118 protein-coding genes, 6 pseudogenes and 1 riboswitch (2 of these 125 cut by a window edge) are annotated in these 115,343 nt (G+C 31.2%); of the genes and pseudogenes, 111 read left to right on the top strand and 13 right to left on the bottom strand.

The window, feature by feature from the left end:
- Together BB045_RS07985 and BB045_RS07980 are read right to left on the bottom strand one after the other, a co-directional pair.
- A pseudogene (locus BB045_RS07985) lies at nucleotides 1-1,157 on the bottom strand (ISL3 family transposase) (it extends 159 nt beyond the left edge of the window).
- Between the two features lie 173 nt (nucleotides 1,158-1,330).
- Complete coding sequence (locus BB045_RS07980) at nucleotides 1,331-2,599, bottom strand: replication-associated recombination protein A (protein WP_037550736.1); 1,269 nt, start codon at nucleotides 2,597-2,599, stop codon at nucleotides 1,331-1,333.
- Between the two features lie 85 nt (nucleotides 2,600-2,684).
- Between BB045_RS07980 and cymR the strand changes: the two genes are divergently transcribed.
- Nucleotides 2,685-3,107, top strand: coding sequence for a cysteine metabolism transcriptional regulator CymR (gene cymR / locus BB045_RS07975; protein ID WP_033080142.1), 423 nt, complete (start codon nucleotides 2,685-2,687; stop codon nucleotides 3,105-3,107).
- Nucleotides 3,108-3,247: 140 nt separating this feature from the next.
- Nucleotides 3,248-3,397 carry an SAS049 family protein gene (locus tag BB045_RS12185; protein ID WP_176744751.1) on the top strand — a complete coding sequence of 50 codons (150 nt, stop codon included), beginning with the start codon at nucleotides 3,248-3,250 and terminating at the stop codon, nucleotides 3,395-3,397.
- Between the two features lie 220 nt (nucleotides 3,398-3,617).
- Here the strand turns inward: BB045_RS12185 and BB045_RS07970 are convergent, their stop codons facing one another.
- Complete coding sequence (locus tag BB045_RS07970) at nucleotides 3,618-4,631, bottom strand: LLM class flavin-dependent oxidoreductase (protein ID WP_080497797.1); 1,014 nt, start codon at nucleotides 4,629-4,631, stop codon at nucleotides 3,618-3,620.
- Nucleotides 4,632-4,912: 281 nt separating this feature from the next.
- Here BB045_RS07970 and BB045_RS07965 point away from each other — a divergent pair, with 281 nt between their 5' ends.
- The 33 genes and pseudogenes from BB045_RS07965 (at nucleotide 4,913) to holA (ending at nucleotide 35,476) form a co-directional block, all read left to right on the top strand.
- Nucleotides 4,913-6,052, top strand: a complete 1,140-nt coding sequence (locus tag BB045_RS07965; protein ID WP_075140655.1) for a cysteine desulfurase family protein — start codon at nucleotides 4,913-4,915, stop codon at nucleotides 6,050-6,052.
- Nucleotides 6,053-6,054: 2 nt separating this feature from the next.
- A complete protein-coding gene (mnmA, locus tag BB045_RS07960) occupies nucleotides 6,055-7,167 on the top strand; it encodes a tRNA 2-thiouridine(34) synthase MnmA (RefSeq protein ID WP_070581554.1) in 1,113 nt (370 codons plus the stop codon).
- 201 nt (nucleotides 7,168-7,368) lie between these two features.
- Complete coding sequence (locus tag BB045_RS07955; protein ID WP_176744752.1) at nucleotides 7,369-8,040, top strand: tetratricopeptide repeat protein; 672 nt, start codon at nucleotides 7,369-7,371, stop codon at nucleotides 8,038-8,040.
- 1 nt (nucleotide 8,041) lies between these two features.
- Complete coding sequence (gene recD2, locus BB045_RS07950) at nucleotides 8,042-10,483, top strand: SF1B family DNA helicase RecD2 (RefSeq protein WP_070581556.1); 2,442 nt, start codon at nucleotides 8,042-8,044, stop codon at nucleotides 10,481-10,483.
- Between the two features lie 299 nt (nucleotides 10,484-10,782).
- Nucleotides 10,783-13,413, top strand: coding sequence for an alanine--tRNA ligase (gene alaS, locus BB045_RS07945; RefSeq protein ID WP_070581557.1), 2,631 nt, complete (start codon nucleotides 10,783-10,785; stop codon nucleotides 13,411-13,413).
- 66 nt (nucleotides 13,414-13,479) lie between these two features.
- Nucleotides 13,480-13,740 (top strand): IreB family regulatory phosphoprotein, encoded by a 261-nt coding sequence (locus tag BB045_RS07940; RefSeq protein WP_070581558.1) that lies wholly within the window; start codon nucleotides 13,480-13,482, stop codon nucleotides 13,738-13,740.
- A gap of 3 nt (nucleotides 13,741-13,743) precedes the next feature.
- Nucleotides 13,744-14,172: a Holliday junction resolvase RuvX gene (ruvX, locus tag BB045_RS07935; protein WP_070581559.1), complete on the top strand. Its 429-nt coding sequence runs from the start codon at nucleotides 13,744-13,746 to the stop codon at nucleotides 14,170-14,172.
- A gap of 14 nt (nucleotides 14,173-14,186) precedes the next feature.
- Nucleotides 14,187-14,501, top strand: coding sequence for a DUF1292 domain-containing protein (locus BB045_RS07930; RefSeq protein ID WP_070839582.1), 315 nt, complete (start codon nucleotides 14,187-14,189; stop codon nucleotides 14,499-14,501).
- A gap of 399 nt (nucleotides 14,502-14,900) precedes the next feature.
- Nucleotides 14,901-15,536, top strand: a complete 636-nt coding sequence (locus BB045_RS07925) for an O-methyltransferase (protein ID WP_070581561.1) — start codon at nucleotides 14,901-14,903, stop codon at nucleotides 15,534-15,536.
- Between the two features lie 2 nt (nucleotides 15,537-15,538).
- The gene (locus BB045_RS07920; RefSeq protein WP_070581562.1) at nucleotides 15,539-16,462 is read left to right on the top strand and encodes a peptidase U32 family protein; all 924 of its coding nucleotides are present in this window, start codon (nucleotides 15,539-15,541) and stop codon (nucleotides 16,460-16,462) included.
- 15 nt (nucleotides 16,463-16,477) lie between these two features.
- Complete coding sequence (locus tag BB045_RS07915; RefSeq protein ID WP_075140654.1) at nucleotides 16,478-17,746, top strand: peptidase U32 family protein; 1,269 nt, start codon at nucleotides 16,478-16,480, stop codon at nucleotides 17,744-17,746.
- The gene (gene udk / locus BB045_RS07910; protein ID WP_037536685.1) at nucleotides 17,746-18,369 is read left to right on the top strand and encodes a uridine kinase; all 624 of its coding nucleotides are present in this window, start codon (nucleotides 17,746-17,748) and stop codon (nucleotides 18,367-18,369) included. The genes BB045_RS07915 and udk overlap by 1 nt, the downstream gene beginning before the upstream one ends.
- 75 nt (nucleotides 18,370-18,444) lie before the next feature.
- Nucleotides 18,445-18,921: a transcription elongation factor GreA gene (gene greA / locus BB045_RS07905; protein WP_037536682.1), complete on the top strand. Its 477-nt coding sequence runs from the start codon at nucleotides 18,445-18,447 to the stop codon at nucleotides 18,919-18,921.
- Between the two features lie 533 nt (nucleotides 18,922-19,454).
- Entirely contained in the window at nucleotides 19,455-20,183 is a 729-nt protein-coding gene (gene pxpB, locus BB045_RS07900; RefSeq protein WP_070581564.1) for a 5-oxoprolinase subunit PxpB, read from the top strand.
- Nucleotides 20,173-21,177 (top strand): 5-oxoprolinase subunit C family protein, encoded by a 1,005-nt coding sequence (locus BB045_RS07895; RefSeq protein WP_075140653.1) that lies wholly within the window; start codon nucleotides 20,173-20,175, stop codon nucleotides 21,175-21,177. Before pxpB ends, BB045_RS07895 begins: the two co-directional genes overlap by 11 nt.
- A gap of 3 nt (nucleotides 21,178-21,180) precedes the next feature.
- A pseudogene (locus BB045_RS12555) lies at nucleotides 21,181-21,292 on the top strand (acetyl-CoA carboxylase biotin carboxyl carrier protein subunit); the annotation flags it as partial.
- 107 nt (nucleotides 21,293-21,399) lie between these two features.
- Nucleotides 21,400-21,630: pseudogene (locus BB045_RS12550) on the top strand (acetyl-CoA carboxylase biotin carboxyl carrier protein); the annotation flags it as partial.
- A 13-nt stretch (nucleotides 21,631-21,643) separates the two neighbouring features.
- A complete protein-coding gene (locus BB045_RS07885) occupies nucleotides 21,644-23,005 on the top strand; it encodes an acetyl-CoA carboxylase biotin carboxylase subunit (protein WP_070581567.1) in 1,362 nt (453 codons plus the stop codon).
- Nucleotides 23,005-23,757, top strand: coding sequence for a 5-oxoprolinase subunit PxpA (gene pxpA / locus BB045_RS07880; RefSeq protein ID WP_075140652.1), 753 nt, complete (start codon nucleotides 23,005-23,007; stop codon nucleotides 23,755-23,757). Before BB045_RS07885 ends, pxpA begins: the two co-directional genes overlap by 1 nt.
- A 12-nt stretch (nucleotides 23,758-23,769) precedes the next feature.
- Nucleotides 23,770-25,026, top strand: a complete 1,257-nt coding sequence (locus BB045_RS07875; protein WP_070581569.1) for an NRAMP family divalent metal transporter — start codon at nucleotides 23,770-23,772, stop codon at nucleotides 25,024-25,026.
- Between the two features lie 246 nt (nucleotides 25,027-25,272).
- A complete protein-coding gene (locus BB045_RS07870) occupies nucleotides 25,273-25,959 on the top strand; it encodes a 5'-methylthioadenosine/adenosylhomocysteine nucleosidase (protein ID WP_070581570.1) in 687 nt (228 codons plus the stop codon).
- 23 nt (nucleotides 25,960-25,982) lie between these two features.
- Nucleotides 25,983-26,510 (top strand): YqeG family HAD IIIA-type phosphatase, encoded by a 528-nt coding sequence (locus BB045_RS07865; protein WP_075140651.1) that lies wholly within the window; start codon nucleotides 25,983-25,985, stop codon nucleotides 26,508-26,510.
- The gene (gene yqeH, locus BB045_RS07860; protein ID WP_075140650.1) at nucleotides 26,511-27,611 is read left to right on the top strand and encodes a ribosome biogenesis GTPase YqeH; all 1,101 of its coding nucleotides are present in this window, start codon (nucleotides 26,511-26,513) and stop codon (nucleotides 27,609-27,611) included.
- Nucleotides 27,612-27,623: 12 nt separating this feature from the next.
- Nucleotides 27,624-28,430 (top strand): shikimate dehydrogenase, encoded by an 807-nt coding sequence (gene aroE, locus BB045_RS07855; protein ID WP_070581573.1) that lies wholly within the window; start codon nucleotides 27,624-27,626, stop codon nucleotides 28,428-28,430.
- A 1-nt stretch (nucleotide 28,431) separates the two neighbouring features.
- Nucleotides 28,432-28,722, top strand: coding sequence for a ribosome assembly RNA-binding protein YhbY (gene yhbY / locus BB045_RS07850; protein ID WP_037536659.1), 291 nt, complete (start codon nucleotides 28,432-28,434; stop codon nucleotides 28,720-28,722).
- A gap of 3 nt (nucleotides 28,723-28,725) precedes the next feature.
- Nucleotides 28,726-29,301: a nicotinate (nicotinamide) nucleotide adenylyltransferase gene (gene nadD, locus BB045_RS07845; RefSeq protein WP_070581574.1), complete on the top strand. Its 576-nt coding sequence runs from the start codon at nucleotides 28,726-28,728 to the stop codon at nucleotides 29,299-29,301.
- On the top strand, nucleotides 29,291-29,875 hold the full coding sequence (yqeK, locus tag BB045_RS07840) for a bis(5'-nucleosyl)-tetraphosphatase (symmetrical) YqeK (protein ID WP_075140649.1): 585 nt from the start codon (nucleotides 29,291-29,293) through the stop codon (nucleotides 29,873-29,875). The genes nadD and yqeK overlap by 11 nt, the downstream gene beginning before the upstream one ends.
- Nucleotides 29,876-30,229, top strand: coding sequence for a ribosome silencing factor (gene rsfS, locus BB045_RS07835; protein ID WP_070581576.1), 354 nt, complete (start codon nucleotides 29,876-29,878; stop codon nucleotides 30,227-30,229).
- Complete coding sequence (locus BB045_RS07830; RefSeq protein WP_070581577.1) at nucleotides 30,230-30,955, top strand: class I SAM-dependent DNA methyltransferase; 726 nt, start codon at nucleotides 30,230-30,232, stop codon at nucleotides 30,953-30,955.
- 52 nt (nucleotides 30,956-31,007) lie between these two features.
- Complete coding sequence (locus BB045_RS07825; protein WP_070581578.1) at nucleotides 31,008-31,712, top strand: helix-hairpin-helix domain-containing protein; 705 nt, start codon at nucleotides 31,008-31,010, stop codon at nucleotides 31,710-31,712.
- 70 nt (nucleotides 31,713-31,782) lie between these two features.
- Nucleotides 31,783-32,241: a ComE operon protein 2 gene (locus BB045_RS07820; RefSeq protein ID WP_075140648.1), complete on the top strand. Its 459-nt coding sequence runs from the start codon at nucleotides 31,783-31,785 to the stop codon at nucleotides 32,239-32,241.
- Nucleotides 32,242-32,245: 4 nt separating this feature from the next.
- Nucleotides 32,246-34,426, top strand: coding sequence for a DNA internalization-related competence protein ComEC/Rec2 (locus BB045_RS07815; protein WP_075140647.1), 2,181 nt, complete (start codon nucleotides 32,246-32,248; stop codon nucleotides 34,424-34,426).
- A gap of 75 nt (nucleotides 34,427-34,501) precedes the next feature.
- On the top strand, nucleotides 34,502-35,476 hold the full coding sequence (gene holA, locus BB045_RS07810) for a DNA polymerase III subunit delta (protein ID WP_070581581.1): 975 nt from the start codon (nucleotides 34,502-34,504) through the stop codon (nucleotides 35,474-35,476).
- Between the two features lie 118 nt (nucleotides 35,477-35,594).
- Here holA and rpsT read toward each other — a convergent pair whose 3' ends face one another.
- Nucleotides 35,595-35,846 carry a 30S ribosomal protein S20 gene (rpsT, locus tag BB045_RS07805; protein WP_011275628.1) on the bottom strand — a complete coding sequence of 84 codons (252 nt, stop codon included), beginning with the start codon at nucleotides 35,844-35,846 and terminating at the stop codon, nucleotides 35,595-35,597.
- 336 nt (nucleotides 35,847-36,182) lie between these two features.
- On the opposite strand from rpsT, the gene lepA reads away from it, so the two are divergent.
- The 19 genes from lepA to recO all read left to right on the top strand — a co-directional run bounded on the left by lepA (nucleotide 36,183) and on the right by recO (nucleotide 54,262).
- Nucleotides 36,183-38,006, top strand: a complete 1,824-nt coding sequence (gene lepA / locus BB045_RS07800; protein WP_070861472.1) for a translation elongation factor 4 — start codon at nucleotides 36,183-36,185, stop codon at nucleotides 38,004-38,006.
- A gap of 135 nt (nucleotides 38,007-38,141) precedes the next feature.
- Nucleotides 38,142-39,263, top strand: coding sequence for a radical SAM family heme chaperone HemW (gene hemW, locus BB045_RS07795; protein WP_075140646.1), 1,122 nt, complete (start codon nucleotides 38,142-38,144; stop codon nucleotides 39,261-39,263).
- Nucleotides 39,264-39,364: 101 nt separating this feature from the next.
- On the top strand, nucleotides 39,365-40,342 hold the full coding sequence (hrcA, locus tag BB045_RS07790; RefSeq protein WP_070581584.1) for a heat-inducible transcriptional repressor HrcA: 978 nt from the start codon (nucleotides 39,365-39,367) through the stop codon (nucleotides 40,340-40,342).
- Nucleotides 40,343-40,373: 31 nt separating this feature from the next.
- Entirely contained in the window at nucleotides 40,374-41,000 is a 627-nt protein-coding gene (grpE, locus tag BB045_RS07785; RefSeq protein ID WP_037536635.1) for a nucleotide exchange factor GrpE, read from the top strand.
- 50 nt (nucleotides 41,001-41,050) lie between these two features.
- On the top strand, nucleotides 41,051-42,877 hold the full coding sequence (gene dnaK, locus BB045_RS07780) for a molecular chaperone DnaK (protein WP_075140645.1): 1,827 nt from the start codon (nucleotides 41,051-41,053) through the stop codon (nucleotides 42,875-42,877).
- Nucleotides 42,878-43,028: 151 nt separating this feature from the next.
- Nucleotides 43,029-44,162 carry a molecular chaperone DnaJ gene (dnaJ, locus tag BB045_RS07775; RefSeq protein ID WP_070581587.1) on the top strand — a complete coding sequence of 378 codons (1,134 nt, stop codon included), beginning with the start codon at nucleotides 43,029-43,031 and terminating at the stop codon, nucleotides 44,160-44,162.
- Nucleotides 44,163-44,166: 4 nt separating this feature from the next.
- Nucleotides 44,167-45,105: a 50S ribosomal protein L11 methyltransferase gene (gene prmA, locus BB045_RS07770; protein WP_070581588.1), complete on the top strand. Its 939-nt coding sequence runs from the start codon at nucleotides 44,167-44,169 to the stop codon at nucleotides 45,103-45,105.
- Between the two features lies 1 nt (nucleotide 45,106).
- Nucleotides 45,107-45,859, top strand: a complete 753-nt coding sequence (locus BB045_RS07765) for a 16S rRNA (uracil(1498)-N(3))-methyltransferase (protein WP_070441051.1) — start codon at nucleotides 45,107-45,109, stop codon at nucleotides 45,857-45,859.
- 5 nt (nucleotides 45,860-45,864) lie between these two features.
- Entirely contained in the window at nucleotides 45,865-47,211 is a 1,347-nt protein-coding gene (mtaB, locus tag BB045_RS07760; protein ID WP_070441048.1) for a tRNA (N(6)-L-threonylcarbamoyladenosine(37)-C(2))-methylthiotransferase MtaB, read from the top strand.
- Between the two features lie 129 nt (nucleotides 47,212-47,340).
- A complete protein-coding gene (gene rpsU / locus BB045_RS07755; protein WP_000048060.1) occupies nucleotides 47,341-47,517 on the top strand; it encodes a 30S ribosomal protein S21 in 177 nt (58 codons plus the stop codon).
- Between the two features lie 196 nt (nucleotides 47,518-47,713).
- Complete coding sequence (locus BB045_RS07750) at nucleotides 47,714-48,385, top strand: NfeD family protein (RefSeq protein ID WP_370591693.1); 672 nt, start codon at nucleotides 47,714-47,716, stop codon at nucleotides 48,383-48,385.
- 12 nt (nucleotides 48,386-48,397) lie between these two features.
- Nucleotides 48,398-49,384, top strand: coding sequence for a flotillin-like protein FloA (floA, locus tag BB045_RS07745; RefSeq protein ID WP_011275639.1), 987 nt, complete (start codon nucleotides 48,398-48,400; stop codon nucleotides 49,382-49,384).
- Between the two features lie 18 nt (nucleotides 49,385-49,402).
- Nucleotides 49,403-50,092, top strand: a complete 690-nt coding sequence (locus BB045_RS07740) for a hypothetical protein (protein ID WP_070581589.1) — start codon at nucleotides 49,403-49,405, stop codon at nucleotides 50,090-50,092.
- Between the two features lie 312 nt (nucleotides 50,093-50,404).
- Entirely contained in the window at nucleotides 50,405-51,352 is a 948-nt protein-coding gene (locus BB045_RS07735) for a PhoH family protein (RefSeq protein ID WP_070581590.1), read from the top strand.
- Complete coding sequence (gene ybeY, locus BB045_RS07730) at nucleotides 51,353-51,814, top strand: rRNA maturation RNase YbeY (RefSeq protein ID WP_070441039.1); 462 nt, start codon at nucleotides 51,353-51,355, stop codon at nucleotides 51,812-51,814.
- A 4-nt stretch (nucleotides 51,815-51,818) separates the two neighbouring features.
- On the top strand, nucleotides 51,819-52,154 hold the full coding sequence (locus tag BB045_RS07725) for a diacylglycerol kinase family protein (protein ID WP_037536612.1): 336 nt from the start codon (nucleotides 51,819-51,821) through the stop codon (nucleotides 52,152-52,154).
- 19 nt (nucleotides 52,155-52,173) lie between these two features.
- On the top strand, nucleotides 52,174-52,578 hold the full coding sequence (gene cdd, locus BB045_RS07720) for a cytidine deaminase (RefSeq protein WP_011275644.1): 405 nt from the start codon (nucleotides 52,174-52,176) through the stop codon (nucleotides 52,576-52,578).
- Nucleotides 52,579-53,478 (top strand): GTPase Era, encoded by a 900-nt coding sequence (era, locus tag BB045_RS07715; RefSeq protein WP_070581591.1) that lies wholly within the window; start codon nucleotides 52,579-52,581, stop codon nucleotides 53,476-53,478.
- Between the two features lie 31 nt (nucleotides 53,479-53,509).
- On the top strand, nucleotides 53,510-54,262 hold the full coding sequence (gene recO, locus BB045_RS07710; RefSeq protein WP_070441033.1) for a DNA repair protein RecO: 753 nt from the start codon (nucleotides 53,510-53,512) through the stop codon (nucleotides 54,260-54,262).
- 77 nt (nucleotides 54,263-54,339) lie between these two features.
- Here recO and BB045_RS07705 read toward each other — a convergent pair whose 3' ends face one another.
- Nucleotides 54,340-55,731, bottom strand: a complete 1,392-nt coding sequence (locus BB045_RS07705) for a glycine--tRNA ligase (RefSeq protein ID WP_070581592.1) — start codon at nucleotides 55,729-55,731, stop codon at nucleotides 54,340-54,342.
- 339 nt (nucleotides 55,732-56,070) lie between these two features.
- On the opposite strand from BB045_RS07705, the gene ccpN reads away from it, so the two are divergent.
- The 30 genes and pseudogenes from ccpN (at nucleotide 56,071) to gcvPB (ending at nucleotide 83,642) form a co-directional block, all read left to right on the top strand.
- Complete coding sequence (gene ccpN / locus BB045_RS07700) at nucleotides 56,071-56,694, top strand: transcriptional regulator CcpN (RefSeq protein ID WP_075140644.1); 624 nt, start codon at nucleotides 56,071-56,073, stop codon at nucleotides 56,692-56,694.
- 11 nt (nucleotides 56,695-56,705) lie between these two features.
- Nucleotides 56,706-57,521, top strand: a complete 816-nt coding sequence (locus tag BB045_RS07695) for a pyruvate, water dikinase regulatory protein (protein ID WP_075140643.1) — start codon at nucleotides 56,706-56,708, stop codon at nucleotides 57,519-57,521.
- A 59-nt stretch (nucleotides 57,522-57,580) separates the two neighbouring features.
- Complete coding sequence (gene dnaG / locus BB045_RS07690) at nucleotides 57,581-59,386, top strand: DNA primase (protein WP_070861494.1); 1,806 nt, start codon at nucleotides 57,581-57,583, stop codon at nucleotides 59,384-59,386.
- Between the two features lie 301 nt (nucleotides 59,387-59,687).
- On the top strand, nucleotides 59,688-60,794 hold the full coding sequence (gene rpoD / locus BB045_RS07685; RefSeq protein WP_011275651.1) for an RNA polymerase sigma factor RpoD: 1,107 nt from the start codon (nucleotides 59,688-59,690) through the stop codon (nucleotides 60,792-60,794).
- 241 nt (nucleotides 60,795-61,035) lie between these two features.
- Entirely contained in the window at nucleotides 61,036-61,725 is a 690-nt protein-coding gene (locus tag BB045_RS07680; protein ID WP_070441021.1) for a tRNA (adenine(22)-N(1))-methyltransferase, read from the top strand.
- A complete protein-coding gene (locus BB045_RS07675) occupies nucleotides 61,715-62,815 on the top strand; it encodes a Nif3-like dinuclear metal center hexameric protein (protein WP_070861498.1) in 1,101 nt (366 codons plus the stop codon). The genes BB045_RS07680 and BB045_RS07675 overlap by 11 nt, the downstream gene beginning before the upstream one ends.
- Nucleotides 62,816-62,861: 46 nt before the next feature.
- Nucleotides 62,862-64,208, top strand: a complete 1,347-nt coding sequence (locus BB045_RS07670) for a DEAD/DEAH box helicase (protein ID WP_075140642.1) — start codon at nucleotides 62,862-62,864, stop codon at nucleotides 64,206-64,208.
- A 9-nt stretch (nucleotides 64,209-64,217) separates the two neighbouring features.
- Nucleotides 64,218-65,108: a deoxyribonuclease IV gene (locus tag BB045_RS07665; RefSeq protein ID WP_075140641.1), complete on the top strand. Its 891-nt coding sequence runs from the start codon at nucleotides 64,218-64,220 to the stop codon at nucleotides 65,106-65,108.
- 247 nt (nucleotides 65,109-65,355) lie between these two features.
- Nucleotides 65,356-66,132 carry a metal ABC transporter ATP-binding protein gene (locus BB045_RS07660; RefSeq protein WP_037536591.1) on the top strand — a complete coding sequence of 259 codons (777 nt, stop codon included), beginning with the start codon at nucleotides 65,356-65,358 and terminating at the stop codon, nucleotides 66,130-66,132.
- A 62-nt stretch (nucleotides 66,133-66,194) separates the two neighbouring features.
- A pseudogene (locus BB045_RS07655) lies at nucleotides 66,195-67,057 on the top strand (metal ABC transporter permease).
- Nucleotides 67,044-67,466, top strand: a complete 423-nt coding sequence (locus tag BB045_RS07650; RefSeq protein WP_011275658.1) for a Fur family transcriptional regulator — start codon at nucleotides 67,044-67,046, stop codon at nucleotides 67,464-67,466. Before BB045_RS07655 ends, BB045_RS07650 begins: the two are co-directional and overlap by 14 nt.
- Before the next feature lie 456 nt (nucleotides 67,467-67,922).
- Nucleotides 67,923-68,522, top strand: coding sequence for a superoxide dismutase (locus BB045_RS07645; RefSeq protein ID WP_037558187.1), 600 nt, complete (start codon nucleotides 67,923-67,925; stop codon nucleotides 68,520-68,522).
- Nucleotides 68,523-68,649: 127 nt separating this feature from the next.
- Nucleotides 68,650-70,695, top strand: coding sequence for a peptidoglycan D,D-transpeptidase FtsI family protein (locus BB045_RS07640; protein ID WP_075140640.1), 2,046 nt, complete (start codon nucleotides 68,650-68,652; stop codon nucleotides 70,693-70,695).
- Nucleotides 70,696-70,812: 117 nt separating this feature from the next.
- Entirely contained in the window at nucleotides 70,813-70,962 is a 150-nt protein-coding gene (gene rpmG / locus BB045_RS07635) for a 50S ribosomal protein L33 (protein ID WP_011275661.1), read from the top strand.
- A 237-nt stretch (nucleotides 70,963-71,199) separates the two neighbouring features.
- Nucleotides 71,200-71,736 (top strand): 5-formyltetrahydrofolate cyclo-ligase, encoded by a 537-nt coding sequence (locus BB045_RS07630; protein ID WP_070581602.1) that lies wholly within the window; start codon nucleotides 71,200-71,202, stop codon nucleotides 71,734-71,736.
- Nucleotides 71,737-71,751: 15 nt separating this feature from the next.
- Entirely contained in the window at nucleotides 71,752-73,209 is a 1,458-nt protein-coding gene (locus BB045_RS07625) for a rhomboid family protein (protein WP_075140639.1), read from the top strand.
- Entirely contained in the window at nucleotides 73,193-73,396 is a 204-nt protein-coding gene (locus BB045_RS07620) for a YqgQ family protein (RefSeq protein WP_070861509.1), read from the top strand. Before BB045_RS07625 ends, BB045_RS07620 begins: the two co-directional genes overlap by 17 nt.
- The gene (locus tag BB045_RS07615; protein ID WP_011275665.1) at nucleotides 73,393-74,379 is read left to right on the top strand and encodes an ROK family glucokinase; all 987 of its coding nucleotides are present in this window, start codon (nucleotides 73,393-73,395) and stop codon (nucleotides 74,377-74,379) included. The genes BB045_RS07620 and BB045_RS07615 overlap by 4 nt, the downstream gene beginning before the upstream one ends.
- Entirely contained in the window at nucleotides 74,379-74,702 is a 324-nt protein-coding gene (locus tag BB045_RS07610) for an MTH1187 family thiamine-binding protein (RefSeq protein WP_011275666.1), read from the top strand. Before BB045_RS07615 ends, BB045_RS07610 begins: the two co-directional genes overlap by 1 nt.
- Nucleotide 74,703: 1 nt before the next feature.
- Complete coding sequence (locus tag BB045_RS07605) at nucleotides 74,704-75,330, top strand: MBL fold metallo-hydrolase (protein WP_075140638.1); 627 nt, start codon at nucleotides 74,704-74,706, stop codon at nucleotides 75,328-75,330.
- 51 nt (nucleotides 75,331-75,381) lie between these two features.
- Nucleotides 75,382-76,356: a competence type IV pilus ATPase ComGA gene (gene comGA, locus BB045_RS07600; RefSeq protein WP_070581607.1), complete on the top strand. Its 975-nt coding sequence runs from the start codon at nucleotides 75,382-75,384 to the stop codon at nucleotides 76,354-76,356.
- Nucleotides 76,328-77,393: pseudogene (gene comGB / locus BB045_RS07595) on the top strand (competence type IV pilus assembly protein ComGB). Before comGA ends, comGB begins: the two are co-directional and overlap by 29 nt.
- Nucleotides 77,394-77,406: 13 nt before the next feature.
- Entirely contained in the window at nucleotides 77,407-77,727 is a 321-nt protein-coding gene (gene comGC / locus BB045_RS07590; protein ID WP_011275670.1) for a competence type IV pilus major pilin ComGC, read from the top strand.
- On the top strand, nucleotides 77,708-78,160 hold the full coding sequence (comGD, locus tag BB045_RS07585; RefSeq protein ID WP_245164761.1) for a competence type IV pilus minor pilin ComGD: 453 nt from the start codon (nucleotides 77,708-77,710) through the stop codon (nucleotides 78,158-78,160). Before comGC ends, comGD begins: the two co-directional genes overlap by 20 nt.
- A complete protein-coding gene (locus BB045_RS07580; protein ID WP_011275672.1) occupies nucleotides 78,141-78,440 on the top strand; it encodes a hypothetical protein in 300 nt (99 codons plus the stop codon). Before comGD ends, BB045_RS07580 begins: the two co-directional genes overlap by 20 nt.
- Before the next feature lie 157 nt (nucleotides 78,441-78,597).
- Nucleotides 78,598-78,849 carry a hypothetical protein gene (locus tag BB045_RS12435; protein ID WP_240556425.1) on the top strand — a complete coding sequence of 84 codons (252 nt, stop codon included), beginning with the start codon at nucleotides 78,598-78,600 and terminating at the stop codon, nucleotides 78,847-78,849.
- Nucleotides 78,850-79,008: 159 nt separating this feature from the next.
- Nucleotides 79,009-79,527, top strand: coding sequence for a shikimate kinase (locus tag BB045_RS07570; protein WP_075140637.1), 519 nt, complete (start codon nucleotides 79,009-79,011; stop codon nucleotides 79,525-79,527).
- Nucleotides 79,524-79,640: riboswitch (glycine riboswitch) on the top strand. It overlaps the preceding gene by 4 nt.
- A gap of 76 nt (nucleotides 79,641-79,716) precedes the next feature.
- Nucleotides 79,717-80,808 carry a glycine cleavage system aminomethyltransferase GcvT gene (gene gcvT / locus BB045_RS07565; RefSeq protein ID WP_070442828.1) on the top strand — a complete coding sequence of 364 codons (1,092 nt, stop codon included), beginning with the start codon at nucleotides 79,717-79,719 and terminating at the stop codon, nucleotides 80,806-80,808.
- A 16-nt stretch (nucleotides 80,809-80,824) separates the two neighbouring features.
- On the top strand, nucleotides 80,825-82,177 hold the full coding sequence (gene gcvPA / locus BB045_RS07560; protein WP_016931107.1) for an aminomethyl-transferring glycine dehydrogenase subunit GcvPA: 1,353 nt from the start codon (nucleotides 80,825-80,827) through the stop codon (nucleotides 82,175-82,177).
- On the top strand, nucleotides 82,164-83,642 hold the full coding sequence (gene gcvPB, locus BB045_RS07555; protein ID WP_070581614.1) for an aminomethyl-transferring glycine dehydrogenase subunit GcvPB: 1,479 nt from the start codon (nucleotides 82,164-82,166) through the stop codon (nucleotides 83,640-83,642). Before gcvPA ends, gcvPB begins: the two co-directional genes overlap by 14 nt.
- Before the next feature lie 178 nt (nucleotides 83,643-83,820).
- Here the strand turns inward: gcvPB and BB045_RS07550 are convergent, their stop codons facing one another.
- The gene (locus BB045_RS07550) at nucleotides 83,821-84,207 is read right to left on the bottom strand and encodes a rhodanese-like domain-containing protein (RefSeq protein WP_011275678.1); all 387 of its coding nucleotides are present in this window, start codon (nucleotides 84,205-84,207) and stop codon (nucleotides 83,821-83,823) included.
- 151 nt (nucleotides 84,208-84,358) lie between these two features.
- Here BB045_RS07550 and BB045_RS07545 point away from each other — a divergent pair, with 151 nt between their 5' ends.
- Nucleotides 84,359-85,189 carry a lipoate--protein ligase family protein gene (locus BB045_RS07545; RefSeq protein ID WP_070581615.1) on the top strand — a complete coding sequence of 277 codons (831 nt, stop codon included), beginning with the start codon at nucleotides 84,359-84,361 and terminating at the stop codon, nucleotides 85,187-85,189.
- A gap of 43 nt (nucleotides 85,190-85,232) precedes the next feature.
- Here BB045_RS07545 and BB045_RS07540 read toward each other — a convergent pair whose 3' ends face one another.
- Together BB045_RS07540 and BB045_RS07535 are read right to left on the bottom strand one after the other, a co-directional pair.
- Nucleotides 85,233-85,448 (bottom strand): SA1362 family protein, encoded by a 216-nt coding sequence (locus tag BB045_RS07540; RefSeq protein WP_011275680.1) that lies wholly within the window; start codon nucleotides 85,446-85,448, stop codon nucleotides 85,233-85,235.
- A gap of 14 nt (nucleotides 85,449-85,462) precedes the next feature.
- Entirely contained in the window at nucleotides 85,463-86,044 is a 582-nt protein-coding gene (locus BB045_RS07535) for a putative periplasmic lipoprotein (protein WP_070442843.1), read from the bottom strand.
- 103 nt (nucleotides 86,045-86,147) lie between these two features.
- On the opposite strand from BB045_RS07535, the gene BB045_RS07530 reads away from it, so the two are divergent.
- The 18 genes and pseudogenes from BB045_RS07530 to BB045_RS11870 all read left to right on the top strand — a co-directional run.
- Complete coding sequence (locus tag BB045_RS07530) at nucleotides 86,148-87,206, top strand: M24 family metallopeptidase (protein ID WP_070581618.1); 1,059 nt, start codon at nucleotides 86,148-86,150, stop codon at nucleotides 87,204-87,206.
- 27 nt (nucleotides 87,207-87,233) lie between these two features.
- Nucleotides 87,234-87,791: an elongation factor P gene (efp, locus tag BB045_RS07525; RefSeq protein ID WP_011275683.1), complete on the top strand. Its 558-nt coding sequence runs from the start codon at nucleotides 87,234-87,236 to the stop codon at nucleotides 87,789-87,791.
- A 217-nt stretch (nucleotides 87,792-88,008) separates the two neighbouring features.
- Nucleotides 88,009-88,494 carry an acetyl-CoA carboxylase biotin carboxyl carrier protein gene (accB, locus tag BB045_RS07520; RefSeq protein WP_070442849.1) on the top strand — a complete coding sequence of 162 codons (486 nt, stop codon included), beginning with the start codon at nucleotides 88,009-88,011 and terminating at the stop codon, nucleotides 88,492-88,494.
- On the top strand, nucleotides 88,494-89,849 hold the full coding sequence (accC, locus tag BB045_RS07515) for an acetyl-CoA carboxylase biotin carboxylase subunit (RefSeq protein WP_037536540.1): 1,356 nt from the start codon (nucleotides 88,494-88,496) through the stop codon (nucleotides 89,847-89,849). Before accB ends, accC begins: the two co-directional genes overlap by 1 nt.
- 13 nt (nucleotides 89,850-89,862) lie before the next feature.
- Entirely contained in the window at nucleotides 89,863-90,222 is a 360-nt protein-coding gene (locus BB045_RS07510) for an Asp23/Gls24 family envelope stress response protein (RefSeq protein WP_011275686.1), read from the top strand.
- A 31-nt stretch (nucleotides 90,223-90,253) separates the two neighbouring features.
- On the top strand, nucleotides 90,254-90,640 hold the full coding sequence (nusB, locus tag BB045_RS07505) for a transcription antitermination factor NusB (RefSeq protein ID WP_011275687.1): 387 nt from the start codon (nucleotides 90,254-90,256) through the stop codon (nucleotides 90,638-90,640).
- An 18-nt stretch (nucleotides 90,641-90,658) separates the two neighbouring features.
- On the top strand, nucleotides 90,659-91,996 hold the full coding sequence (xseA, locus tag BB045_RS07500; RefSeq protein WP_070581620.1) for an exodeoxyribonuclease VII large subunit: 1,338 nt from the start codon (nucleotides 90,659-90,661) through the stop codon (nucleotides 91,994-91,996).
- Nucleotides 91,989-92,219, top strand: a complete 231-nt coding sequence (locus BB045_RS07495; protein ID WP_011275689.1) for an exodeoxyribonuclease VII small subunit — start codon at nucleotides 91,989-91,991, stop codon at nucleotides 92,217-92,219. Before xseA ends, BB045_RS07495 begins: the two co-directional genes overlap by 8 nt.
- A complete protein-coding gene (locus BB045_RS07490) occupies nucleotides 92,197-93,078 on the top strand; it encodes a polyprenyl synthetase family protein (RefSeq protein WP_075140636.1) in 882 nt (293 codons plus the stop codon). The genes BB045_RS07495 and BB045_RS07490 overlap by 23 nt, the downstream gene beginning before the upstream one ends.
- A gap of 296 nt (nucleotides 93,079-93,374) precedes the next feature.
- A complete protein-coding gene (gene ahrC / locus BB045_RS07485; RefSeq protein WP_037550574.1) occupies nucleotides 93,375-93,827 on the top strand; it encodes a transcriptional regulator AhrC/ArgR in 453 nt (150 codons plus the stop codon).
- 15 nt (nucleotides 93,828-93,842) lie between these two features.
- Nucleotides 93,843-95,528 carry a DNA repair protein RecN gene (gene recN, locus BB045_RS07480; RefSeq protein ID WP_070861539.1) on the top strand — a complete coding sequence of 562 codons (1,686 nt, stop codon included), beginning with the start codon at nucleotides 93,843-93,845 and terminating at the stop codon, nucleotides 95,526-95,528.
- Nucleotides 95,529-95,704: 176 nt separating this feature from the next.
- Nucleotides 95,705-97,129, top strand: a complete 1,425-nt coding sequence (gene lpdA / locus BB045_RS07475) for a dihydrolipoyl dehydrogenase (RefSeq protein WP_075140635.1) — start codon at nucleotides 95,705-95,707, stop codon at nucleotides 97,127-97,129.
- Nucleotides 97,130-97,146: 17 nt separating this feature from the next.
- Nucleotides 97,147-98,148, top strand: coding sequence for a thiamine pyrophosphate-dependent dehydrogenase E1 component subunit alpha (locus BB045_RS07470; RefSeq protein ID WP_070442870.1), 1,002 nt, complete (start codon nucleotides 97,147-97,149; stop codon nucleotides 98,146-98,148).
- Complete coding sequence (locus tag BB045_RS07465; RefSeq protein WP_075140634.1) at nucleotides 98,141-99,124, top strand: alpha-ketoacid dehydrogenase subunit beta; 984 nt, start codon at nucleotides 98,141-98,143, stop codon at nucleotides 99,122-99,124. The genes BB045_RS07470 and BB045_RS07465 overlap by 8 nt, the downstream gene beginning before the upstream one ends.
- 12 nt (nucleotides 99,125-99,136) lie before the next feature.
- Nucleotides 99,137-100,465, top strand: a complete 1,329-nt coding sequence (locus BB045_RS07460; protein ID WP_075140633.1) for a dihydrolipoamide acetyltransferase family protein — start codon at nucleotides 99,137-99,139, stop codon at nucleotides 100,463-100,465.
- Between the two features lie 102 nt (nucleotides 100,466-100,567).
- A complete protein-coding gene (gene brxB, locus BB045_RS07455; RefSeq protein ID WP_011275697.1) occupies nucleotides 100,568-101,005 on the top strand; it encodes a bacilliredoxin BrxB in 438 nt (145 codons plus the stop codon).
- 12 nt (nucleotides 101,006-101,017) lie between these two features.
- A complete protein-coding gene (locus BB045_RS07450; RefSeq protein WP_037550558.1) occupies nucleotides 101,018-101,995 on the top strand; it encodes an aromatic acid exporter family protein in 978 nt (325 codons plus the stop codon).
- Between the two features lie 402 nt (nucleotides 101,996-102,397).
- A pseudogene (locus BB045_RS11870) lies at nucleotides 102,398-102,926 on the top strand (transposase); the annotation flags it as partial.
- Here the strand turns inward: BB045_RS11870 and prli42 are convergent.
- Nucleotides 102,915-103,010, bottom strand: a complete 96-nt coding sequence (gene prli42, locus BB045_RS12180; RefSeq protein ID WP_176744141.1) for a stressosome-associated protein Prli42 — start codon at nucleotides 103,008-103,010, stop codon at nucleotides 102,915-102,917. The pseudogene BB045_RS11870 and the gene prli42 overlap by 12 nt on opposite strands.
- A 157-nt stretch (nucleotides 103,011-103,167) precedes the next feature.
- On the opposite strand from prli42, the gene BB045_RS07435 reads away from it, so the two are divergent.
- The 5 genes from BB045_RS07435 to BB045_RS12010 all read left to right on the top strand — a co-directional run bounded on the left by BB045_RS07435 (nucleotide 103,168) and on the right by BB045_RS12010 (nucleotide 108,873).
- Entirely contained in the window at nucleotides 103,168-104,295 is a 1,128-nt protein-coding gene (locus tag BB045_RS07435; protein ID WP_070839623.1) for a M20/M25/M40 family metallo-hydrolase, read from the top strand.
- 73 nt (nucleotides 104,296-104,368) lie between these two features.
- Nucleotides 104,369-105,775 (top strand): NADP-dependent phosphogluconate dehydrogenase, encoded by a 1,407-nt coding sequence (gene gndA, locus BB045_RS07430; protein ID WP_070442887.1) that lies wholly within the window; start codon nucleotides 104,369-104,371, stop codon nucleotides 105,773-105,775.
- A gap of 175 nt (nucleotides 105,776-105,950) precedes the next feature.
- Nucleotides 105,951-106,946 carry a LacI family DNA-binding transcriptional regulator gene (locus BB045_RS07425; RefSeq protein ID WP_070581637.1) on the top strand — a complete coding sequence of 332 codons (996 nt, stop codon included), beginning with the start codon at nucleotides 105,951-105,953 and terminating at the stop codon, nucleotides 106,944-106,946.
- A 12-nt stretch (nucleotides 106,947-106,958) separates the two neighbouring features.
- Nucleotides 106,959-108,605 carry a glycoside hydrolase family 13 protein gene (locus BB045_RS07420; RefSeq protein WP_059776565.1) on the top strand — a complete coding sequence of 549 codons (1,647 nt, stop codon included), beginning with the start codon at nucleotides 106,959-106,961 and terminating at the stop codon, nucleotides 108,603-108,605.
- A gap of 172 nt (nucleotides 108,606-108,777) precedes the next feature.
- A complete protein-coding gene (locus BB045_RS12010) occupies nucleotides 108,778-108,873 on the top strand; it encodes a type I toxin-antitoxin system Fst family toxin (RefSeq protein WP_107609979.1) in 96 nt (31 codons plus the stop codon).
- Between the two features lie 161 nt (nucleotides 108,874-109,034).
- On the opposite strand, the gene BB045_RS07415 is transcribed toward BB045_RS12010, so the two are convergent.
- Both BB045_RS07415 and zwf read right to left on the bottom strand, forming a co-directional pair.
- Nucleotides 109,035-109,898 carry an AraC family transcriptional regulator gene (locus tag BB045_RS07415; RefSeq protein WP_033079852.1) on the bottom strand — a complete coding sequence of 288 codons (864 nt, stop codon included), beginning with the start codon at nucleotides 109,896-109,898 and terminating at the stop codon, nucleotides 109,035-109,037.
- 283 nt (nucleotides 109,899-110,181) lie between these two features.
- A complete protein-coding gene (gene zwf / locus BB045_RS07410) occupies nucleotides 110,182-111,666 on the bottom strand; it encodes a glucose-6-phosphate dehydrogenase (protein WP_033079851.1) in 1,485 nt (494 codons plus the stop codon).
- 235 nt (nucleotides 111,667-111,901) lie between these two features.
- Between zwf and rnz the strand changes: the two genes are divergently transcribed.
- Nucleotides 111,902-112,822 carry a ribonuclease Z gene (rnz, locus tag BB045_RS07405; protein WP_046309245.1) on the top strand — a complete coding sequence of 307 codons (921 nt, stop codon included), beginning with the start codon at nucleotides 111,902-111,904 and terminating at the stop codon, nucleotides 112,820-112,822.
- Nucleotides 112,823-112,935: 113 nt separating this feature from the next.
- Here rnz and proC read toward each other — a convergent pair whose 3' ends face one another.
- Complete coding sequence (gene proC / locus BB045_RS07400; protein ID WP_033079849.1) at nucleotides 112,936-113,751, bottom strand: pyrroline-5-carboxylate reductase; 816 nt, start codon at nucleotides 113,749-113,751, stop codon at nucleotides 112,936-112,938.
- Between the two features lie 201 nt (nucleotides 113,752-113,952).
- On the opposite strand from proC, the gene BB045_RS07395 reads away from it, so the two are divergent.
- Together BB045_RS07395 and BB045_RS07390 are read left to right on the top strand one after the other, a co-directional pair.
- Nucleotides 113,953-114,708: an SDR family NAD(P)-dependent oxidoreductase gene (locus BB045_RS07395; protein ID WP_033079848.1), complete on the top strand. Its 756-nt coding sequence runs from the start codon at nucleotides 113,953-113,955 to the stop codon at nucleotides 114,706-114,708.
- A 14-nt stretch (nucleotides 114,709-114,722) separates the two neighbouring features.
- Nucleotides 114,723-114,965: a hypothetical protein gene (locus BB045_RS07390; RefSeq protein ID WP_075140632.1), complete on the top strand. Its 243-nt coding sequence runs from the start codon at nucleotides 114,723-114,725 to the stop codon at nucleotides 114,963-114,965.
- 102 nt (nucleotides 114,966-115,067) lie between these two features.
- Here the strand turns inward: BB045_RS07390 and BB045_RS07385 are convergent, their stop codons facing one another.
- Nucleotides 115,068-115,343: the 3' portion of an aldo/keto reductase gene (locus BB045_RS07385; protein WP_033079847.1), read on the bottom strand. 633 nt of this gene lie beyond the right edge of the window; the window shows 276 of its 909 coding nt (coding positions 634-909); its start codon lies beyond the right edge, outside the window — the gene reads right to left on this strand; the stop codon is at nucleotides 115,068-115,070.

The raw sequence follows: 115,343 nt of genomic DNA, 5'->3' as shown, positions 1-115,343 counted from the left end.
GGTCAGGTTAGAATATGTCATAGTATTTTCAATGAAAGCTGCTAAGCGTCTTAAAGTTCTAATGACTGGGTGTAATTTAGGACACACATCTGAAAGATGAATAGAAAAGAGTTTATGATTAAATTTCTCTATTTGATTTTCTTTTAATAATCTTCTTAGCTCATGAACGTAGTGATATGTATTAAATAATTCTACATCTACACCTAATAAGTAATTTATAATGCCTTTTTCGGTTTTCCACTCTTTAAATAAATGGACTTTATGATAATTAAATGCTTCTAGCGTTTCAAAAGGTTTAAGAAATAGTTTCCAATAACTTTTATATTTATTATAAAGCGGTCTATTAGAGGTTCTATAACTATTCATTACATGAACTCTAGACATATTTAACGCTCGATTTAAAGATTGAAAAATATGAAAACGATCAATAATAATCTTCGCGTTAGGAAATAATTGTTTGATTAGTGACATATATGGTTCATACATATCAATCGTTACTGTTTTGACTTTTGTCTGAGTTTTAAAGAATAGCGATAAAAATGATCTTTAAGCGATTTTAACTTACGATCCGCTAACACATCTACGATGTGGTGCGATACAGCATCTGCATAAATAAAGCTCATTTATCCGATAACATTTTTAACACTTTTAAATTCGTCCATCATTAAGTGTTAAGGTAGAGTATCAAAAGAAGACTGACCTACGTCGCTTTCCGCTTGATTAATCACTCTAGACACAGTCATTGATGATACTAAGCATGACTTAGCGATAGATTTTTGAGAGCGGTATTCTTGTGCTTTATCTAAAACTGCAAGTTTTGTTTTATTAGAAATAAAACAATGAGCGTCGACAATATTAGATTTAGCAGTAAAATGACTGTCACATGATTTACAATAAAATCTTTGTTTTTGAAGTTCTAAATAAGCGGGCATTTCCATAATTTTAAGTAAAGTAATCGTTGAGGTTTTCTTACCATTTTTTACTATAGAGAAATTTTCATTTTTAGTTGAACAATTTTCACAATGTGTAGGTTGATAAGTGAGCTCGGCATAGTAAAACAAGCTCATTCGTCCTTTGTGTTTTTTCTCAATCACTTCATCTGAAAAATTTAGATTTTTATCTTTAATTCTTAATGTATTTAATATAGACTTACACATAGGCGCATTCCCCTTCTTTTTTATTTTGTTTGGTAGGTAATAATTATAGAGGTAATTGCGCCATTTTTGTATTCAAACATAAAAATTGGACTGATGATTTTTAGTCATCAGTCCAATTTATTATAGAGCCATTTAAAAGTCATTTATAATGGCTAATTGATTCATAATCTTTTTTAGTTTTTGTTTCTTAAATTATCATAAATAGTTTTAAATTGTTGTTCACTTTTTGATGTTGTTTTAGGCTCATAATAAATTTTATTTTTGAGTTTATCTGGCAAGTATTGTTGAATGACGTATCCATTTTCATAGTTATGAGGGTACTTATAACCTATGGCACGACCTAAATCTTTAGCTCCAGCATAATGTCCATCTCGTAAATGGTCAGGAATTTGGCCAATATTACCTTTACGTATATCACTAAGTGCACTGTCAATAGCAGTGATCGCTGAGTTGGATTTAGGTGATAAGGAAAGTTCAATTACAGCTTGACTAAGAGGAATTCTCGCTTCAGGAAACCCCAGTCGCTCTGCCGATTGAATGGCTGCAAGCGTACGTTGTCCCGCATTAGGTGAAGCTAACCCTACATCTTCATAACTAATGACTAATAAGCGTCTTACAATAGTCGGTAAATCGCCAGCTTCAATTAATCTTGCTAAATAGTGTAATGCAGCGTTTACATCACTACCTCTTATTGATTTTTGAAAAGCACTCATAACATCGTAGTGCATGTCTCCATCTTTATCGCTTACGAAAGCACCTTTTTGCAAACAATCTTTAGCATCTTGAAGCGTAATATGTCTAATTTCATTTTCAACTGAAGCACTTAAAACAGCCAATTCAAGAGCATTTAAAGCACTTCTAACATCTCCTTGACTTTGCGTAGCAAAGTATTCTAATGCATCTTCATCTACTTTGGGATGATAATTAGCTAAGCCACGTTGAGAATCATTTAATGCTCTATTAATTGCGAGTCGCACATCATCATGATCTAATGAATACAGTTCGAATATTTGAGCTCTAGAGCGAATAGCTGGATTGATTGCATGATATGGATTTGAGGTTGTTGCACCAATTAGGACGATTTTGCCATTTTCTAAATGTGGTAATAAGAAATCTTGTTTAGCTTTATCTAACCGGTGAATTTCATCTAATAAAAGAATGACTTGACCAGACATTTTGGCTTCTTCGACTACCATTTGCATATCTTTTTTTGAATTTGTAACTGCATTTAATTGTCTAAATTTATAATCAGTGCTACCAGAAATTGCTTTTGCAATGCTTGTTTTACCAATCCCTGGTGGCCCATAAAATATCATTGATGATAATCTTTTGGTTTCAACCATTCGTCTTATAATGCCTCTAGGTCCTACTAAATGTTGCTGCGAAATGATTTCGTCAATGTTAGTAGGTCTCATTCTTGAAGCTAAAGGTTCTGTAGTCACTATTTTCACACCTTTCTAATACTATCTTAACTGAAAAAATGCTAAAATGGTATTATATATTATTCGAATTAAGTGAGGTAATGTTATGAAAATATCAACGAAAGGGAGATACGGTTTAACTTTAATGATTTCCCTTGCTAAAAGAGAAGGGCAAGGATGCGTATCTTTAAAGTCAATTGCTGAAGAAAACAGTTTGAGTGATTTATATCTCGAACAATTAGTTGGCCCTTTAAGAAATGCTGGTTTAATTCGAAGTGTTCGTGGTGCCAAAGGTGGTTATCAACTTAGAGTACCAGCTGACGAAATTAAAGCAGGCGATATTATTCGTTTACTAGAAGGTCCTATTACGATAGTCGAAAGTATTGAATCAGAACCACCTGCACAAAAACAGTTATGGTTAAGAATGAGAGATGCTGTTAGAGAAGTATTAGATAATACTACTTTAAAATATCTAGCAGACTATGTCGAAACTGATGATAAACTTGATGGTTACATGTTTTATATTTAATTTAAAAAATATGTTTAAATACAATTGTGTGTGGTAAATAATAATTACAACAGTAAGGTACATTCTTTATTTTGTATCTCAGAATTAACATAATACTTGATCGATATAAATATTCTTAAATTTGAAAGGAGAATTTCATTATGGGATTCATGGATAAAGCGAAAGACGCAGCAGAAAAATTTAAAAATAGCGATAACGAACAAGTTGATAAAGTTAAAGACAAAATCAATGAATATACTGACAAAAACAACGATGACAAAAACAACGATGACAAAAAAGATGATAAATAATTAGTTTTCAAGCGATAACATTAAATGTTATCGCTTTTTTATATCAAAAGAAGTATTTACAATTTAAGTAATTCAAAACATTTTTATTAAAGTTAATGTTGTTTTAGCATTAAAACCTATATGTTTATTAGCAAATAAAAGGAGTGAGATTAAATAATATCCCACTCCAAATTATGCATTAATTCTCTCGCTATCCATCAATATTAAATTTTAATATTGATTATTGATTCAATTTTTCAATAATTTTCTGTAAACGAGTGAATGATTCAAATTGCTTTTCTTGATCATAAATATAGCTGATTCCCATGAGTTCTTCAATTTCACCATATTCTTCTATAAATGCTTCCAACTTCTCTTTAACTGTTTCCTCTGAACCTATTAGCGAATCATTAAATCTTTGTTTAGCCATTTCAAATTCTCTAGGTGTTAGAAGAGCTTGTAAGTCATTTGTAGGTGGTTGTAATGGTTGCATTCTACCACGAGCAATACCAATAAATACTTGAGCTAATGTGCTTGCCAAGTATTCAGCTTCTTCATCACTTTCAGCTACTATAGCATTCAAGCATACAATCATATAAGGCTTGTCTAATACGTCAGAAGGTTCAAATAGTTCTTTATATATTTGAATTGCCTCTTTCATTTGCTGAGGTGCAAAATGTCCAGCAAAGACATAAGGTAATCCCTTACGTGCAGCTAAATGAGCTGAATCAGTAGATGATCCAAGAATATATAAAGGTACATTTTTACCTACAGCAGGATAAGCTCTTACATAAGCTTGTTTATTTCCAGGTCCAAAATAAGTTTGTAATTGTTCAACTTCTTCAGGAAACTCATAGACACCATTATGCTGGTCACGTCTCAATGCGCTAGCTGTCATCATATCAGTCCCTGGGGCTCTACCTAAACCTAGATTAACTCTGTTTGGGAAAAGTGTTTCCATTGTTCCAAATTGCTCCGCAACTATTAGAGGAGCATGGTTTGGTAACATAATCCCTCCAGATCCAACTTTAATACGTTTCGTATGTTCAAGTGTATGTTGAATCAATAGAGAAGTTGCTGAACTTACTAAATTTGGTGCGTTATGGTGTTCAGCAATCCAGTATCTTTCATAATTAAGTGAATCTAACTTTTGAGCTAAACTAATCATATCCTCAATTGCTTCTTTATCACTCTGACCTTCTCTTATTGGAACTAAATTTAATGCAGATACCTTTAGATTACCCACAGTTTTCATCTCCTCATATAAAATTAATATGGTTTAGTTTAACAAGATATGTAGTTTAATTTATATTGAAATGCTCATAATCGATAATGTTAGTGAAAAAATATTGATACTTTAATTAATAGTACATTTAAAATTATTTATAAGTTAATGTGGGGTTAATTTTTAAAGTGGTTGAATGTTAAAATATTAAACAATGGAAAAATTTATGTTTATAAACAACTATATAGAAAAAAATCTATTCAGGTGCTATTATAGGAACATTGATAATATTGTGAGGAGTGTACTTAAAAATGGAAGTATATGCAGATTATGCTGCAACTACACCTGTCAAACCAGAAGTAATTGAAGAGATGATGACAATTTATAAATCACATTTTGGTAATCCATCGTCTATTCATTCTATAGGAAGAGATGCACGTCGTTATCTAGATGAATCAAGAAGAACAGTTGCTAAATTATTGAATGCTAAGCCTAGCGAAGTTATTTTTACAAGTGGCGCAACTGAATCAAATAATACAGCCATTAAAGGATTAGTTTACGCAAATGAACATCTTGGAAATCACATTATTACAACTAAAATTGAGCATCATTCTGTCTTACACGTGTTTGAACAATTAGAAAAAGAAGGATATGATGTCACTTATTTAGATGTAGATGATACAGGTGCAATAGATTTAGATCAACTTAAAGAAGCATTAACGAATGACACTATTTTAGTTTCAATAATGTTTGTTAATAATGAAATTGGAACTGTTGAACCTATGTATGATATAGAAGATATTGTTAGCGAGTCAAACGCATTATTGCATGTAGATGCAGTTCAAGCAATCGGACATTTAGATATTAATTTTAAAGAATTTAAAATGGATACTTTAAGTTTGACAGCACATAAATTCGGCGGTCCAAAAGGTGTAGGTGTCTTATTAGTTAGAGATAAAACCCCAATAGAGTACTCTCAACTAGGAGGAGAACAAGAAACTAAACGACGTGCAGGAACAGAAAATTTAGCACAAATTGTTGGTTTAACAAAAGCACTAGAATTAGCACATAAGAATAGAGATAATAATAATTTACATTTAATGCAATTAAAAGAATTATTCTTAGTTAGCCTACAAGAACGTGCGATTCCTTTTGAGGTAAATGGTTCTATGGTTGATACAACAGGACATATTCTAAATTTATATTTCCCATTCATAGACGTGGAAACTATGCTAACACTTTTAGATCTAGCTAACATTTATGTATCTTCAGGTTCAGCATGTACAGCTGGTTCAACAACACCTTCTCATGTTTTAGCAGCAATGTATGAAGATGAAGAACGTGCTAAACATTCAGTAAGATTTAGCTTTAATGAATTAACAACTGATCAAGAAATAAAATATATCGTAGCTGAAATTCACAAAATATATCATAAATTTAAGGAGGAATAAATGTGTCTAATAAAGATATACGTGTAGTTGTAGGTATGTCTGGCGGTGTTGACAGTTCAGTCACAGCTCATGTGCTTAAAGAGCAAGGGTATGATGTTATTGGAATATTCATGAAAAACTGGGATGACACTGATGAGAATGGTGTTTGTACTGCAACAGAAGACTATAATGACGTTATCGCAGTATGTAATCAAATTGGTATTCCATATTATGCCGTTAATTTCGAACAAGAATATTGGGATAAAGTCTTTACTTATTTCTTAGATGAATATAAAAAAGGTCGTACACCTAATCCAGATGTAATGTGTAACAAAGAAATTAAGTTTAAAGCTTTTCTAGAGCATGCACTTAAATTGGGCGCAGATTACGTAGCAACAGGACATTACGCAAGAATACGTCGTCATGATGATGGCCATGTAGAAATGTTACGAGGTGTAGATAATAATAAAGATCAAACTTATTTCTTAAATCAACTATCTCAACAACAATTGTCTAAAGTTATGTTTCCAATTGGAGATATTGATAAAAAAGAAGTTCGTAAAATAGCAGAAAAGCAAGATTTAGCAACAGCTAAAAAGAAAGACTCTACAGGCATCTGTTTTATTGGAGAGCGTAATTTCAAAACATTCTTATCACAATATTTACCAGCTCAAGCTGGAGAAATGCGTACGTTGAATGGCGAAAAAATGGGAATGCATAGTGGATTAATGTATTACACTATTGGTCAAAGACATGGACTTGGTATCGGTGGAGACGGTGATCCATGGTTCGTTGTAGGTAAAAATTTAGAAGACAATATTTTATACGTTGAACAGGGTTTCCATCATGATGCGCTCTATAGTGATTATTTAATAGCTTCCGATTTTTCTTTCGTAAATCCAGTTGATTTGGACAACGGATTTGAATGTACTGCTAAATTTAGATATCGTCAAAAAGATACTAAGGTGTTTGTTCAACGTGAAAGTCAAAATGCTTTACGCGTTACATTTGATGAACCAGTACGTGCTATCACACCGGGACAAGCCGTTGTATTTTATGATGAGGAAGTTTGTCTAGGTGGAGCAACTATCGATGATGTATTTAAAACAACAGGTCAGTTAAGTTATGTTGTTTAATTAAACAAACAAAAGATGGAGTTGTTAAGAGCCTGGGACATAATTCAATGCCTCAGGCTACAAATATATATTGGCAGTATTTGACTGGAAATATATTTTCGAAAAATATTGTTTATGTCTTGCTCCCAAATACTACTACATCTTTATTTTATAAAATACAGCGTTTCTCGTAAGATAATTTTAGGATTGGGTGGAATCATGATAACGAAACAAGATACGATTTATGAGTGGATTCAAAATGGTCAACTTGAAGATGCTTTAAAAGCTTTATTTCAAAACATAGAAGAAGAACCAAATACCATTGAAAATTATATCAATGCAGGAATAGTATTAGCTGATATTAATGAAATTGAAAAGGCTGAGCGTTTCTTTCAACGAGCAATTACGATAGATGATAAAAATGGTGCAGTGTATTACAATTTAGCCAATCTATATTACGATCAAGATAAATACCGTGATGCTATTAAACTATATCAATTGGCATCTAAATACAATATGGATAAAATAGATACTAATTACATGATTGGTATGTCATTTAACCAATTAGATGCACCAAAAGAATCTTTACCTTACTTTATGACTGCAGCAGAATTAGATAATAATCAAGATGCAGAAGTTCAATTTCAATATGGTCTGGCTCTATGTCATTTAGAAATGTTTAACCAGGCTATAAATCAATTGAAAATTGTTTTATCTATAGATTCAAAGCATGTCGATGCTTTATATAATCTTGGTTTAGCCACTTACATGGATACTGAAGATCTTGATTTAGCTATGTCTTATTTTGACAAGGCAATATCTATAGATCCAAATCACTTGTTAAGTCAACATGCTAAGAAAACGTTTGAAGCTATAAAGAATGAGGAGGAGTAATATGTCTGACCCTACACTATTTGATTATTCAATGATTAAAGGTACTGTAGATGCTATTTTATTTCAAAATAATAATAATTTCTATACAGTCATTAAAGTGGATACAATTGAGACTAATGAATCATTTGGTAATTTACCAACAGTTGTAGGGTTCTTTCCAAATATTGTGGAAGGAGATGTATACACTTTTAAAGGACAAGTGGTAGAGCACCCACGTTATGGCAAGCAATTGAAAGCCGACACTTTTGAAAAAGAGGTCCCTCAAACTAAGGATGCTATAATTACATATTTATCAAGTGACTTATTCAAAGGTATAGGTAAAAAAACTGCTCAAAATATTGTAAATACACTTGGTGAAAATGCGATAAATGATATTATGGCAGACGCATCAGTTTTAGAGAAGGTTTCAAATTTACCGAAAAAGAAACAAAAGCAGATTGCTGATCAAATTAACGCCAATCAAGAGTCCGAAAAAATTATGATTCGATTACATGATTTAGGCTTCGGACCTAAATTATCAATGGCGATATATCAATTTTACCAAGCCGAGACTTTAAACGTGCTCGAAAATAACCCTTATCAACTCGTTTATGATATTAAAGGAATTGGTTTTAATAAAGCTGATACTTTAGCTAGAAATAATGGCATTAGTTTTAATGATCCAGAACGATTGAAAGCAGGATTATTATATACGTTAGAAGAAGAATGTATAAAACAAGGTCACACCTATTTATCACTAGATTATGCAATTGAAGTGACATTAGAGATGCTAATGGATACTCATTCCAGTGATAGTATCGATTCAAAACAACTTGAAAATATTCTCGAATTATTACATGAGGAACAAAAAATTATTGTAAATAATGAGCGAGTCGCCATTCCTAGTCTCTATTATTCCGAACTCAAAAGTGTTCAAAATTTATATCGAATTAAAACATACAAACATAAGCTAAAAGAAATAGAACAATCTGATTTGCAGATACATATAGGGGATATAGAGACTAGTAATAATGTGCTTTATGCACCATCTCAAAAAGAGGCCTTACAAACTGCAATTAATTCTAAAATTATGCTTTTAACCGGTGGCCCTGGTACAGGTAAAACAACAGTAATCAAAGGAATCGTTGAGCTTTATGCAGAGGTACATGGTCTTTCTCTTAATTATTCAGACTATCAAGAAGATGACTATCCTATTGTCCTGGCAGCTCCGACAGGTAGAGCATCTAAAAGATTGCAAGAATCTACAGGGTTAGAAGCAATGACAATTCATCGACTAATTGGATGGAATCAAGAAACACAACCAGAAGACATTCTAGATAATGAAATTAAAGCAAAGCTCATAATTATTGACGAAATGTCTATGGTAGATACATGGTTGTTTCACCAATTTTTAAGTGCAGTTCCTCTAGATGCACAAATTATTTTAGTCGGTGATGAAGATCAATTACCCTCAGTTGGACCAGGTCAAATCTTTAAGGATCTTATTGATTCGAAGGCAATACCACGAGTTAATCTAACTGAAGTTTATCGTCAACAAGATGGTTCAAGTATCATCGATTTAGCGCATCGTATGAAACATGGTGAGCCAATAGATATTACAAAGCGTTATCATGATAGGAGTTTTATAAGTTGTAATGTCGATCAAATTCCTACAGTAGTTGAAAAAGTAGTTTCAAGTGCAGTTAATAAAGGTTATGATATGAGTGATATTCAAGTCTTGGCGCCTATGTATAAAGGTAACGCAGGTATTAAAAGATTAAATCAAGTATTACAAGATATTTTAAACCCCAAGGCACAAGATACACGAGAAATTGAATTTGGTGACATAAAGTTTCGTAAAGGTGACAAGGTTCTTCAGTTAGTTAATCGTCCTAATGATAATATCTTCAATGGTGACATAGGAATAATCGTTGGTATATTTTGGGCTAAAGAAAATGCTTTAAATAAAGATGTTATGGTTGTTGATTTCGAAGGTAACGAGATTACTTTCACTCGTCAAGATTTATTAGAATTAACGCATGCTTATTGCACATCCATTCATAAATCACAAGGGTCTGAATTTCCAATTGTAATTATGCCTATCGTTAAGCAGTATTTTAGAATGTTACAGCGACCAATACTTTATACAGGACTTACACGTGCTAAACAATCATTAGTATTACTTGGAGATTCAACCGCATTTGAAATTGGATTAAATACGCAAGGACAAATACGACATACACAATTGCAAGAGCTAATCTTGTCATATTTTGATATAGACCAAAAAGAAAGTGATGTAACAATTTCAAATACTTCTGTGAATAAAGATGAAGAGGCAATGGATACAATTTACGACGTTGATACAAAAGATGATCAAATCATTTTAAGTGAATCTACTATATATCAAATCAATCCAATGATTAATATGGGTGATGTTTCTCCTTATGATTTTGCTGAGCGTTGACATTTAGTTTGAAAATACTTAAAATAATCTTAAGTTCGCATGAAGATGAGTAGGCAATTATAACTTATATAGAGATGTACTGGTTGGTGAAAAGTGCAATGTATATTGTTGAACGCTACTTCATGTCATTTTTATATTTTAATTGAGTGATAAATGTTTTCTATCAAGCGATAATTTTTGTAGCTTAAAGATAGATTGTTTATAACTAGGGTGGTACCGCGAAAACGTTCGTCCCTTTTTTGAGGATGAACGTTTTTTGTGTTTTTTAGATAAAATATGTTGATATAGGAGTGTCGGAAATGAAAAATTTAAAGGCTAGTGAAATTCGTCAAAAATATATTGATTTCTTCGTCGAAAAAGGTCATATGGTTGAACCTTCAGCCCCTTTAGTGCCAATTGATGACGATACATTATTATGGATAAATTCAGGTGTAGCAACTTTAAAGAAATATTTCGATGGTAGAGAAACACCAAGAAAGCCTAGAATAGTCAATTCTCAAAAAGCAATTAGAACAAATGATATTGAAAATGTAGGATTTACTGCACGACATCATACATTTTTCGAAATGCTTGGTAACTTTTCAATTGGTGATTATTTCAAAAAAGAAGCAATCCACTTTGCGTGGGAATTTTTAACTAGTGAAAAATGGATGAGCATGGAACCTGAAAAATTATATGTAACTATTCATCCTGAAGATACTGAAGCTTATCGTATTTGGAATGATGAAATTGGATTAGAAGAAAGTCGAATTATTAGAATAGAAGGTAATTTCTGGGATATCGGTGAGGGTCCATCTGGTCCTAACACTGAAATTTTCTATGATCGTGGAGATGAATATGGCCAAGATGATCCATCAGAAGAGATGTATCCAGGTGGGGAAAATGAAAGATATTTAGAAGTTTGGAACTTAGTATTTAGTGAATTTAACCATAATAAAGACAACACTTATACACCATTACCAAATAAAAATATTGATACGGGTATGGGTCTTGAACGAATGGCCTCTGTTTCTCAAAACGTAAGAACAAATTATGAAACAGACTTATTTATGCCAATCATTAATGAAGTAGAAAATGTAGCTGGCAAAAAATATTTAGTAAACAACGAGCATGATATTGCCTTTAAGGTAATAGCGGACCATATTCGTACAATTGCATTTGCAATTGCTGATGGCGCTTTACCTGCGAATGAGGGAAGGGGTTACGTTTTACGTCGACTTCTACGTAGAGCAGTCAGATTTAGTCAAACTCTCGACATTAATGAACCATTTATGTATAAGTTAGTTGACATCGTTGCAGAGATAATGGAGCCATATTATCCAAATGTTAAAGAGAAAGCTGATTTTATTAAGCGTGTTATTAAATCAGAAGAAGAGCGTTTCCATGAGACACTTCAAGAAGGTTTAGCAATTTTGAATAATTTATTAGCTAAAGCTAAATCATCTAATAATGAAATTAACGGTTCAGATGCGTTCAAATTATACGACACTTATGGATTCCCAATTGAATTGACAGAAGAATTAGCTAGTCAAGAAAACATCTCTGTGGATATGGCAACGTTTGAAAAAGAAATGGATCAACAACGTACACGAGCTAGAGAAGCTCGACAAAGTTCACAATCAATGCAAATCCAAAGTGAAGTTCTTAAAAATATTACTACTGAAAGCAAATTTGTCGGATATGAAACTACAGATTATCAGACTACGTTAACTGATTTAATTTATAATGGAGAGAAAGTTGAATCTGCTGAACCAGGAGAAACTGTATATTTCATTTTAAAAGAAACTCCATTTTATGCAGTTAGTGGTGGGCAAGTAGCTGATAGAGGAACAGTAGGTAATGAGAACTTTGAGATTGAAGTAACTGAAGTAACTAAAGCACCTAATGGTCAAAACTTACATCAAGGTGTCATCCAATTTGGTCAAGTTACAGTTAATAGTGATGTAGATGCAAGTGTTAATAGGGATGAAAGAAAAGACATCCAAAAAAATCATAGTGCCACTCATTTACTTCACGCTGCATTAAAAGAAGTATTAGGTGAACATGTAAATCAAGCAGGTTCGTTAGTTGAAAGTGAGCGTTTGCGTTTCGATTTCTCACATTTTGGTCCGATGACTCAAGACGAAATTGATAAAGTTGAAAGACGTGTAAATGAGGAAATTTGGAGAGGTATTTCAGTTAATATACAAGAGATGCCTATTAATGAAGCAAAACAAATTGGTGCTATGGCGTTATTCGGTGAAAAATATGGAGATATTGTGCGCGTTGTTAATATGTCACCGTTCTCAATTGAGCTATGTGGTGGTATACATGTTGATAATACTGCAGAAATTGGGCTTTTCAAGATTATAAGTGAATCAGGTACAGGTGCAGGCGTTAGACGTATTGAAGCATTTACTGGTAAGTCAGCGTTCTTACATCTAGAGGATATTCAAAATAAATTTAATTCTATTAAAGATCAAATTAAAGTCAAATCTGATGATCAAGTATTTGATAAAATTGTCCAGCTACAAGAGGAAGAAAAGAACCTTCATAAACAATTAGAACAACGAAATAAGGAAATCACTTCACTTAAAATGGGCAATATAGAGGATCAAATTGAAGAAATTAATGGCTTTAAAGTACTAGCTACAGAAGTTGAAGTTTCTAATGCTAAAGAAATAAGACAAACTATGGATGATTTCAAATCTAAACAACAAGATGCTATTATAATCTTAGCCAGTGATTTAGGTGAAAAGGTATCACTAATAGCAACTGTACCAAAAGAACAAACAGATAAAATTAAAGCTGGAGATATCATTAAGAATATGGCACCATTAGTTGGTGGTAAAGGTGGCGGTCGTCCAGATATGGCTCAAGGTGGCGGTACGCAACCAGAAAATATCTCAGAAGCATTACGCTTTATTAAAGATTACATTAAAAAACTATAACTTTGTAATCAACTAGTGTAAAATTGGTGTATGTAAGATAATTCGTTTTAGAGGAGTGTCGCATCTATGGATAATATTGATAAAACAATGAAGTTTGACTATGAAGAAATTCCGAAAGATAATGTTGAAACAGTGTTAAACAACGTACACCGAACTTTAGAAGAGCGTGGTTACAATGCTGTAAATCAAATTGTAGGATATTTACTCTCAGGTGATCCTGCATATATACCTCGTCAAAATGATGCTCGAAATCAAATTCGCCACATTGATCGTGACGTTATCATGGAAGAACTCGTTTCAAATTATTTAAAAGAGAACAAGAACTAGTATATGTTAACGCACAAAATTTTGGGTTTGGATGTAGGTAGTAAAACAGTTGGCGTAGCTATAAGCGATTTAATGGGTTGGACTGCCCAAGGATTGGACACTCTAAGAATTAACGAGGAACTAGAAGATTTTGGCATAGATCAATTAGTGACCATTATTAAAGAACATAACGTTGGTTCTGTAGTAATTGGTTTACCTAAGAATATGAATAATTCTATTGGCTTTCGTGGAGAAGCTTCGTTAAGATACAAGGAGTTACTCAAAGAAAGCTTACCTGATATAGAGATAATTATGTGGGATGAACGATTAAGTACTATGGCAGCAGAGCGTTCATTACTTGAAGCAGATGTATCTAGACAAAAAAGAAAAAAAGTAATTGATAAAATGGCAGCAGTATTTATATTGCAAGGCTATTTAGATTCAATCCAATAAAGGAGTAATAAACAATGACTGAACATAATCATAACCACGATGTAAAATTAGATATTAGTAATGAAGAAGAGTTATTAACTTTATTCGATGAAAATGGTAACGAAGTTTTATATCGTAAAATGTTGGAATTTTATCATCCAGAATTTAAAAAAGAATATGTTATTTTAGCTGAGGAAGGTGCTCAATCTGACGATGATGACATGATTGAATTGATTCCAATGATTAATGAACCTGATGAATCAGGTGATGGTGGTAAATTAGTACCTATCGAGACTGATGAAGAATGGGACATGATTGAAGAAGTAGTTAACACAAACATGGAAGAATAGTTTCCTAGATTTAATATTTAATACTAAAACAAATTTAAATTAGCTGACTGAACTGTCAATATGTGATTTAATTTATAATTCAGAACAGAAATTTTATATAAGGAGTGGGATAATGAATTCAATTCGAGTTCTATTCTGCTCCTTTTTTGATTGATAAAATCGTGTTTTTTTACATATTACATCTTAAATTACAATCAAATATATGATAAAATATTTAAAGTTAAATTCTTATAGGTAGACAATGAGTTTTAATAAATATTTAAATCAGTCATACATTTATAAGTATAAGTTATCCTAGCACGGTTAAGTTTATTTAAAACTTTTAAAGTTTAGTGGATAACTCCATATCGACTGGTTTATTTTTTAATGTCATTTTGTCTTTAAAAAGGAAGTAAATTAATGGAAGCTAACCAGCAGTATTTATTGGATATACATCGTAAAACAGATAATAAAATTGAAACGTTAAGAGAATATGCGGAGCAAAATGCTGTACCAATTGTCGATAGATTATCCCTAGAGATGATTAAACAATTAATTCGGATACATCGTGCAAAAAACATTCTAGAAATTGGCACTGCAATAGGGTATAGTTCAATGCAATTTGCATCCGTATCAAATGATATACATATTACGACTATAGAGCGTGATGAGAAAATGATTACACAAGCTAAATCAAATTTCGAAACTTATGGCTACTCATCACAAATAAGACTTATTGAGGGAAATGCTTTAGAGCAATATAACAAAGTCAGTGATAAACAATATGATATTATTTTTATTGATGCAGCAAAAGCTCAATCAAAGAAATTTTTTGAATATTACACACCACTATTAAGAAATGGTGGACTAGTCATTACAGATAATGTTCTATACCACGGTTTTGTATCGAATATAGATATCGTACGTTCAAGAAATGTTAAGCAAATGGTTAAAAAAGTTCAAAAATTTAATGATTGGCTAATTAGTCTAGAAAATTACAGTACTAACTTTATAAATATGGATGATGGGTTAGCAATATCAATTAAAGGAGAATAATTATGACGGAATTACTCGTTACTCCTAAATCATTAAGTCATTTAGAAACACTAATAGATATTGGTGCAGATGCATTTGTCATTGGTGAACAAAAATTTGGGTTAAGATTACCAGGAGAGTTTAATCGTGAGGATATTAAACAAGCAGTCAAATTAGCGCATGAGCATGATAGAAAAATATATGTTGCTGTAAATGGCATTTTCCACAATTATCATTTAAATGCATTGGAAGACTATATTAATTTCTTACATGAAGTTAGAGTAGACAGAATTATATTTGGTGACCCTGCAGTCGTCATGTATGTCAAAAACCAACATAATCCGATACCACTAAATTGGGATGCTGAAACTATAGTAACTAACTATTTCCAATGTAACTATTGGGGAAAAAGAGGTGCCAAACGAGCACTTCTAGCGAGAGAATTAAACTTAGATGAAATAATAAATATAAAAGAGAATGCAAATGTTGAAATTGAAGTTCAAGTACATGGGATGACTTGTATGTTCCAATCTAAACGCATGTTGCTTGGGAACTATTATACTTTCCAAGATAGACAAATGAAGATTAAACGTGAAAATGATGATAAAGAGTTACTCCTATATGACGAAGAACGTGATAATAAATATCCTGTATTTGAAGATTTTAATGGTACACATATAATGTCTCCAAATGATATCTGCTTAATTGAAGAACTCGATCCACTATTTGAAGCTGGAATTGATTCTTTTAAGATAGATGGAATTCTGCAAAGTGAAGAATATATAAATACTGTTACAGCTCAATACAGAGAAGCTATAGATTTATATAATGAAGATCCTGAAGCATATGAAGATGAAAAATTCATGTTAGTAGATCCAATTGAAGCAATCCAACCAGAACATCGTCCATTTGATGAAGGATTTTTATATAAACAAACAGTTTATTAAAAGGAGGCGCTAAAAATGAAAACATTGACTGAAATTCAAACACAAGAGAAAAGTAAAATTAAAAAGCCCGAATTATTAGCGCCTGCTGGTAATTTAGAAAAATTAAAGATTGCAGTACATTATGGTGCAGATGCAGTATTTTTAGGTGGTCAAGAATATGGTTTGCGTTCTAATGCTGATAATTTTACTATGGCTGAAATTAAAGAAGGCGTTGAATTCGCAAGTCAATATAATGCAAAAATTTACGTAACTACTAATATTATCGCTCATGACGAGAATATTAAAGATCTGGAAAATTATTTAATTAAATTAGAAAAAACGGGTGCTACCGGAATCATTGTTGCAGATCCTTTAATTATTGAAACTTGTAAGCAAGTTGCTCCTAAATTAGAAATACACTTATCGACACAACAGTCATTGTCTAATACTAAAGCGGTTCAATACTGGAAAGAAGAAGGTTTAGATCGAGTGGTATTAGCACGTGAAACTGGTGCGATGGAAATGAAAGAAATGAAAGAAAATGTAGACATTGAAATTGAAGCATTTATACATGGTGCAATGTGTATTGCATATTCAGGTCGCTGTACACTTAGTAATCATATGACAGCTAGAGACTCTAACAGAGGTGGTTGTTGTCAAAGTTGTCGTTGGGATTACGATTTATTAGAAGTAGATAATGACGGTGAACTTGATCTTTATTATCAAGATGGAGACACCGTACCATTTGCTATGAGTCCTAAGGATTTAAAATTAATTGAATCAATACCTCAAATGATGGAAATCGGTATCGACTCTTTAAAAATAGAAGGGAGAATGAAATCTATTCATTATATAGCTACAGTTGTATCAGTTTATAGAAAAGTTATTGATGCTTATGCTGAAGATCCTGAGAATTTTAAAATTAATCCTGAATGGATAAAAGAATTAGATAAATGTGCTAATAGAGATACTGCACCAGCATTTTTTGAAGGTACACCAGGATATGAAGAGCAAATGTTTGGTGTTCAACAAAATAAAAAATCACCTTACGATTTTTGTGGATTAGTAATAGATTATGATGAAACTACTCAAATTGCTACAATACAACAAAGAAATCACTTTAAACCAGGTCAAGAAATTGAATTCTTTGGACCTGAAATACAAAGTTTTAGACAAGTTATTGATGCCATATATGATGAGGAGGGCAATAGTCTAGATGCTGCACGTCACCCACTTCAAATTGTACAAATCAAAGTAGATCATCCAATTTATCCTAAGAACATGATGAGAAAGGAAATTAGATAATGGCAAACACAACAATTATTGGTATTGCCGGTGGTTCAGGATCTGGTAAAACAACAGTTACAAACGAAATCATGAAGAATTTAGAAGGCCATAGTGTCGCATTACTTGCTCAAGACTATTATTATAAAGATCAATCACATTTAACATTTGAAGAGCGATTAGAAACAAATTATGACCATCCCTTTGCATTTGATAATGATTTGCTAATTGAAAATTTAAAAGATTTACGAAATGGTCATGCAGTCGAAGTTCCTACATATGATTATTCAAATCATACACGTAGTGAAGAAACCATTGCATTTGAACCTAAAGATGTTATTATCGTAGAAGGTATATTTGCTTTAGAAAATAAAACACTACGTGATATGATGGATGTTAAAATATACGTCGATACTGATGCAGATTTAAGAATTCTTAGACGACTAGTTCGTGATACTAAAGAACGTGGTCGATCTATGGAATCAGTAATTAACCAATATTTAAATGTTGTCAAACCAATGCATAATCAATTTATTGAGCCTACTAAGAAATATGCAGATATTATCATTCCAGAAGGTGGAAGTAACAAGGTTGCAATTGATATAATGACTACTAAAATTCAAACATTGGTTAGTAAACAATAAGTAAATTACAATATGTATCAAAAAACTATATATTTAATGACTAAACTATATTAATTGAAAAAGGAAGATGACATAATGGAAAATCAAAAACAATATCCAATGACTCAAGAGGGTTATGAACAATTAGAAAAAGAATTAGAAGAATTAAAAACAGTTAAACGTCCAGAAGTTGTTGAAAAAATCAAAGTAGCACGTTCATTTGGTGACCTATCTGAGAACTCAGAATATGATGCCGCTAAAGATGAGCAAGGTTTTATCGAACAAGATATTCAACGTATAGAACATATGCTTAGATATGCTCTAATCATTGAGGATACTGGTGATAACAACGTTGTACAAATTGGAAAAACTGTTACTTTCATTGAGTTACCTGGAGATGAAGAAGAAAGCTATCAAATCGTGGGCTCTGCAGAGTCAGATGCATTCAACGGTAAAATTTCAAATGAATCACCAATGGCTAAAGCTTTAATTGGTAAAAGTTTAAAAGATGAAGTTCGTGTACCTCTACCAAATGGTGGAGAAATTAATGTTAAAATTGTAAATATTAAATAGATAGATTTTTTCTGAATAAAGTTTTACAAACTCTTTAAATATTTTGCTATTTACATTAATTAAATGCATATTTATATTGGCTATGAAGAAATCAAATATCAATGATTTCTTTCATAGCTTTTTTTAATAACCCAATAATGCTATTGTATTAACTTTAATAAAGTGATATTAAAAAAGTTAACAGCTAGAATATGATAATTTTTAAGATAAAATTATACTTTATGTTACAAAAATTCATATATTTTATCAAATTAATTTGAAAATATGAACTTTTTCATGACAAAATTAGTTTTATATGCTTAAATAACGTTGTAAATACAATTGAATTATTTGCTAATTACACTATAAAGTAAGCGATTACATTTTATCTCGCTTTTTTTATTATTCATAATTTGAAATACTTATTAAACAACTAAGATATTATAATGTTATAATTTTTTATACATATCGGTAAAATATGATTATTTAAAATATTAAATCATCTTTTTAAGGCGCAAATATACAATTAATAATATTAAAGGGGAGGCAATGGATTGGAAGTTAAAGTTATAAATGAGCAATCGCTATTGCTTTATTTCAAAGAAGAAATAAGTGAGGTTAATTATCAAGAGGTTGATTTAACTACACAACATATTCTGTCCAAAAATATTCCAGATATTAAAGATGTTATCCCATCATATCGAGCTATTATGATTAATTTCAATAATGATTCAATCGATTACAAACAATTGATTGAAAAATTAGAATTAGATAAGCTCAAAGTTTCGAAAGAGGATACATACTCTAAAAAAAATGTTATACATATTCCTGTATTATATAACTTAGAAATGGGACCTGATTTAGAAGAGGTAGCTAGTTATAACAACTTATCTACAGAAGAAGTTGTTCAAATCCATTCAACTAATGAATACCTTGTATATATGCTAGGTTTTATGCCTGGTTTCCCATTCTTAGGTGGTTTAGACGAACGTATTCATACTCCTAGAAGATCTGAACCAAGAGTTAAAATTAATGCTGGTTCAGTTGGAATAGCTAACAATCAAACAGGTTTATATCCTTCTGATTCACCTGGAGGATGGCAAATTATTGGAAGAACACCTTTAAAAGTCTTTGATCAATATTCTGAACCTATGACATTGTATGAAGCTGGTGATTATATTAAATTCTACTCGATAGATGAGAAGACGTATAATCAAATTGAAAGTGAAATCAATGATGGAAGATTTAATAAAGAAAAGTGGGTGACTCGTAGTGGGCATTAAGATTTTGAAACCAGGTCTTTTCACTACCGTTCAAGATAAAGGCCGTTTTGGGTATCAACATTTAGGTTTCTCCGGGTCTGGTGCAATGGATCAATTTAGTTATAACTTAGGACGTGAACTAATCGGAAATAACGGTCCTAGCCTAGAATTTACTATCATTGGACCAACATTGACTTTTACTCAAGCTAACATCTTTGTAATAACAGGTGGTCAATTTAATGCAAAGTTAAATGATATTAATATTTCCAATAATAATGTCTTATTAGCAAATAAAGGCGATGTACTTGAATTTGGACCAGCAAAAAAGGGTGCACGTGGTTATATTTTCTTTGGTCATCACCTTGATATTGAAATGGTTGCTGGTAGCTACTCTACACATACAAGAAGTAAAATAGGTGGTTTTGATGGTAGAGCTTTGAAAAAAGACGATTATATTAAAGTTGTGCAAAATAGCAACTTTAAGGTTAATCTTGGAAAATCAAGCGACTATGATGCAATAGAACAAGACAATATTATTCATATTATAGAAGGTCCTCAAGTAAATGCTTTCTCACGTGAAAAAAGAAAGACCTTAGTTGAATCGGAATATAAAATATCTGATCAATCAGATCGAATGGGATATAGACTTATCGGTGACAACATTCCACCAGATAATGGAGCTGATATCATATCAGAACCTGTAGGGATGGGTAGTATCCAAGTTCCAAATGATGGCAATCCGATAATACTTTTGAATGATAAACAAACAGTTGGTGGTTATACAAAAATTGCTACAGTGAGTCAATTAGATCTTAAAAAACTAGCTCAATTTAAGCCGGGTGATGTGATACAGTTTAAATGGATATCTGTGGATGAAGCGAATGCTATGTTAAAAAACTTTAATCAACATTTTGAAGAGAAGTTAGAATCAGTGACAAAGGCTCCAATATTTAATATGCATTCAATGCGAGCAACATCAAAAAAATTAGCAAAATTAATTGAAGAGGAGAAATAATAGATGAATATAAAAAAAATAGAAGAAGTTATTAACTTAGTTAAATCAAATGGCGTTAAACGTTTTAAATTTAAGGATAATAAAAGCGAATTAGAATTAGATTTCACTGAGGGTTACCAATCATCTAATGTGTCTTCAAACCAAAACTTAGTAAGTACAAACACTGTAAATGATGAAAATCCACAACAAGTTCAAACGAATGCAAGTGAAGAAACTTCTAAAGAAATTTCTTCACCAATGGTGGGTACTTTCTTCTTACAAGATAGTAAAGAGTTAACTGATCCACAAATTAAAGTTGGAGATAAAATTAAAGTTGGTGACATTATTGGTTATGTAGAAGCGATGAAAGTTATGAATGAAATAACTAGCGATGTAGATGGAGAAGTTGCTGAAATAGTAGCAGATCATGGTACAAATGTTGAATATGATCAAGTACTAGTAAAAGTTAAATAAGGGGGACAGCTAAATGTATCGTTGTTTAGTAGCAAATAGAGGAGAAATTGCGGTCCGTATAATTAGAGCTTGTCGTGAAATGGGAATCGAGACCGTTGCGATATATGCTAAAGGAGATGAGCAAAGTTTACATGTTAGTTTAGCTGATCAATCAGTTTGTATTGGTGAAGCAAATCCTTTAGATAGTTATTTAAATATTGAGCGAATTATTGGAGCAGCAGAAATTACAGGTGCTAATGCAATCCATCCAGGATATGGTTTTTTATCTGAAAGTACAACTTTTGCTGAAAAAGTAGAAGAAAATAATATTCAATTCATTGGTCCAAGTAAGAAAACAATGGAACTAATGGGTGATAAAATAACTGCTCGACAAACTGTAGATGATGCAGATGTTCCTGTAATTCCAGGATCTAAAGATGCAGTTAATTCAGTTGATGAAATAAAGGAACTAGCTGAAGAAATTGGCTATCCTGTTGTTTTAAAAGCAGCAAGTGGTGGTGGCGGAAAAGGCATCCGTATAGTAAAAGAGCCAGAACAACTTGAAAAATCCCTTAAAGAAGCGAAAAGCGAAGGACAAAAATACTTTAACGATGACAGAGTTTATGTTGAAGCATTTATACCTGTGGCGAAACACGTGGAAGTACAAATTATTGGTGATGGTAAAGGTAATTATGTACATTTAGGCGAAAGAGATTGCTCGGTTCAACGTAAAAACCAAAAATTAATAGAAGAATCTCCTTGTGCCGCTTTAACTGAAGAGAGACGCCAACAGATATGTGCAGATGCAGTTGCAGTCGCAAAAGCATCAAATTATCGAAGTGCAGGTACAATTGAATTTTTAGTAACTAAGGATGCACACTACTTTATTGAAATGAACGCACGTATTCAAGTAGAACATACTGTTACAGAGATGCGCGCTGATAGAGATTTATTACAAGCCCAATTATACTTAATGCAACATGATAAATTACCATTTTCTCAAGATGATATTGTGTTTAATGGACATGTAATTGAAGCACGTATCAATGCTGAAAATCCAGAAAAGAAATTTCAACCTTCGCCTGGTAAAGTTAAAAAGTTACATTTACCTCAAGGTTTCAACATCCGTGTCGATTCTCTGTTGTATCCAGGGTATCAAGTATCACCTTATTATGATTCGCTAGTTGCTAAAGTTATAGTAAAAGATACTGATCGAAAAACAGCTATAAACAAATTAAAAGTAGCACTTGATGAAATGGTTATAGAAGGATTTACAACAACTGCAGACTTTTTATATGCAGTTTTAAGTTACCCACTTTATGCAAATGATGATGCAAGTGAAGTAGATATTAAATTCCTTGAAAAACATCAAATAATCGAAGGAGTGGAGTTATAATGCGCATAGACTTAAATTGTGACTTAGGTGAGGCGTTTGGAAATTACTCATTCGGTGGAGATAATCAAATCATTCCATTAATTACATCAGCTAATATTGCTTGTGGCTTCCATGCTGGCGATGAAAATGTCATGTATGACACAATTAAACTTGCCAAAGACAATGCTGTAGGTATTGGGGCTCATCCTGGATTACCAGATTTAAAAGGATTTGGTCGTCGCAACATGGATATTACACCAAAAGAAATCTATAATTTAGTTGTTTATCAACTTGGTGCGTTAGATGGATTTTGTAAGGTACATCAAACACGTATTAATCATGTTAAACCTCATGGTGCACTTTACAATATAGGTGCTAAAGACAAAAACATTGCACATGCAATTGCTCAAGCTGTATATGATTTTGATTCTTCACTAATCTTAGTAGGGTTATCAAATACATTATTAATTACTGAAGCTGAATCATTAGGATTACGAACTGCATCTGAAGTGTTTGCTGACAGACGATATGAAGACAATGGTCAACTCGTTAGTCGTAAAGAGGCAGATGCAGTAATCACTAATACTGAAGAAGCCTTAGATCAAGTTTTAAAAATGGTAATTGAAAACAAAGTTGTTAGTAAAAACGGAAAAGAAATTGATTTAAAAGCTGATACGATTTGTGTGCATGGCGATGGGGCTCATGCACTAGAATTTGTATCGCAAATTAGAGAAAAATTAACGAAAGAAGGCATTGATATTCAATCCTTATAAGGGGGAGCTATTATGGGAGAAAACTTAAACCAAAATCCAAATCAAGAAATTAATCCAAATGAAAAGGAATTTAAATTCACAAAAAATCACAGACGATTACTGTACGGTTCTGTATTCTTAATGGCAACTTCAGCCATTGGACCAGCTTTTCTAACTCAAACCGCTGTATTCACTGCAGAATTTTACGCTAGCTTCGCATTCGCAATATTAATTTCCATTATAATTGATATTGGAGCACAAATTAATATTTGGCGTGTGCTTGTAGTAACTGGACTTCGTGGACAAGAAGTATCTAATAAAGTTATGCCAGGTCTTGGTACTTTAATTTCCATACTAATTGCATTTGGAGGACTGGCATTTAATATTGGTAATATTGCCGGTGCTGGCCTAGGGTTAAATGCTATGTTTGGATTAGATATTAAATGGGGTGCTGCAATTACAGCTATCTTCTCAATATTAATCTTTGTAAGTAAAAGTGGACAAAAAATCATGGATGTTGTATCGATGATTTTAGGTGTTGTTATGATACTAGTAGTTGCATATGTTATGGTTGTTTCAAATCCACCATATGGAGATGCTTTAGTTCACACATTTGCTCCTGAACATCCGGTTAAATTAATTTTACCAATTATTACACTAGTCGGAGGAACAGTGGGTGGATATATTACATTTGCTGGTGCACACAGACTTTTAGATTCTGGAATGAAAGGGAAAGAATTCTTACCATTTGTAAACCGTTCTGCTATTGCTGGTATATTAACAACCGGTATTATGAGAACATTATTATTCCTTGCAGTATTAGGAGTTGTGGTTACTGGAGTAACATTAAGCACTGATAACCCACCTGCATCTGTATTTGAACACGCAATAGGACCTATTGGTAAAAATATTTTCGGTGTAGTTATTTTTGCTGCTGCTATGTCATCTGTTATAGGATCAGCATATACAAGTGCTACATTCTTGAAAACATTACATAAATCATTATTGACTAAAAATAATCTTATTGTAATTATCTTTATTGTTGTTTCGACTTTAATTTTCTTATTTATTGGTAAACCTATTAGTTTACTTATTATTGCTGGTGCAATAAATGGTTGGATTTTACCTATTATACTTGGGGCTATTTTAATTGCAAGTCGTAAAAAATCTATAGTCGGAGACTACAAACACCCTACATGGATGCTTATTTTCGGTATAGTAGCAGTGATTGTAACAATTGTAACTGGTATTTTCTCACTACAAGATTTAGCTACGCTTTGGAAAGGCTAAATTTTCAATAATGAGCACACTCGTAAAGTGCTTATATAATTCTTTAAGGCTGTTTCTATTAAATTTTAATAGAAATGGTCTTTTTTTTTACAAGTTTAAATTAATTTAGTGCATTAACTTCATGACCCCAAAAGCTTTTATATTAGATGAATTTATTTTTTTAATTAAAGAGTTAATAACATTGTCGTGATGAATAAAAATATATGATAAAATAGCAATTGCTAAGATAAAGACTGAGGTGTTAATATGATTGGAATTATAGGAGCTATGGAAGAAGAAGTAGCTATACTAAAAGACAAATTAACAGATATGAATGAAATTTCTGTTGCACATGTAAAGTTTTATAGAGGGAAATTAAATTCAAAAGAAGTAGTGTTAACTCAAAGTGGTATTGGCAAAGTAAATGCTGCTATTTCAACTACGTTATTAATTGAAAAATTCAATCCAAAACTCATCATCAACACTGGATCTGCCGGTGCATTAGATGAGAGTTTATCTGTTGGAGATATGTTAATTAGTAATGATGTTGTTTATCATGATGTTGATGCAACAGCATTTGGCTATAAACTGGGTCAAATACCTCAAATGCCATTAGAATTTAAGTCAGATCAAGAACTACTTAAATCGGTAGAAACAGTAATTAATAAAAAAAATTATAATGCTAAAATTGGCCAAATTGTTAGTGGTGATAGTTTTATTGGTAGTATAGAGCAGCGATTAACAATTAAACGACAGTTTCCTGAGGCTATGGCTGTTGAAATGGAGGCAACTGCAATTGCACAAACTTGCTATCAATTTCATGTTCCTTTTATAGTTACACGTGCAGTCTCAGATTTAGCTAATGGTAAAGCAGACATATCTTTTGAAGAATTTCTTGGCGAAGCTGCAAAATCTTCAAGTTCAATTGTTGAAGCATTAATTAAAATTTTATAAATAATAATAAAGGTGATAAATAAATGGGATTAATAAAAAAATTTTTTATGCCAAACGACTACGTTAAGTCTGTATTTCAAATAGATATTGAAAAGTTAGCTGAGGTTGGTTTTAAAGGTATTATCACAGATTTAGATAATACCTTAGTGGGTTGGGATGTTAAATCTCCAACTATAGAGATACAGCAATGGTTTAAAAGAGCAAATGAGTTAGGTATCACAATTACAATTGTATCTAACAACAATGAAGATAGAGTATCTAGTTTTTCTAAAGATCTAGATGTGGATTTTATTTTCAAAGCAAGAAAACCTATGGGCAAAGCATTTAAAAAAGCTATTAAACATATGAATATTAATCCAGAAGAAACGATTGTCATTGGAGACCAAATGTTAACTGATGTATTTGGAGGCAATCGAAATGGTTTATATACAATTATGGTGGTTCCTGTTAAACGTACAGATGGTTTTATTACAAAGTTCAACCGTATTATTGAACGTCGCTTATTAAATTACTTTAAAAATAAAGGCTATATCAAATGGGAGGAAAATTGATTGGATGACACATTAAAATGTATTGGCTGTGGTGCGCCACTTCAGTCCGAAGATAAAAGTGCACCTGGTTATGTTCCTGAACATAACCTTTTTAGAGAGGATGTTATTTGCCAACGTTGTTTTAGACTAAAAAATTACAATGAAATTCAAGATGTTGGAATGGATAGTGAAGATTTTTTAAATTTATTAAATGAACTGTCTGACCGAAATGGCATTATTGTTAATGTAGTTGACATATTTGACTTTGAAGGATCATTTATTAATGCTTTAAAACGAATAGTTGGTAACAAGAAGATTATTTTAGCAGCAAATAAACTAGATCTTCTACCAAAACAGATTAATAAACGACGAGTAAAAGAATGGCTTAAGAAAACTGCTAGAAAATATGGCTTAGATGCTGACGATGTTATATTGATATCTGCTCAAAAAGGTTGGGGTATCGATGATCTTCTAGCATCAATTGACCAAAATCGAAATAAACAGGATGTTTATATAGTAGGCACAACAAACGTAGGTAAATCTACACTTATAAATAAATTGATTGAACAAAGTGTAGGAGAGAAAGATGTAGTTACTACATCAAGATTTCCTGGTACTACATTAGACTTAATTGACATACCTTTAGATGAAAAAACGTTTATGTATGATACTCCTGGTATTATTCAATCTCATCAAATGACACACTATGTTTCTGAAAAAGAACTAAAAACAATCGTACCTAAAAATGAAATTAAGCAAAGAGTTTTCCAACTGAATGAAGGGCAAACGTTATTCTTTGGTGGGTTATCTAGAATTGATTATGTCTCAGGTGGAAAAAGACCGCTAGTTTGTTATTTTTCAAATGATTTAAATATTCACCGTACCAAAACAGAAAAAGCTAATGATTTATGGCGAAATCAAATTGGAAATGTTTTAACACCACCAAATAACCCAGATCAATTTGATATGAGTAATACTAAAGCAGTTAGACTAGAGACTGGAAAAGAGAAAAAAGACATAATGATTTCCGGTCTAGGGTTTATAACAATTGAATCAGGTGCACAAGTTATTGTGCGTGTACCAAAAAATGTTGATGTAATCTTAAGAAATTCAATAATGTAAGGTGGATTATTTATGAATTATGCAGTGATAGGCGATCCAATTTCTCACTCTTTATCTCCAATAATGCATAATGCAAACTTTAAATCATTAGATATGCAAGATTCGTACGAAGCTTTGCATGTACGTAAAGAAGACTTCCATAATATACGTAATATTATAGAAGATAAGCGTATTGTTGGATTTAATGTGACAATTCCTCATAAAGAGAGTATTATTCAGTATCTTGATGAAATTGATGATCAATCAAAAGCAGTAGGAGCTGTTAATACTGTAAAAATTGTTGATAATAAATGGATTGGTTATAACACAGATGGAATTGGCTATGTTTCAGGTCTCAAACAAATATATCCTGATTTAGCTAATGCTTATATTCTTATTCTAGGTGCTGGTGGCGCAAGTAAAGGAATTGCTAATGAACTTAATAAGATTGTTCAACCTAAATTAACAATCGCAAACAGAACGATGAGTAGATTTGAATCATGGGATATGAATATTAATGCTATTTCATTAAACCAAGCTGAACAATATTTAGATGAATTTGATATTATCATCAACACAACATCAGCAGGACTAGATAATAACGATGACACTGTTATAAAATTAGACAATCTATCATCAAGAACACTAGTCAGTGATATTATTTATATTCCATATAAGACTAAGTTATTAAAGGAAGCTGAACTTAAAGGTAACGTGATTCATAATGGTTTAGATATGTTTATAAATCAGGGCGCTGAAAGTTTTAAAATATGGACGGGAAAAAAACCAAACTTAAAAGAAATGAAAAATACAGTATTAAGTAAATTACAAGGAGTTTAATATGTTAACAGGAAAACAAAAAAGATATTTAAGAAGTTTAGCTCACAATTTAGATCCTATTTTTCAAATTGGTAAATCAGGTATTAATGAAAATATGATTGCTCAAATCGATGATACACTTGAAAATAGAGAATTAATTAAAATACACGTGTTACAAAATAATTTTGATGATAAAAATGAATTAGCGGTAGCGTTAAGCAATGCAACTAAAAGTGAAATTGTACAGGTGATTGGTTCTATGATCGTAATATATAGAGAATCAGTTGATAATAAAGAAATTACATTACCATAAGTTATGAATAAGAAAACAATAGTTCTCTATGGTGGTCAATTCAATCCAATACACACTGCACACATGTTAGTTGCTAATGAAGTTTATCATCACCTTCAACCAGATAAATTTTATTTCCTACCAAGTTTTATGGCACCTTTAAAAACTCACGATGAATATTTAGATGCTAAATATCGTATCAAAATGATAAATTTAGCAATTAATGAATTAGGTTTTGGTGAAATTTGTGATATCGAACTTAACAGGAGAGGCCAAAGCTATACTTATGATACGATAAAAGATTTCGCAAAAAATGAAAAAAATGCTAAGATTTATTTCGTTATCGGAACTGATCAGTATAAGCAACTAGATAAATGGTATGAAATTGATAAATTAAAAAAACTAATCAAGTTTGTAGTTGTTAACAGAGATGTTAACTATCAAGAAATAGAAGATTCAATGATAGCAATTCAAATACCGAGAATGGATATTAGCTCTTCATTAATTCGAAATCGTGTAAAAAATAAACAACCAATAAATATCTTGGTTCCTCCTAGTATTCACGACTATATAAGAGAGGAAGGATTTTATGAAAATTGATAAAGCTATTGAACTTATTAAAGATAAACTACCTGAAAAACGATTCAAACATTCGTTAAGAGTAGCTGAAACTGCTGTAAAATTAGCAGAAATTTATGATGGTGATAAAGATAAAGCTAATTTAGCTGGTGTATTACATGATTATTGCAAATACGATGATTTAAGTACTATGTATCAAATTGTTAGACAGCATGATTTAGATAGTGAATTATTAAGTTATGGTGGAGAAATCTTACACGGACCTGTCTGTGCCGCTATAATGCGCTCAGAATTTGGAGTCGAAGATGAAGAAGTCTTACTAGCAATTAAGAACCATACAACTGGACGTAAAGAAATGACTAAAACTGAAAAACTTGTATTCATTGCTGATTATATTGAACCAGGGAGAAAAACCCCAGGAGTTGAAGAAATAAGAGATATGGCATACAATCAAGGTAGCTTAGATAAAACGATTTATGAAATTTCTAAGCGAACGGTACTTTTCTTAATCAGTAAGGATATTACAGTTTATGGCAAAACGATTTCATGTTTAAACTATTATAATTATAGTGATCAAAGAATAAAGGATGATTAAATGAATTCAGAAGAATTATTAAATATTGCTGTCGATGCGACAGAAAACAAAAAAGCAGAAGATATTGTTTCTCTAAATATGAAAGGCATCAGTGATATGACTGATTATTTTGTGATTTGTCACGGCAATAATGAACGTCAAGTTCAATCAATTGCTAGAGCAGTTAAAGAAGTTGCACATGAACAAGCTATTGATGTCAAACGTATGGAAGGGTATCAAAGTGCCAGATGGGTTTTAATTGATTTGGCAGATGTAGTTATTCATGTCTTCCATAAAGACGAACGTAATTATTATAATATTGAGAAGCTTTATCAAGATGCACCAATAGAATCATATGGTCAGGTTGCTTATTAAATGACCCAATATGTTGAAATGAGTCAAGTATATGATCAACTTACACAAGACCAACCTTATGATAAATGGTTTGAGATAGTACAACATTATTCTCAAAATTTTAATCATAAGCCTAATATTCTTGATCTTGGTTGTGGGACAGGCAGTTTAACTGCTCAACTTAGTACTATTGGTTCGGTAACAGGAATGGATTTAAGTTCTGATATGCTAGCCATTGCTGCAAACAAATCTAATCAAGTATTATGGTTAGAGGGAGATATGACCGATTTTTCATTTAATAATAAATTTGATGTAATAACAATATTTTGTGATTCACTGAATTATTTACCTGTTATAGAAGATGTAAATAAAACATTTATAAATGTTTTCAATCATTTATCAGAAAATGGCGTTTTTATATTTGATGTTCACACTATTTATAAGATGAGTACGTTGTTTCATAATCAATGTTATATTGATGAAAATGAGTCAACCTTTTTAGCTTGGGAAGCCATTGAAGGTGATGAACCTTTTAGTGTTTATCACGACATGAGTTTCTTTATAGAAGACAATAACGGTACTTATCAACGATTTAATGAATCTCACTATCAAAGAACCTTTGAAAAAGAAACTTATATAAACATGTTAAATCAAATAGGTTTTAAAAACATCGAAACATTTATTGACTTTAACCGAAATAATCACGATGATCATGGTGAGCGCCTGTTCTTCGTAGCTTTTAAATAAATAAAGTAAACTCATCTCCTCAAACGTTTATACATATAAGGAGATGAGTTTTTTGTTTAAAGATAAAAAAGAGTTATTATATATTATTAAGCAATGGAAATTCCAATTGAGTATCACTGTATTAGTGATTATATCTATAGCTTTATTTCTAATTTTTTCGAAATCAGATGAAGACACAAATGATACTAAACCTATTGTTACATCTCATGTAAACTCTAATCAAAAAGGAAAAAATCATGATGTGTTGAAAAATAATGATAAAACTAATAATAAGATAGAATCTAATACAATTCAAAATGGAGACGAAATAGTTTTTGTAGATATTAAAGGTGCAGTAGAACACCCAAATGTTTATAAAATGAAAAGTTCAGATCGAATAAAAGATGTGTTAGATAAAGCTAAATTGCTTACTGACGCGGATTTGAGTCAGGTCAATTTGTCTGAAAAGTTAACAGATCAAAAAATGATATATATTCCCTCTGCTAATGAAAATAAAAATCGCATAACTCAAAATGACGATAATAATAAAAGTGGCCATAGTAAGTCTTTAAATTCATCATCTACTAATAAGGTCAATATAAATACTGCAAGCGAAGCAGAATTATTAAAAATCCCGGGTGTTGGTCCTACTAAAGTAAGAGAAATTATTGATTACAGACAAAAAAATAATACGTTTCATTCAATTGAAGACTTGAAAAATATTAAAGGTATTGGTGATAAAACTTTTGAAAGAATTAAGGAATATGTAACAACTTAATATTGATTATTGGCTTCTATTTAAGGATACTTTATAATATTTATAATAATTACGTATTGGAGTGAAGAAAATGGAAAGATTGAAATGGGATGAATACTTTATGGCGCAAAGTCATCTATTAGCTTTGCGCTCAACTTGTCAAAGATTGTCAGTAGGGGCAACAATCGTTAAAGATAATAGAATTATTGCTGGAGGTTATAATGGGTCAGTAGCTGGAGAAGTTCATTGTATTGATGAAGGATGTTTAATTGAAGATGGCCACTGTATTAGAACCATTCACGCCGAAATGAATGCTTTATTACAATGTGCTAAACAAGGTGTATCGACTGATGGAGCTACTATATACGTTACTCATTTCCCATGCCTTAATTGCACAAAATCTACAATTCAGGCTGGTATTAAACAAATATACTATGCTGAAGACTATCACAATCATAAATACGCACTAGAACTTTTAGATCAAGCGGGTATTGATTATAAAAAAATACCTTTTTCAGCACAAAATGTAGCTCGATATTTGACTAACTAAATTTATGATATTTTATGAATTATCTTTTCTATCAGGTATTTTATGGATACATATAAAATGGATTGCCATTCTTATTACTCTATTGTTAATCATTATCTCGCTACAAAAGAGATTAAAGTTACGACATATTTTCTTTTTGATTATTTGTTTATTTTCCGGCTTAACTTTTGAACACTTTCACAATGAATATAATTTAAATAAAGACGAATTTCTTAAGTCAAATTCTAATATATCTACCGAAGTTCAATTTGGTTCCAAGATAGAGAAACAAGAGAGACAATTAAAAGGTATATTTGAACTTAGTCATCAACCTTTCGTGTATTACCTTTATTCTAATAATCTAAAAGAAAAGGATCTAGAAAATAAATCTTGTGTTATTAAAGGCAAGATAATTAGTGTTTTAAATCATACTCCGTATGTCTCTATAAGTAATGTAGACTTAAATTCATGTCATATTACTAAAAGTAAAAATATAATTGAAAAACAAAGAGACTTTATTATTAAAAAATTAAACAATTCAAGTTTATCTCATCCTGAATATGTTATCGCTTTAGTAACTGGAGATGTAAATGGAATCAATACTGATTTCATTGATAAAGTAAAAGATATCGGTATCTACCATTTATTAGCCGTTAGCGGATCACATATTGCAACAATTTCATTTCTCATTTATCAACCACTTGTAAGATTAAACATTCCTAAAGTAATTATTAATGGTTTAATCATCTTATTTTTATCAATATTTGCATATTATACTGGTTTTGCACCAAGTGCACTAAGAGCAATTTTAGCAACAACTACTGTCATACTTATTTCAAATAAAACAAAAATAGCTTCTATAGATATACTAGGTCTCATATTTTTAGTTATGACCTTTTTCAAGCCTGATTATCTATATGACATTGGTTTCCAATTTTCATTTATAATCTCATTTTTTATTATTATTTCATTTCCTCTTCTTAAAAAATTAATTTTCATTAAAAATATTTTTGTACTTACATTTATCGCACAACTCTCTTCAACTATAATTTCAATCTATCATTTTAACCAAATTCAATGGATAGGATTACTATCCAATCTCATTTTTGTTCCATTTTATAGTTTTATCATTTTTCCATTAGCCATATTTTTATTCTTTGCTTATCATTTTGTAAGTGATACGGCATTGCCTAATTTAGTTTTTGACAAAATATACATAGTTCATAACAAACTTTTAGATTTATTCTTAACTTTTAAATATTATCAAATTTTTATAGCACCTAAATCGGCAGTAGAATTTTCTATTTTTGTATTATTAATAGTACTCATTTATATCTTTTTCTGTTATAAAAAAATGAAAATTCTGTTTTTATTCATTATCGTGTTTATAGTTTTATGTGTTTTTAACGTTCGACCAAATGTTAGCACGATAACCTTCTTTGATGTTGGTCAAGGGGATAGTCTAATCTTTCAAACAAGGAAACAAGAAACTGTCATGGTTGATACCGGTGGTAAAGAGGTTAAAATAGGTAATATTGATAATCATAATATTGCTAAATATCATATTATACCAACATTAAAGCAAAAAAGAATTACAAAAATTGATCATCTAATTATTACTCATCCGCATGCAGATCACATTGGTGAATTACCATATATCGCCCAACACATCAGAATCAAAAAGTTATATATAAACTTATATAGCTATTCTGAAATAGAATTAATAAAAATAAAACGTTTATGTAAGATCAATAATATTGAATTAATAGATGCTACAACGATACAATTTATTCAACTAAATAATTCTAAAATTTCATTTTTACATGGAGATATTCCCAACAGTAATGATAAAAATGAACATAGCATCATTTTACTTATTGAATATCAAAGATATAAGATGCTTTTACCAGGTGATGTAACAAAAAATAATGAATCAAAATTAATGAAAATATATCAATTACCAAAAATTGATATACTGAAAGTTGCTCATCATGGAAGTAAGACTAGCAGTTCTGAATCATTTATTAACTTAATAAAGCCAACAATAAGTATAATTTCAAGTGGTAAAAACAATAAATATCACTTACCTAATCAAGAAACGTTACAAACGCTAAGATCTATAAATAGTTCAATTTTAAACACACAAGATGTTGGAGAAATAACGATAGACTTAGACCATGATTTAGATATAAAATTCAAAAATTAGCTATTTATCTAGTGAGGCTTTATACAGACGTGGTATAATTATAAATGTTTGATATTTGAAAGGGAGTTCACAATTATGGCAAATAACATTATGGCAATATATGGTGAAGTGCCTGAATTAGTTGAAAAGAAAAGCAATGAACTGACACATTCATTCTTAAATGAAGATAAAGATGATTTTAACTATATTAAATATAATCTTTATGAAACTGATATGTCTACAGTTATTGAAGAAGCTTTAACTATGCCTTTTATATCTGAGAAAAAAGTCATTGTTGTTAAAAATTCATTCATGTTTACTGGTGAAAAAGTTAACAAAGATATTACACCAAATAATGAACAAGTTATTGAATTCTTAGAAAAATACGATGGTGAAAACTTAGTCATTTTTGAAATATATAGCAATAAATTAGATGAGAGAAAGAAACTAACTAAAACATTAAAGAAAACTAGTAAACTTTCAAAAGTAGAACAAATGTCAGAACAAGAAATTAAATCATGGATACAAAATCAGTTACACGAGAATTACAAAGATATAAAACAAGATGCATTAAATTTGTTTATAGAATTAACTGGTGTTAACTTTAATATCGTTTCTCAAGAATTAGACAAAATTTCATTATTCCTAGGTGATAGAACCACTATTACTAAAAATGATGTTAGTTTAATAATAAATAGAAGTTTAGAGCAAAATGTTTTTCTTTTAACAGAGTTCATTCAGAAGAACCAGAAAGATAAGGCTATACAATTAGTAAGAGATTTAATAATTATGAAAGAAGAACCTATAAAATTACTGGCGCTTATTACAAGTAATTATAGATTATATTATCAATGTAAAATTCTTGCTCAAAAGGGCTATAGTGGCCAGCAAATTGCTAAGACCATAAATGTTCACCCTTATAGAGTTAAACTAGCATTAAATCAAGTACGTCATTACGAGTTAGGTCAACTACTAAATATTATTAATAACTGTGCCGAAACAGATTATAAACTAAAATCTTCATATATGGACAAACATTTAATTCTTGAATTATTTATTTTATCACTTTAAATATTAATCAAATTCAAATATTTAAATCAAATCAGTGATAAACATATAATTAATATTATATGGGAATTTGTCTAACAATTAAAAAAGCACGGAACAATGTTCCGTGCTTTTTAACAAATTATTTACTTGAAGACATTAATTGTGATTTAATGCGATCAGCTTTATTTGAATGAATTAAGTTACTTTGTGAAGCTTTATCAACTGATTTGATAGCGAAGTTAACTAATTCAGCTTTGTTATCAGCATTATTGTTGATTGCTGTTTTAGCATTTTTCACAGCAGTACGCATAGCGTTTTTTTGTGAAATATTACGAGCTTCAGCGTTTTCAGTTGTTCTAACACGTTTAATAGCAGATTTAATATTTGGCATTACTGTCACCTCCTAAAAGTGATCTTAAGCATATCAAATTTTATTTTGATTACAACAAGAAATATTTTATCAAAACATACATATTTGTGCAATCATTAATTAAGTATAGTGTAATTAAAATCTGAATTAAATCATAATTACTGTTGGAATGCACTCTTTAACACTTTATAATTAGTATGTAATCAAAATGAAAATGTAATGTAAGTAATGAATTATTAAGCTTATGCTTAAATTTTTAATAGCACAATTACGTTTGCAATTAAGCATTAAAAACGTTATTATATCAAAGATGTATACATATACGGGCTAATTTTATGAAAGCGAGAATGATAGGCTATGGATATGCAAGAACGCTATAACAGAAGAGAAAATATACGAAATTTTTCTATTATTGCTCATATTGATCATGGTAAATCAACATTAGCAGATAGAATTTTAGAAAATACTAAATCTGTAGAAACAAGGGAAATGCAAGATCAATTATTAGATTCAATGGATCTTGAAAGAGAACGAGGCATTACAATTAAATTAAATGCTGTGCGATTAAAATATGAAGCAAATGATGGTCAAACTTATACATTTCATTTAATTGATACACCAGGGCATGTAGACTTTTCATACGAGGTTTCACGATCTTTAGCAGCATGTGAGGGTGCAATATTAGTAGTGGATGCAGCACAAGGTATTGAAGCACAAACTTTAGCAAACGTATATTTAGCACTTGATAATGATCTAGAATTATTACCTGTAGTAAACAAAATTGATTTACCTGCAGCTGAACCTGAAAGAGTAAAACAAGAATTAGAAGATGTAATTGGTCTAGATCAAGACGATGTAGTAATGGCAAGTGCAAAGTCAAATATTGGTATTGAAGATATTTTAGAGAAAATTGTAGAAGTTGTCCCACCACCTGAAGGTGATCCTAGTGAACCATTGAAAGCATTAATTTTTGATTCAGAATACGACCCTTATAGAGGTGTTATTTCATCAATACGTGTGATGGAAGGCGTCGTTAAAGCTGGTGACAAAATTAAAATGATGGCTACAGGTAAAGAATTTGAAGTTAGTGAAGTAGGCATTAATACTCCTAAACAACTACCTATCGAAGAACTAACTGTAGGTGATGTAGGGTATATTATTGCAAGCATCAAAAATGTTGATGACTCACGTGTGGGTGATACTATTACTCATGCTAATAGACCAGCTGAAGCACCATTAAAAGGTTATAAAAAAATGAACCCAATGGTATATTGTGGTTTGTTCCCAATTGAAAATAAAGACTATAATGATTTAAGAGAAGCGCTTGAAAAATTACAATTAAATGACGCTTCATTAGAATTTGAACCAGAATCTTCTCAGGCTCTTGGTTTTGGTTTTAGAACAGGTTTCTTAGGAATGCTTCACATGGAAATCATTCAAGAAAGAATCGAAAGAGAATTTGGTATTGAATTGATTGCTACCGCGCCATCTGTAATTTATCAATGTATTATGAAAGATGGATCAGAGGTTACAGTAGATAATCCGGCTCAAATGCCAGAAAGAGATAAGATTGACTCAATTTATGAACCATATGTGAAAGCTACAATGATGGTTCCAAACGATTACGTTGGAGCAGTTATGGAGTTATGCCAACGTAAACGTGGACAATTTATTAATATGGATTATTTAGATGATATTAGAGTTAATATCGTATACGAGATACCACTTTCTGAAGTTGTTTTTGATTTCTTTGATCAACTTAAATCCAACACTAAAGGTTACGCTTCTTTTGATTATGAATTTATTGAAAATAAAGAAAGTAACTTAGTGAAAATGGACATCCTACTTAATGGAGATAAAGTTGATGCTTTAAGCTTTATTGTTCATAAAGACTTTGCATACGAACGTGGTAAAGCATTAGTTGAAAAATTAAAAACGCTTATACCACGTCAACAATTTGAAGTACCTGTACAAGCAGCTATTGGTCAAAAAATTGTTGCAAGAACAAACATAAAATCAATGGGTAAAAATGTATTATCTAAATGTTATGGTGGGGATATTAGCCGTAAACGTAAGTTACTTGAAAAGCAAAAAGCAGGAAAGGCTAAAATGAAAGCCGTAGGTAGTGTTGAAATTCCTCAAGACGCTTTCCTAGCTGTACTAAAAATGGATGATGAATAGAACATAAAAGAGATCGAGACGAATATATATTGGTAGATATCATAACAATAATGAATATTATTGATAAAGAAGCTACTAACTTATATTACTAAGTCTCAATCTCTTTTTTAAGTTATAAAAAGGGGGGGTGTAACATTGGAAGTTAAAAGTGCGTACATACACATACCTTTTTGTGTGAGAATTTGTACTTATTGTGATTTCAATAAATATTATATTGATAAACAGCCAGTAGATGAATACATTGATGCCTTAATAAAAGAAATGTCATTTAGTAAAACAAAAAAACTGGAGACCATGTACGTTGGAGGAGGCACACCAACTGCACTAAGTGAAATGCAATTAGAACGTTTATTACAAGCGATAAATTCAAAATTCTCGATAAATGGCGAATTTAGTTTTGAAGCAAATCCAGATGAACTTACTTTAAATAAAGTTAAGTTACTTAAACAGTATGGTGTTAATCGAATTTCAATGGGTGTGCAAACGTTTAAACCTGAGTTATTAAAAATATTAGGACGAACACATAATACTCAAGATATCTATAATGCAGTAAATAATGCTAGGAAAGCTGGTATTAATTCGATAAGTCTTGACTTAATGTACCATTTACCTGAACAAACGATAGATGATTTTGCAGATAGTTTAAACCAAGCAGTTAATATGGATATTGACCATATTTCAAGTTACGGTTTAATACTTGAACCAAAGACACAGTTTTATAATATGTATCGTAAAGGGAAATTGAAATTACCGAATGAAGACTTAGGCGCTGAAATGTACCAATACCTAATGAAAACATTAAATCAAACCGACTTTAAACAATATGAAATTTCCAACTTTGCTAAAACTAATCATGAATCCAATCATAATAAAGTGTATTGGTTTAACGAGGAATATTACGGATTTGGAGCAGGTGCAAGTGGATATGTTGAAGGTGAACGCTATACAAATTTAAATCCAGTTCGCCACTATATTGATGCTATTAATAATGGAAAACGACCTGTTTTAACCTCTAGTTGTCCAACCTTTAACGAAAAGATGGAAGAAGAAATGTTTTTAGGCTTGAGAATGAATCAAGGAGTCAATCGTGAACGTTTCGAGGTGAAATTTGGTCAATCATTAGATGACATATTTGGTGAAACAATATTTCATTTAAAATCAAAACAACTTTTGGTTGAAACGAACGGAAACATCTCACTTACTGAAAGAGGAAAGGTTATAGGTAACGAAGTATTTGAAGCTTTCTTATTAAATTAATAAAAAATCCAAAAAGTAAAGCTTTAACGTTGACTTACTTTGACCAATTTGATAAATTATAATTAGCACTTAGAACAAAAGAGTGCTAATGAGGTGAAAACATGATTACACAAAGACAATTAAGCATTTTAAATGCAATTGTTGAAGATTATGTTGATTTAGGACAACCTATAGGTTCTAAAGCTTTGATTGATAGACATCATTTAGATGTCAGTCCTGCAACAATAAGGAATGAGATGAAGCTACTTGAAGATTTGAACTTTTTAGAGAAGACGCATTCTTCTTCAGGGCGTTCACCTTCCGAAGAAGGGTTTAGACTTTATGTCGATCAATTGTTAAAACAAACCTCTCGTCAAAATAAAAATAAAATACAACGTTTAAATCAACTATTGATTGAGAATCACTATGATATTTCTTCAGCATTAAGCTACTTTGCAAATGAGTTGTCAATGAAATCTCATTATGCAACTTTAGTTGTACGTCCAAAGCATAGTGAAGAAATGATTAATAATGTTCATTTGATTAAAGCAAATGATTCGATCATGATTTTAGTAATTATTTATAATTCTGGTCATGTTGAGCATTTTCACTTGAATTATTCACTTGAGTTATCATCCGATAGATTAATCGCTATTTCTAATTTTATTAGTAACAATAATTTAGAAATGAGCGCCAAACTATCAAATAAAATTAATTCTTTTGCTAGCTCGAATGAAGAGAATCGATTTATTAATGACATTGTTAAGATGATAAATTCTCATATTAACAAACAAAGTAATAGCATTTTCCTAGGTGGAAAGGTTAAACTAATTGATGCGTTAAATGAATCAAATGTTTCATCAATTCAACCAATTTTACAATATCTAGAATCTGAGAGAATCACTGAATTGCTCCAGACAATTACATCAAATGATATTAACGTTAAGATAGGAAAAGAAATTGATGAAAGTCTTAGTGATATATCCATTGTAACGAGTCAATATCACTTCGACAATTCATTAAAAGGTCAAATTGCGGTTATTGGACCTACAGCGATGCGTTATCAGAATGTGATTCAATTACTTAACCAAATATGGTAATTTTAATTGTAATTATATTGGAGGGTAAAAAATGACAGAAAAAGATGAATCAGTAAAAAGTAATTCTGAATATACTGAAGAACAAGAAGTTAAGAATGAAGAAACTTCAACAGTTGATAGTGTTGAAGGTAGTACTTCTGATAGTGATAATTCATCTAACGACAGTTCGAATGAAGAAAGTTCTGAAGAAACTGCAGTTGATCCTAAAGATGAAGAAATTCAGCAATTACAATTAAAAGCTAATGAAAATGAAGAGAAATATTTAAGATTATACGCTGAATTCGAAAATTATAAAAGACGAATTCAAAAAGAAAATGAAACTAATAAAACTTATCAATCTCAACGTGTTCTAACTGACATTTTACCAACGATTGATAATATTGAACGCGCACTTCAAATTGAAGGTGATGATGAATCGTTTAAATCACTTCAAAAAGGTGTTCAAATGGTACACGAAAGTTTACTTAGAGCATTAAAAGATAATGGTCTTGAAGAAATCGAATCTGAAGGTCAAGCTTTTGACCCTAACTTCCACCAGGCTGTCGTTCAAGATGATAATCCAGATTTCAAATCTGGTGATATTACTCAAGAACTACAAAAAGGTTATAAGTTAAAAGATAGAGTATTGAGACCATCTATGGTAAAAGTAAATCAATAAATTGACGAAAAATACCATATATTAAATATTAAAATTGGAGGAATTTTATTATGAGTAAAGTAATCGGTATTGACTTAGGAACAACAAATTCATGTGTAGCTGTTTTAGAAGGCGATGAACCTAAAGTAATTCAAAACCCAGAAGGTGCTAGAACAACTCCATCAGTTGTGGCATTCAAAAATGGTGAAACACAAGTCGGTGAAGTAGCAAAACGACAAGCTATCACTAACCCAAACACTGTACAATCAATAAAACGTCATATGGGTACTGACTATAAAGTAGATATTGAAGGTAAATCTTATACACCTCAAGAAATTTCAGCTATGGTATTACAAAACCTTAAAAGCACTGCTGAAAGTTATTTAGGTGACAAAGTAGATAAAGCTGTTATCACAGTTCCTGCATATTTCAATGATGCTGAACGTCAAGCCACAAAAGATGCTGGTAAAATTGCTGGTTTAGAAGTTGAACGTATTATCAACGAACCTACTGCAGCTGCATTAGCATACGGTTTAGATAAAACTGATCAAGATCAAAAAGTATTAGTATTCGACTTAGGTGGCGGTACTTTTGACGTATCAATTCTTGAATTAGGTGACGGTGTATTCGAAGTACTATCAACTGCAGGTGACAACAAACTTGGTGGTGATGACTTTGACCAAGTAATTATTGACTACTTAGTATCAGAATTCAAAAAAGAAAATGGCGTAGATTTATCTCAAGATAAAATGGCATTACAACGTTTAAAAGACGCTGCAGAAAAAGCTAAAAAAGACTTATCTGGCGTTTCACAAACTCAAATTTCATTACCATTTATTTCAGCTGGTGAAAGTGGTCCATTACACTTAGAAATTAGCCTTACTCGTTCTAAATTTGAAGAATTAGCTGATTCATTAATTAGAAGAACTATGGAACCAACTCGTCAAGCATTAAAAGACGCTGGTTTATCAACTTCTGAAATTGACGAAGTTATTCTTGTAGGTGGTTCAACACGTATCCCAGCAGTTCAAGAAGCTGTTAAAAAAGAAATTGGTAAAGATCCTCATAAAGGTGTAAACCCAGACGAAGTAGTAGCAATGGGTGCTGCAATTCAAGGTGGCGTTATCACTGGTGATGTTAAAGATGTTGTATTATTAGACGTAACACCATTATCATTAGGTATTGAAATTATGGGTGGACGTATGAATACGTTGATCGAACGTAATACTACAATCCCAACTTCAAAATCTCAAGTTTATTCAACTGCAGCTGACAACCAACCAGCAGTGGATATTCATGTATTGCAAGGTGAACGTCCAATGGCATCTGATAACAAAACTTTAGGAAGATTCCAATTAACTGACATTCCACCGGCTCCACGAGGTGTACCACAAATCGAAGTAACATTTGATATTGATAAAAATGGTATCGTTAATGTAACTGCTAAAGACTTAGGTACTAATAAAGAACAAAATATTACTATTCAATCAAGCTCTGCTCTTTCTGATGAAGAAATCGACCGAATGGTTAAAGATGCTGAAGAAAACGCAGAAGCAGATAAAAAACGTCGTGAAGAAGTAGATTTAAGAAATGAAGCAGATAGCTTAGTATTCCAAGTAGAAAAAACAATTACTGACCTTGGCGACAATATAAGTGATGACGATAAATCTAATGCGGAAAGTAAAAAAGATGCTTTAAAATCTGCTCTTGAAGGGCAAGATATCGAAGATATTAAAGCTAAAAAAGAAGAACTTGAAAAAGTAATTCAAGATTTATCTGCAAAAGTATATCAACAAGCTCAGCAACAAGCCCAAGAAGGTACTCAACAAACTCAAAACGATAGCAATGTTGAAGATGCTGAATTTAAAGAAGTTAATGATGATGAAGGTAAAAAATAATTGCTAACCGTTTGTAAAGTATGCTTTAATTAGCAAACTATTATGAATGTAAGCCAAAAAGTCAAAGTCAATTGAACATTGGCTTTGACTTTTTATTTTATAACTTCGTTCTTTTAAACCTAGTAAATAATTAAGTTAAGGAGAGATGATTGTGGCTAAAAGAGACTATTATGACGTCCTAGGTGTAAGTAAAGATGCATCTAAAGATGAAATCAAAAAAGCATATCGTAAATTATCAAAAAAATATCACCCTGATATCAATAAAGAAGAGGGTGCAGATGAGAAATTTAAAGAGATTTCAGAAGCTTACGAAGTCCTAAGCGACGATAATAAAAGAGCAAATTATGACCAATTTGGTCACGACGGACCTCAAGGTGGTTTTGGTGGTCAAGGATTTAGTGGCCAAGACTTTAGTGGATTTGGCGGAGGTGGATTTGAAGACATCTTCAGTTCATTCTTTGGTGGCTCACGTCAAAGAGATCCTAATGCACCTAGAAAAGGTGATGATCTACAATATACAATGACACTAGAATTTGAAGAAGCTGTATTTGGAACTAAAAAAGAAATCTCAATTCGTAAAGATGTGACATGTCACACTTGTAATGGCGATGGTGCTAAACCAGGTACAAGTAAAAAAACATGTAGTTATTGTAATGGGGCAGGTCATGTGTCAGTTGAGCAAAATACAATTTTAGGTCGTGTAAGAACTCAACAAACATGTCCGAAATGTGATGGAACTGGTCAAGAATTTGAAGAACCATGCCCAACATGTCATGGTAAAGGTACAGAAAATAAAACAGTTAAATTAGAAGTAACTGTACCTGAAGGTGTAGATAATGACCAACAAATTAGACTTGCTGGCGAAGGAACACCAGGAGAAAATGGCGGACCACACGGCGACTTGTATGTCGTATTTAGGGTCAAACCTTCTGATAAATTTGAACGTGATGGAGACGATCTTTATTACAATTTAGATGTTAGTTTCCCTCAAGCTTCTCTTGGGGATGAAATAAAAGTTCCAACACTTAATGGTAATGTTATGTTGACAATTCCTTCTGGCACTCAAACTGGTAAACAGTTCCGATTAAAAGATAAAGGTGTCAAAAATGTTCATGGATATGGTCATGGTGATTTATTTGTTAATATTAAAGTAGTTACACCTACAAAACTAACAGATAGACAAAAAGAAATAATGAGAGAGTTTGCTGAATTAAATGGTGAATCGATTGAAGAACAACCATCTAATTTTAAAGATAGAGCACGCAAATTCTTTAAAGGAGAATAAGCGAATGAACTGGACAGAACTTTCGATTGTTGTAAACCATGAAGTTGAACCTTTAGTTACTGATATATTAGAAAATTATGGATCAAATGGTGTTGTAATTGAAGATTCTAATGATTTAATTAATCAACCTGCCGATAAATTCGGTGAAATTTATGAACTGAAACAAGAAGATTATCCTGAAAAAGGTGTCCGGTTAAAAGCTTATTTCAACGAATTAAAGTTTGATGATTCTTTAAGAAATAATATTAAGACAGCTGTCACTAACCTTGAAAATATTGATTCAACTGTTTTAGATTTTTCTGAGCAAACTATAGCTGAAGTAGATTGGGAGAACGAGTGGAAAAATTATTTTCATCCCTTTAGAGCCTCAGAAAAATTCACAATTGTGCCAAGTTGGGAACAATACACTAAAGAAGATGATTCTGAAAAGTGTATTGAATTAGACCCAGGTATGGCATTTGGAACTGGAGATCATCCAACAACAAGCATGTGTCTAAATGCAATTGAGACCTACGTTGATCCTGACAATTCCGTTATTGATGTTGGAACAGGTTCTGGTATATTAAGTATTGCCAGTCATTTACTTGGAGTTAAAAGAATTAAAGCTTTGGATATTGATGAATTGGCTGTTAACGTTGCTAAAGAAAACTTTGCTAAAAATCATTGTGAAGATGCAATTGAAGCTGTACCAGGAAACTTATTAAAGAATGAAACTGAAAAATTTGATATTGTTATTGCAAATATTTTAGCTCATATTATTGAAGATATGATTGAAGATGCTTATAATACTCTAAATAAAGATGGTTATTTTATAACATCAGGTATTATAGAGGAAAAACATAAACAAATATTAAATCAAATGGAAAATGTTGGATTTGATATTAAATCAGTAAATCATGACAATGGTTGGGTATGTATTGTAGGTCAGAAAGTGAGTGAATAATTTGCAAAGATACTTTATCAATCAAAACGCTGATGAAAGTCAGCGTTTTTTTATAACAAATAAAGAAGATATACATCATATTACTAATGTGATGAGAAATACAATTGGTAATCAGATTATTATAACATTTAAAGATAAAATAGTTTTCAAATCGGAAATTATTACTATTGAAAATGAGTCAATTGAAATTAAACTAATAGAGCAGATTGATATCAATTCAGAGTTACCAGTACAGGTTACTATATGTAGTGGATTAATTAAAGCCGATAAATATGAATGGCTAATTCAAAAAGCTACTGAATTAGGTGCTGATAGTTTTATAGCTGTAGAAATGGACAGATCTGTAGTAAAGCTTACCTCAAATAAAGTTCAAAAAAAATTAGAACGCTGGCAAAAGATTATTAAAGAGGCTGCTGAACAAAGCTATCGCTTAATTATTCCTAATATAATTTTTAAGTCGAATTTAAATGAGATTTATGATACTATTAATCATTATGACTATATCTTGTTAGCATACGAAGATGAAGCAAAACGTGGTGAAGTTAGTCTTTTTAAAGAAACCTTGAAGAAGTTTAAAACTAACGATCGTATTTTATTAATATTTGGTCCTGAAGGCGGCTTTTCAGAAAATGAAATCAATTTATTAAATGAAACGAGTTTCAATGTTGGTTTAGGACCTCGAATTTTACGGGCAGAAACGGCGCCACTTTACGCTTTAAGTGCTATCAGTTATGAAAATGAATTAATGGGGTGAATATTATGTCAACAGTTGCGTTTCACACATTAGGTTGCAAAGTAAACCATTATGAAACTGAAGCAATTTGGCAATTATTTAAAGACGCTGATTATGACAGAGTTGATTTTGAAACTAATGCAGACGTCTTCGTAATCAACACTTGTACAGTAACAAATACTGGAGATAAAAAAAGTAGACAAATAATTAGAAGAGCAATTCGACAAAATCCAGACGCAGTGGTATGTGTGACAGGGTGTTATGCTCAGACATCTTCTGCAGAAATCATGGAAATTCCTGGCGTAGATGTAGTGGTAGGTACACAGGATAGACATAAACTATTAGACTATATCCAACAATTCAGAGAAGAACGTCAACCAATCAATGGTGTTGGAAATATCATGAAAAATCGTACATATGAAGAATTAGATGTACCATATTTTACTGATAGAACAAGAGCTTCACTGAAGATCCAAGAAGGGTGTAATAATTTCTGTACATTTTGTATCATACCATGGGCGCGTGGATTAATGCGTTCACGTGATCCAGAAAAAGTGGTTGAACAAGCTACTCAATTAGTTAACGCTGGTTATAAAGAAATTGTTTTAACTGGTATTCATACCGGTGGCTATGGTCAAGATTTAAAAGATTATAATTTGGCACAGTTACTCCGTGATTTAGAAGAAATTGATGGACTTGAACGAATTAGAATTTCTTCTATTGAAGCCAGTCAATTAACAGATGAGGTCATTGATGTTCTAAAACGTTCAAATAAAGTTGTTAGACATTTACATGTTCCATTACAATCAGGTTCAGATACTGTCTTAAAACGAATGAGACGTAAATATACTATGGAACATTTTTCAGAAAGAATCATGAAATTACATGATGCATTACCAGATTTAGCTGTTACAAGCGATGTTATAGTTGGATTTCCAGGTGAAACGGAAGAGGAATTTCAAGAAACTTATGATTTTATTGTTAAACACAAATTCTCTGAATTACATGTTTTCCCATATTCAGCTAGAATTGGTACACCTGCAGCTCGTATGGATGATCAAATTGATGAAACTATCAAAAATGAACGTGTGCATAAATTAATCACATTAAGTGATCAATTAGCTAAAGAATATGCCTCTAAATTTGAAGATGAAGTTTTAGAAGTTATTCCTGAAGAAGCTGGCGAGATAGAAGGAACATTGGTGGGGTATGCTGACAACTATATGAAAGTACAATTTGAAGGCAATGACTCTTTAATCGGTCAAATTGTAAAAGTAAAAATCGCTAAAGCTGATTATCCTATTAATACAGGTAAAGTCGTGAGAATTGTAGAACACGCAACGAACAAATCTGAAGAAGGCGTATTATTATAATTTTTAAAATTTATAATAATTTGGAATTGACCATAATAAATTCATATATTATACTAAGTAAAGAATAGTTGTATCCTACTATGCAATGATTTTAAAGTTCCGTTGATATTTGGAGGGAGGGAAATACAGATGTCTAAAACAGTAGTACGTAAAAATGAATCACTTGAAGATGCATTACGTAGATTTAAACGTTCAGTATCTAAAAGTGGTACTATCCAAGAAGTACGTAAACGTGAATTTTACGAAAAACCAAGTGTTAAACGTAAAAAGAAATCAGAAGCTGCACGTAAACGTAAATTCAAATAATTAATAACTCTGTTGACTCCCTCAACAAGAATATTAATTATATATATGCTCTCGATTAGTTAAACTAGTCGAGAGCTTTTTTATGTTAAAGATTCTACTATCACTATTATAACTAAGTTTATTCATGTATAATTGGAATTGAGAGCGAGGTGAAATTGTGACCTATTTCATTGCAATACATACAATTATCAATTCCATTTTAACCACTAATAATTTATTTAATAATTTATCCCAGTTCGTAACGAGTCCATTAATATCACTTATATTAACATGTATCATTTTTTTAGGCTTTTTATATCAATTGTATTCGAAGCGTATTAACTTTGCAGGAATTATTGCAATACTTGCACTTTTAATTCTCTTTCTCGGTTTTTTAATAAACGGTGATGTTAATCTGATTTCTGTATTGCTATTCTTCGTTGGAGCAATACTCGTTATTATTGAATTATTTGTCATTGGTGCGGTCATAGGTATTATTGGTATATCACTGATTATACTTAGCATAATAATGTTAGGAGATAACATTCTCTTGATGCTATTAAACGTTGTGATTGCGTCAATATTGGCAATTATTGAATGGGTGATATTAGTGAAATGGTTTAAAAGGAAAATTCCATTTTTAGATAAAGTTGTGTTAAAAGATTCTACTAATTCAGAAGCAGGATATAGATCTCACGATGATCGTTCTCATTTAGTTGGTCAAACAGCTCGTACTGTGACAGATTTAAGACCTGCAGGAATTATAACGCTTGATAATGAAAGAATAGATGCCGTATCAGATGGCGCTTTTATTTTAAGAAATAAAGAAGTTAAAATTCTTGAGGTAGAAGGATCTAGAGTTGTTGTTAGAGAGATTGAAAATACATAGAGGAGTGGTTAAATGTTTGGATTAGGCATTATAGTTATAGCAGTAATCATTGTCATTGCTTTACTAGTGTTATTCTCATTTGTCCCAGTAGGACTTTGGATATCAGCAATTGCTGCTGGAGTTAAAGTAGGTATTGGAACATTAGTAGGTATGAGATTACGTCGAGTATCACCGCGTAAGGTAATTGGTCCATTAATTAAAGCACATAAGGCAGGTTTGAACCTTACAACAAATCAATTAGAATCACATTACTTAGCGGGGGGTAATGTAGATAGAGTAGTCGATGCAAATATTGCTGCTCAACGTGCAGATATTAACTTACCATTCGAACGTGGTGCAGCTATTGACTTAGCTGGACGTGACGTTCTTGAGGCAGTTCAAATGTCTGTAAACCCTAAAGTAATTGAAACACCATTTATTACTGGTGTTGCAATGAACGGTATAGAAGTAAAAGCGAAAGCTAGAATTACTGTACGTGCAAACATCTCTCGTTTAGTTGGTGGTTCCGGAGAAGAAACAATCATTGCTCGTGTAGGTGAAGGTATTGTTTCTACTATTGGTTCAAGTGAGCATCATACACAAGTACTTGAGAACCCTGATAACATTTCTAAGACTGTCTTAAGTAAAGGTCTTGATTCAGGTACAGCCTTCGAAATTTTATCTATCGATATCGCTGACGTAGATATTGGCAAAAATATCGGTGCTGACTTACAAACAGAACAAGCACTTGCAGATAAGAATATTGCACAAGCTAAAGCTGAAGAACGTCGTGCTATGGCCGTAGCTTCTGAACAAGAAATGAAAGCGCGTGTTCAAGAAATGCGTGCTAAAGTGGTTGAAGCAGAATCTGAAGTTCCACTTGCGATGGCAGAAGCATTACGTGAAGGCAATTTGGGTGTCAAAGATTACTACAATTTAAAAAACGTAGAGGCTGACACTGGCATGAGAAATGCGATAAACAAACGTACTGAACAAAATGAAGATGAATCACCAAAGTAAAATTTAAGGGGTGATTAGATGAATATTGGTATTATAATTTTTATAATATCCATAATTGTTACAGGTATTAGTGCGATGAGGGATAAGAGTCATGAACAAAGAAAAAATCAAAGACCCCCTCAGCCAAAAAAGTCAACTTCTGACAAAAAAGAAACTCATGAAAAAGGTTTTTTTGAGCAAATTGAAGAAGCATTTAGTGAGTTAGAAAAGGAATTTACAAACGAAGATAAACCATCTAACAAACAAAAGAAAGATAAACAGCCTAACACAAAACGTGTTTATCAGGATCAAAAACTTGAAAAAGAAATCGAAAAAGAGAGCGTACCAGAGGAATTAGAGCGTTCTGCAAGGCAACGTGGTAGAGTTGAAAGAGAAACACGTCAATCTGCCAGTTCACGCGAGAGCAATAGAGACTCGAATAAACTTCAAAAAGAATTAGAAAAACAACTTGTAGACGATTTATATAACGTACGTACAGAAATCGACCGTGAAAAAGAAAAACACCTTTCTAGAATTGAAAATAAAGCAAGAACTATTATCAATGATAAAAATCTATCTGAACGTACCAAACGCTATAGATTAAAACAATTGTTAAATAGTAAAGCAATAGAACAAGATATGACACATCAAAGTTTTCAGTTTGATAATGATCCTGTTGTAAATGGTATTATATGGCAAGAAATTCTCAATAAACCTAAACAATTATAATTTGAAGAAATGTTATAATTTTATAATTAAAAATTATATTTAACCCGAATTTCATTTTTAAATGATTTTCGGGTTTTTTTATTTTATTAAAAAGAAAAGGCTCATATTATAATTTAATAAATCAGCACACAAAGCCAATTAAATTTGTATACTTTAACAGACTTTAGTAAAATTTAAATGAAAGTTAATTTACTAAACTTAATTAAGTTTTACTTTTTTGAAGATTAACAAATCATGTTTAATTTTTGAATTTTAAGTGAAACTAATATAATCAAAAGATTTTACATTGTTTAAGTGAAAAGGAGCGCTTGTATGCCAGGAATAATTCAAATAGACGATATTAACCATTCTCAAGCATTAATTGGTAATAATGATGAACATATTAATGCGATTGAGGAGGCATTTGATGTCGAAATACATGCTCGTGGCCAAGAAATAGCAGTTAAAGGTCAAAAAATAGAGCCTGTAGAAAAGTCAGAATTAGTTCTTAAAAATTTATTAAAAGTAATTGAAATGGGTAACACAATTACATTAAAAGATGTAGAAGTTGCAATAAAAATGGCTAAAAATGATACAATACATCACCTTATTGATTTATATGATGAAGAAATTACAAAAGATGCTTATGGAAAAACTATTAGAGCAAAAACTATGGGACAAAGACTATATGTTAATGCAATGAAGAATAATGACTTAGTCTTTGGCATTGGGCCTGCAGGTACTGGTAAAACTTTTTTAGCAGTGGTATATGCAGCTAAACAACTAAGAAAGGGCTCAGTAAAACGTATTGTATTAACAAGACCAGCTGTTGAAGCAGGAGAGTCTCTTGGATTTTTACCCGGTGATTTAAAAGAAAAAGTAGACCCTTATTTAAGACCTCTTTATGACGGATTAAACACTGTATTAGGAAGAGAACAAACAGCTCGATTTATAGAGAGAGGTACTATTGAAATTGCGCCTTTAGCCTATATGCGTGGTCGTACACTTGATGATGCGTTTGTGATTTTAGATGAAGCTCAAAATACAACGCATGCTCAAATGAAGATGTTCTTAACACGACTTGGGTTTGGTTCTAAAATGGTAGTAACAGGAGATCAAACTCAAATCGATTTACCAAAAGGTGTTAAAAGTGGACTAAAAGAAGCAGTCAAAAAATTACATGGTGTCAAAGGAATTAACATTATGCAATTAGATCAAAGTGATGTTGTAAGACACCCATTAGTAAGTAAAATAATTGATCGCTATGAAGGAGACATTTAAATGTTTACAATTGATTTTAATGATCATACAGACCTGGTAAATGAATCTTGGTATCATCAGATTGAAAATTTACTAAATTTTGCTAAAGAACAAGAGCAAATTAACGAGGATGCTGAACTTTCAGTCACATTCGTAGATAAAAATGAAATTCAAGAAATAAATAAAACTTATCGCGATAACGATAAAGTAACAGATGTTATTTCATTCGCTCTTGAAGAAGACGAACCAGAAATTGTTGGACTAGATATGCCTAGAGTTCTCGGTGATATTATTATCTGCACTAATGTAGCTGAAGAACAAGCTGACTCATACGGGCATTCATTTGAAAGAGAACTTGGATTTTTAGCGCTTCATGGATTTTTACATTTATTAGGTTATGATCATATGAATGAAGAAGATGAGAAAGAAATGTTTGGCCGTCAAGACACTATACTAAATGCATATGGATTGACTAGAGATTAAACATATTAAACGTTTTAAACATACGTATGATGGGTTAAAAACGCTTCTTCTAAAAGATCATAATTATTTACTACATATCATTATTGCTTTTATAACAATTATTTTAGGTTATATTTATCAATTGAGTGCTATAGAGTGGTTATTTATATTACTAGCCATCTTTTTAGTATTAACCTTAGAAGCTGTTAATACTGCAATTGAATGTGTAGTTGATTTGGTTACAATGGATTATCATGAACTTGCTAAACAGGCTAAAGATATTGCCGCATTTAGTGTTATGTTGGTATCAATATTTGCTTTAATAACTGGATTAGTTATATTTTTACCTCATATTTTCTAACTATAAAGGGGATGTTTAAATGACTTATCAATCACATTATTTTCAAGAAGCTAGAGAAGCTCAAAGCCGTGCGTATGTACCATACAGCAACTTTAAAGTAGGTGCTTATTTAAAGACCAAAGACGGCCGTACGTTCTATGGTGCTAATGTTGAAAATGCAGCTTACCCTGCTACCATTTGTGCTGAACGTTCTAGTTTAGTGGCCGCAATATCTGAAGGTTATCGACCTGGAGATTTTGAATCAATAACAGTAACTGTTGATTCTGAAAAACCGTCTTCTCCTTGCGGAACTTGTAGACAGGTACTTAAAGAATTATGCGATGATGATATGCCGGTATATATGACAAACCATAAAGGGGAATTACTTGAGTCAACTGTGGGAGATTTATTACCACATGGCTTTTCAGGAAAGGATTTAGAATAAATGACAGAACATAAGTCAGGATTTGTATCAATAATAGGAAGACCGAATGTAGGAAAATCTACATTTATGAATAGAGTTATTGGCCATAAAATTGCAATTATGTCCGACAAGGCTCAAACAACTCGAAATAAAATCCAAGGTGTAATGACTAGAAATGATGCACAAATCATATTTTTAGACACACCGGGTATTCATAAGCCTAAACACAAATTAGGTGATTATATGATGCGTGTTGCAAAAAATACTCTATCTGAAATTGATGCAATCATGTTCATGGTTAACGTTAATGAAGAAATCGGTCGTGGCGATGAATATATCATGGAAATGCTAAAGAATGTTAGGACGCCCGTTTTCTTAGTATTAAATAAAATCGATTTAGTTCATCCTGATGCTCTAATGCCAAGAATAGAACAATATCAAAAATACATGGATTTTACTGAAATCGTACCAATATCAGCTTTAGAAGGACTAAATGTTGACCATTTTATAGATGTGTTGAAAACATATTTACCTGAAGGTCCAAAATACTATCCAGATGATCAAATCTCAGATCACCCTGAACAGTTTGTTGTCAGTGAAATCATACGTGAGAAAATTTTACATTTAACTAGTGAAGAAATTCCGCATGCAATAGGCGTAAATGTAGATAGAATGATTAAAGAAAATGACGAGCGTGTTAGAGTTGAAGCTACTATTTTTGTTGAGAGAGATTCACAAAAAGGTATTGTTATCGGTAAAGGTGGCAAAAAACTAAAAGAAGTCGGTAAAAGAGCAAGACATGATATTGAAATGTTACTAGGCTCAAAAGTTTATTTGGAACTATGGGTAAAAGTTCAAAAAGATTGGCGAAATAAAGTTAATTTTATTCGTCAAATGGGATATATTGAAGATCAAGATTAAAAATATTTGATTTTAGAAAGGTCGTGAAACTATGCTCGAAAAACAAAAAGGTATCATCATAAAGTCCGTAGATTATGGAGAATCTGATAAAATTATTACAATATTAAACGAGCATGGTGCAAAAATACCATTAATGGTTAGACGAGCTAAAAAATCAAAAACAGGTTTGCAAGCCCATACGCAACTATTTGTGTATGGCTTATTTATTTATAATAAATGGAAAGGCATGGGTACATTAAGTTCAGTTGATGTTATCAATCAATATTATTATTTACGTTTAGATATATTTAATAGTAGTTATGCTACGTTATGTGCAGAGGCAATTGAACGTTCTATGGATAATGATGACATTTCACCGTTCCATTACCAACTTTTACACTTCGTACTCGAAAAGATTTCAAATGGTGATTCAGCTCAATTAATGTCAATTATAGTTCTTTTAAAATGTATGAATCGTTTTGGGTTTACAGCATTTTTTAATCACTCAGCTATTTCAAATAGCTTTGATCAATCAAAATTAGTTGCGTATAGTTTTGTATATGATGGAACTATTCTTGAATCAGAATTACACAAAGACCCACATGCCTTTCGAATATCTAACAAAACGTTATACTTATTAGATGTTTTACAAAAATTACCAATTGATAAAATGAATCAATTTAACATTAGCCAAGAAATATTAGATGAAATGTCAGAATTAATATTATTAATTTATAAAGAATATGCAGGCATGTACTTTAAAGGTCAAAAGCTAATTAACCAACTTAAACGTATACAATATTAATATCCAACAATACTCACACTTAAAACCCCACCACAAAGAAATTTGAGGTGGGGTTAGTACTAATTATTCACATTTTATTAGAATGCCACTTTTTCAGCTAAAAATGTTTCTAACTCTGAAATAGGCATACGCACTTGTTCCATTGAATCACGGTCACGTACTGTAACTTGATTATCTTCTAATGAGTCAAAATCAAATGTAATACAATAAGGTGTACCAATTTCATCTTGTCTACGGTAACGTTTACCAATTGATTGAGACTCGTCAAAATCAATTGCAAATTTAGAACTTAATTGTTCGAAAATCTTAATAGCTTCTTCAGATAATTTTTTACTTAATGGTAAAACAGCGGCTTTATAAGGTGCTAGAGCAGGGTGGAAATGCATCACTGTACGTGCATCTTTGCTTCCTTCAACACCTTCTTCTTCATATGCATCACATAAGAATGCTAATGTAACACGATCAGCACCAAGAGATGGTTCAACACAGTATGGAACATACTTTTCGTTTGTTTCAGGGTCGTGATATTTAAAGTCTTCACCTGAATGTTCACTATGTTTTTTCAAGTCAAAGTCAGTACGGCTTGCGATACCCCATAATTCACCCCAACCAAATGGGAAGCGATATTCGATATCTGTCGTAGCATTAGAGTAATGAGATAACTCTTCTTCGTCATGGTCACGTAATCTCATGTTTTCTTCATTGATATTTAAATCTTTTAACCATTGACTAGCAAATGTTTTCCAATAATTTTGCCATTCAATTTCTTCACCAGGTTTACAGAAGAATTCCAATTCCATTTGTTCAAATTCTCTAGTTCTGAAGATGAAGTTTCCTGGTGTAATTTCATTACGGAAAGACTTACCAATTTGACCAATACCAAATGGTAATTTTTTACGCATAGAACGTTGCACGTTTTTGTAATTCACAAAAATACCTTGTGCAGTTTCTGGTCTTAAGAAAATTTCATTTGTAGAATCTTCTGTAACACCTTGGAATGTTTTAAACATAAGATTAAATTGACGAATATCTGTCCAATTAGCAGTTCCACTTACCGGACATACAATACCTTCATCATCAATAATACGTTTCATTTCATCGAAACTCAAACCATCAGCGATAAAGTTTTCGTCGCCTTTTTCTTTTTGCATGTAATCTTCAATTAATTTATCTGCACGATAACGAATCTTACTATCTTTATTGTCAATCATAGGATCATTAAAGTTACCTAAGTGACCTGAAGCTTCCCAAGTTTTAGGATTCATTAAAATTGCAGCATCAATACCAACATTAAATGGTGATTGAGTTATGAACTTCTGCCACCATGCTTTTTTTACGTTATTTTTTAATTCAACACCTAATGGGCCATAATCCCATGTATTTGATAATCCACCATAAATATCACTACCAGGAAATACAAATCCTCTGTGTTTCGCTAATGATACAATTGTTTCCATATCTTTAACCATATAATCTCTCCTTATTTAATACATAAAAACGCCCCAAGACAATAAATAAATGTATAAATTACATTTATCATTATCTTGGGACGAGTTAATTTATTTTACTATATTGTTTTAATATAGTTGATACCTTAATAACCCGCGGTTCCACCCAAATTAGTGTAGCCACTCTCTTTTATAAAGTTTTAATATTAGCCAAATTAAAAATTGTTAAGCTTACACCACCCTTAACTCGCTTACTATTAGTTTAATAGATTGATTATTTAATAGCAAGAAATTATATGTATTTGTAGCTACATAAATAAATAGGTATAATAGACGTGAATAAAAAAGGGGTGAAGACCTATAGAACTTAGTAAAAGACAAGAACAAATCATTGAAATAGTCAAAAGCGGTGGACCCATCACTGGAGAACACATTGCCGAAAAATTAGATTTAACGCGTGCTACTCTAAGACCTGACCTAGCAATTTTAACTATGTCCGGTTTTTTAGAAGCTAGACCTCGAGTTGGTTATTATTATTCAGGAAAATCAAAAAACAAATTAATGACCGATAAATTACGCCAATATGTTGTTAAAGACTATATGTCTCCACCAGTCATTGTAAAAGAAGATATGACTGTTTATGATGCTATTTGTACCATCTTTTTAGAAGACGCAGGTACTTTATTCATTACAAATGAGCATAATGATTTTATAGGCGTTTGTTCAAGAAAGGATTTGTTACGAGCATCTATGATTGGAGAGGATATTCATACAATGCCTATCAGTGTAAACATGTCTAGAATGCCTAACTTAACTTATTTAGAAGAAGATGAACTTATTATATATGCTGCAGATCAAATGATAGAGAAAGAAATCGACTCAATACCCATTGTAAAAAATAAAGGTAATAATAAATATCAAGTCACTGGTAGAATTTCAAAAACAACAATTGCAAAATTATTTGTATCATTATTTAAAGAATAGGTGGTAGAACGATGGAAAATATAAAGATAATCATCGCTTCTGATTCAATTGGAGAAACTGCTGAATTAGTAACAAGAGCATGTATTTCTCAATTCAATCCAAAGGAATGTAAACATGAATTTTTAAGGTATCCTTATATCGAGACAAAAGAGGACATTGATGAAGTTATTCAAGTAGCAAATGACAGAAATGCAATTATAGTTTATACGTTAGTTAAACCAGAAATGAAAACATATATGGAAAGTAAGATAGGTACTAATAAGTTACGTTCTATTGATATTATGGGACCATTAATGGGCTATTTAAAAGATGCTTTTGAAGAGAATCCATATAATCAACCTGGTAGAGTCCATCGTTTAGATGACGCTTATTTTAAGAAAATTGATGCGATTGAGTTTGCGGTAAAATATGATGATGGAAAAGACCCTAAAGGATTACCTAAAGCGGATATAGTATTAATTGGTGTTTCAAGAACATCAAAAACTCCTTTATCTCAATATTTAGCCCATAAAAGTTATAAAGTGATGAACGTTCCAATTGTACCTGAAGTAACCCCACCGGACATGTTATTTGACATTGACTCATCAAAATGCATCGCTTTAAGAATTAGTAAAGAAAAATTAAATCGTATTAGAAAACAACGTTTGAAACAGCTTGGATTAGGTGATTCAGCTAGATACGCTAATGAAATACGTATTAAAGAAGAGATTAAATACTTCGAAGATATCGTAGACAGAATTGGATGTGCAGTCATTGATGTATCTGATAAAGCAATTGAAGAAACAGCTAATGATGTTATTAATATAATCGAAAGTCAATCAAAATAGTTTTAATTTATCTTTAGACAAAGTATAATATTATGACTACAATTTATAGGTGATATATATTGCGTATTGAACAATCAGTAATTAATGAAATTAAAGATAAGACCGATATTTTGGATTTAGTAAGTGAATATGTAAAATTAGAAAAAAGAGGACGCAATTACATTGGTTTGTGTCCTTTTCATGATGAGAAGACTCCTTCGTTTACTGTATCTGAAGATAAACAAATTTGTCATTGCTTTGGTTGTAAAAAAGGTGGTAATGTATTTCAATTTACTCAAGAGATAAAAGATTTATCATTTGTAGAGGCTGTAAAAGAGCTAGGAGAAAGAATTAACATTTCAGTTGATATTGGTAATAGTAGTGACTATACAAGTCAAATAGCATCGAATGATTTAACAATGATTGAGATGCATGAATTAATGCTTGAATATTATCAATATGCTTTACTTAAGACAGTAGAAGGTGAAGAGGCATTAAATTATCTAACAAAACGTGGTTTTACTGAAGAACTTATTAAATCACGTGGTATTGGTTATGCGCCTAATCATACTCACTTTTGTCATGACTTTTTACAACAAAAAGGTTATGATATAGAACTCGCGTACGAAGCTGGTCTTTTATCACGAAATGAAGAAAATTTCAGCTATTTTGATAGGTTTAGAGATCGCATTATGTTCCCTTTAAATAATGCTCAGGGTCGTATTGTGGGCTATTCAGGTAGAACATATAATAATCAAGAACCTAAATATTTAAACAGTCCGGAAACACCCATATTTCAAAAGAGAAGATTATTATATAATCTTGATAATGCTAGAAAGCATATACGAAAAAATGATGAAGCCATTTTATTAGAAGGATTTATGGATGTAATTAAATCAGATTCATCAGGACTAAAACCGGTCATTGCAAGTATGGGAACAGCTATATCAGATGAACACATTACTGTTCTAAAAAAATTAACATCTCATATTACTTTAATGTTTGATGGTGATTTCGCTGGTCAAGAAGCAACAATTAAAACTGGGCAACACCTTTTACAACAAGGATTTAATGTTTTTGTGGTTCAATTACCTAAAGATATGGATCCAGATGAGTATATAACTAAATATGGTAATGAAAAATTTCTTGAATATGTAAATAATGAAAAGAAATCATTTATCATTTATAAAGTAAATAAACACAAAGATGAAATTGCTAATAATGACTTAGCTTATGAACGTTATCTTAAAGAAGTTACCCAAGATATTGCATTAATGAATTCTCAAATTTTGCAGAATAAGATAATCAAAGATGTAGCACATATATTTAATGTTGATTCTAATACTCTAAATAGCAATGTGTTGAATCAACAACAATATATTCCTAGCGAACCTCATTTTAACGATTATCAATCATATGATAGTGAAATACAAAATAATACAAATAATTTATTTAGTCATTTATCAAAACATGAAAGTGCTGAAAGAGCCTTACTTAAACATTTTATGAATGATAAAGACTTATTCTTAAATTATCATAAGCATCTTGAGAGTGGTGACTTTGATAATCAATTTTTCAAACGTATATATAGTGTTTTAGAAGATTTTTACGCTGAAAATGACAGTTATACAATTAGCGATATGATACTTTACACAGATAATGATAATTTGAGAGATGCAATTATCGCTTTGGATAATTATGATTTAAATCAAGAGCCTTATGATAGTGAAATAGAAGATTACATGAATGTCATCAATGAATCAAAGTATGGAGATACACTTGAAGAATTAAATCATAAATTACGTGAAGCGTCACGGATAGGCGACGTAGAATTGCAAAAATATTATTTGGAACAAATCGTTAATAAAAATAAAGCTCGTATGTAACTATTATTATAAAAACTGCTATAAAATTGCATACTTTAATAAATCATATAAATAGTATTTCTATTTAATAACCATTATTGTATAATGGTTATTATGCGTTTTTAACGGGTAGATATGGAACATAAGTAATATTTAATTAATGTGATGTCGTTTAAATATAATTGATATTAAACATTCAAATATTGAATATGAAATGTTACCATTATTATGAATTTTTATTAATACTTTTCTTATTATATTGAAATATTATATAATTAAATATCTTGTTTGAAAGCAAATATTACTATTGGGAGGCCTTTTCATGTCTGATAACCAAGTTAAAATTAAAAAACAAACAATAGATCCGACATTAACATTAGAAGATGTTAAGAAACAATTAATCGATAAAGGTAAAAAGGAAGGTCACCTTAGTCATGAGGAAATAGCCGAAAAATTGCAAAATTTCGATATGGATTCTGATCAAATGGATGATTTCTTTGACCAATTAAATGATAATGATATTAGTTTAGTAAATGAGAAAGATAGCTCAGATACTGATGAAAAATTAAACCCAAATGATTTAAGTGCCCCTCCAGGTGTCAAAATTAATGATCCTGTAAGAATGTACTTAAAAGAAATTGGCCGAGTTAATCTACTAAGTGCTCAAGAAGAAATTGAATTAGCTAAACGAATTGAGCAAGGTGATGAGATTGCTAAGTCTAGGTTAGCTGAAGCTAATTTACGACTAGTTGTAAGTATCGCAAAAAGATATGTTGGACGTGGCATGTTATTCCTTGATTTAATTCAAGAGGGCAACATGGGATTAATAAAAGCTGTTGAGAAATTTGATTTTAGCAAAGGATTTAAATTCTCCACTTATGCAACTTGGTGGATTCGACAAGCAATTACAAGAGCGATTGCCGACCAAGCACGTACAATTAGAATTCCAGTCCACATGGTTGAAACAATTAATAAGTTAATACGTGTTCAAAGACAATTATTACAAGATTTAGGTCGTGATCCTGCACCTGAAGAAATCGGAGAAGAGATGGATTTACCTCCAGAAAAAGTACGTGAAATTCTTAAAATTGCTCAAGAACCAGTATCATTAGAAACGCCAATAGGTGAGGAAGATGATAGTCATTTAGGTGACTTCATTGAAGACCAAGAGGCGCAAAGTCCATCTGACCATGCAGCTTACGAACTTTTAAAAGAACAATTAGAAGATGTTTTAGATACGCTTACTGACCGTGAAGAAAATGTTTTACGCTTAAGATTTGGTTTAGACGATGGTCGAACAAGAACACTTGAAGAAGTTGGTAAAGTCTTTGGTGTTACACGTGAAAGAATTCGTCAAATTGAAGCAAAAGCACTAAGAAAACTTAGACACCCAAGTCGAAGTAAGAGATTAAAGGACTTTATGGATTAATTTTAATAATTCGAGTTAAAACTTTATTTATTTTCAATGCTCATAGAGTACTTAACGTTTAAAATTTTGAAATATTCATTTCAATTAATTAGTTAATTTGTAGCATTTACTAATTAATGATTCTATTATCTACCATGATAATTCAATTCTATTTTAAACGTTACTATATTGAGCTAAAGAGAATTTTAGGCTGAGACACTTAACTTTGTCCCAGTCTCTTTTTATAGTAAAGGAGATACCTATGATAACTTTAAATCAAAGATTAACTTCTGTTTGCAATTACCTTGTTCCTGGAAAATTGGCTGACATTGGTTCTGACCATGCATATCTTCCAATTTATGCAATTCAAAATAATTTAATCTCTAGTGCTATTGCTGGAGAAGTTATTAAAGGTCCATATGAAGCAGCAAGAAAAAATGTATTAGTAAATCAACTTAATGATGTAATTGATGTTCGATTAGGGGATGGATTGAGTGTTATAAGCAAAAGCGAATCAATACAGAATATAACTATTTGTGGTATGGGCGGTCCGTTAATTGCTAAAATATTAAAAGAAGGAAAAGAGCATCTAGTTCAAGGTCCTAGACTAGTTCTACAAAGTAACATTCAGACTGAAGCATTAAGATATACTTTAATGTCTATCAACTATCACATTGTTGATGAGATTATTATGGAAGAAAAAGGACATATTTACGAAATAGTTGTAGCTGAATACAATACTACTAGTGAAAATTTGAATAATAAAGAATTAAAATTTGGACCTAAGCTATTACAAAAGAAAAATGAAATTTTTTATAAGAAATGGAATCATGAATTAGAAGCACTTAAACATATTCGCAATCAATTGAATTCAGAATCACATCATGAGAGACTTAAAGAAATAGAGAATGATATATCATTAATTACTGAGGTGTTAAATTATGAAGATTAAAGAGTTAATGTCTATTGTTGATAATCACGTTCCTCTCAAAACAGCAGAAAGTTGGGACAACGTTGGATTACTTATAGGTAATAATGAATCTGAAATCAATGGTATTTTAACTACTCTGGATTGTACCGACTCAATTGTTAACCAAGCAATAGATAATGGTTACAACACGATTATCGCTCATCATCCACTCATTTTTAAGGGAGTAAAATCAATTATTGATGATGGTTATGGACAATTAATTCAAAAAATTATTCGTCATGATATTAACCTCATTGCTCTACACACGAACCTTGATAACCACGTTAATGGTGTAAACCAAATGCTAGCTAATAAATTAAAGTTAAACAATATACAATTTTTAACACAAGAAAATGAAACCTATTTTAAAGTTCAGACTTATATACCTAAGGAAGATATAGAAACCTTTAAAAATAGTCTTGATCAAGTAGGACTTGCAAAAGAAGGTAATTATGAATATTGTTTTTATGAAACTGAGGGTCGCGGTCAGTTCAAACCTGTAGGTGAAGCTAAACCATATTTAGGTCAAATAAACAATATTGAATACGTGAACGAAGTTAAAATTGAATTTATGATTAAAGATAGTCAATATGAATTAGCTGAAAAAGCAATTATTAGCAACCATCCTTATGAAACGCCAGTTTATGATTTTATTAAAATGACTAAAACTGCTAATTATGGACTTGGTAAAATCGGGAATATGGAAGAAGCAATGCCATTAGCTGAATTTGTGAAATTTGTGAAAAAGCAGCTTGATATACCTAGTGTTAGATATACTGGTGATTCTGGTAAACTCATTCGAAATGTAGCAATTATTGGTGGCTCTGGAATTGGATTTGAATCACTTGCCTTCAATAAGGGTGCTGATATCTTTATAACAGGGGACGTTAAACACCATGATGCACTTGATGCACAGACTAACGGCATAACCATTTTAGATATTAATCATTATAGTGAATATGTAATGAGAGAGGGACTTAAAGATTTATTGAAGCATTGGTTAAATACTAAAAATGTAAACTTCCCAATTGAAGCTTCTAATATTAATACAGACCCATTCAAATATAGCTAAAAAAATTTAATCAACATCAATTGAATATTTTAAGGAGGCCTAATCGATGGCAACTCATCCATTTGAGTTATTTAATTTAGACTCAAAACTTATAGAAGCAATTAAAGATTTAAAATTTGAAAAACCAACTGAAATTCAAAATAGAATAATTCCTAGAATTAAAAAAGGAGTTAATTTAATAGGTCAATCTCAAACAGGTACAGGGAAATCGCATGCATTTTTATTACCTTTAATGGATAAAATAGACGTTGAAAATAAAGAACCTCAATCTATCGTGGTGGCACCTACAAGAGAATTAGCACAACAGTTATATCATGCAGCAAGCCATCTAGCTACTTTTAAACAGGGCGTTAAAGTTAGTTTATTTATTGGTGGTACAGATATTGAAAAAGATAGACAGCGTACAAGTAATCAACCGCAATTAGTAATAGGAACACCAACTAGAATTAATGATTTAGCTCAAAGTGGTCATTTACATGCGCACTTAGCATCTTATCTTATAGTTGATGAAGCTGATTTAATGATTGATTTAGGATTAATTGAAGATGTAGATTTAATTGCATCACGTCTTGATGAAAATGCACATATAGCTGTCTTCAGTGCTACTATACCTAAATCCTTACAACCATTTTTAAATAAATATCTTAGTAATCCTGAGTATGTAGAAGTTGATTCTAAATCTCAAAATAAAAAAAATATCGAATTTTATCTAATTCCAACTAAAGGTAGTGAAAAAGTAGATAAAACACTTCAATTAATTAATATTTTAAATCCGTACTTATGTATTGTATTTTGTAATAGTAGAGATAATGCGGATGAATTAGCTAATTCATTAAATGCAGCCGGTATTAAAGTTGGCATGATACACGGTGGTTTAACACCTAGAGAGCGTAAGCAACAAATGAAACGTATACGTAATTTAGAATTTCAATTTGTTATCGCAAGTGATTTAGCTTCTCGAGGTATAGACATTGAAGGCGTTAGTCATGTTATTAATTTTGACGTACCTAAAGATATTGACTTCTTTACACACCGTGTGGGTAGAACAGGTAGAGGTAATTATAGAGGTGTGGCAATAACACTTTATAGTCCGGATGAAGAACATTTAATCACACTAATTGAAGATAAAGGCTACCATTTTGAAAATGTTGATGTGAAAAATAATGAATTAACACCAATTAAAGCACATAATACTCGACGTAAGCGTGTAAGAAAAGACGATCACTTAACGAACGAAGTAAAACATAAAGTGCGAAGTAAGACTAAAAATAAAGTCAAACCAGGTTATAAAAAGAAATTCAAACAAGAAGTCGAAAGAATGAAGAGACAAGAAAGAAAACAATTTAGTAAAAGACAAAATAGACAACAACGAAAAAATAATAAAAAGGGTTAGGTGAAAGCAATGTTACTTGGGTCACATGTTTCTATGAGTGGTAAAAAGATGTTAGAAGGTTCTGCAGAAGAAGCACACAAATTTGGTGAGTCTACATTTATGATTTATACTGGCGCACCTCAAAATACAAGAAGAAAGAGCATAGAGGATTTAAATATCGAAAAAGGACATGAAGCCATGGATAAATATGGTTTATCTAATTTAGTCGTCCATGCTCCATATATTATAAACATCGCTAACACTACTAAACCGGAAGTCTTTCAATTAGGGGTAGATTTCCTTCAAAATGAAATTGAACGAACACAAGCTTTAGGTGCTAAAGATATTGTTCTACATCCTGGTTCACATGTTGGCGCTGGTGCTGATAAAGGTATTCAACAGATTATTAAAGGATTGAATGAAGTTTTAACTCATGATAATGATGTGCGCATCGCTCTAGAAACTATGGCTGGAAAAGGATCTGAAGTTGGACGAAGTTTTGAGGAAATCGCACAAATTATTGACGAGGTTACTCATAATGATCGACTATCAATTTGTTTCGATACATGTCACACTCATGATGCTGGATATAACATTAAAGAGGATTTCGATGGTGTATTAAATGAATTTGATAAAATTATTGGCTTAGATCGAATAAAAGTGGTTCATGTTAATGATAGTAAAAATGAGCAAGGTGCTCATAAAGATAGACACGAAAATATTGGATTCGGTCACATTGGATTTGACGCATTAAATTATGTAGTACACCATGATGTTTTCAAGGATATACCTAAAATTTTAGAAACACCCTATGTTGGTGAAGATAAAAAAAATAAGAAACCACCTTATAAATTTGAAATAGAGATGTTAAAAGCACAACAATTTGATTCAGAATTAAAATATAAAATTCTTCAGCAATAATTATTATTAATTGGAAGTGAATCAAATATTAATATTTAAGGCTATGATGTAATAAAACAATAGCTGTATAACCTTAAAAGGCGTTAAACCATAACTCTTCACAGACTTAATAATTTTCTCAGGAGTGATACAATTAATTTTACAATAATTCAGTATCGCTCCATTTTATTATCTATTAAATCAAGTCGTAAACATTACTATTTACAACTTCTAAACTTAACTGTATAGTATTAAACGAGGTGAAATAATGAATCAACCTGTTTTTGAATTAAAAAATATCGATTATCAATTTGATAATAAACAAGTTTTAGAAAATATTAATATACACATAAATAAAGGTGAATTTTTAGCAATTGTGGGTCCCAATGGAGCAGGTAAGTCTACTTTACTAAAAATCATATTAGGGTTGCTTCCGTTGCAAAAGGGCGAAATATATATAGATGGAAAATCATATAAAAAGCAAAATCAATCTGCTTTAAAGATTAGTTACGTATCACAAAAAGCTACAGCTTTTAATGCTGGATTTCCAGCAAGTGTTAAAGAAGTGGTACTTAGTGGTCTTACTAAAACAAAAAAGTTATTTCAAAAGTTTAATAAAAAAGATGAAGCACTTGTCGATGACGTTTTAACTAGATTAAATATCAATCATCTTATCAACAAGAATATTGCAGAACTTTCCGGCGGACAACAACAGCGTGTATTAATTGCGAGAGCTTTAATCTCCAATCCTTCTGTCTTAGTTTTAGATGAACCTACAAATGGTATTGATGCAAAACATGTAAGTGAATTTTATGAAACGCTTGAAAGATTAAAAGATGAAGGTATAACGATTATATTAGTAACACATGACATTGGCGTTGTAGCTGATACAGCAACAAAAGTAGCATGCTTAAATAAGCATTTACATTTCCATGGATCAACCGAGGACTTCAAAAAATTAGACGAAGTTGAAATTTCTAAAATTTATGGTCACCCCATTAAATTTGTAGATCATCAACATAATAGAGAATGTTGTGAAGTTTAAAATTTAATATATTAGGAGTAACAAAATGAATGTATTAATTAAACAAGTGAGTAGTGATATCCATGATTGAAGCGTTATTAAATTTCGACTTCATGAGATATTCATTACTTAGTGGTATTTTAATTGGATTTATTGCACCTTTAATTGGTGCTTTTATAGTTGTAAGAAGATTATCTTTGATTGCAGATGCGCTTAGCCATGTTACACTAGGCGGTATCTCATTTGGCATGTTTATACTAACTTTGTCACCCGCACTAGCTATTATTAATCCGATGTGGTTTGGTATATTATATGCTATTGTAGGTGCGCTTTTAATTGAAAAGTTAAGAACATCGTATTCTAACTATCAAGAGATTGCCATACCAATTATTATGAGCACAGGGATTGCACTAAGTGCCATTTTTATTTCTCTTGCAGATGGATTTAACCAAGAAATTGTAGGTTTACTATTTGGTTCCATAAGTGCGGTCAGTCTTAGTGATTTTTTAACGGTTGTAGTTATAGCAATTGTCGTTGTTTTATTTATTACTTTATTTTATAAAGAATTATTTATACTTTCATTTGACGAAGAATATAGTAGAGTTGTAAATATTCCTAAATGGATTCAATTTTTATTTATTGTTATCGTGGCTATGGTAATTTCTGCTTCAATGAGAGTGGTTGGCATACTTTTAGTCAGTGCATTAATAACATTACCCATTGCTATAGCAATGAGAATAACTAAGGGTTTCAAACAATTAATCATTTTAAGTGTCATAATTGGCGAATTTTCAGTTATAATGGGCCTTGTTTTAGCATTTTATATGAATATTTCACCGGGTGGTGTTATTGTAGTACTATTAGTTTTATTATTAGGACTTACAATGTTATTCCAAAAATCAATTGTAAGACTTAAAAAGGGGCAATAACTTATGAATACAAATGATGCAATTAAAATTTTAAAAGATAATGGTTTGAAATATACTAAGAAACGTGAAGATATGATTAATATTTTTGTTAAAGAAGATAAATACATTAATGCAAAACATATTCAACAACAATTAGACAAAGATTATCCAGGTATTTCTTTCGATACAATTTATCGTAATTTACATTTATTTAAAGACTTAAAAATTATTGAGAGTACTGAATTAGATGGTGAAATGAAATTTAGAATTGCTTGTATGAATCATCACCATCATCACTTTATTTGTGAAAATTGTGGTGATACTAAAGTTATTGATTTTTGTCCAATTGATCAAATAAAGGTGTATCTACCTAATGTAGATATTCACACCCATAAACTAGAAGTTTATGGCGTATGTGAAGAGTGTCAAAAACAAAACTCAAAATAAAATTTTTTGAAATATAAATATCAATTGTTTTTACTAATACACTTAAATAATTTAATAATGAATTATTGTAAGACAAAATTGCAAATATATATTAGCAATCTAAACTGAGAAAGTGTTAATTGTAGCTTTCTCAGTTTTTTTGAGTCAGTCGACTGAAAATTCCATTAAAGAATTAATAGATTAACAAAATAGAAAACAAATCATATTTTAATTCAATTTAACAATCTTAAAATTAAATGTAATTAAAAAATTTTGATATACATAGGTCAAAAGTAGGAATTATTTAAAAATAACCAATTATAGTTTGTAATTATGTTTAAAAGTTATCATTTTGAGTTATATTATAAAAGTAAGTTAATAATAAGCGTATTAATATTAGTTGCAAGCAAATATTTTGTTGCTTAGTTAATAACTTGTTATTATAAATGTAACGAATTTTTAGGAGGATGATTAATTATGGCTTTTGAATTACCAAATTTACCATATGCAGCAGATGCATTAGAACCACACATTGACAAACAAACTATGGAAATCCATCATGACAAACATCACAACACTTATGTTACCAAATTAAATTCTGCAGTTGAGGGAACAGATCTTGAATCTAAATCAATTGAAGAAATTGTTGCTAACTTAGATAGTGTACCTGAAGATATTCAAACAGCTGTTCGTAATAATGGTGGCGGACACTTAAATCACTCATTATTCTGGGAATTATTAACTCCTAATTCTGAAGAAAAAGGTACTGTTGTTGATAAAATCAAAGAACAATGGGGCTCTTTAGATGAATTCAAAAAAGAATTCGCTGACAAAGCAGCAGCTCGTTTCGGTTCAGGTTGGGCATGGTTAGTTGTTAACAATGGTCAATTAGAAATTGTTACTACACCTAACCAAGATAACCCATTAACTGAAGGTAAAACACCTATCTTAGGTTTAGATGTTTGGGAACACGCTTATTACCTTAAATATCAAAACAAACGTCCAGATTATATTAGTGCTTTCTGGAATGTTGTTAACTGGGAAAAAGTTGACGAATTATACAATGCAACAAAATAATTCTATATTTCCTAATTAATTTGTGGCCTCTATAAGAGGCCACTTTTTTTATTAAAATGATGGTAATATGTTTAATTTTCATATATCATTTATGAGTAAACATGTTTAATAATTGAGGTAGGTTATCTTGCTTAAAAGGTTAAAGGAAAAGTCTAATGATGAAAAAATAAAGCACACAATGAATAAACGAATAAGTTTTGTGTTTGGTGCTATTGTAGTTATATTTGGAATTATAGTTTTAAGGTTAGGATATTTACAAATTGCGCAAGGCTCCCATTATAGCCAACTAGTAAAAAACGATGAAAACATAACTGTAAATGAATCTGTTCCTAGGGGAAGAATTCTTGATAGGAATGGAAAAGTATTAGTAGATAATGCTTCTAAACTAACGATTACATACACAAGATCTAGGAAAACAAGTCAAAAAGATATGCTCGATACTGCAAAAAAATTGTCATCTCTTATTACTATGAAAACTGACAAAATTACTGAAAGAGATAAACAAGATTTTTGGATTCAAAAACATCAAGATGAAGTAGACAAATTAATGAAAAAAGAAACTTCAATGTTAAATGAAGGTAGTATTACCCAAGATCAATATGATAAACAATTATATAAAAAAGTTGGAGACAAACAAATTAATAGTTTATCAAAAAAAGACTTGCAAGTTTTAGCAATTTCTCGTGAAATGTCTGCTGGTTCTACCATGAACCCGCAAACAATTAAGAATGAAGATGTAAGTGAAAAAGAATATGCTGCAGTGTCACAGCAACTTGATAGTCTTCCAGGTGTAAATACAACTATGGATTGGGACCGACGCTATCCTTATGGAGATACATTAAGAAGTATATTTGGTAGTGTATCTACATCAAGTGAAGGTATTCCTAAAGAATTGACCGAACAATATTTAGCTAAAGGTTATTCTCGAAATGATAGAGTTGGTAAATCTTATTTAGAATATCAATATGAAGATATATTACGTGGTAAGAAAAAAGAAATGAAATATACTACTGATAAATCTGGAAAAGTCATAAACTCTGAAGTAATCAATCCTGGATCTAGAGGCGATGATTTACAGTTAACAATTGATATAGACTTACAGAAAAAAGTAGAATCTTTATTAGAAAGTCAAATCAAGACGTTACGCAGTCAAGGTGCTAAAGATATGGATAACGCGCTTATTGTAGTGCAAAATCCTAAAAATGGCGATATTTTAGCTATGGCAGGAAAACAAATCGATAAAAATGGTAAGCTAACAGATTATGATTTAGGAAACTTTACTGGTCAATTTGCAGTTGGTTCTTCAGTAAAAGGTGGAACCCTATTAGCTGGATATCAAAATAATGCGATTAAAGTTGGCGAGGAAATGATAGATGAGCCACTTCATTTTAAAGGTGGATTAACAAAACGCTCATACTTTAATAAAAATGATAAAGTCAGAATTAATGATAAAGAAGCATTAATGCACTCTTCAAACGTATATATGTTTAAAACTGCTCTTAAATTAGCCGGAGATCCTTACTATAGTGGAATGGGCTTACCTACAGATATAAGTGAAGCTGGCAAGAAATTAAGAAAAGGACTTAATCAAGTCGGATTGGGAGTTAAAACAGGTATTGACTTGCCAAATGAAACAATTGGTCAAATTGAACCATTAACAAACAATTCAGGCAATTACCTTGATTTATCAATTGGTCAATATGACACATATAGTCCAATTCAATTATCACAGTACGTTTCTACAATAGCTAATGATGGTTATAGAATTCAACCGCACATTGGATTAGCAATTCATGATGCTACAAATAGTGATGACATTGGACCTGTTAAACAAAAAATCAAAGGTAATGTATTAAACAAAGTAAATAATTCTGAAGATGAAATTAATGAAGTTCAAAAAGGATTTGAGATGGCATTCAATAAGCAAGATGGAACAGGTTATTCAAGTTTCCACAAAACTAAAGTACCATCTGCAGGAAAAACAGGTACTGCTGAAGTATTCCAAGATGGTGAATCTAGAGTTAATTCAACATATATAGGTTATGCACCTATCAAAAATCCTAAACTATCATTCTCGATTGTATATACAAATCAACCTGTCCCACCACCATGGTTAAATGGTGGAGACCTAGGAAGAGATGTAATTAATTATTACTTTGACGATAAAAAATAACTATTTTACTTTTAATGAATTGAAAGTTTTTAGAGCATCAAAAATAATACTTTTCAATTTTTAAACTAAGTGGTATGATTATAAAGTCGTATTTAGAAAAGGTAAGGAGGATTTAACATGCGCGTAAATGTAACATTAGCTTGTACAGAATGTGGAGATAGAAACTACATTTCTACTAAAAACAAAAGAACTAATCCTGAACGTGTTGAAATGAAAAAATATTGTTCACGTGATAATAAACACACTTTACACCGTGAAACTAAATAATAACTCATCTAAAGAGTTTGTTTCAAAAATAATTTTATAAGACTACATTGCTAATTTGCAGTAGCCGACTTGAGCCGAAAAAACGCTAAAGTTGCGTTTTTTGGCTCAAGTCATCCTTACAGGGGCAAGACTATGAATCCATAATGGATTCTGTCTAGCTCCTTTTTTATTTCATATAAATGACATCCTCTTTTAATAACGTTATAATATATATAGTGTCTAGAGAGTGGGGATGTTATGAGTAAAAAAGAGATTAGAAAAGAAATATTATCTCAAATGAAACAATTAGAAAAAGAACACAAACTTCGTGCAGACGCATGGTTGAAGAATCAATTAATCAATAATACTGAATATAAAAACGCGAAAAGAATAGGTATTGTTTTATCTATGCCTCATGAAGTAGATACTTATCCCATCATCGAAACGATGTTAACTTATGATAAGAAAGTCTTTGTTCCTAATACAAACTACAAATTAAAAGAAATGAATTTTAAACAGCTACTATCTTTAAACCAACTTGAAAAGGATGAAAAAGGCTTATTATATGTTAATGATGACACTGAAATTACTGATCAATTAGATTTAATTGTTGTTCCTGGAGTTGCTTTTAGAGATGATGGTTATCGAATAGGTTATGGTGGAGGATATTATGATCGCTTCTTAAGTGATTCAAATGCCAATACTATTAGTTTAATTTATGACCTACAATTAACACAGTTTGATATCGAATCCCATGATCAACCTGTTGAAAAATTAATAATTTTCAATACTTAAATTTTGGAGGAATTAATGGATACAGAAAAATACTTCTGGAAGTCTATCTATTATTTTATAAAATATTACAATTATCACATTGTAAATATTGATAAAAATGATACTGAAATTTGGCTTATACATAAAAAGAAAAACAAGCTAGTGATATTTAGGAAAGATATCGCTTCTAACCAAGAAATTCAGTTTGATAAAGCTAAAATGTTGGATAATTATCAACAATATGAGGATGACCTCAATTTTAAATTAAAAAGCGTTAAATATTATTATTTCACAGATCAAATATTTGATAATATCAAATCCGCTGACTCTAGTCCCATTAAAATAGAAAGCATGAGTATTTCAAATAACAATGATTTACATAAATTGATTCATAATAATATATTAACTAAATTAATGTTTAGACAAGATAACAAACTATCAAATTACTATAAACGACGTGTATTGTCACAAAACCCAATTGATAAACATATTTTGCGTTTTACACCTATGACATATGGGTTAATCATAATTAACGTTTTGATATGGCTAATAATGATTCTTTATCTAAATCATTTTTCCGATGTTAAATTGTTAGATTTAGGTGGATTAGTACACTTTAACGTCGTTCATGGTGAATGGTATCGTCTAATAACATCCATGTTTCTACACTTTAATTTTGAGCACATTTTAATAAATATGCTATCATTATTTATTTTCGGTAAGATAGTCGAATCTATAGTCGGCCCATTAAGAATGCTAGGGATTTATGTAATTTCTGGTTTACTCGGAAATTTTATTTCACTATCATTTAATCTTCATACTGTATCTGTAGGTGCTAGCGGAGCTATTTTCGGGCTAATAGGCTCAATTTTTGCAATGATGTTTGTAAGTAAGACCTATTCTAGAAAAACAATTGGTCAAATGTTAATCGCATTATTAGTGCTAATTGCTTTATCATTATTTATGTCTAATATTAATATTATGGCTCATCTAGGAGGATTTATTGGTGGTGTTTTAATCACTTTAATTGGTTATTATTTCACACACAACCGTAATTTATTTTGGATTTTCTTAATTATATTGCTTGTTTTGTTTGTTGCATTACAGGTAAGAATTTTTACTATTAAAGAAGAAAATATTTATGATAAATTAATTGAGGATGCTATATTAGACTATAATTATAAAGAGGCAAGTTCAATTGTAAACCATACAATTGACAAAGGTTATGATGACGATCGAACGTATTATTTAAAGGGGCTTATAACAGCAGCTACAAGTTCTAGAGCAGAGGGCATGGCGGATTGGGAACGCGGTTTAAAAAACCATCCAAATTCTGGTCTTTTGAACTATGAACTTGCAATTGCTAATAGAGCACTTGATGATAATGAAAAAGCACTCAAATATGTAAAAAAAGCTTTAACTATTAATTCTGACAATAATGATTATAAAAATTTAAAAAAAGAGTTGGATCAATCAAATGAATCGAGAAATTAAAAATTTCTATGATGTATTACAGCTTTTAAAGCATTATGGATTTATTATCTATTTTAAAAATCCAAACGATATGTATGAAATGATGCTACAAGAAATAAAATCATTATATCATTACGAACTACTATCTAAAGATGAATACCTAAAATGTATTTTATTAATTAAACAAAGAAGGAATGAGCATAAATGAAAGATATTATTTTAGCAGCAGATATTGGTGGAACAACTTGTAAACTTGGAATATTCAATGGGGAACTCGAACAACTACACAAATGGTCTATTAAAACAGATACGTCTGACCACACGGGCAAAACATTATTAAAGAATATCTATGATTCATTTAACGAAACACTTTCAACTCACCAATTAAAAATTGATGATGTCATTGGTGTTGGAATTGGTGTACCAGGGCCTGTTGATTTTGAAACTGGCATTGTTAATGGGGCAGTTAATTTGCATTGGCCAGGTAGTGTAAATGTTCGACAAATATTTAGTGAATTTATTAACTGTCCTGTTTATGTTGATAATGATGCTAATGTAGCGGCATTAGGAGAAAAACATAAAGGTGCAGGCCAAGGTGCTGACGATGTAGTTGCTATAACATTAGGTACCGGTTTAGGCGGAGGTATTATCTCTAATGGTGAACTTGTCCATGGTCATAATGGATCAGGTGCAGAAATAGGTCACATCAGAACAGATTTTGATCAACGCTTTAATTGTAATTGTGGTAAATCAGGTTGTATAGAAACTGTTGCTTCTGCTACTGGTGTCGTTAATTTGGTTAATTTTTATTATCCAAAATTAACGTTTAAATCATCAATATTACCGTTAATAAAAGACAATAAAGTTACAGCTAAAGCCGTATTTGATGCCGCTAAAGCCGGTGATCAATTCTGTATCTTTATTACTGAAAAAGTGGCAAACCACATCGCTTATTTATGTAGTATTATTAGCGCAACAAGCAACCCCAAATACATCGTTTTAGGTGGAGGTATGTCAACAGCTGGTTTGATTTTAATCGAAAATATTAAAACTGAGTACCACAACTTAACATTCACTCCCGCTCAAAAAGATACTGAAATTGTTCAAGCTCAACTAGGAAATGATGCAGGAATAACTGGTGCAGCAGGGCTAATTAAAACATATATATTAGAAAAGGGTGGTGTTAAATAATGGCTATTGTTGATGTAGTTATTATTCCAGTTGGAACTGAAGGACCAAGTGTTAGTAAATATATTGCAGAGATACAAATGAAATTAGAAAGTTTTAAACAAGAAGGAAAAATTGATTATCAATTAACCCCAATGAATACTCTAATCGAAGGGGATTTAAAAGACTTATTCGAAGTAGTACAAGCAATCCATGAATTGCCATTTAATAAAGGTATTGATAGAGTTTGTACAAACTTACGTATAGATGATAGACGCGATAAATCTCGTAAAATGAATGATAAACTAAAATCAGTTCAAAAACATATCGATAATCAAGGAGAATAATATGAAAATCTCAAGCTTAACTTTAGGATTGGTAGATACTAATGCATATTTTATTGAGAATGAAGAAAGTGTTATATTAATCGATCCTGCTGGTGAACCAGATAAGATTTTTAAAAAATTAAATCAAATTAACAAACCATTAAAAGCAATTTTATTAACACATGCGCACTTTGATCATATTGGTGCATTAGACGATGTCGTTAATAAATATGAAGTACCTTTATACATGAATAAAGAGGAGTTTAGTTTTCTAAAGGATTCTGATAAAAATGGTTCTGCTAAGTTTAAGCAATATGGTATGCCTTTAATTACTAGTAACGTCAAACCAAACCAATTAGATGAAGGTGAGTCCAATATTGAAGGATTTAAATTCAATGTACTGCATACTCCTGGTCATTCTCCTGGAAGTTTGACGTATGTATTTGAGGATTTCGCAGTAGTCGGTGACACGTTATTTAACAATGGTATAGGTCGTACTGACTTATATCGCGGTGATTATGAAACACTGGTTGATTCTATTAAAGATAAATTATTTGAATTAGAAGGCGATTTACCATTATTCCCTGGCCATGGTCCATATACAACAGTCGATGACGAGCAATTAAATCCATTTTTAGATGGCCAATAAAATAAAGTAATTTCTTCACCTCTTACGTTTATATATGTAGGAGGTGTTTTTTTGAAACTATTATTCAGAGAGATAGTTAATAAAGCTATTTCAAAAAATGCGAGCGACATACATTTTATCCCTTCAGTTGATGAAGTTCATATTAAATTTAGAATTAATGATTATCTTGAACTTTATGAAATATTCAACTTAGATGTATATCAAAAATTATTAGTATTTATGAAGTTCAAATCAGGTTTGGATGTTTCATCTCAACAATCCGCTCAAAGTGGTCGTTATACTTATCAATCTAAATCTACTTTTTATTTACGGATTTCAACATTACCTTTGTCCTTAGGTGTAGAAAGTTGTGTAATTAGGATAATTCCTCAATATTTTCAAGCAAAAAAAGAATATAAAGAATTTAACGATTTTAAACACCTAGTAAATAAAAAACAGGGATTAATTCTATTAACTGGACCCACAGGATCCGGAAAAAGTACTCTGATGTATCAAATGGTTCTACATGCATATAAAGAATTAAATCTTAATGTTATCACTATCGAAAACCCAGTTGAGCAATTACTAAAAGGCATTACCCAAATATCAATAAATAAAAAGGCAGGTATAGACTACATAAGTTCATTTAAAGCTATATTAAGATGTGATCCTGATATTATTTTAATAGGTGAAATAAGAGACGCAGAAGTTGCTAAATGTGTTATTCAAGCTAGTTTGAGTGGACACCTTGTATTATCAACCATGCATTCTACTAATTGTAGAGGTGCATTACTTCGATTACTTGAGATGGGAATTTCAATTCAAGAATTAACTCAATCTATCAATATCATTTCTAATCAAAGATTAATAACGACTACTCAGAATGAGCGTCGCTTAATTTGTGAAACAATAGATAAAAAGCAGATACAATATTTCTTCGAGCATGAACAAACAATGCCACATAATTTTAATAATTTAGAACAGCAATTAAATTTATTATCTAAAGAAGGAACAATTTGTGAAGATACTGCAAGTAAATATTTTTAAATTGTCATCTAAGAATTTAACGAGTGCACAAATGATTCACTTACTTGAAACACTGTCAAACTTATTAAAAAGTGGCTTCACACTTTTAGAGAGTTTTGAGTTCATCAACCTATATTTCAAATACAGAGATAAAGAATTAAAAAATAAAATCATAGCATCTATTAAATCAGGTGAAACATGTTATGAAGTATTAAATTTGATAGGTTATCCAAATTCAATTACAACTCAAATCTATTTTTTCACAAAAATATGGAAATTTAGAAGACGCTTTAGAGGAGTCCATCAAATATTTAAAGACAAATTTATCTGCAAAACAGCAAGTAATTAAAGCTGTTCAATATCCACTCTTATTATGCTGTATTTTTATGTGTATGATAGTAGTATTAAACTATACTGTCATTCCGCAATTTGAACAACTATACATTTCTTTGGATGTAAATTTATCATTTTATCAGAAATTTCTAACCTCAATGATTACTTCTTTTCCTACTTTTATTATCTTTTTCATTACTATTTTAATTTTAATTTTTGTAATTTTAACCATAGTATTATTACGAATAGAAACTTCTAAAAAAATAATTATTTTATCATCAATACCTTTGTTTAATAGCTATTATAAAATTTTTAAAACTTATCAAATATCTAATGATTTAAGTCTATTTTATAAAAATGGCGTAAGTTTACAGGACATTGTTACAACATATATTAAACAAAATGATAATGAATATTTAAGATTTCTAGGGGAGTTTTTAATGGATAAAACTAATAGTGGTGAAACTTTAGCAAATAGTTTAGCTATGATGCCGTGTTTTCAAAAAGACTTAATTAAATTTATAAAGCAGGGAGAAAAAAGTGCTAAATTAGATATAGAACTTAAAATTTACTCAAGTATTTTAATTAATAGATTTAAAGAAAAATCACTTCTTCATACAAAAATCATTCAACCAATTGTTTTTCTGTTTCTAGGCTTGTTCATTGTTAGTTTGTATTTAGTAATTATGTTACCAATGTTTCAGTTAATGCAAAATATTAAATGATAAGGAGTTTAATATGAAAAATCACTTTGAAAATTTAAAAAAGTTAAAAGCTTTTACTCTAATAGAAATGTTATTAGTATTACTAATTATCAGTGTATTACTAATATTAATTATTCCAAACATTGCAAAACAAACAGCACATATCCAGTCCACAGGTTGTGAAGCTCAAGTCAAAATGATAAATAGTCAAATAGAAGCATATACTTTAAAACATAATCGTACACCTTCTAATATAAATGATCTTATCAATGATGGCCTTATAAAAGAAGGACAAAAACAATGCAGATCGGGAGAAACTATTACAATATCTAATGGTGAGGCTATTGCGAACTAGTCAATTTACTGCGTTTACTCTTCTTGAAACATTGCTTACCTTATTAATTTTAATAATAATTATTATGATTTCCCCAAGCATTTATACTAAAACTAAATTAGATTTAATCGAAAATGAATTAAAAGTAAAAAATATCATCACCCAATTAGAGTTTATCAAATCAAAAGCAATTGCTGAGAACCAATCAATTACAATTGTATTTAGCAAACAAGCAACAGCAATGAATATTATTGAACAAAATGGAAATAAATACAAATTAGGATTATTTGGCACTAAAATTATTTCAGTTGCAAAAGTACACACCATAACATTCAATAATGAAGGTAAAATTAATCATTTTGGTTCAATCATTTTGAAAGCTAAAGAGAATATTTACAGAGTAATTTTTAACATTGATAAAGGAAGGATAAGATTTGTTAAATTATCAAATTAGGGGAAGTTTATTAATTGATAGTTTATTAGGTTTTTTGATTCTAACTTTTATTACTTTAATATTCTTACCTCTATTACAACAATTAAATTTCAATTTACGTAATCAATACGAAATTTTAGATATGAAAAGTGCTATTATCACAAGCCAAAAACATTATAGTATTAAAGAATTAAAGAAGGGGATTACTATAGGAAAATATGAAATTAAAATTTATAAAAATACGATATGCAATAATAATAGTTTATCTAAGAATAAGGTCTGTGTTCAGCTTAGTAACTAAAGGATTTACTTTTATAGAAATGCTAATATCCTTATTAATTACTATAATCATTTTAACTATAATACCCCATCTATTTCGTTTGACTGATACTTACTTAAGTGCGGCCTATGAATTTGACCAATTAGAATATTCATTTTTTCAATTGGACCTTAATAAAATGACCAATTCTAAAGCAATTTCTTTAAAATTAATTGATGAACATTCAATTTTACTTAAACAACAGAATCAAAATAGTTTCATTAAATATCAAAATCAAAAAATTATTTTTGTAAGTAATAATAGAGGGAATATTACACTACTAAATAATGTTTTAAATGCGAAGTTCATTTCTAATCATAAAGGAATTATAGAAGTGTTTTTAAGAATTGGAAGTAGGGAGAATTTCTATGACAAAACACTTTATTTATAACTATAAAGGTTTCATAAGCATCTATACTATGCTCATATTTATCATATATTTATCAATCATCTCTTTTTATACAACTCAATATAGTTTAAAATTGAAGACAATTCATAACATTAGTAGTTATTATGATTTGAAGATAAATCAACTATTTTAAAAAGGGTGATGCTATTGAATAAAAAAAAATCACCAATAATTCTTATCGGCTTTATGGGCACAGGTAAAAGTACTATTGGAGAATACTTATCATTAGAAAATCGATTAAGTTTCATAGATTTAGATGCATATATAGAAATAAAAGAAAATAAAACAATACCAGATATCTTTGAGGAACTTGGAGAAATCGGTTTTAGGAAAATTGAATATAACTACTTAATTGAATGTACAAAAAAATACGATGTTATTGCAACAGGTGGTGGTGTTATCGAATATAATGAATCACTAAATCATTTGAGACAGTATAAATACATTTTTTGGCTAGATTGTGACATAGATGTTATCTTCAAGAGAGTAATAAACGATAATCATAGACCAAATGCAATTGATAAATCCAAAAAACAGTTAAATAACTTGTATTTATCAAGGATTTCAAGATATAATGAAATCGCATTCATGAAAGTGAATAGTGATAAAACAATCAGAGAAATTTATAATGAGATTATAAATTATCTTACTTGCGGTTGATCAGTATTAGAGAGAATAAAAATTATTATACTTAAATTTAAGTATAATAATTTTTATCGCCGAAGGTGCAAGTTAACTACTAAACTCTCAGGCAAAAGGATAATACTGCTACGCATTCCTGGATTAAGTGTATAAACAGGGTAGCTATTTGCTACTCTGTTTTTTATAAAAATTATAGGGGGTTTTCTAATGACAAGCGAATTAAAAAAAACACCATTGTATCAAAATTATGTTGACAGTGGTGCAAAAATAGTAGAATTCGGTGGATGGGCAATGCCTGTTCAATTTACAAGTATCAAAGAAGAACATAATGCAGTTAGATATGAAGTAGGTATGTTCGATGTAAGCCATATGGGAGAAATCTCTATAAAAGGCAATGATGCAAGTAAATTTGTCCAATACTTACTTTCAAACGATACTAACAACCTTACTGATACTAAAGCTCAATATACTGCTTTATGTAACGAAGAAGGCGGTATTATTGATGACTTAGTAACATACAAAATCGGCGACAATGATTATCTATTAATTGTTAACGCTGCAAATACAGATAAAGATTTTGCTTGGGTACAAAAACATGCACCTAAATTTGATGTTGAAGTATCAAATGTATCTGATCAATTCGGTCAGTTAGCTGTTCAAGGTCCTAAAGCAAGAGATTTGGTAAGCGGGTTAGTTGATATAAATGTAAGTGAAATGAAACCATTTGATTTCCAACAAAACGTTACTCTATTTGGAAAAAATGTTATCTTATCTCAATCTGGTTATACAGGTGAAGACGGATTTGAAATCTATTGTGAAGCAAAAGACACAGTAGACATTTGGAACGGCTTCATTGAATATAATGTAGTTCCATGCGGTCTCGGTGCACGTGATACATTAAGATTAGAAGCTGGCCTTCCATTACATGGTCAAGATTTAACAGAATCTATCACACCATATGAAGGCGGAATTGCTTTTGCTGCTAAACCACTGATTGAAGAAGACTTCATCGGTAAATCAGTGTTAAAAGACCAAAAAGAAAATGGTTCAGAACGTAGAACTGTTGGCTTAGAGTTGCTTGATAAAGGTATTGCAAGAACTGGTTATCCTGTTTTAGACCTTGATGGTAACGAAATTGGGGAAGTTACTTCAGGAACACAAGCACCATCTTCAGGTAAATCAATCGCTATGGCAATTATTAAGCGAGATGAATTTGAAATGGGACGAGAATTATTAGTTCAAGTACGTAAAAGACAGCTTAAAGCTAAAATTGTTAAGAAAAACCAAATTGAAAAATAATTAAGGGGTGTGTATTGTGAGTCATCGTTATATACCATTAACTGAAAAAGATAAAAAAGAAATGCTTGATAAAATTGGCGCAAGTTCAATTAATGAATTGTTCGGAGATGTGCCAAAAGATATTTTACTAAATAGAGATTTAAATATTGCTAGTGGTGAAGCTGAAACTTCTTTATTAAGAAGACTTAATACAGTTGCTAATAAAAACGTAACTAAAGAAACTCATGCGTCTTTCCTAGGTGCTGGCGTTTATGACCATTATGCTCCAGCTGTTGTAGATGCAATGATTTCACGTTCTGAATTCTATACAGCATATACACCATATCAACCAGAAATTTCACAAGGTGAATTACAAGCGATTTTTGAATTCCAAACATTAATTTGTGAATTAACAGATATGGATGTAGCTAACTCATCTATGTATGATGGTATCACTAGTTTTGCTGAAGCTTGTATCTTAGCATTTAATCATACTAAGAAAAATAAAATTGTAGTATCTAAAGGTCTTCATTATCAAGCACTTCAAGTGTTAAAAACTTACGTTAAAGTTAGAGAAGAGTTTGAAATTGTTGAAGTTGATTTAGATGGAACAATTACAGACTTAGAAAAATTAGAACAGGCTGTAGACGATGAAACTGCTGCAGTAGCAGTTCAATATCCAAACTTCTATGGTTCAGTGGAAGACTTAGAAAAAATTCAATCATTTATTGAAGGCAAAAAAGCATTATTTATCGTTTATGCTAATCCACTAGCTTTAGGCCTATTGACACCTCCAGGTTCATTTGGTGCTGATATTGTAGTAGGAGACACACAACCATTTGGTATACCAACACAATTTGGTGGACCACACTGTGGTTATTTCGCAACTACAAAAAAATTAATGCGTAAAGTGCCTGGTAGATTAGTGGGACAAACACAAGATGATGAAGGTAACCGTGGATTCGTTCTAACTTTACAAGCCCGTGAACAACATATTCGTCGTGATAAAGCCACTTCTAATATCTGTTCAAACCAAGCATTAAACGCACTTGCATCATCAATTGCTATGTCAGCTCTTGGTAAACAAGGTATTTACGACATTGCAGTTCAAAACTTAGAACACGCAAATTATGCTAAAAATCAATTTAAAGACAATGGTTTTGAAGTGCTTGATGGTACTTCATTCAATGAATTTGTTGTCAAATTCGATCAACCAATCAAAGATATAAATAAAAAATTAGCAGAACATGGTTTCATTGGAGGCTTTGATTTAGGTGAAGCCTCAGCAGATTTTGAAAATCATATGTTAATTGCTGTTACTGAATTAAGAACTAAAGATGAAATTGATACATTTGTTAAGAAAGCTGGTGAGCTAAATGGTAGTAAGTAAATCAAGTCCATTAATTTTTGAAAGATCTAGAGAAAGTAGATATGCATACTCATTACCTCAAAGCGATATAAAAACAGATTCAGTTGAAAGTATTCTTGATGATAAATTTATTCGTAAAAATAAAGCAGAGTTTCCTGAAGTTGCAGAATTAGATTTAGTTCGTCATTATACTGAATTATCAAATAAAAACTTTGGTGTAGATTCAGGTTTTTATCCACTTGGATCATGTACTATGAAATATAATCCTAAAATCAATGAAAAAGTTGCTCGCATACCTGGATTTGCAGAGTCACATCCTTTACAAGAAGAAGAGCAAGTTCAAGGTTCTTTAGAAATTGTGTATAGTTTACAAGAAGAACTTAAAGAAATTACTGGTATGGATGAAGTTACATTACAACCAGCTGCAGGTGCTCATGGTGAGTGGACTGCTTTAATGATTTTCAAAGCGTATCATTTAGATAATGGTGAAGGTCATCGTGATGAAGTTATTGTTCCTGACTCAGCTCATGGTACAAACCCTGCATCTGCGTCGTTTGCTGGTTTTAAAGCTGTTACAGTTAAATCAAATGAACGTGGTGAAGTTGATATCGAAGACTTAAAACGCGTTGTTAATGAAAATACTGCTGCAATAATGTTAACTAATCCTAACACTTTAGGTATTTTCGAGAAAAACATCATGGAAATCCGTGAAATTGTACATGAAGCAGGCGGATTATTATACTATGACGGTGCAAACTTAAATGCCATTATGGATAAAGTACGTCCTGGAGATATGGGATTTGATGCGGTACATTTAAACTTACACAAAACTTTCACTGGTCCTCACGGTGGCGGTGGTCCAGGTTCAGGTCCAGTTGGTGTAAAAAAAGAATTAGCTAGTTATTTACCAAAGCCAATGGTAATCAAAGATGGAGATACTTTTAAATACGATAATGATATTAAAAACTCAATTGGACGTGTAAAACCATTCTACGGTAACTTTGGTATTTACTTAAGAGCGTACACATATATCAGAACTATGGGTGCTGAAGGTTTAAGAGAGGTTTCTGAAGCAGCAGTTCTTAATGCTAACTATATTAAAGCTAGCTTAAAAGACCACTATGAAATACCATATGAACAATATTGTAAACATGAATTCGTATTAAGTGGTTCTAAACAAAAAGAACATGGTGTCCGTACATTAGACATGGCAAAACGTTTATTAGACTTTGGTGTTCATCCACCAACAATCTACTTCCCACTTAACGTTGAGGAAGGTATGATGATTGAACCAACTGAAACAGAATCTAAAGAAACGTTAGATTACTTTATTGATGCTATGATTCAAATTGCTGAAGAAGCTAAAAATGATCCAGATAAAGTATTAGAAGCACCACATAATACAATAATTGATAGATTAGATGAAACTACAGCTGCGCGTAAGCCTGTTTTAAAATTTGATAATCTACATGAAGAAAAAGAATAATATTCAAAACTTTGACCCTGTAACCAATTTAATTGATTATAGGGTCTTCCTTATTTTAATTTTATGTGAAATATTTTATGTTTATTCTATATTTAGATAACGTTTCTAAATGATTTTCACATAAATAATTAAAAAACTCTTAAAGAACATCTTTAAGAGTTAGTAAGCAGACAAGAGATTATTTTTTAGTTTTAATCTTACCTGTCCATTTTTTGTATCCACCTTTTAACATATAAATATCTTTATAGCCATTTTTTTTAAGGATACGTGCTGCACGATACCCTGCAACACCGTTTGCATCACAAAGATAAATAGGTTGATCTTTACGTAAACCTTGATATCTTTGACTAAACATTGATATTGGAATATTACGAGCGCCGTTAATATGTCCGTAATCATAGTCTACTTTCTCACGAACATCAATCACTTGGGCTTTTCTTAAACCTTTGTGAAATTCATTCTGCTCAAGTTCAGTGACTGCTCGTTTATTCATAAACCAATTTCCAAGCATATATAAAATAATTATGACTATAATAGCTAAAGCTATAATCAAAGATACATTCATATTGCATCCTCCCTAATTAACCGATATTATAATTATAAGGCTGTTAGCTAAATTTATCAAAATTTTTTATTAGCTATTTTTATCAAAGATTTATATGTAAAATTTAATATTTTTCTATAGATAATTATATGTTGTGATTGGAGATTATTTTATGACAGAGACATGGAATTTTATAAATACAGGAAGCCATGATCCATATTATAATATGGCAATGGATGAAGCACTCTTAAACTTCGTATCAAGAGGGGAAATTGACCCTGTTGTCAGATTTTACACTTGGAATCCTGCAACGTTATCTGTAGGGTATTTTCAAAGATTAAAGAAAGAAATTGACATTGATAAAGTTAAAGAAAAAGGATTTGGATTAGTAAGAAGACAAACTGGTGGTAGAGGGGTTCTTCATGATAAAGAATTAACATATAGTGTTATTGTTTCGGAAGAACATCCTAATATGCCTTCTACCGTAACTGAAGCATATCGTGTCATTTCTGAAGGATTACTTGAAGGATTTAAATTGTTAGGTTTTGAAGCATATTTTGCGATTCCACGTTCCAAAGAAGAACGAGAAAAATTAAAACAACCTCGAAGTGCTGTTTGTTTTGATGCACCTAGTTGGTATGAATTAGTTGTTGAAGGCAGAAAAATTGCAGGAAGCGCTCAAACTAGACAAAAAGGCGTTATACTACAACATGGTTCCTTATTACAAGATGTTAACGTTGATGAGCTGTTCGATATGTTCATTTTCAAAAATGATCGTCTAAAAGATAAGATGAAAAAAGCGTTTGTTGATAAAGCTGTAGCGATTAATGATATTGCTGATAGACATATATCAATTGAAGAGATGGAAAAAGCATTTGAAGAAGGATTTAAAAAGGGGTTAAACATAGAATTTAAACCACTTACTTTATCAGATGATCAAATAAAAGAAGTAAAAGAATTAGAAGAAAAATATCGTTCTGATGAATGGTTATATAAAAAATAAAAAATCATAGGATGGCTAATAATTGGTCATCCTATGATTATTTTTATTTTCTATTTCTCTTTTTATATTTTCTTGCTGCTCTCCTATATTTACGTTGATCTTCAGTTAAGAAAAAGAAATAGTATATTAAATAAATAATTAACGCAATGATTAAAAAGGTGAAAATCGTTTTAGCAAAAGACATCATGAATACATTTAAATTCAAAATCAAGCCAATCGCAGCGATTAAAATTACTAAATAAAATAATATATTTTTCAAATCAAAAACTCCTATTATGAATTGTTAGACATGTTCACTTGAGATAGTTTAGTCTTACCTTTATTCAATTTATTCGTATTATTATTTTCATATCCGCTTTTAATATCTTTAAATGCTGATTGTAACTCTTTGTTAATTTGTCTAATATTTTTATCTTCATTTTTATTTGCACTAGATAAATCTTTTTTAGTTACGGCACCCTTATATTTACCATAAGCATCATCAATACCATTAGCAATAGTATTTAATTTTTCAAGATTTTGCTTTTTGTCTTCTTTCTTATTTTTAGACAAATCCAACTGATTATAATTACTAATAATTTTAGTAATATCTTGATAATATTTAGACGAAGCATCTAAAAATTTGGCTTCTTTATTATTATCAACTGTTTTGGAAACATTTTTTTTATCTTTATTAAGAGCCTCAACCTGTGCTTTTTGATTACTTATATCTTGATTTAGCTGTTGAATATCTAACTTCAAGTTATGGTTTTGATCTCTTAATTTGGTTGTCTTATCTTCCAATGGTCCTAAATTTTGAGAGCCACAACCAACCAATAAACATGAAGCTCCAATTATAACGATTAATTTTTTCATTAAAATCTCCCTAAACCAAAATCTCTTTATTTCTAAAATAATTATGCTATTATTTTAATGTAAATAGAGCAAATGTACAAACGTTATACTAGGAGTGATTTGTATGAATAAATTAGCAAAAGTTAAAGACTTACTAGAGGTTCAACAATTAGATGCTTTAGTTATTTTATCAGATTATAATCGTAGATATTTATCAGATTTCACTGGTACAAGTGGTGCATTAATAATTTCAAAAAATAACTATCAATTAATTACTGATTTTCGATATATTGAACAAGCAACTAATCAGGCAACTGAATTTAACATCATCAAACGCAGTGGTGGTTTAATTGAAGCGATTGTAGAAATTATTAATAATGAACAATTTAATCATGTTGGTTTTGAAGGACACTTAGTGAGTTACGATACATACCAAACATTAGATCAATCGAAAGCTAAATTAATCTCTATTGGCAATGAGATTGAAAAAATCAGGGAAATAAAGACACCCGAAGAGATAGAAAAGATCAAATACGCTGCTAAAATAGTTGATGATACATATAACTATGTATTAGATATTGCAAAGGTTGGAATGACTGAAAGAGAATTAAAAGCTAAATTAGAAGCTAAAATGTTAGAATTAGGAGCAGATGGCCCTTCATTTGACACGATTGTAGCATCTGGCAATAGAGGCGCTTTACCTCATGGTGTAGCAAGCGATAAAGTCATAGAGCAAGGCGATATGATTACGCTTGATTTTGGGGCATACTACAGAGGATATTGCTCTGATATAACAAGAACATTTGCTATTGGGGAACCTGACCCCAAGATGAAAGATATTTATAACATCGTTCTCAATTCCCAAATTAAAGCAATAAACGAAATCAAAGCTGGAATGACTGTAGCTGAGGCTGACGCGTTATCAAGAGACTATATTGAATCTCACGGTTATGGAGAAGCATTTGGCCACTCTCTTGGACATGGTATTGGTTTAGACATACATGAGGGACCACTATTATCTAAAAATGCAAACGGTATAGTAGAAGTAAATAATTGTGTTACTATTGAACCAGGTATTTATGTTGATGGTCTTGGTGGTGTACGCATAGAAGATGACATTTTAATAACTGAAAATGGTTGTGAAGTCTTTACTAAATGTACAAAAGACCTTATTATTTTATAGAAAGCGCATATTTGAGGAGGAAACTGAATGATTTCGGTTAATGATTTTAAAACAGGTTTAACAATTTCAGTAGATAATGGCATTTGGAAAGTTATCGATTTCCAACATGTAAAACCAGGTAAAGGTTCTGCATTTGTACGTTCTAAATTACGTAATTTAAGAACAGGTGCAATTCAAGAAAAGACATTTAGAGCTGGGGAAAAAGTTGAACAAGCGATGATTGAAAATCGTCGTATGCAATATTTATATGCTGATGGAGATAATCATGTATTCATGGATAATGAGACGTTTGATCAAACTGAATTATCAGCTGATTATTTAAAAGATGAATTAAAATATTTAAAAGCTAACATGGAAGTTCAGATCCAATCATATGAAGGTGAAACAATCGGAGTTGAACTACCTAAAACTGTTGAATTAGAAGTTACTGAAACTGAGCCAGGTATCAAAGGTGATACTGCCACTGGAGCAACTAAATCAGCTACAGTTGAAACAGGTTATACTCTAAATGTACCTTTATTCGTTAATGAAGGTGATGTATTAGTTATTAACACTAGCGACGGAAGCTATATCTCAAGAGCTTAGTTAACACTAGCTAAAGTCTTTCTAAATTACTAATTGGAAAGACTTTTTTTAATATCTAAATCGTTATTTTATATAAATTACAAAAGTCCATTTATCAATAATAGTAAGTATTAAATAGTAAGATGTAATTCCCTAAAATGACACATGCTTGAATTGGCAAGTTCAGTCAAGTAAAATATATTGGTAGATGAAAACTAATTCAAGGAGTCAGTAACTTATGAATTTTAAAGAAATAAAAGAATTAATCGAAATTCTTAATCAATCAAGTTTAACTGAAATTAATATTGAAGATAACAAAGGTAGTGTAGTCAACCTAAAAAAACAGAAAGAGACAGAAATAATTACACCGCAATATACACAACAAACACCATTAGCACCAGCAGCATCAACGATGGCAACACCAAATCAAAGTGCAACAGAATCACCTGTTCCACAAAATAATGATCAAATCGATACAGATGATTCATCATACCAAACAATCAATGCCCCTATGGTGGGTACATTTTATAAATCGCCATCGCCAGAAGAAGATGCATTTGTTCAAGTCGGAGATAAAGTTACCAATGAATCTACAGTGTGCATCTTAGAAGCAATGAAATTATTTAACGAAATACAAGCTGAGGTTACTGGAGAAATAGTTGAAATATTAGTAGAGGACGGACAAATGGTAGAGTATGGCCAACCGTTATTTAAGGTGAAATAATGAAAAAAATCTTAATCGCTAATCGTGGAGAAATTGCGGTTAGAATCATTAGAGCTTGTCATGATTTAGGCATACAAACTGTTGCCATTTATTCTGAGGGTGACAAAGACGCGTTACATACTCAAATTGCTGATGAAGCATATTGCGTTGGTCCAACTCAGTCTAAAGATTCTTATTTGAACATTCCAAATATATTATCAATTGCGACTTCAACCGGTTGTGATGGTATTCACCCAGGATATGGCTTTTTAGCTGAGAATGGTGACTTTGCAGAGTTGTGTGAAGCATGCCAATTGAAATTTATCGGTCCTAGCTATGAGTCTATCCAAAAAATGGGCATCAAAGACGTTGCAAAAGCAGAAATGATTGCAGCTAATGTCCCAGTTGTTCCAGGTAGTGATGGGCTAGTTACAACCATTTCAGATGCAAAACAAATTGCTAAAGAAATTGGATATCCAGTAATTATTAAAGCTACTGCAGGTGGTGGTGGAAAAGGTATACGAGTGGCTAGAACAGAGAAAGAGCTTGAGAATGGCTATCGTATGACTCAACAAGAAGCAGAAACTGCTTTTGGTAATGGCGGTCTTTACCTTGAAAAATTTATTGAGAACTTCCGTCACATTGAAATTCAAATTATTGGAGATCAACATGGAAATGTCATTCATCTCGGAGAGAGAGATTGTACGATTCAAAGACGCATGCAAAAGTTAGTCGAAGAATCTCCATCGCCTATTTTATCTGATGAGCAACGTGAAGAGATGGGTAATGCAGCTATAAGAGCCGCAAAAGCAGTTAATTATGAAAATGCAGGTACTATTGAATTTATATATGATTTAAATGATAATCAATTTTATTTTATGGAAATGAATACACGTATTCAAGTTGAACATCCTGTCACTGAAATGGTTACTGGCATTGATTTAGTAAAATTACAACTAAAAGTTGCGATGGGTGAAGCACTGCCATACACTCAAGAAGATATTACCATCAATGGTCATGCAATAGAATATCGTATAAATGCTGAAAATCCATATAAGAACTTCATGCCATCTCCTGGTAAAATCACACAATACCTAGCTCCAGGCGGATATGGTGTGAGAATCGAATCAGCTTGTTATACAAATTATACAATTCCTCCATATTATGATTCTATGGTAGCTAAACTCATTGTTCATGAACCAACGCGTGATGAAGCAATTATGACTGGTATTAGAGCATTAAGTGAGTATTTAATTTTAGGAATCGATACAACAATTCCTTTCCATTTAAAACTTATGAATAATGATATATTTAGAAGTGGATCTTTTAATACTAACTTCTTAGAACAATATAATATTATGGATGACGAGGAGTAGGAGGTTAAACCAAATGGTTAAAGTAGCAGATTATTCAAATTCAAACTTAGGTAAAATTGAAATTGCACCTGAAGTTATTTCTGTAGTTGCAAGTATAGCTGTTTCTGAGGTAGAAGGGGTAACTGGACATTTTTCAGAATTGAAAAATAGTAACATTGAAAAAATAAGTCGTAAAAACCTCAATAGAAATTTAAAAATTGATGTTAAAGAAGATGGCATTCAAATTGATGTATATTGCTCTATTAAGCATGGTATAAATATTTCAAAATTTGCAAGCAAAATTCAAACATCTATTTTTAACTCAATTAAAACGATGACTGCTATTGAGCCAAAAGAAATTAACGTTCACATCATGCATATTACTGTCGAATAATATATAGATTACATTTAATAAGGAGTTATTTATGAGTCGTAAAGAATCAAGAATGCAAGCATTTCAAACTTTGTTTCAGTTAGAAATGAAAGACACAGAATTAACAATAAATGAAGCCATTAATTTCATAAAAGATGATGAGCCTGAATTAGACTTTGATTTTATACACTGGTTAGTAACAGGTGTTAAAGATCATGAGCCAGTTCTAGATGATACTATTAAGCCACATCTTAAAGATTGGTCACTTCAACGTTTATTAAAAACAGACCGAATAATATTACGAATGGCTACATTTGAATTATTGCATAGTGATACACCACCAAAAGTAATCATTAATGAAGCTGTAGAATTAGCAAAACAATTTAGCGACGATGAGCATTATAAATTTATAAATGGTGTGTTGAGTAACATAAAATAATTAATTTGAGTGATGACAATGTCTGAATACTTAAGCGTTACAACTTTAACGAAATATATTAAATATAAATTTGATCAGGACCCACACTTGCAATCTATCTTACTAAAAGGTGAACTATCTAACTTTAAAAAACATTCAAGTGGACACCTTTATTTCAACGTTAAAGATAAGGATAGTGTGATAAGTGCAATGATGTTTAAAGGTAATGCGAGTCAGCTTACTTTTGAGCCAAAAGAAGGTGATGAAGTTCTTTTAGAAGCACGTGTTTCAGTATATGAACGACGTGGAAATTATCAAATTTATGTGAATAAAATGGAATTAGATGGTATAGGGAACTTGTATCAAAAGTTAGAACAATTAAAACAAAAATTAAAAAAAGAAGGCTTTTTTAATAATGAACATAAAAAGCCTATTTCTCGATTCCCTAAGAAAATTGCAATCTTAACTGCTAGTACTGGTGCCGCAATTAGAGATATTCAATCTACAATAAATAGTAGATATCCTTTGGCCGATAAAATCCAAATAAGTACTTTAGTACAAGGTACACAAGCCAAAGAGGATATTATAAAAAATATTAAGTATGCTGATTCACTTGGCGTTGATACTATTATAGTAGGCCGTGGTGGTGGATCTATAGAAGATTTATGGAACTTTAATGAAGAAGATGTTGTTAAAGCGATTTTTGAGTGTCAAACACCCATTATTTCAGCTGTTGGACATGAAACCGATTTTACACTCAGTGATTTCGTAGCAGATGTCAGAGCAGCAACACCAACACAAGCTGCAGTTATGGCGACTCCAGACCAGTACGAATTGATGCAACAAATTAAGCAATACCAATTTTCATTATCAAGGTATATTAAACAATATCTTGAAAAACAACATAAACAACTAGATCATTTAGCATCTTATTATAAGTTTAAACAACCCTCATTATTATACGATCAACAGATACAACGCAAAGATGATTTAGAAAGACAACTAACTCAATTATTATTATCCAAAATTGAGAATAAAAAATATCAATTAAAAGTTCTTCATCAGAATTTTAATGTAAAAACATTAAATCAAACTATATTACAAAATAGTAAGCAACTAATGAATGTAAAAAATCGTTTATCAAATCTAACAATTAAAAACATTCATAATAATAAATTAGAGCTCAAAAATAAAGTTGAACTATTAAATAATTTAAGTCCTACTAATACTATGTTAAGAGGCTATTCTATTATTAATAAAGATGATAAAGTCATTACAAGTACACAGGATTTAAGTAAAGATGATGAAATTACATTAGCAATGAAAGATGGTAGCGTAGATGCCATCGTTAAAAAGGTTAGGTGTGAACATGAGTAAAGATCAACAAAGTTTTGAAGAAATGATGCAAGAGTTAGAAAATATCGTTCAAAAGTTAGATAATGAGACTGTATCATTAGAAGAATCATTAGAGTTATATCAACGTGGTATGAAACTTTCTGCAACATGTGATGCAACACTTAAAGATGCTGAAAAGAAAGTAAATCAACTTATTAAAGATGAAGCAGAGGATGAAGAAAATGGCAAAGAAGTCAATGAATGAATTAATTGATCAAATTAATAGTGCTCTTGACGGTGTAATCGAAACTTCACCACTAAATACTAATCTAGAAGAAAGTATGCAATATTCTCTCAATGCAGGTGGTAAAAGAATAAGACCACTTCTTTTATTTTTAACATTAGATGTATTAAATCAAGATTATAAAAAATGTAAAAAAACTGCATTGGCATTGGAAATGATTCACACATATTCTTTAATTCATGATGATCTTCCTGCGATGGATAATGATGATTACCGTCGTGGTAAACTTACCAATCACAAAGTCTATGGTGAATGGAAAGCTATTCTAGCTGGTGATGCACTACTAACTAAGGCATTTGAAATCATTGCTGATGATGAATTATTAGAATCTGACGTCAAAGTTAAAATACTTTCCAGATTAGCGCATAACAGTGGTCACTTAGGCATGGTCGGAGGACAAACATTAGACATGCAAAGTGAAGATAAACCTGTTGATTTGGATACACTTGAACGGATACATAAAGCTAAAACAGGAGCATTACTTCAATTCGCGGTATTAAGTGCAGCAGATATTGCTAAAGTAGACAAGTCTACATCACAATCTCTTGAAGATTTTAGTAATCATATGGGTTTGATGTTCCAAATTAAAGATGATTTGCTCGACGTATATGGTGATGAATCTAAATTAGGAAAAAAAGTTGGTAGTGACATCGAAAATCACAAAAGTACGTATGTTTCTTTATTAGGTAAAGATGGTGCTGAAAATAAATTAAATTTCCATAAAGATGCTGCCATAGAATCAATAGAACAACTTTCTTCTCACTATGATATTAAACCTCTATTAGATATCGTTGAGCTTTTCTACACACGTGATCATTAATTATCATTAATATTAACCCTTCAAAGCTACTGTTTAAAAACTGGCGTTGAAGGGTGTTTTAGTACACTATTTTAAATTGTGGTATTACATTTATATCCTAATTTTAGTTTACATATTTATTTATTCGTTTATACATTTTTTCAATACAAATTAACTAATTGTACCTATTAGTATTTAATTAAAACAATTTACGATTATTGAGTTATCAGTTAAGTATGCATAATAACAATAGTAGTAGTAAAAAAAATGATGTGTTAAAATTATTGTATAATTATTCGAAAATAGGAGTGTTCATAATGGCAAAAAAATCTGTGAGACACATAAAGATTAGAGAAATTATCTCAAGCGAACAAATAGAAACTCAAGACGAACTAGTAAAACGTCTTAATGAATACGACCTTAATGTTACGCAAGCTACCGTATCACGTGATATTAAAGAATTACAGTTAATCAAAGTTCCTGCAACATCAGGTCAGTATGTATATAGCTTGCCTAATGATCGAAAATACCATCCATTAGAAAAATTGGGTCGTTATCTCATGGACTCATTTGTGAATATAGAAGGTACAGGTAATCTACTCGTCTTAAAAACCTTACCTGGTAACGCTCAATCTATTGGCGCTATACTAGACCAAATCGATTGGGATGAAGTTCTCGGTACTATATGTGGTGATGATACTTGCCTTTTAATTTGTAAAGATGAAGACGCAAGTAATACAATTAAAACAAGAATTTTCAATTTATTATAAGGATGCGATGAATTCATGTTACAAACCTTATCAATAAAACAATTTGCAATTATTGATGAATTAGAAATTCATTTTTCAGATGGATTAACAGTTCTAAGTGGTGAAACGGGTTCAGGTAAATCAATCATCATAGATGCGATTGGCCAGTTAATTGGAATGCGTGCATCATCAGATTATGTTCGACATGGTGAAAAGAAAGCGATTATTGAAGGTATATTTGATATAGATGAAAATAAAGATGTTATTCATATACTTCATAATCTTGATATAGAAATCGACGAGGACTTCTTATTAGTAAAAAGAGAAATATTTAGCACTGGTAAAAGTATTTGTAGATTGAATAATCAAATTGTTACGCTTCAAGATTTGCGAAAAGTTATGCAAGAACTATTAGATATTCATGGTCAACATGAAACACAGACACTTCTTAAACAGAAGTATCATTTAAAATTATTAGATGATTATGCAGAAGACAAGTATTTATCAACTAAAGAAAAATATCAAAATGTGTTTAATCAATATAAAAGTAAAACAAAGGAATTAGAAGAATTAGAGTCTGCAGACCAAGCATTACTTCAACGTTTGGATTTAATGAAATTTCAATATGAAGAATTAGAAGAAGCTTCTTTAAAAGAGGGCGAAATTGAGCAATTAGAAGTCGATATACGTAGAATTCAAAATTCCGAAAAACTAAGCATGGCGCTTAATAATGCGCATGTCACCTTGACTGATGAGCATGCAATTACAGATAGACTATATGAATTAAGTAATCATTTACAATCTATAGATGATATTTTGCCTGATAAATTTAGTAAATTAAAAGAGGATATTGATCAATTTTATTACACGCTTGAAGATGCTAAGCACGAGTTATATGATGAAATGTCAAACACTGAATTTGATGAGCAAATGCTTAATGAGCTAGAATCACGAATGAATTTATTAAACAATCTTAAAAGGAAATATGGCAAAGACATTTATGAATTAATTACATACAAAGATAAGCTTCAAAATGAAATAGCCAAAATCGAAAATTATGAAGAAAGTACATCACAATTACGTGAGGAAATTAGTCAATTATATAATGAAGTGATGTCAAAAGGCAAAGTGTTATCTAGAGAGCGTCGTTCAGTAGCTCGAACATTAAGAGATCATATCGTTTCTGAAATACAAAATTTACAAATGAAAGATGCTAATTTAGAAATTTCATTCCAATTATTAGATAAACCAACAATTGATGGTATAGAATTTGTAGAGTTTTTAATCAGTCCTAATAAAGGGGAACCACTCAAAAGTTTAAATAAAATTGCATCTGGCGGTGAGTTGTCTCGTATTATGCTAGCCCTAAAAAGTATTTTTGTACAATCAAGGGGACAAACTGCAATTTTATTTGATGAGGTAGATTCAGGAGTGTCAGGACAAGCTGCTCAAAAAATGGCTGAAAAAATGAGAGATATAGCTGAATATATTCAAGTAATATGTATTTCGCACTTACCACAAGTTGCATCTATGAGTAATCATCATTTATTAATTAGTAAAGCATCCAATGATGATCGTACAACAACTCAAGTTAAAGAATTAGAAAATGATGATAAAATTGATGAAATCGCACGAATGATTTCTGGTGCTAGTGTTACTAAATTAACTAAAGAAAATGCAAAAGAAATGATTAGCCAAAATCAAAGAAAAAGTAGTAAGTAATTCATTGAATTTATTAATATTTATAATTGCTGTAAAATAAATATTAACATTATAAAATGAATATTTTAATTTTATATGTAACCTACTCATTGAGTTACTAAATTCATTTAAAATTTAAAGTCACTTACAGATTAACGTTATTAAATCCAATCGCAAAGCAAGTTAGGAGTAAAATTATGAGTGAAAAGCAATATGACCTAGTCATCTTAGGTGGAGGAACCGCTGGTTATGTAGCGGCAATTCGAGCATCACAATTAGGTAAAAAAGTAGCTATAGTAGAGAAATCTTTGTTGGGTGGCACTTGTCTTCACAAAGGATGTATTCCTACAAAAGCTTTATTAAAATCTGCTGAAATTTTAAGAACAGTTAAAGATTCAGTTCATTTTGGAGTGAATGTTGGTCAATATTCATTTGACTTAAAATCTATGATGAAACGTAAAGACAAAATTGTTAATCAAATGCATCAAGGTATTGAAAGTTTAATGCAGAAAAATCACATAGATATATTTAATGGCAAAGGTAGAATTATGGGGACATCTATTTTCTCACCTCAAAGTGGTACCATTTCAGTTGAATATGATAATGGAGAATCTGAATTATTACCTAATCAGAATGTATTGATAGCTACAGGTTCACTACCAACTCAATTACCATTCTTGCCTTTCAATCACAATACAGTTCTATCTAGTAATGACATATTGCAATTCACAGATTTACCTGCAAGCATAGCAATCATTGGCGGTGGAGTGATAGGTCTTGAATTTGCTTCTTTATTAATTGACTTAGGTGTAAATGTTAGTGTGATAGAGGCTGGCGAACGAATCTTGCCTAATGAGAGTGCTCAAATTGCAAATTTTCTAAAAACATCACTTATAGCAAGAGGAGTAACGTTCTATGAAAATTGCGCTTTAAATGAATCTGCAGTTACAGTCAACTCTAATTCTGTAACTATACAAGTAAATAAAGATAAAACTATAGAAGTAGAAAAAGTTTTAGTATCAATTGGTCGCAAGCCTAATACTGATGATATAGGATTAAATAATACTAAAATTAAAATTGATGATAACGGTAATATACTTGTTAATGACTTTTTACAAACCGAAGATAAGCATATTTATGCTGCAGGTGATTGCATAGGTAAGCTTCAATTAGCACATGTATCTTCTAAAGAGGCAATACTTGCTGTTGAACACATGTTTAATGGCAATGGCCTACCTCTAAATTATGACAAGATGCCGAAATGCATATATACACACCCAGAAGTTGCTTCAATTGGTTACAATAAAGAATCAGCCGAAGCCAAAAACATTAAAACCAAATCATTTAAAGTAAGCTTTAATGCAATTGGTAAAGCAGTTATAGAGGAAACTACTAATGACAGAGGATTTTGTGAAATGATAATTAATGATGAAACTAATGAAATTATCGGTATTAATATGATAGGTCCTCAGGTTACTGAATTAATCAACGAAGCCTCTTTATTGCAATTTATGAATGGTTCAGCAATTGAGTTAGGTCTGACAACACATGCACATCCTTCTATATCAGAAGTACTTATGGAATTGGGATTGAAAGTAGAAAATAGAGCAATAAACATTTAACAGGAGGAACATAAAAGATGATTGATTATAAATCTGTCGGACTTTCAGAAGAAGACCTTAAAGAAATCTATAAATGGATGGATTTAGGTAGAAAAGTAGATGAACGATTATGGTTATTAAACCGCGCAGGTAAAATTCCATTTGTTGTTAGTGGACAAGGACAAGAGGCTACACAAATAGGAATGGCATACGCTATGAAAGAAGGAGATATTTCATCTCCATATTATAGAGATTTAGCATTTGTTACTTTTATGGGGATTTCTCCATATGATACAATGCTAGCTTCATTTGGAAAAAAAGATGATATTAATTCTGGAGGAAAACAAATGCCCTCCCATTTTAGTCATCGTGAAAAGGGCATATTATCACAAAGTTCTCCAGTTGCTACACAAATACCACATTCAGTTGGAGCTGCATTAGCTTTAAAAATGGATAAAAAACCAAATATTGCTACGGCAACTGTCGGTGAGGGAAGTTCAAATCAAGGAGATTTTCATGAGGGTTTAAACTTTGCAGGCGTTCATAAATTACCATTTGTTTGTGTCATCATCAATAATAAATATGCGATATCTGTGCCTAATACATTACAATACGCCGCAGAAAAACTTTCTGATAGAGCCTTAGGATATGGCATATATGGTGAGACAGTAGATGGGGATGATCCGATAGCAATGTATAAAGCTATGAAAGATGCTAGAGAACGTGCACTAAATGGTGAGGGTGCCACTCTAATTGAAGCTATAACACATCGTATGACACCACATTCTTCAGATGATGATGATACATATCGTACGAAAAAAGAAAGAGAAGCATTAAAAACTTTTGATTGTAACCTTAAATTTAAAGATTATTTATTAGAAAAAGAGATTATTAATCAAGAATGGTTAGACAATATAGAGCAAGAGCATAAAGAAATTATTAATAAAGCCACTAAAGATGCAGAAAAAGCGCCATATCCATCTGTAGAAGAAACATATCAATTTGTTTATGACCCAGAAGGAGGTATGGGCAATGAGTAAAATGAGTTATATTGAAGCAATACAACAAGCGCAAGACCTAGCCATGGAACATGATAATAACGTATTTATATTAGGTGAAGATGTAGGACGTAAAGGTGGCGTTTTTGGTGCAACTAGAGGTCTTCAAGACAAATATGGTGTTGAAAGAGTAATAGATACACCTTTGGCTGAATCTAATATTGTAGGGACTGCTATTGGAGCAGCAATGATTGGTAAACGACCAATTGCAGAAATTCAATTCGCAGATTTTATACTTCCAGCAGTTAATCAAATTATTAGTGAAGCAGCTAAAATGCGCTATCGTTCAAATAATGACTGGCAATGTCCTATCACAATCAGAGCACCCTTTGGTGGTGGGGTACATGGTGGTTTATATCATTCTCAAAGTATCGAGAGCATCTTTGCGTCTACACCGGGGCTAACTATTGTCATACCTTCATCTCCTTATGATGCTAAAGGATTATTATTATCCTCTATTGAGTCAAATGATCCAGTATTATTCTTTGAACATAAAAAAGCATATCGCTTCTTGAAAGAAGAAGTGCCAGAAGATTATTATACAGTTCCTCTTGGAAAAGCTGATGTAAAACGTGAAGGGAATGACATAACTGTATTTACATATGGTTTGTGTGTAAATTATTGTATGCAAGTTGCTGATATTTTAGCAGCAGATGGTATTAGTGTTGAAATAGTTGATTTGAGAACTGTTTATCCTCTAGATAAAGAAACAATTATTAAACGTGCTAAAATGAATGGCAAGATTTTATTAGTAACAGAAGATAATCTTGAGGGCAGTGTCATGTCAGAAGTCTCTGCAATCATAGCTGAAAACTGTTTATTTGAACTTGATGCACCTATTATGAGATTAGCTGGACCAGATGTTCCTTCAATGCCATTTTCTCCTAATCTTGAAAATGAAGTTATGATGAATCCTGATAAAATCTTAGAAAAAATGCGAGAACTTGCACAATTTTAAGGAGGAAAAGTTATGGATATAAAAATGCCAAAACTAGGCGAAAGTGTTCATGAAGGTACTATTGAGCAATGGCTTATTTCAGTGGGTGACTATGTTGATGAATATGAACCCTTATGTGAGGTAATTACTGATAAAGTAACTGCTGAAGTACCTTCAACTGTTTCTGGTACTATCACTGAAATTTTAGTTTCAGAAGGTGAAACCGTTCAAATAGATCATGTTATTTGTAAAATTGAAACTTCTGAAACAGATAATTCTACCAACACTAAAAATATCGATATTGAAACCGTTAAGGATTCAACAAATTTAAATATAAATGGTAATGATACTTTAACAGTCGAAACGTCAGCATCGGCTTCAAAAAATACTTCTGATAAAGAAGTTCATCATTCTGTTAAAACAAATGCACATACACAAGCATCTTTACTTAATAACGGTCGATATTCACCAGTAGTTTTTAAAATTGCATCTGAAAATGACATTGATTTATCATTAGTTCCTGGCACAGGTTTTGAAGGACGTGTGACTAAAAAAGATATTGAAAATTATATTAATTCAAGTCATCCGGAACCTGAAATAAATAACAATTCACAATCTAGTTTTGAACATACGAAATCCAACGTGGATTCTAATCAGAGTCAAATTAGTCAATCTATACCAGTCAAAGGTGTTCGTAAAGCAATAGCTCAAAACATGGTGACAAGTGTAACTGAAATCCCTCATGGTTGGATGATGCTTGAAGTTGATGCAACTAACTTAGTTAAAATTAGAAATCATCATAAAAATTCGTTCAAACAGAACGAAGGTTATAATTTAACTTTCTTTGCATTCTTTGTAAAAGCTGTTGCAGAAGCATTAAAATCAAACCCACTATTAAATAGTAGCTGGGATGGAGAAGAAATTATTCTTCATAAAGATATTAATATTTCAATTGCTGTAGCAGATGAAGATAAATTATATGTTCCTGTTATTAAACACGCTGATGAAAAATCAATCAAAGGTATTGCTAGAGAGATAAATGAACTAGCACTTAAAGCAAGAAATAAACAATTATCACAAGAAGATATGTCTGGTGGAACATTTACCGTTAATAATACCGGTACATTTGGATCCGTTTCATCAATGGGAATTATAAATCATCCACAAGCAGCGATTTTACAAGTAGAATCTATTGTAAAAAAACCAGTCGTTATTGATGATATGATTGCAATTAGAAGCATGGTGAATTTGTGTATTTCGATTGATCATAGAATACTTGATGGTGTTCAAACAGGGCGCTTCATGTCTCAAGTTAAAGAACGTATTGAACAATTCACAATAGAAAATACAAGTATTTACTAGTTTAAAATGATATATCATATTCCCTGGACAAGCTGTTTGAAATCTAACACTTATATTTAGTAGAATAGCATTGAATAAATAAAAGATTGAAAGGTGATTAAAATGGATTTAAATTTTGATTTATATATGAACGGCGTGGTTGAACAAGCTCGTAATGAAATTGAAAATGCGGGATATGAACAATTAACAACTGCAGATGAAGTTGACAAAGTATTACAACAAAATGGTACTTCATTAGTAATGGTTAATTCAGTTTGTGGATGTGCGGGAGGAATTGCACGTCCAGCAGCATCACATGCATTACACTATGATAAACTACCTGATAGACTTGTTACAGTATTTGCTGGACAAGATAAAGAGGCTACACAACAGGCTAGAGACTATTTTGAGGGTTATGCACCTTCAAGTCCATCATTTGCATTAATTAAAGATGGTAAAATCACTGAAATGATTGAACGTCATCAAATTGAAGGCCATGATGTAATGGATGTTATTAATCAGTTACAAGGCCTATTTGATAAATATTGCGACGAAAGATAAGAGGATTTACTAATGTTAAAGTTAAATCCTTATAAGATTGGATTAAGAACACTTAAAACAGCAGTAGGTATCACATTAGGTGTTATTTTAGCTAAATGGATGGGGCTTGATAATTATGCATCAAGTGCTATCCTCATTGTATTATGTATTAAACATACTAAAGTTCACTCAGTACAAGCTATCGTATCAAGATTTGTCTCTTGTATACTAATTCTACTGTTTGGTTCATTGGTTTTTAGCTTATTAGGTCAGAATGCGCTTGTTTTGGGATTAATTGTATTATTATTTATTCCGATAACTGTTATGTTGAAAGTTCAAGAGGGTGTTGTAACTAGTTGTGTTATATTATTACATGTTTTCAATGCAACTACGATTAATTTACATTTAATCATTAATGAATTACTCTTATTAACTATTGGACTAGGAATCGCATTCATTATGAATTTAATTATGCCAAGTTTAGACAAAACATTAGTTTCTTTTAAGAAAGATATAGAAAAAGGCTTTAAAGAAATCTTTATGACATATAGCGAAGCTTGCTCAAATTATAATAATGATCTTACTTTATCTTTCGAAAAACTCCAATTAGACATTCGAAAGGCCAAATCTATCGCATTTAGAGATGTTAAAAATCATTTTATTAGAAATGAAAATTCATATTATCACTATTTTGATATGAGACAAGAACAACTTGAATTATTGCGTAGAATTAAACCGTTATTAAATCAAGTCACTGTCGATGATCCATTACTGACTGATGTATCTCATTTAATGTCAGAAATTGGTAATAACGTAAATAGTAATGATTATACTGCTTTACGATTACATTCACTGTATGAAATCCGTTTATCACTAGACGAATTACCACTTCCTAAATCTCATCAATCTTTAAAATCACGTTCAAGTATGATGCAAATATTAAATGAACTAGAAAAGTATTTAAACATTAAATCTCAATTTGGATCACTACGGTTACACAATGAAATATAATTAGTGATTAAATAAAAAAAGGCTGGTACATAATTCCTAGCAAAATAGCCAGTAAATGAATTTTTATAAATTCATTTACTGGCTTCTTTATTTACAATACTTCGTATTCTTGGCTCGCTTTCTTAGGGGACAGCTTCAGCCTGTAGTCTTCAGCTTGTCCTGTTCCCTCAAGAGTCTCGCCAAAATACTTTTTATTTATATGTAATTTTACATTCAAACACTTAAAAAATAAGGCACTTTCGTATAATTGAATAAACTTCATTAAACTAAATTAACGAGGTGCCTTATGTATAGGGATTATAACATGACTCGACTTACTCTACCAATGGAAACTTCAGTTCTTATCCCAACAAATGGTAACATGTAAATGATATTGTTGAAACAATCCCTAAGACCGAATTCGATGAATTCATTTGTCCGAACAATAAAAGATTAGGTTTCAAAAGATATGCCTATCGTCATGATAAGAATGGTTTTAAACGAGGCTTTAAATTATATGAATGTGATGATTGTTCAGAATGTCCACTGAAACAACAATGTATGAACTTCAATTTAAAAGCAAATAAAAAAATAATGAAGAATTATAATTGAGAATATTTTAAATCCCAAAATAATAAAAAGCATTCAGAACCAAAAACAAAACCAACTACAGTCAAAGAAAAATTGATGTGGAGCCTGTTTTTGGATTTATGAAATCTATTTGGGGTTTCCCTCGAATGTCCGTTCGAGGGATAAATAAAGCCAAAAGAGAACTAGGATTTGTGCTAATGGCACTTAATATAAGAAAAGTAACAACTCAACGAGTTGAAAGTAATCAAAAACATTAAAAAAAAGACAATTTCTATATTATTTAAATAGAAATTGTCTTTATTTACTTATCCTGGAAATTTATGTCCCGGACTCTTTTTTATTGCGAAGATTAATACATTAGTGGCACTAAACTTGTGAGTAGTAATGCTGCCACAATTGCAATCAACATTACAATTATTATAATTCTTAACACTTTATTATTCACTATTTGACGCTCCTTATTTAAAAACACTTACATAATACACTTTACTTAATATATAAATTAACCATAAATGATTTTTATACAAATGGCAATCAATTTATTTTTGATATTGTAGAAAATTAGTTAAAATAGAAATCAAACGAGAAAGGGGTTTGTCATAATGATAAACAGTCAACGATTACTTGAAACATTTTTAGAATTAGTCCAAATAAATTCTGAAACAGGACATGAGGAAGTCATTCAACACATTTTAAAAAAGAAATTTGAAGAACTAGGTTTAAATGTAATTGAAGATCATGCATCAGAAAAGTCATGGTTAGGTGCTAACAATCTTATATGTACTTTACCAGCCACTAGTGCGAAAGAAGATGTGTCTAAAATTTACTTCACTAGTCACATGGACACTGTTATACCTGGAATAAATATTAAACCTCAAATTAAAGAGGATGGATATATTTATTCTGATGGTAGTACCATTCTAGGTGCTGATGATAAGGCGGGATTAGCAGCAATAATTGAAACCATTCAATATCTTAATGAAAATGAAATTCCACATGGCCAAATCCAATTTATTATTACTGTTGGTGAGGAATCTGGTCTTAAAGGTGCTAAAGAACTAGATTCAACATACATTGACGCTGAGTTTGGTTATGCAGTTGATGCTAGTCAACCTGTTGGCACAACAGTAGTAGGAGCACCAACTCAAATGGTAATAAACACGACTATTTTAGGAAAAACAGCTCATGCTAGTACACCTTCAGAAGGAATTAGTGCAATAAACATTGCTGCAAAAGCTATTAGTCGCATGAAGCTAGGACAAATTGATGACTATACTACTGCTAATATAGGTAAATTTCATGGTGGCTCTGCTACAAATATCGTTGCTGATGAAGTAGTTTTAGAAGCTGAGGCACGCTCTCATGATAATCAAAGTATTGAACAACAAGTCACTCATATGAAGGAAACATTCGAGACTACCGCACAAGAATTAGGTGGTGAAGCAAAAGTTATCATCGAGAAGAGCTACCCTGGTTTTAAATTAGAAAATGATGACAAAGTAACTCAATTTGCTACCAATAGTGCTAGAGAACTTGGATTAGCAGGGGATACTGTTATTGCTGGAGGCGGATCAGATGGCAGTATTATTAATACATTTGGAATCCCTACAGTCATTTTAGGTGTGGGCTATGAACATATTCATACAACATCTGAACGTATTTCAGTGAATTCACTTAATCAATTAGCAAAACAAATTGTCAAAATTATTGAGTTAGTAGCTAAATCGTAATTTAGTTTAGTGAAGTACTTTCGACTTTTATGATACAATACTATTGAAAAATTGAATGAGAGAGGTAAGTAATATGACTCAACAAATAGGTGTAGTAGGTTTAGCAGTAATGGGTAAAAACCTCGCTTGGAACATTGAATCACGTGGTTATAGCGTTTCTGTATATAACCGTTCAAGCGAAAAAACAGATGAAATGGTTAATGAATCTAAAGGTAAACAAATCCACCCAACATATTCTTTGGAAGAATTTGTTAATTCATTAGAAAAGCCACGTAAAATTTTATTAATGGTTAAAGCAGGTCCTGCAACAGATGCAACAATTGACAGTTTACTTCCATTATTAGATGATGATGACATTTTAATTGATGGTGGTAACACTAATTATCAAGATACAATCCGTCGTAATAAAGCCTTAGCTGAAAGTGGTATTAACTTTATTGGCATGGGTGTATCTGGTGGTGAAGTAGGTGCCCTTACTGGTCCTTCATTAATGCCAGGTGGTCAAGAAGCAGCTTATAATAAAGTGAGTGATATACTAGATGCAATTGCTGCAAAAGCTAAAGATGGTGCATCATGTGTAGAATATATTGGACCAAATGGTGCCGGCCACTATGTTAAGATGGTTCATAATGGTATTGAATATGCAGATATGCAACTTATAGCAGAGAGCTATGCGATGATGAAAGATTTATTAGGTATGTCACATGAAGACATCTCTAAGACATTTAAAGAATGGAATGCTGGTGAATTAGAAAGTTATTTGATTGAAATCACTGGTGATATCTTCACTAAATTAGATGATGACAATGAAGCACTTGTCGAAAAGATCTTAGACACTGCGGGTCAAAAAGGTACAGGTAAATGGACTTCTATCAATGCCTTAGAATTAGGTATTCCTTTAACGATTATCACTGAATCAGTATTTGCTCGTTTCATTTCATCAATTAAACAAGAACGTGTGAATGCTTCTAAGGAATTAAACGGTCCTAAAGCAGAATTTATTGGTAATAAAGATGAATTCTTAGAAAAAATCCGTAAAGCTTTATATATGAGTAAAATTTGTTCATATGCACAAGGATTTGCGCAAATGCGTAAAGCTAGTGAAGAAAATGAATGGAATTTAAAATTAGGCGATTTAGCAATGATATGGCGTGAAGGTTGTATTATTCGTGCTCAATTCTTACAAAAAATTAAAGACGCATATGATAACAACTCAGAATTACAAAACCTTTTATTAGATCCTTATTTCAAAGGTATTGTCACAGAATATCAAGATGCATTGAGAGATGTAGTAGCAACAGGTGTACGTAACGGCGTACCAACACCTGGATTCTCTGCCAGCGTAAACTACTATGATAGTTATCGCTCTGAAAATTTACCAGCAAACTTAATTCAAGCACAACGTGACTATTTCGGTGCACATACGTATGAACGTAAAGATAAAGAAGGTATCTTCCATACTCAATGGGTTGAAGAGTAATCACATACTAGTTACAGAAGTAAACCAATTCAATGGTTTACTTCTTTTTTAAAAATTATGCAAACGATTGCACAAAATGATTGACTTCCTAATACGAATACTATACCATGAAAATATAAGATGATTGAAAGCGTTTACTAAAGTTTAAAGATTGAGGTGATATACAACGGTTACAATTAAAGATGTTGCCAAAGAGGCTAATGTAGCTACATCTACAGTATCGAGGGTGATACGGAACAATGCGAAAATTAGTGAGGCAACTTCAAATAAAGTCAAAGCGGCTATGTCCAAATTAGGATACATACCCAATCAAGCGGCAAGAACATTAATAACAAATAAAACAATGACCATTGGATTAATACAGAAAAGTTCCACTCCTGAAATACGTCAAAATCCATTTAATAGTGACGTTCTTAATGGTATTAATCAGGCATGTAATGTAAGAGGCTATTCAACTAGAATGACTGTGTCGGAAAATAGCAGGGACTTATATCATGAAGTAAAAACAATGATTCAATCTAAAAGTGTGGATGGATTTATTCTTTTATATTCATTGAAAGATGATCCTATTGAGCATCTACTTTATGAGTTTAAAGTTCCTTATCTTATAATTGGGAAATCTTTGAACTACGAAAATATCATACATATTGATAATAATAATATCGATGCAGCTTATCAATTAACACAATATTTATATCATTTAGGACACCGCCATATATTATTTTTACAAGAATCTGGACATTATGCAGTTACAGAAGACAGAACAGTAGGATTTAAACAATACTGTGACAACGTTAAACTTTCAAATGACTGTATCGTAATAAAGTCCATGAATGATTTACGTGATTGTATAAAGCAATATTGTATTGATGCTATTCATACGCCTTCAGTGATTATAACGTCTGATGCTATGTTAAATATGCAATTATTAAATGTGCTTTATGAATATCAACTACGCATTCCAGAGGATGTACAAACTGCCACGTTTAATACATCTTTTCTCACTGAAAATGCAACACCATCTCAAACAAGCGTAAACATTAACCCAGATGTATTAGGCCTCACAGCAGGCAATACAATCATTGATGTATTAAGAAATGAAACTATTTCTTTTAGAGAAAAATTGATTTCAACTCAAATAGTTGAAAGGGTATCAACTACAAAAATATAAAGGAGCATAATTATGAATAAAAATTGGTGGAAAGAAGCAGTAGCGTATCAAGTTTATCCAAGAAGTTTTAATGATACTAACAATGATGGTATTGGTGATTTACCAGGTGTAATCGAAAAATTAGACTATCTTAAAGACTTAGGTATTGATGTTATATGGCTAAGTCCAATGTATAAATCACCTAATGATGATAATGGATATGATATCAGTGATTATCAAGATATTATGGATGAATTTGGTACAATGGAAGATTTTGATCGTCTATTAAAAGGTGTACATGACCGTGGTATGAAACTAATATTAGATTTAGTCGTTAACCATACATCTGATGAGCATCCTTGGTTTATTGAATCAAAATCTAGTAAAGAGAACCCTAAAAGAGACTGGTACATATGGGCAGACCCTAAAGATGATGGTTCTGAACCAAATAATTGGGAGAGCATTTTTAATGGTTCAACATGGCAATTTGATGAAACAACTAATCAATATTACTTCCATTTATTTAGTAAAAAACAACCAGATTTAAATTGGGATAATCCAGAAGTACGTGAATCAGTATTCAACATGATGAATTGGTGGTTTGAAAAGGGTATTGATGGATTCCGTGTCGATGCTATTACACATATCAAGAAAACATTTGAAGCTGGTGACTTACCTGTACCAGAAGGAAAAAAATATGCTCCAGCCTTTGATGTAGATATGAATCAACCTGGTATTCACAATTGGCTACAAGAAATGAAAGATGAGTCACTAAGCCAATATGATATTATGACTGTTGGAGAAGCCAACGGTGTAACTCCAGATAATGCAGAAGAGTGGGTTGGAGAAGATAAAGGTAAATTCAATATGATCTTCCAATTTGAACATTTAGGTTTATGGAGTACTGGTGATTCTCAATTTGACGTTAAATCATATAAAGAGGTGTTAAATCGCTGGCAAAAGAGACTAGAAGGAATTGGTTGGAATGCACTTTTCATAGAAAACCATGATCAACCTCGTCGTGTATCAACTTGGGGTAACGATAAAGATTACTGGTTTGAATCTGCTACAAGCCATGCCGTTGTGTATTTCTTACAGCAAGGTACACCTTTTATCTATCAAGGACAAGAAATTGGTATGACCAATTATCCTTTTGAAAGTATTGAAACGTTTAATGATGTTGCGGTTAGAAATGAATATAAAATTGTAAAAGAACAAGGTGGAGACGTTGATCAATTATTAGATAAGTATAGAATGGAAAATCGTGATAATTCTCGTACACCTATGCAATGGAATGATTCTACAAATGGTGGCTTCACAGAGGGAAAACCTTGGTTCCCTGTTAATCCAAATTATAGAGATATTAATGTAGCTCATCAATTAGAAGACGAGCATTCTGTACTTAATTTTTACAAAAAATTGATTCAATTAAAGAAATCTCATGAAATTTATACGTACGGACAGTTTGATTTAATTGATGCAGAAAATGAAAATGTGTTTGCTTATACTAGGCAATTAGAAGGCAAAACTGTAGTGGTTGCAGGTAACTTAACTGATAAACAAAGTTCATTAACATTACCTTTTGATATCGATGAGAATGCAATCAAATTACATAACTACAATAGTCAATTAGATTCAAAATCACTTAAGCCATTCGAAGCATTTGTAGCAGAAATTTAATTCATAAGCAATATTAGGACATACTTTTTTTGTCCTAACCTCGTTTTCTTTTGAAAAATAAAAAATCATTTTACGGCCGTAAATAATACATGACTCATATATTAGAGATGATATAATAAATAAGTCGCCTATCTCTCAGGCGTTTATCTATACGCAGAGAGGGGGTGCTAAAATGGCAGATATTCTTGTGCACATCGTAGCCACAGTAACAAGTGGTTGTATTGTTGCGTTATTTTCGTATTGGCTTCGAAACCGTAACAATAAGTAAATAGGCGACAAGCCACACCAAAAAAATCCCCTCACTACTGGCATAGTGAGGGGATTGGTGCATAAAATGCAGATATTCTTGTTAGTTAGATTATAACACTTATCGTTATAGATTTGCAAAAAGATATGGTGCTTTGATTAGAGAATGTATTTCTTTGATATTTACAAATCATAATTTTCTTGTTCAATTGGCAACCATAATTGAATTTTAGTGAATGGGTCCTCAAATGAGACATCAAAGGGATATATTTCAACATATAAGCTATCTCTTTCATAAGGTAAAGTAAGTTGTAAACTTGATTCGATATAATACCAAGCTTCATTAACCGCATAGTCTATTTCACCTTGGAGATTAAATTTCGCATAATGTCTTCCAGGTAATATTCTACTTTCTAAATGAGATGGATATCTATCACTTGGAACACCAATAAATAATTCCAATCCATTATCTAATGGACAAGTGATTACAAACAACTCATATGGACTTATGTTATTATACCTTTTTAAATCTTTTATTTTACCATCAAGAATTAAATCTTCTAAAAAATCAGGAACTTTATAAGGATTAGATAAATTATTTGCTTCAATATAACGTACATAACCTACTAATGCTATATCTTCCGTGGTATCTAGTCTATATGGATAAGGTGCTCGTTCAGTAGTTGTCAACTTTATATATAAACGTTCTTGTAATTTTAATTCATCTTTTTTTGTAGATGCTTGAATTGGTGAAATTCCATGAAAATCACTAAAATCATTCGCAAAATCATTTGAACTATGATAGTTATACTTTTTTGCGACATCTACTAACCTCGAAGAACTTTGAACCATTTCTTTAGCAGCTGCAGTCATTTTTCTTGCGTGTGCGTAATGTTCAGGTGATTGTCCAACAATCATTTTAAATGATTGATCAAGATGGTAAGGAGAAAGACCAACGTAATCACTCAAATCTTGCAAATTAAACGGCTCTAATAAACGATCTTCGATAAATACAATTGCCTGTTGTATCTGCTTGATAACGTCCAAAACTCTCACTCCAATAAATTTACAATCATTAACTTTTATTTTACCTTATTTTTAGAAAATATACATCTTAACATGTGCCATATTGAAAATTTTTTAATAGAAAAGGGTGGTAGGACAAAATTTAAAATCAATTCATTGTCCCACCACCAAAAGAATGACTATAGTTGAAAGAGGCTGGCTATAAGCACATGCTCAATTTAGGTAGCTACTATTAAAATAATACTTGAACTCAAAATATTACTTTAGTCCAGAAGGCTTCACTATAGGCTTATCAATTGTCTATTTATTGTATATCATCCCACCAATGATTACCATCTCTACTTAATAGTAAATCACTTTCTAATGGTCCATTTGTACCTGACTCATAGTTAGGGAAGTTAGGTTCATTCATTGTCCATTCATCTTGTATAACATCAACAAACTTCCATGTAGATTTTAATTCTTCCCAATGTGTAAAGTTTGTAGCATCACCTTTTAAACAATCGAATAATAAATTTTCATAGGCATCCACAGTGTTCATCTTATCTTGAGCACTCATTGCATATGATAATTGAACGGGTTCTGTATCAATACCTTGGATGTTCTTTTTCGCGTTTAAATGAAGTGATATACCCTCATTAGGTTGAATATTAATAACTAATAAGTTTGAATCCAACAATTTATCGGTCTGATAGTATAAGTTCATTGGTACTTCTTTGAACTCAACTACAACTTGAATCGATTTAGATTTCATACGTTTTCCCGTTCTAATATAGAAAGGTACACCAGCCCAACGGAAGTTATCAATTGTTAGTCGGCCTGATACAAAAGTTGGAGTATTTGAATCTTCGGCTACTCGATCTTCATCTCGATAGGCAATGACTTTTTCACCATCAATAAATCCTTCATCATACTGTCCACGTACAAAATTTTGTTTTACTTCTTGAGGTTCAAGCTGTCTAAGTGATTTCAATACTTTAACTTTTTCAGCACGTATATCTTCACTATTTAAGCTAATTGGCGCTTCCATAGCTAAAAGGGCCACCATTTGTAACATATGATTTTGTACCATATCTTTTAATGCGCCACTAGATTCATAATAACCTCCACGGTCCTCAACACCTAATACTTCTGAGGATGTTACTTGAATGTTTGAAATATATTTATTATTCCATAATGGTTCAAACATCGCATTTGAAAAGCGTAAGACTTCTATATTTTGAACCATATCTTTACCTAAATAATGATCAATTCTGTATATTTCTTCTTCTTTAAATGAGCGTCTTAATTGATTGTTTAATTGCTCAGCCGATTTTAAATCACTGCCAAATGGTTTTTCAATAACTAATCGTTTAAAACCAGTAGTATCGGTTAAACCAGATGATTTTAAGTAATCCGAAATAATACCAAAGAATTGAGGTGCCATTGCTAAATAAAATAAGCGATTTCCTTTTAACTGATATTGTGAATCTAATTCATTTGAAAAACTCAATAATGAATAATAACTTTGTTCATCACTTACATCATGTTTAAAATAATAGACATGTTCCATAAATGCATCTATTTGATCCGTATCTTTGACATGCTTTTGGATAGAACTTTTAACTTGTTCACGAAAGACTTCGTTCGTGTAATCTCTACGTCCAATTCCAATTATTGCAATATGTTCATCTAAATTATCTTGTTGAAATAAATGGAATAGTGATGGAAATAATTTTCTATGACTTAAATCTCCGGTAGCACCGAAAATAGTAATTAAACAAGGAATATGTTTAGAATGTTTACTCAAGTTCAAAACCTCAATTCTATTAATACTATGATTGTATTATTATAAATTATATTTGCACCGCTTCAAACTGATTTGCCTAATATTTATTATTTTGCTAGGGCACTTATATAATGGAATGATGCACAATTTAATATCATTATAACTCAAAATGTATCTAATGCATTTATTTTATGTCTTTTTATAGCAAAAATAATCACATATGATAAAATATAATGAAGGAAAAGGAGGCATATGCATGGAAGTTACATTCTTCGGAACAAGTGCTGGGTTACCTACTAAAGAGAGAAATACTCAAGCTATAGCTTTGAACCTTGAACCTTTTTCGAATAGTATATGGCTATTTGATGTCGGAGAGGGCACACAACATCAAATTTTACATCATTCAATTAAGCTAGGAAAAGTTGACCATATTTTTATAACGCATATGCACGGAGATCATATTTTCGGATTGCCTGGACTACTTACAAGCCGTTCTTTTCAAGGTGGAGAAGACAAACCACTGACAGTTATTGGTCCTAGAGGTTTACAGCAATTTATTGAGACTACACTAAGATTATCTGAATCTCATCTAAACTATCCGATTACTTATATAGAAATTGATAATCATTTCACATATCATCATAAAGGATTCTCAATTAGTGCACATTTGTTAAATCATGGTATCCCTTCTTATGGTTATCGCATTGAATCTCCGACGACACCAGGAACAATTGATGTTGAGGCACTTAAATCTATTGGTTTATATCCTGGACCAAAATATCAAGAAGTAAAATCTTATGATAATTTTGAATATGAAGGACAAGTATATAATTCGGATGATTTCAAAGGGCCAGCTAAACCCGGACCAATTATATCCATCTTTGGTGATACAAAACCATGTCAGTCGGAATTAAGCATTGCTAAAGATTCTGATGTAATGATTCATGAAGCTACATACATTGAAGGCGAAAAAACATTAGCAAATAATTATCACCATAGTCATATTGAAGATGTTTTTGAATTAATAAAACAAGCTAATGTAAAAAGAAGCTTAATCACACATTTAAGTAATCGCTATAATCACGAGAATATTCAACTTATTAAACAACAATTAAAGACACATGAAGACGTTCCAAATTTTGAATTTGTTAAAGATTTTGATACGTTTAAAATTTAATAACTACTAATTCTTTAACTCTTTAAAGTAAGTATAATTAAAATTACAAAGTAAGAGACTAGGATATAGAAGTCACAGAGAAATCATTATCCTAGTCTCTTTTACAGTAAAATTTAATTATCTTCATTTTTAGATAATTCAACGCTACGATGAACTGCTGCATTCAAACAATCCTTAAAGATTGCTTCAATATCATGTTGAGCTAATGCATTTAAACCCGCTTGAGTTGTTCCACCTTTAGAAGTAATATTTTTACGCAACTGTTCCATACTTAAATCTGATCTTTCAATCATCTTACTTGTACCAATAATTAAATTTTTAATTGATTCTTCAACTTGATCTTTCTCAAGACCTAAATCTGTACCTGCTTTAACATATTGTTCAAAGACATGATATAAAAATGCAGGACCGCTTCCTGTAATCGCAGTTACTTGATGTAAGTGGTCTTCATCCACCTCAATTACTGAACCAAAAGCATTTACTAAATCGATAACCTCTTCCTTTGATTTAGGTCCAAAATTTCCTGAAAAGCTGATACCTGTTACAGAATGACCAACTTGTGCATTTGTATTAGGCATAATTCGAGCGATAGGATTTTCAACATGTAATTGTTCCTGAATATAATTGATAGGTAAACCAGCCATAATAGAAATAAAGCGATTGTTTTCATTGATGTATGGTTGAATTCTTTGTGCTACTTTTTCGAAATCATAAGGTTTAGAACCTAAGAAGACATAATCTGCGTCTTGTAATAAGTTTTCATCATCGTAGCTGTATTCAACACCTAATTCCTCAGCGAAATTTTTTAACGCTTCTTCATTCGATTTATTTGTTAAGTAAATATCATGTGACTTTAATTTTTTTGAATTAATTATACCTTTGAAGATTGCTTGTGCCATATTTCCTGCACCATAAAATACTAATTTCATTGACAACATCATCCTCACTCTTTAATTTATAAAACCATAGTAACATATTAGTAGCACTTTTTTTATAAAAGTTAGTGCTACTATACGCATGAGCTTTAGCTCAGGTGATCCCGGGGCACTTCTTTTTATATAATAGATAACTTTATGTATGAAATGATTTAGGTTATTATAATCTTAATCATAATTAAAGAGGGTATTACTATGTTAGGTAAACATTATATCGTTACTGGAGGCACTAGTGGATTGGGGCTTGAAATCACTAAGCAACTTATCAAAAAAGGGGCTAATGTTACAATTCTTGCTAGGAACAAAGAAAAGTATAAACAAATCAATTTCAAACCATTTGAAAAAAGAGTACAAATGCTAACTTGTGATTTGCAAGATAAAAATGCTATTAGCATGTTACCACAATATATCGATACTCAAATTGACGGTATCATTTATAGTGCTGGGCTTGGGTATTTTAAATCGATAAGTCAACATTCCACTAATGAAATGTTAGAAACTTACGAAGTTAATATCATCGGTTTTAATTTATTACTGCATGCCTTACTGCCATATTTATCCAAACATGCGAGTATTGTAGGGATTTCGAGTCAAGCAGCATTCATCACACAAGCAAATGCGGCTTATTATGGTGCATCTAAAGCGGCTTTTAATGCAGTTCTAAATGCACTTCGTTTAGAACATCCATCTTACCATGTCATGTTAGTTAATCCCGGACCTGTTCGAACGCCTTTTCACGAAAAAGCAGATCCAAGTCTCGCATATGCACATAAGTATGACGCAATGATGTTAGATCCAACACTATTAGCTAAAGATATTATTGACGGTATTATTAAACGTAAATGTGAAATCAATCAACCTAAATGGATGCACTCCGCTTTAAAATTTTATCAATTATGCCCTAGATTTCTTGAATCGCTTTTTCCATTTTTATTTAAGAACAAACAGTAAATAGGAGTGATTGTATGTTATGTTGTGTGAACCGAGACGTCAAACAATGTATTGAGAATGTGAATACACTATCATCACAAACAATTTTTACTATTACAGATTTATTAGGACAAGACTATTATGATTCATTAGATTCTGCCGAACAATCATTTATAAATTTCAAATTTCATGAACTAATATTAAGAGGGGAAATCATGAATGTAGTCATTAAAGAAGAAAGTGAACATGATAAACATAGGTATTTAAAGCAATATTAAATTAAATCAATTTAAATTGAAACAAAAGGTGTGTAGGACAAGTTTTTAATTTATTGTCCCTAACACCTAAGAGATTATTTAAAAATTAATTAAGTATGTTATCTATTTTAAATGTTGAGTATATTCTAAGTTCTTCACTCTTTCTCGAGCTGCTTTCACTTGATCAAGACTTACTTTTTTATTGTAATTATTAACGTTTTCTTCTAATTGTTGTGGCGAACTAGCGCCAATGATAATTGCGCCAAGTGCATCATGAGATTTTAAATATTCAAAAGATAAAGCACTAAGATTACTTTCTATTTCTTTAACAGAAGCAATCGTTTCTCCTAAATCATGATGTGTATAATCAAATATGCCCTCACTAAATTTATGATCTAA

Origin of the sequence: Staphylococcus sp. MB377, from assembly GCF_001922505.1 — a bacterium.
GTDB classification, from domain to species: Bacteria; Bacillota; Bacilli; order Staphylococcales; family Staphylococcaceae; genus Staphylococcus; species Staphylococcus haemolyticus.
This window is presented reverse-complemented; position numbering and strand designations above follow the sequence as displayed.

Bases quoted from the DNA above. Each gene is read 5' to 3' on its own strand.
- proC (WP_033079849.1), bottom strand. From the start codon at position 113,751: ATGAAATTAGTATTTTATGGTGCAGGAAATATGGCACAAGCAATCTTC.
- BB045_RS07620 (WP_070861509.1), top strand. From the start codon at position 73,193: ATGAATCGAGAAATTAAAAATTTCTATGATGTATTACAGCTTTTAAAG.
- floA (WP_011275639.1), top strand. From the start codon at position 48,398: ATGTTTGGATTAGGCATTATAGTTATAGCAGTAATCATTGTCATTGCT.
- gcvT (WP_070442828.1), top strand. From the start codon at position 79,717: ATGACAAGCGAATTAAAAAAAACACCATTGTATCAAAATTATGTTGAC.
- grpE (WP_037536635.1), top strand. From the start codon at position 40,374: ATGACAGAAAAAGATGAATCAGTAAAAAGTAATTCTGAATATACTGAA.
- rpsU (WP_000048060.1), top strand. From the start codon at position 47,341: ATGTCTAAAACAGTAGTACGTAAAAATGAATCACTTGAAGATGCATTA.
- recD2 (WP_070581556.1), top strand. From the start codon at position 8,042: ATGTCTGACCCTACACTATTTGATTATTCAATGATTAAAGGTACTGTA.
- nusB (WP_011275687.1), top strand. From the start codon at position 90,254: ATGAGTCGTAAAGAATCAAGAATGCAAGCATTTCAAACTTTGTTTCAG.
- BB045_RS07940 (WP_070581558.1), top strand. From the start codon at position 13,480: ATGGATAATATTGATAAAACAATGAAGTTTGACTATGAAGAAATTCCG.
- yhbY (WP_037536659.1), top strand. From the start codon at position 28,432: ATGTTAACAGGAAAACAAAAAAGATATTTAAGAAGTTTAGCTCACAAT.
- BB045_RS12435 (WP_240556425.1), top strand. From the start codon at position 78,598: ATGACCAATTCTAAAGCAATTTCTTTAAAATTAATTGATGAACATTCA.
- udk (WP_037536685.1), top strand. From the start codon at position 17,746: ATGGCAAACACAACAATTATTGGTATTGCCGGTGGTTCAGGATCTGGT.
- yqeK (WP_075140649.1), top strand. From the start codon at position 29,291: ATGAAAATTGATAAAGCTATTGAACTTATTAAAGATAAACTACCTGAA.
- BB045_RS07670 (WP_075140642.1), top strand. From the start codon at position 62,862: ATGGCAACTCATCCATTTGAGTTATTTAATTTAGACTCAAAACTTATA.
- BB045_RS07460 (WP_075140633.1), top strand. From the start codon at position 99,137: ATGGATATAAAAATGCCAAAACTAGGCGAAAGTGTTCATGAAGGTACT.
- BB045_RS07820 (WP_075140648.1), top strand. From the start codon at position 31,783: ATGGAAAGATTGAAATGGGATGAATACTTTATGGCGCAAAGTCATCTA.
- BB045_RS07965 (WP_075140655.1), top strand. From the start codon at position 4,913: ATGGAAGTATATGCAGATTATGCTGCAACTACACCTGTCAAACCAGAA.
- BB045_RS07695 (WP_075140643.1), top strand. From the start codon at position 56,706: ATGGAAAATATAAAGATAATCATCGCTTCTGATTCAATTGGAGAAACT.
- nadD (WP_070581574.1), top strand. From the start codon at position 28,726: ATGAATAAGAAAACAATAGTTCTCTATGGTGGTCAATTCAATCCAATA.
- BB045_RS07550 (WP_011275678.1), bottom strand. From the start codon at position 84,207: ATGAATGTATCTTTGATTATAGCTTTAGCTATTATAGTCATAATTATT.
- BB045_RS07395 (WP_033079848.1), top strand. From the start codon at position 113,953: ATGTTAGGTAAACATTATATCGTTACTGGAGGCACTAGTGGATTGGGG.
- BB045_RS07915 (WP_075140654.1), top strand. From the start codon at position 16,478: ATGAAAACATTGACTGAAATTCAAACACAAGAGAAAAGTAAAATTAAA.
- BB045_RS07925 (WP_070581561.1), top strand. From the start codon at position 14,901: ATGGAAGCTAACCAGCAGTATTTATTGGATATACATCGTAAAACAGAT.
- BB045_RS07465 (WP_075140634.1), top strand. From the start codon at position 98,141: ATGAGTAAAATGAGTTATATTGAAGCAATACAACAAGCGCAAGACCTA.
- BB045_RS07530 (WP_070581618.1), top strand. From the start codon at position 86,148: ATGAATAAATTAGCAAAAGTTAAAGACTTACTAGAGGTTCAACAATTA.
- BB045_RS07470 (WP_070442870.1), top strand. From the start codon at position 97,147: ATGATTGATTATAAATCTGTCGGACTTTCAGAAGAAGACCTTAAAGAA.
- ahrC (WP_037550574.1), top strand. From the start codon at position 93,375: ATGGCAAAAAAATCTGTGAGACACATAAAGATTAGAGAAATTATCTCA.
- BB045_RS12010 (WP_107609979.1), top strand. From the start codon at position 108,778: ATGGCAGATATTCTTGTGCACATCGTAGCCACAGTAACAAGTGGTTGT.
- recO (WP_070441033.1), top strand. From the start codon at position 53,510: ATGCTCGAAAAACAAAAAGGTATCATCATAAAGTCCGTAGATTATGGA.
- BB045_RS07605 (WP_075140638.1), top strand. From the start codon at position 74,704: ATGAAAATCTCAAGCTTAACTTTAGGATTGGTAGATACTAATGCATAT.
- ruvX (WP_070581559.1), top strand. From the start codon at position 13,744: ATGTTAACGCACAAAATTTTGGGTTTGGATGTAGGTAGTAAAACAGTT.
- rpsT (WP_011275628.1), bottom strand. From the start codon at position 35,846: ATGCCAAATATTAAATCTGCTATTAAACGTGTTAGAACAACTGAAAAC.
- BB045_RS07875 (WP_070581569.1), top strand. From the start codon at position 23,770: ATGGGAGAAAACTTAAACCAAAATCCAAATCAAGAAATTAATCCAAAT.
- BB045_RS07420 (WP_059776565.1), top strand. From the start codon at position 106,959: ATGAATAAAAATTGGTGGAAAGAAGCAGTAGCGTATCAAGTTTATCCA.
- lepA (WP_070861472.1), top strand. From the start codon at position 36,183: ATGGATATGCAAGAACGCTATAACAGAAGAGAAAATATACGAAATTTT.
- BB045_RS07865 (WP_075140651.1), top strand. From the start codon at position 25,983: ATGGGATTAATAAAAAAATTTTTTATGCCAAACGACTACGTTAAGTCT.
- brxB (WP_011275697.1), top strand. From the start codon at position 100,568: ATGGATTTAAATTTTGATTTATATATGAACGGCGTGGTTGAACAAGCT.
- BB045_RS07735 (WP_070581590.1), top strand. From the start codon at position 50,405: ATGCCAGGAATAATTCAAATAGACGATATTAACCATTCTCAAGCATTA.
- BB045_RS07615 (WP_011275665.1), top strand. From the start codon at position 73,393: ATGAAAGATATTATTTTAGCAGCAGATATTGGTGGAACAACTTGTAAA.
- BB045_RS07435 (WP_070839623.1), top strand. From the start codon at position 103,168: ATGATAAACAGTCAACGATTACTTGAAACATTTTTAGAATTAGTCCAA.
- pxpA (WP_075140652.1), top strand. From the start codon at position 23,005: ATGCGCATAGACTTAAATTGTGACTTAGGTGAGGCGTTTGGAAATTAC.
- efp (WP_011275683.1), top strand. From the start codon at position 87,234: ATGATTTCGGTTAATGATTTTAAAACAGGTTTAACAATTTCAGTAGAT.
- era (WP_070581591.1), top strand. From the start codon at position 52,579: ATGACAGAACATAAGTCAGGATTTGTATCAATAATAGGAAGACCGAAT.
- BB045_RS07450 (WP_037550558.1), top strand. From the start codon at position 101,018: ATGTTAAAGTTAAATCCTTATAAGATTGGATTAAGAACACTTAAAACA.
- BB045_RS07650 (WP_011275658.1), top strand. From the start codon at position 67,044: ATGAATACAAATGATGCAATTAAAATTTTAAAAGATAATGGTTTGAAA.
- rsfS (WP_070581576.1), top strand. From the start codon at position 29,876: ATGAATTCAGAAGAATTATTAAATATTGCTGTCGATGCGACAGAAAAC.
- comGC (WP_011275670.1), top strand. From the start codon at position 77,407: ATGAAAAATCACTTTGAAAATTTAAAAAAGTTAAAAGCTTTTACTCTA.
- BB045_RS07920 (WP_070581562.1), top strand. From the start codon at position 15,539: ATGACGGAATTACTCGTTACTCCTAAATCATTAAGTCATTTAGAAACA.
- BB045_RS07490 (WP_075140636.1), top strand. From the start codon at position 92,197: ATGGCAAAGAAGTCAATGAATGAATTAATTGATCAAATTAATAGTGCT.
- greA (WP_037536682.1), top strand. From the start codon at position 18,445: ATGGAAAATCAAAAACAATATCCAATGACTCAAGAGGGTTATGAACAA.
- BB045_RS07495 (WP_011275689.1), top strand. From the start codon at position 91,989: ATGAGTAAAGATCAACAAAGTTTTGAAGAAATGATGCAAGAGTTAGAA.
- gndA (WP_070442887.1), top strand. From the start codon at position 104,369: ATGACTCAACAAATAGGTGTAGTAGGTTTAGCAGTAATGGGTAAAAAC.
- BB045_RS07630 (WP_070581602.1), top strand. From the start codon at position 71,200: ATGAGTAAAAAAGAGATTAGAAAAGAAATATTATCTCAAATGAAACAA.
- BB045_RS07675 (WP_070861498.1), top strand. From the start codon at position 61,715: ATGAAGATTAAAGAGTTAATGTCTATTGTTGATAATCACGTTCCTCTC.
- BB045_RS07625 (WP_075140639.1), top strand. From the start codon at position 71,752: ATGGATACAGAAAAATACTTCTGGAAGTCTATCTATTATTTTATAAAA.
- BB045_RS07930 (WP_070839582.1), top strand. From the start codon at position 14,187: ATGACTGAACATAATCATAACCACGATGTAAAATTAGATATTAGTAAT.
- BB045_RS07885 (WP_070581567.1), top strand. From the start codon at position 21,644: ATGTATCGTTGTTTAGTAGCAAATAGAGGAGAAATTGCGGTCCGTATA.
- BB045_RS07870 (WP_070581570.1), top strand. From the start codon at position 25,273: ATGATTGGAATTATAGGAGCTATGGAAGAAGAAGTAGCTATACTAAAA.
- ybeY (WP_070441039.1), top strand. From the start codon at position 51,353: ATGTTTACAATTGATTTTAATGATCATACAGACCTGGTAAATGAATCT.
- rpoD (WP_011275651.1), top strand. From the start codon at position 59,688: ATGTCTGATAACCAAGTTAAAATTAAAAAACAAACAATAGATCCGACA.
- BB045_RS07665 (WP_075140641.1), top strand. From the start codon at position 64,218: ATGTTACTTGGGTCACATGTTTCTATGAGTGGTAAAAAGATGTTAGAA.
- BB045_RS07545 (WP_070581615.1), top strand. From the start codon at position 84,359: ATGACAGAGACATGGAATTTTATAAATACAGGAAGCCATGATCCATAT.
- BB045_RS07740 (WP_070581589.1), top strand. From the start codon at position 49,403: ATGAATATTGGTATTATAATTTTTATAATATCCATAATTGTTACAGGT.
- BB045_RS07815 (WP_075140647.1), top strand. From the start codon at position 32,246: ATGATATTTTATGAATTATCTTTTCTATCAGGTATTTTATGGATACAT.
- holA (WP_070581581.1), top strand. From the start codon at position 34,502: ATGGCAAATAACATTATGGCAATATATGGTGAAGTGCCTGAATTAGTT.
- cdd (WP_011275644.1), top strand. From the start codon at position 52,174: ATGACTTATCAATCACATTATTTTCAAGAAGCTAGAGAAGCTCAAAGC.
- BB045_RS07610 (WP_011275666.1), top strand. From the start codon at position 74,379: ATGGCTATTGTTGATGTAGTTATTATTCCAGTTGGAACTGAAGGACCA.
- gcvPB (WP_070581614.1), top strand. From the start codon at position 82,164: ATGGTAGTAAGTAAATCAAGTCCATTAATTTTTGAAAGATCTAGAGAA.
- BB045_RS07535 (WP_070442843.1), bottom strand. From the start codon at position 86,044: ATGAAAAAATTAATCGTTATAATTGGAGCTTCATGTTTATTGGTTGGT.
- alaS (WP_070581557.1), top strand. From the start codon at position 10,783: ATGAAAAATTTAAAGGCTAGTGAAATTCGTCAAAAATATATTGATTTC.
- BB045_RS07830 (WP_070581577.1), top strand. From the start codon at position 30,230: ATGACCCAATATGTTGAAATGAGTCAAGTATATGATCAACTTACACAA.
- accB (WP_070442849.1), top strand. From the start codon at position 88,009: ATGAATTTTAAAGAAATAAAAGAATTAATCGAAATTCTTAATCAATCA.
- lpdA (WP_075140635.1), top strand. From the start codon at position 95,705: ATGAGTGAAAAGCAATATGACCTAGTCATCTTAGGTGGAGGAACCGCT.
- BB045_RS07660 (WP_037536591.1), top strand. From the start codon at position 65,356: ATGAATCAACCTGTTTTTGAATTAAAAAATATCGATTATCAATTTGAT.
- BB045_RS07510 (WP_011275686.1), top strand. From the start codon at position 89,863: ATGGTTAAAGTAGCAGATTATTCAAATTCAAACTTAGGTAAAATTGAA.
- BB045_RS07970 (WP_080497797.1), bottom strand. From the start codon at position 4,631: ATGAAAACTGTGGGTAATCTAAAGGTATCTGCATTAAATTTAGTTCCA.
- BB045_RS07390 (WP_075140632.1), top strand. From the start codon at position 114,723: ATGTTATGTTGTGTGAACCGAGACGTCAAACAATGTATTGAGAATGTG.
- BB045_RS07705 (WP_070581592.1), bottom strand. From the start codon at position 55,731: ATGGTTAAAGATATGGAAACAATTGTATCATTAGCGAAACACAGAGGA.
- xseA (WP_070581620.1), top strand. From the start codon at position 90,659: ATGTCTGAATACTTAAGCGTTACAACTTTAACGAAATATATTAAATAT.
- recN (WP_070861539.1), top strand. From the start codon at position 93,843: ATGTTACAAACCTTATCAATAAAACAATTTGCAATTATTGATGAATTA.
- rpmG (WP_011275661.1), top strand. From the start codon at position 70,813: ATGCGCGTAAATGTAACATTAGCTTGTACAGAATGTGGAGATAGAAAC.
- BB045_RS07680 (WP_070441021.1), top strand. From the start codon at position 61,036: ATGATAACTTTAAATCAAAGATTAACTTCTGTTTGCAATTACCTTGTT.
- aroE (WP_070581573.1), top strand. From the start codon at position 27,624: ATGAATTATGCAGTGATAGGCGATCCAATTTCTCACTCTTTATCTCCA.
- mtaB (WP_070441048.1), top strand. From the start codon at position 45,865: ATGTCAACAGTTGCGTTTCACACATTAGGTTGCAAAGTAAACCATTAT.
- BB045_RS07645 (WP_037558187.1), top strand. From the start codon at position 67,923: ATGGCTTTTGAATTACCAAATTTACCATATGCAGCAGATGCATTAGAA.
- prmA (WP_070581588.1), top strand. From the start codon at position 44,167: ATGAACTGGACAGAACTTTCGATTGTTGTAAACCATGAAGTTGAACCT.
- BB045_RS07570 (WP_075140637.1), top strand. From the start codon at position 79,009: ATGCTATTGAATAAAAAAAAATCACCAATAATTCTTATCGGCTTTATG.
- hrcA (WP_070581584.1), top strand. From the start codon at position 39,365: ATGATTACACAAAGACAATTAAGCATTTTAAATGCAATTGTTGAAGAT.
- accC (WP_037536540.1), top strand. From the start codon at position 88,494: ATGAAAAAAATCTTAATCGCTAATCGTGGAGAAATTGCGGTTAGAATC.
- dnaK (WP_075140645.1), top strand. From the start codon at position 41,051: ATGAGTAAAGTAATCGGTATTGACTTAGGAACAACAAATTCATGTGTA.
- cymR (WP_033080142.1), top strand. From the start codon at position 2,685: ATGAAAATATCAACGAAAGGGAGATACGGTTTAACTTTAATGATTTCC.
- rnz (WP_046309245.1), top strand. From the start codon at position 111,902: ATGGAAGTTACATTCTTCGGAACAAGTGCTGGGTTACCTACTAAAGAG.
- BB045_RS12185 (WP_176744751.1), top strand. From the start codon at position 3,248: ATGGGATTCATGGATAAAGCGAAAGACGCAGCAGAAAAATTTAAAAAT.